98 protein-coding genes (2 of these 98 cut by a window edge) are annotated in these 115,343 nt (G+C 61.5%); 53 read left to right on the top strand and 45 right to left on the bottom strand.

Features of this window, described 5'->3' with window-relative positions:
* Positions 1–618: the end of an LPS-assembly protein LptD gene (locus P3T24_RS24025; protein WP_429438463.1), read on the top strand. Its footprint begins 1,737 nt before the window's first position; the window shows 618 of its 2,355 coding nt (coding positions 1,738–2,355); the start codon falls outside the window, past its left edge; the stop codon is at positions 616–618.
* Between the two features lie 45 nt (positions 619–663).
* On the opposite strand, the gene P3T24_RS24020 is transcribed toward P3T24_RS24025, so the two are convergent.
* On the bottom strand, positions 664–1,038 hold the full coding sequence (locus P3T24_RS24020; RefSeq protein WP_074268081.1) for a hypothetical protein: 375 nt from the start codon (positions 1,036–1,038) through the stop codon (positions 664–666).
* 458 nt (positions 1,039–1,496) lie between these two features.
* Here P3T24_RS24020 and P3T24_RS24015 point away from each other — a divergent pair, with 458 nt between their 5' ends.
* Entirely contained in the window at positions 1,497–2,654 is a 1,158-nt protein-coding gene (locus tag P3T24_RS24015; RefSeq protein WP_429409735.1) for a porin, read from the top strand.
* Positions 2,655–2,730: 76 nt separating this feature from the next.
* On the opposite strand, the gene P3T24_RS24010 is transcribed toward P3T24_RS24015, so the two are convergent.
* From P3T24_RS24010 to P3T24_RS24000, 3 genes are all read right to left on the bottom strand, one after another.
* The gene (locus P3T24_RS24010; RefSeq protein WP_429438460.1) at positions 2,731–3,357 is read right to left on the bottom strand and encodes a LysE family translocator; all 627 of its coding nucleotides are present in this window, start codon (positions 3,355–3,357) and stop codon (positions 2,731–2,733) included.
* A gap of 112 nt (positions 3,358–3,469) precedes the next feature.
* Positions 3,470–4,672 (bottom strand): EAL domain-containing protein, encoded by a 1,203-nt coding sequence (locus P3T24_RS24005; RefSeq protein WP_429438457.1) that lies wholly within the window; start codon positions 4,670–4,672, stop codon positions 3,470–3,472.
* Positions 4,673–4,758: 86 nt separating this feature from the next.
* Positions 4,759–6,279: a diguanylate cyclase gene (locus tag P3T24_RS24000; RefSeq protein WP_429438455.1), complete on the bottom strand. Its 1,521-nt coding sequence runs from the start codon at positions 6,277–6,279 to the stop codon at positions 4,759–4,761.
* Positions 6,280–6,749: 470 nt separating this feature from the next.
* Here P3T24_RS24000 and P3T24_RS23995 point away from each other — a divergent pair, with 470 nt between their 5' ends.
* The gene (locus P3T24_RS23995; RefSeq protein ID WP_429438453.1) at positions 6,750–7,271 is read left to right on the top strand and encodes a dihydrofolate reductase family protein; all 522 of its coding nucleotides are present in this window, start codon (positions 6,750–6,752) and stop codon (positions 7,269–7,271) included.
* 160 nt (positions 7,272–7,431) lie between these two features.
* Positions 7,432–8,625: an MFS transporter gene (locus tag P3T24_RS23990; RefSeq protein ID WP_429438450.1), complete on the top strand. Its 1,194-nt coding sequence runs from the start codon at positions 7,432–7,434 to the stop codon at positions 8,623–8,625.
* A 2-nt stretch (positions 8,626–8,627) separates the two neighbouring features.
* On the opposite strand, the gene P3T24_RS23985 is transcribed toward P3T24_RS23990, so the two are convergent.
* The 7 genes from P3T24_RS23985 to P3T24_RS23955 all read right to left on the bottom strand — a co-directional run bounded on the left by P3T24_RS23985 (position 8,628) and on the right by P3T24_RS23955 (position 15,052).
* Positions 8,628–9,953 carry a type II toxin-antitoxin system HipA family toxin gene (locus P3T24_RS23985; protein ID WP_429438447.1) on the bottom strand — a complete coding sequence of 442 codons (1,326 nt, stop codon included), beginning with the start codon at positions 9,951–9,953 and terminating at the stop codon, positions 8,628–8,630.
* Between the two features lie 2 nt (positions 9,954–9,955).
* Complete coding sequence (locus P3T24_RS23980; RefSeq protein ID WP_429438445.1) at positions 9,956–10,393, bottom strand: helix-turn-helix domain-containing protein; 438 nt, start codon at positions 10,391–10,393, stop codon at positions 9,956–9,958.
* Positions 10,394–10,542: 149 nt separating this feature from the next.
* Positions 10,543–11,799, bottom strand: a complete 1,257-nt coding sequence (locus tag P3T24_RS23975; protein WP_429409730.1) for an MFS transporter — start codon at positions 11,797–11,799, stop codon at positions 10,543–10,545.
* Between the two features lie 135 nt (positions 11,800–11,934).
* The gene (locus tag P3T24_RS23970) at positions 11,935–12,861 is read right to left on the bottom strand and encodes a LysR family transcriptional regulator (protein ID WP_429438442.1); all 927 of its coding nucleotides are present in this window, start codon (positions 12,859–12,861) and stop codon (positions 11,935–11,937) included.
* A 65-nt stretch (positions 12,862–12,926) separates the two neighbouring features.
* Positions 12,927–13,157 carry a tautomerase family protein gene (locus P3T24_RS23965; protein WP_429438439.1) on the bottom strand — a complete coding sequence of 77 codons (231 nt, stop codon included), beginning with the start codon at positions 13,155–13,157 and terminating at the stop codon, positions 12,927–12,929.
* A 75-nt stretch (positions 13,158–13,232) separates the two neighbouring features.
* On the bottom strand, positions 13,233–13,943 hold the full coding sequence (locus P3T24_RS23960; RefSeq protein WP_074268093.1) for an SDR family NAD(P)-dependent oxidoreductase: 711 nt from the start codon (positions 13,941–13,943) through the stop codon (positions 13,233–13,235).
* A gap of 167 nt (positions 13,944–14,110) precedes the next feature.
* Positions 14,111–15,052: a LysR family transcriptional regulator gene (locus P3T24_RS23955; RefSeq protein ID WP_429438436.1), complete on the bottom strand. Its 942-nt coding sequence runs from the start codon at positions 15,050–15,052 to the stop codon at positions 14,111–14,113.
* A 109-nt stretch (positions 15,053–15,161) separates the two neighbouring features.
* On the opposite strand from P3T24_RS23955, the gene P3T24_RS23950 reads away from it, so the two are divergent.
* Positions 15,162–16,673: a CoA-acylating methylmalonate-semialdehyde dehydrogenase gene (locus P3T24_RS23950; protein WP_074268095.1), complete on the top strand. Its 1,512-nt coding sequence runs from the start codon at positions 15,162–15,164 to the stop codon at positions 16,671–16,673.
* Between the two features lie 146 nt (positions 16,674–16,819).
* Here the strand turns inward: P3T24_RS23950 and P3T24_RS23945 are convergent, their stop codons facing one another.
* The gene (locus tag P3T24_RS23945; protein ID WP_429438434.1) at positions 16,820–19,075 is read right to left on the bottom strand and encodes a TonB-dependent receptor; all 2,256 of its coding nucleotides are present in this window, start codon (positions 19,073–19,075) and stop codon (positions 16,820–16,822) included.
* 162 nt (positions 19,076–19,237) lie between these two features.
* On the opposite strand from P3T24_RS23945, the gene P3T24_RS23940 reads away from it, so the two are divergent.
* Positions 19,238–20,344, top strand: a complete 1,107-nt coding sequence (locus tag P3T24_RS23940) for a DUF1571 domain-containing protein (RefSeq protein WP_429438432.1) — start codon at positions 19,238–19,240, stop codon at positions 20,342–20,344.
* 18 nt (positions 20,345–20,362) lie between these two features.
* Here P3T24_RS23940 and P3T24_RS23935 read toward each other — a convergent pair whose 3' ends face one another.
* The 6 genes from P3T24_RS23935 to P3T24_RS23910 form a co-directional block, all read right to left on the bottom strand.
* Positions 20,363–21,019, bottom strand: a complete 657-nt coding sequence (locus P3T24_RS23935; protein ID WP_429438429.1) for an acetyltransferase — start codon at positions 21,017–21,019, stop codon at positions 20,363–20,365.
* 42 nt (positions 21,020–21,061) lie between these two features.
* The gene (phnE, locus tag P3T24_RS23930) at positions 21,062–21,862 is read right to left on the bottom strand and encodes a phosphonate ABC transporter, permease protein PhnE (protein ID WP_429438426.1); all 801 of its coding nucleotides are present in this window, start codon (positions 21,860–21,862) and stop codon (positions 21,062–21,064) included.
* Positions 21,859–22,719, bottom strand: coding sequence for a phosphonate ABC transporter ATP-binding protein (gene phnC / locus P3T24_RS23925; protein ID WP_143787685.1), 861 nt, complete (start codon positions 22,717–22,719; stop codon positions 21,859–21,861). The genes phnE and phnC overlap by 4 nt, the downstream gene beginning before the upstream one ends.
* On the bottom strand, positions 22,716–23,615 hold the full coding sequence (locus P3T24_RS23920) for a phosphate/phosphite/phosphonate ABC transporter substrate-binding protein (RefSeq protein ID WP_074268098.1): 900 nt from the start codon (positions 23,613–23,615) through the stop codon (positions 22,716–22,718). Before P3T24_RS23920 ends, phnC begins: the two co-directional genes overlap by 4 nt.
* Before the next feature lie 208 nt (positions 23,616–23,823).
* Positions 23,824–24,957: an alpha-D-ribose 1-methylphosphonate 5-triphosphate diphosphatase gene (locus P3T24_RS23915; protein WP_429438424.1), complete on the bottom strand. Its 1,134-nt coding sequence runs from the start codon at positions 24,955–24,957 to the stop codon at positions 23,824–23,826.
* A gap of 531 nt (positions 24,958–25,488) precedes the next feature.
* Entirely contained in the window at positions 25,489–25,824 is a 336-nt protein-coding gene (locus tag P3T24_RS23910; RefSeq protein ID WP_429438421.1) for a hypothetical protein, read from the bottom strand.
* 224 nt (positions 25,825–26,048) lie between these two features.
* Here P3T24_RS23910 and P3T24_RS23905 point away from each other — a divergent pair, with 224 nt between their 5' ends.
* From P3T24_RS23905 to P3T24_RS23880, 6 genes are all read left to right on the top strand, one after another.
* Positions 26,049–28,670, top strand: a complete 2,622-nt coding sequence (locus P3T24_RS23905) for a TonB-dependent receptor (protein WP_429438418.1) — start codon at positions 26,049–26,051, stop codon at positions 28,668–28,670.
* Positions 28,671–28,985: 315 nt separating this feature from the next.
* Positions 28,986–29,495 (top strand): lysozyme inhibitor LprI family protein, encoded by a 510-nt coding sequence (locus tag P3T24_RS23900; protein ID WP_429438415.1) that lies wholly within the window; start codon positions 28,986–28,988, stop codon positions 29,493–29,495.
* A gap of 42 nt (positions 29,496–29,537) precedes the next feature.
* On the top strand, positions 29,538–29,756 hold the full coding sequence (locus tag P3T24_RS23895; RefSeq protein ID WP_074268102.1) for a hypothetical protein: 219 nt from the start codon (positions 29,538–29,540) through the stop codon (positions 29,754–29,756).
* Positions 29,757–30,020: 264 nt separating this feature from the next.
* Positions 30,021–30,881, top strand: coding sequence for a polysaccharide deacetylase family protein (locus P3T24_RS23890; protein WP_429438412.1), 861 nt, complete (start codon positions 30,021–30,023; stop codon positions 30,879–30,881).
* The gene (locus P3T24_RS23885) at positions 30,878–32,053 is read left to right on the top strand and encodes a glycosyltransferase (protein ID WP_429438409.1); all 1,176 of its coding nucleotides are present in this window, start codon (positions 30,878–30,880) and stop codon (positions 32,051–32,053) included. The genes P3T24_RS23890 and P3T24_RS23885 overlap by 4 nt, the downstream gene beginning before the upstream one ends.
* 47 nt (positions 32,054–32,100) lie before the next feature.
* Positions 32,101–32,559, top strand: coding sequence for an N-acetyltransferase family protein (locus P3T24_RS23880; protein WP_429438406.1), 459 nt, complete (start codon positions 32,101–32,103; stop codon positions 32,557–32,559).
* Positions 32,560–32,636: 77 nt separating this feature from the next.
* On the opposite strand, the gene P3T24_RS23875 is transcribed toward P3T24_RS23880, so the two are convergent.
* On the bottom strand, positions 32,637–33,488 hold the full coding sequence (locus P3T24_RS23875) for an AraC family transcriptional regulator (protein ID WP_074268106.1): 852 nt from the start codon (positions 33,486–33,488) through the stop codon (positions 32,637–32,639).
* A 10-nt stretch (positions 33,489–33,498) separates the two neighbouring features.
* Positions 33,499–34,230 (bottom strand): alanyl-tRNA editing protein, encoded by a 732-nt coding sequence (locus P3T24_RS23870; RefSeq protein ID WP_429288598.1) that lies wholly within the window; start codon positions 34,228–34,230, stop codon positions 33,499–33,501.
* Positions 34,231–34,462: 232 nt separating this feature from the next.
* Between P3T24_RS23870 and P3T24_RS23865 the strand changes: the two genes are divergently transcribed.
* From P3T24_RS23865 to P3T24_RS23825, 9 genes are all read left to right on the top strand, one after another.
* Entirely contained in the window at positions 34,463–34,945 is a 483-nt protein-coding gene (locus P3T24_RS23865; RefSeq protein ID WP_074268108.1) for a MarR family winged helix-turn-helix transcriptional regulator, read from the top strand.
* A 362-nt stretch (positions 34,946–35,307) separates the two neighbouring features.
* Positions 35,308–36,312, top strand: coding sequence for an ABC transporter substrate-binding protein (locus tag P3T24_RS23860; protein ID WP_429438403.1), 1,005 nt, complete (start codon positions 35,308–35,310; stop codon positions 36,310–36,312).
* Positions 36,309–37,166 (top strand): ABC transporter ATP-binding protein, encoded by an 858-nt coding sequence (locus P3T24_RS23855; protein WP_074268110.1) that lies wholly within the window; start codon positions 36,309–36,311, stop codon positions 37,164–37,166. The genes P3T24_RS23860 and P3T24_RS23855 overlap by 4 nt, the downstream gene beginning before the upstream one ends.
* A 27-nt stretch (positions 37,167–37,193) precedes the next feature.
* On the top strand, positions 37,194–37,964 hold the full coding sequence (locus P3T24_RS23850) for an ABC transporter permease (RefSeq protein ID WP_429438400.1): 771 nt from the start codon (positions 37,194–37,196) through the stop codon (positions 37,962–37,964).
* Positions 37,965–37,989: 25 nt separating this feature from the next.
* Positions 37,990–38,721, top strand: a complete 732-nt coding sequence (locus tag P3T24_RS23845) for an ABC transporter permease (RefSeq protein WP_429438398.1) — start codon at positions 37,990–37,992, stop codon at positions 38,719–38,721.
* A 58-nt stretch (positions 38,722–38,779) separates the two neighbouring features.
* Positions 38,780–39,616, top strand: a complete 837-nt coding sequence (nadC, locus tag P3T24_RS23840; protein ID WP_429288602.1) for a carboxylating nicotinate-nucleotide diphosphorylase — start codon at positions 38,780–38,782, stop codon at positions 39,614–39,616.
* 36 nt (positions 39,617–39,652) lie between these two features.
* A complete protein-coding gene (phnN, locus tag P3T24_RS23835) occupies positions 39,653–41,422 on the top strand; it encodes a phosphonate metabolism protein/1,5-bisphosphokinase (PRPP-forming) PhnN (protein WP_429438395.1) in 1,770 nt (589 codons plus the stop codon).
* Positions 41,423–41,510: 88 nt separating this feature from the next.
* Positions 41,511–42,278, top strand: coding sequence for an FRG domain-containing protein (locus tag P3T24_RS23830; RefSeq protein ID WP_254369008.1), 768 nt, complete (start codon positions 41,511–41,513; stop codon positions 42,276–42,278).
* A 114-nt stretch (positions 42,279–42,392) separates the two neighbouring features.
* Positions 42,393–43,712 (top strand): MFS transporter, encoded by a 1,320-nt coding sequence (locus tag P3T24_RS23825; protein ID WP_429409712.1) that lies wholly within the window; start codon positions 42,393–42,395, stop codon positions 43,710–43,712.
* 45 nt (positions 43,713–43,757) lie between these two features.
* On the opposite strand, the gene P3T24_RS23820 is transcribed toward P3T24_RS23825, so the two are convergent.
* From P3T24_RS23820 to P3T24_RS23805, 4 genes are all read right to left on the bottom strand, one after another.
* Entirely contained in the window at positions 43,758–44,663 is a 906-nt protein-coding gene (locus P3T24_RS23820) for an ABC transporter permease (RefSeq protein ID WP_074268116.1), read from the bottom strand.
* A 1-nt stretch (position 44,664) separates the two neighbouring features.
* Positions 44,665–45,579, bottom strand: coding sequence for an ABC transporter permease (locus P3T24_RS23815; protein WP_074268117.1), 915 nt, complete (start codon positions 45,577–45,579; stop codon positions 44,665–44,667).
* 88 nt (positions 45,580–45,667) lie between these two features.
* The gene (locus P3T24_RS23810; RefSeq protein ID WP_074268118.1) at positions 45,668–46,963 is read right to left on the bottom strand and encodes an ABC transporter substrate-binding protein; all 1,296 of its coding nucleotides are present in this window, start codon (positions 46,961–46,963) and stop codon (positions 45,668–45,670) included.
* Positions 46,964–47,059: 96 nt separating this feature from the next.
* Positions 47,060–48,118: an ABC transporter ATP-binding protein gene (locus tag P3T24_RS23805; protein WP_429409711.1), complete on the bottom strand. Its 1,059-nt coding sequence runs from the start codon at positions 48,116–48,118 to the stop codon at positions 47,060–47,062.
* 283 nt (positions 48,119–48,401) lie between these two features.
* Here P3T24_RS23805 and P3T24_RS23800 point away from each other — a divergent pair, with 283 nt between their 5' ends.
* Positions 48,402–49,367, top strand: a complete 966-nt coding sequence (locus P3T24_RS23800) for a polysaccharide deacetylase family protein (RefSeq protein WP_429409710.1) — start codon at positions 48,402–48,404, stop codon at positions 49,365–49,367.
* Positions 49,364–50,101: a GntR family transcriptional regulator gene (locus P3T24_RS23795; protein WP_083611687.1), complete on the top strand. Its 738-nt coding sequence runs from the start codon at positions 49,364–49,366 to the stop codon at positions 50,099–50,101. Before P3T24_RS23800 ends, P3T24_RS23795 begins: the two co-directional genes overlap by 4 nt.
* A 31-nt stretch (positions 50,102–50,132) precedes the next feature.
* On the opposite strand, the gene ggt is transcribed toward P3T24_RS23795, so the two are convergent.
* Positions 50,133–51,740, bottom strand: a complete 1,608-nt coding sequence (gene ggt, locus P3T24_RS23790; protein ID WP_429438392.1) for a gamma-glutamyltransferase — start codon at positions 51,738–51,740, stop codon at positions 50,133–50,135.
* A gap of 116 nt (positions 51,741–51,856) precedes the next feature.
* Positions 51,857–52,561, bottom strand: coding sequence for an MgtC/SapB family protein (locus P3T24_RS23785; protein ID WP_074268122.1), 705 nt, complete (start codon positions 52,559–52,561; stop codon positions 51,857–51,859).
* Between the two features lie 193 nt (positions 52,562–52,754).
* Here P3T24_RS23785 and P3T24_RS23780 point away from each other — a divergent pair, with 193 nt between their 5' ends.
* The 4 genes from P3T24_RS23780 to P3T24_RS23765 all read left to right on the top strand — a co-directional run bounded on the left by P3T24_RS23780 (position 52,755) and on the right by P3T24_RS23765 (position 56,263).
* Positions 52,755–54,002, top strand: coding sequence for an NRAMP family divalent metal transporter (locus P3T24_RS23780; protein ID WP_429438389.1), 1,248 nt, complete (start codon positions 52,755–52,757; stop codon positions 54,000–54,002).
* Positions 54,003–54,654: 652 nt separating this feature from the next.
* On the top strand, positions 54,655–54,948 hold the full coding sequence (locus P3T24_RS23775) for a hypothetical protein (RefSeq protein WP_074269394.1): 294 nt from the start codon (positions 54,655–54,657) through the stop codon (positions 54,946–54,948).
* Between the two features lie 85 nt (positions 54,949–55,033).
* On the top strand, positions 55,034–55,222 hold the full coding sequence (locus P3T24_RS23770; RefSeq protein WP_074268124.1) for a hypothetical protein: 189 nt from the start codon (positions 55,034–55,036) through the stop codon (positions 55,220–55,222).
* Positions 55,223–55,375: 153 nt separating this feature from the next.
* Entirely contained in the window at positions 55,376–56,263 is an 888-nt protein-coding gene (locus P3T24_RS23765) for a PTS sugar transporter subunit IIA (protein ID WP_429438386.1), read from the top strand.
* 145 nt (positions 56,264–56,408) lie between these two features.
* On the opposite strand, the gene P3T24_RS23760 is transcribed toward P3T24_RS23765, so the two are convergent.
* A complete protein-coding gene (locus tag P3T24_RS23760) occupies positions 56,409–57,293 on the bottom strand; it encodes a 4-hydroxy-tetrahydrodipicolinate synthase family protein (protein ID WP_074268125.1) in 885 nt (294 codons plus the stop codon).
* 2 nt (positions 57,294–57,295) lie between these two features.
* Positions 57,296–57,637: a hypothetical protein gene (locus P3T24_RS23755; RefSeq protein ID WP_429438382.1), complete on the bottom strand. Its 342-nt coding sequence runs from the start codon at positions 57,635–57,637 to the stop codon at positions 57,296–57,298.
* A 390-nt stretch (positions 57,638–58,027) separates the two neighbouring features.
* Here P3T24_RS23755 and P3T24_RS23750 point away from each other — a divergent pair, with 390 nt between their 5' ends.
* From P3T24_RS23750 to P3T24_RS23725, 6 genes are all read left to right on the top strand, one after another.
* Positions 58,028–59,419, top strand: a complete 1,392-nt coding sequence (locus tag P3T24_RS23750) for a GH1 family beta-glucosidase (RefSeq protein WP_429438379.1) — start codon at positions 58,028–58,030, stop codon at positions 59,417–59,419.
* Between the two features lie 102 nt (positions 59,420–59,521).
* Entirely contained in the window at positions 59,522–60,760 is a 1,239-nt protein-coding gene (locus P3T24_RS23745) for an ABC transporter substrate-binding protein (protein ID WP_074268128.1), read from the top strand.
* Between the two features lie 8 nt (positions 60,761–60,768).
* Positions 60,769–61,704, top strand: coding sequence for a carbohydrate ABC transporter permease (locus P3T24_RS23740; RefSeq protein ID WP_074268129.1), 936 nt, complete (start codon positions 60,769–60,771; stop codon positions 61,702–61,704).
* A complete protein-coding gene (locus tag P3T24_RS23735; protein WP_429438376.1) occupies positions 61,704–62,636 on the top strand; it encodes a carbohydrate ABC transporter permease in 933 nt (310 codons plus the stop codon). The genes P3T24_RS23740 and P3T24_RS23735 overlap by 1 nt, the downstream gene beginning before the upstream one ends.
* Before the next feature lie 16 nt (positions 62,637–62,652).
* Positions 62,653–63,735: an ABC transporter ATP-binding protein gene (locus tag P3T24_RS23730; RefSeq protein WP_429288618.1), complete on the top strand. Its 1,083-nt coding sequence runs from the start codon at positions 62,653–62,655 to the stop codon at positions 63,733–63,735.
* A gap of 24 nt (positions 63,736–63,759) precedes the next feature.
* Positions 63,760–64,785: a LacI family DNA-binding transcriptional regulator gene (locus P3T24_RS23725; protein ID WP_074268132.1), complete on the top strand. Its 1,026-nt coding sequence runs from the start codon at positions 63,760–63,762 to the stop codon at positions 64,783–64,785.
* 6 nt (positions 64,786–64,791) lie between these two features.
* Here P3T24_RS23725 and P3T24_RS23720 read toward each other — a convergent pair whose 3' ends face one another.
* Positions 64,792–65,649, bottom strand: coding sequence for a PA4780 family RIO1-like protein kinase (locus tag P3T24_RS23720; RefSeq protein ID WP_074268133.1), 858 nt, complete (start codon positions 65,647–65,649; stop codon positions 64,792–64,794).
* 652 nt (positions 65,650–66,301) lie between these two features.
* Here P3T24_RS23720 and P3T24_RS23715 point away from each other — a divergent pair.
* Positions 66,302–68,011 carry a SulP family inorganic anion transporter gene (locus P3T24_RS23715; RefSeq protein WP_429438374.1) on the top strand — a complete coding sequence of 570 codons (1,710 nt, stop codon included), beginning with the start codon at positions 66,302–66,304 and terminating at the stop codon, positions 68,009–68,011.
* A 57-nt stretch (positions 68,012–68,068) separates the two neighbouring features.
* Here P3T24_RS23715 and P3T24_RS23710 read toward each other — a convergent pair whose 3' ends face one another.
* Positions 68,069–69,034: a hypothetical protein gene (locus P3T24_RS23710; RefSeq protein ID WP_429438372.1), complete on the bottom strand. Its 966-nt coding sequence runs from the start codon at positions 69,032–69,034 to the stop codon at positions 68,069–68,071.
* A gap of 438 nt (positions 69,035–69,472) precedes the next feature.
* Here P3T24_RS23710 and P3T24_RS23705 point away from each other — a divergent pair, with 438 nt between their 5' ends.
* Positions 69,473–70,198 carry a hypothetical protein gene (locus P3T24_RS23705; RefSeq protein ID WP_429288621.1) on the top strand — a complete coding sequence of 242 codons (726 nt, stop codon included), beginning with the start codon at positions 69,473–69,475 and terminating at the stop codon, positions 70,196–70,198.
* A gap of 96 nt (positions 70,199–70,294) precedes the next feature.
* Here the strand turns inward: P3T24_RS23705 and P3T24_RS23700 are convergent, their stop codons facing one another.
* The 5 genes from P3T24_RS23700 to P3T24_RS23680 all read right to left on the bottom strand — a co-directional run bounded on the left by P3T24_RS23700 (position 70,295) and on the right by P3T24_RS23680 (position 75,223).
* Entirely contained in the window at positions 70,295–70,684 is a 390-nt protein-coding gene (locus P3T24_RS23700) for a hypothetical protein (protein ID WP_074268137.1), read from the bottom strand.
* Positions 70,685–70,773: 89 nt separating this feature from the next.
* Positions 70,774–71,412, bottom strand: a complete 639-nt coding sequence (locus P3T24_RS23695; protein WP_429438369.1) for a LysE family translocator — start codon at positions 71,410–71,412, stop codon at positions 70,774–70,776.
* A 201-nt stretch (positions 71,413–71,613) separates the two neighbouring features.
* Complete coding sequence (locus P3T24_RS23690) at positions 71,614–72,921, bottom strand: MFS transporter (RefSeq protein WP_429438366.1); 1,308 nt, start codon at positions 72,919–72,921, stop codon at positions 71,614–71,616.
* A 119-nt stretch (positions 72,922–73,040) separates the two neighbouring features.
* The gene (locus tag P3T24_RS23685) at positions 73,041–74,036 is read right to left on the bottom strand and encodes a dihydrodipicolinate synthase family protein (RefSeq protein ID WP_429438364.1); all 996 of its coding nucleotides are present in this window, start codon (positions 74,034–74,036) and stop codon (positions 73,041–73,043) included.
* A 275-nt stretch (positions 74,037–74,311) separates the two neighbouring features.
* Positions 74,312–75,223, bottom strand: coding sequence for a LysR family transcriptional regulator (locus P3T24_RS23680; protein ID WP_074268140.1), 912 nt, complete (start codon positions 75,221–75,223; stop codon positions 74,312–74,314).
* A 129-nt stretch (positions 75,224–75,352) separates the two neighbouring features.
* On the opposite strand from P3T24_RS23680, the gene P3T24_RS23675 reads away from it, so the two are divergent.
* Positions 75,353–76,477: a mandelate racemase/muconate lactonizing enzyme family protein gene (locus P3T24_RS23675; protein WP_429409695.1), complete on the top strand. Its 1,125-nt coding sequence runs from the start codon at positions 75,353–75,355 to the stop codon at positions 76,475–76,477.
* A gap of 5 nt (positions 76,478–76,482) precedes the next feature.
* On the opposite strand, the gene P3T24_RS23670 is transcribed toward P3T24_RS23675, so the two are convergent.
* Complete coding sequence (locus tag P3T24_RS23670; RefSeq protein ID WP_429438361.1) at positions 76,483–77,502, bottom strand: DMT family transporter; 1,020 nt, start codon at positions 77,500–77,502, stop codon at positions 76,483–76,485.
* A gap of 687 nt (positions 77,503–78,189) precedes the next feature.
* Here P3T24_RS23670 and P3T24_RS23665 point away from each other — a divergent pair.
* The 5 genes from P3T24_RS23665 (at position 78,190) to P3T24_RS23645 (ending at position 86,414) form a co-directional block, all read left to right on the top strand.
* Positions 78,190–81,393, top strand: a complete 3,204-nt coding sequence (locus P3T24_RS23665) for an efflux RND transporter permease subunit (protein WP_429288629.1) — start codon at positions 78,190–78,192, stop codon at positions 81,391–81,393.
* Positions 81,394–81,415: 22 nt separating this feature from the next.
* The gene (locus P3T24_RS23660) at positions 81,416–82,639 is read left to right on the top strand and encodes an efflux RND transporter periplasmic adaptor subunit (protein ID WP_429288630.1); all 1,224 of its coding nucleotides are present in this window, start codon (positions 81,416–81,418) and stop codon (positions 82,637–82,639) included.
* Positions 82,639–84,120, top strand: a complete 1,482-nt coding sequence (locus tag P3T24_RS23655) for an efflux transporter outer membrane subunit (RefSeq protein WP_429409688.1) — start codon at positions 82,639–82,641, stop codon at positions 84,118–84,120. The genes P3T24_RS23660 and P3T24_RS23655 overlap by 1 nt, the downstream gene beginning before the upstream one ends.
* A 117-nt stretch (positions 84,121–84,237) precedes the next feature.
* Positions 84,238–84,924: a heavy metal response regulator transcription factor gene (locus P3T24_RS23650; protein WP_074268147.1), complete on the top strand. Its 687-nt coding sequence runs from the start codon at positions 84,238–84,240 to the stop codon at positions 84,922–84,924.
* 8 nt (positions 84,925–84,932) lie between these two features.
* Positions 84,933–86,414: a heavy metal sensor histidine kinase gene (locus tag P3T24_RS23645; RefSeq protein WP_429438830.1), complete on the top strand. Its 1,482-nt coding sequence runs from the start codon at positions 84,933–84,935 to the stop codon at positions 86,412–86,414.
* A gap of 158 nt (positions 86,415–86,572) precedes the next feature.
* Here P3T24_RS23645 and P3T24_RS23640 read toward each other — a convergent pair whose 3' ends face one another.
* Positions 86,573–87,691 (bottom strand): 3-deoxy-7-phosphoheptulonate synthase, encoded by a 1,119-nt coding sequence (locus P3T24_RS23640; protein WP_074268148.1) that lies wholly within the window; start codon positions 87,689–87,691, stop codon positions 86,573–86,575.
* Between the two features lie 226 nt (positions 87,692–87,917).
* On the opposite strand from P3T24_RS23640, the gene P3T24_RS23635 reads away from it, so the two are divergent.
* Positions 87,918–88,967 (top strand): HoxN/HupN/NixA family nickel/cobalt transporter, encoded by a 1,050-nt coding sequence (locus P3T24_RS23635; RefSeq protein WP_429409958.1) that lies wholly within the window; start codon positions 87,918–87,920, stop codon positions 88,965–88,967.
* A 69-nt stretch (positions 88,968–89,036) separates the two neighbouring features.
* Here P3T24_RS23635 and P3T24_RS23630 read toward each other — a convergent pair whose 3' ends face one another.
* The gene (locus P3T24_RS23630) at positions 89,037–90,554 is read right to left on the bottom strand and encodes a GGDEF domain-containing protein (RefSeq protein ID WP_074268149.1); all 1,518 of its coding nucleotides are present in this window, start codon (positions 90,552–90,554) and stop codon (positions 89,037–89,039) included.
* A gap of 306 nt (positions 90,555–90,860) precedes the next feature.
* On the opposite strand from P3T24_RS23630, the gene P3T24_RS23625 reads away from it, so the two are divergent.
* Positions 90,861–91,667 (top strand): DUF899 family protein, encoded by an 807-nt coding sequence (locus P3T24_RS23625; RefSeq protein WP_429438358.1) that lies wholly within the window; start codon positions 90,861–90,863, stop codon positions 91,665–91,667.
* A 99-nt stretch (positions 91,668–91,766) separates the two neighbouring features.
* On the top strand, positions 91,767–92,276 hold the full coding sequence (locus P3T24_RS23620; protein WP_429409685.1) for a GAF domain-containing protein: 510 nt from the start codon (positions 91,767–91,769) through the stop codon (positions 92,274–92,276).
* A 234-nt stretch (positions 92,277–92,510) separates the two neighbouring features.
* Here the strand turns inward: P3T24_RS23620 and P3T24_RS23615 are convergent, their stop codons facing one another.
* Together P3T24_RS23615 and P3T24_RS23610 are read right to left on the bottom strand one after the other, a co-directional pair.
* Positions 92,511–92,936 carry a PRC-barrel domain-containing protein gene (locus P3T24_RS23615; RefSeq protein WP_429438355.1) on the bottom strand — a complete coding sequence of 142 codons (426 nt, stop codon included), beginning with the start codon at positions 92,934–92,936 and terminating at the stop codon, positions 92,511–92,513.
* Positions 92,937–93,165: 229 nt separating this feature from the next.
* Complete coding sequence (locus tag P3T24_RS23610; RefSeq protein ID WP_429438353.1) at positions 93,166–93,999, bottom strand: AraC family transcriptional regulator; 834 nt, start codon at positions 93,997–93,999, stop codon at positions 93,166–93,168.
* 150 nt (positions 94,000–94,149) lie between these two features.
* On the opposite strand from P3T24_RS23610, the gene P3T24_RS23605 reads away from it, so the two are divergent.
* Together P3T24_RS23605 and P3T24_RS23600 are read left to right on the top strand one after the other, a co-directional pair.
* Positions 94,150–94,401, top strand: coding sequence for a hypothetical protein (locus P3T24_RS23605; RefSeq protein ID WP_429438351.1), 252 nt, complete (start codon positions 94,150–94,152; stop codon positions 94,399–94,401).
* 70 nt (positions 94,402–94,471) lie between these two features.
* Positions 94,472–95,116: an HD domain-containing protein gene (locus tag P3T24_RS23600; protein WP_429438348.1), complete on the top strand. Its 645-nt coding sequence runs from the start codon at positions 94,472–94,474 to the stop codon at positions 95,114–95,116.
* A 114-nt stretch (positions 95,117–95,230) separates the two neighbouring features.
* On the opposite strand, the gene P3T24_RS23595 is transcribed toward P3T24_RS23600, so the two are convergent.
* The 5 genes from P3T24_RS23595 to P3T24_RS23575 form a co-directional block, all read right to left on the bottom strand.
* Positions 95,231–97,966 carry a TonB-dependent receptor gene (locus tag P3T24_RS23595; protein WP_429438827.1) on the bottom strand — a complete coding sequence of 912 codons (2,736 nt, stop codon included), beginning with the start codon at positions 97,964–97,966 and terminating at the stop codon, positions 95,231–95,233.
* An 828-nt stretch (positions 97,967–98,794) separates the two neighbouring features.
* Positions 98,795–100,534 (bottom strand): arginine--tRNA ligase, encoded by a 1,740-nt coding sequence (gene argS / locus P3T24_RS23590; RefSeq protein ID WP_429438345.1) that lies wholly within the window; start codon positions 100,532–100,534, stop codon positions 98,795–98,797.
* 198 nt (positions 100,535–100,732) lie between these two features.
* Positions 100,733–102,274 carry a methyl-accepting chemotaxis protein gene (locus tag P3T24_RS23585; RefSeq protein WP_429438342.1) on the bottom strand — a complete coding sequence of 514 codons (1,542 nt, stop codon included), beginning with the start codon at positions 102,272–102,274 and terminating at the stop codon, positions 100,733–100,735.
* A gap of 144 nt (positions 102,275–102,418) precedes the next feature.
* Complete coding sequence (locus tag P3T24_RS23580; RefSeq protein ID WP_429438339.1) at positions 102,419–103,327, bottom strand: DUF72 domain-containing protein; 909 nt, start codon at positions 103,325–103,327, stop codon at positions 102,419–102,421.
* Between the two features lie 89 nt (positions 103,328–103,416).
* Complete coding sequence (locus tag P3T24_RS23575; protein ID WP_429438337.1) at positions 103,417–105,555, bottom strand: response regulator; 2,139 nt, start codon at positions 105,553–105,555, stop codon at positions 103,417–103,419.
* Positions 105,556–105,816: 261 nt separating this feature from the next.
* Between P3T24_RS23575 and P3T24_RS23570 the strand changes: the two genes are divergently transcribed.
* From P3T24_RS23570 to P3T24_RS23540, 7 genes are all read left to right on the top strand, one after another.
* Positions 105,817–107,046, top strand: coding sequence for a DUF2252 domain-containing protein (locus P3T24_RS23570; protein ID WP_429409677.1), 1,230 nt, complete (start codon positions 105,817–105,819; stop codon positions 107,044–107,046).
* Between the two features lie 67 nt (positions 107,047–107,113).
* Positions 107,114–107,935: a YkgJ family cysteine cluster protein gene (locus P3T24_RS23565; RefSeq protein WP_429438334.1), complete on the top strand. Its 822-nt coding sequence runs from the start codon at positions 107,114–107,116 to the stop codon at positions 107,933–107,935.
* 564 nt (positions 107,936–108,499) lie between these two features.
* Positions 108,500–111,136 (top strand): type VI secretion system Vgr family protein, encoded by a 2,637-nt coding sequence (locus P3T24_RS23560; protein WP_429438330.1) that lies wholly within the window; start codon positions 108,500–108,502, stop codon positions 111,134–111,136.
* A 2-nt stretch (positions 111,137–111,138) separates the two neighbouring features.
* Positions 111,139–113,055, top strand: a complete 1,917-nt coding sequence (locus P3T24_RS23555; protein WP_429438327.1) for a phospholipase D-like domain-containing protein — start codon at positions 111,139–111,141, stop codon at positions 113,053–113,055.
* A gap of 78 nt (positions 113,056–113,133) precedes the next feature.
* Complete coding sequence (locus P3T24_RS23550) at positions 113,134–114,336, top strand: SEL1-like repeat protein (RefSeq protein ID WP_429438824.1); 1,203 nt, start codon at positions 113,134–113,136, stop codon at positions 114,334–114,336.
* Between the two features lie 73 nt (positions 114,337–114,409).
* On the top strand, positions 114,410–114,619 hold the full coding sequence (locus tag P3T24_RS23545; protein WP_429438325.1) for a hypothetical protein: 210 nt from the start codon (positions 114,410–114,412) through the stop codon (positions 114,617–114,619).
* Between the two features lie 3 nt (positions 114,620–114,622).
* A protein-coding gene (locus P3T24_RS23540; RefSeq protein ID WP_429438322.1) for an SEL1-like repeat protein crosses the window boundary here: on the top strand, positions 114,623–115,343 show its 5' portion. Its footprint extends 533 nt past the window's final position; only the first 721 of its 1,254 coding nucleotides appear in the window; its start codon is at positions 114,623–114,625; its stop codon lies off the right edge, out of view.

Here is a 115,343-nt window from a genome sequence, read left to right as displayed (position 1 = left end):
TTCACCATCGCGCAGGAATACTATTTCACCAATCCCGAGGTGACATTGGTGGAGGATGAACCGGAAACCGATCTGCGTGGCGCTTCCTTGGCGATGGGGACTTCGTTCAAGGTGGGGCGTGATGTCTCGGCAGAGCAGTCGATGGAATACGATGAACGGTATAACCGCATCGACGCCGCGACCGTGGGTTTTACATGGAAGCCTGCGGACCGCGAAGTCGTGAATTTCGGGTATCGCTACATTCGCGATAACACGACAATCGACGATGAACCGGAAAATCAGGTGATCCTGTCGGCTCAATGGCCGTTGACTCGCAACCTCTCTACCGTGGGCCGCTTCAATTACGACATGCTGTCGCATCATCTGATTGCCGGTTTGCTTGGCGTTCAGTATGACGCGCAGTGCTGGTCGCTAAGTCTGGCGGTACAGAAGTACAGCGAAGAGGACGACACGACGGGGGAGCCCACCAGCGGCACACGGGTGTTGCTGCAACTGCAGCTCAAGGGATTTTCGAGGATCGACAACGGCTTGCTTCAGCAGTTTCAGTCGAGCGTCCCGGGCTATACGGCGCTGCCATCCACGGTGCCTGCGGATTCGCGCTTCAGCGATTACCAGTAGGGGTGGCGTGGAGGGGTGCCCGGGCGCTTCACCTCGAACGGAAACTCAATTGGCGGTCGCGCTCATTGCAACCGTCATGGGAAGCTGGACGCTCAATGCCTTCTCCAGTCTGGAGAGGCTCGGCGGTGGCAGGGAAAAGCAAAGCCAACCGAAACCCGTATGCCTTAGCAGAAGGACTGCGCCGTCAACAAGAGGGCCTTTGTCGACGTACCAGCACGGGTCGACTTCAAGCGAATACATCACGGTACGCAGAGGTTGAGGTGGAGGGGCCGGGGGCATCTGCCTGCGGATCTCGCCGAGTTGCGCAATGAGGTCGTCAATTTCGTGAGCATTCAGCAGTGCTGCGTTGTCTCCGATGACAAAGCGGAGTGCAGCGGTTCCGGATACTTGCACGGGTTCGAAAGACATACGTTGGTACATAGAACACCTCCAGATACGTAAAGCATGTTGCTGGTGCCGGCAAAGCATTAGCTGGCTTGCGGAAAGCGATGCAACGTCGCTTCCCGGAAGCCAAGGTCTTCATGCTAGCAACCGCAGATTCCGCTCTGGTTACGGGTATGTTCCACGTCATTACTCGCTTACAGGTTCGTTCTCCGATGATGCGAAGCGAACCTGAAACCGGCCGACTTTATGCCTTCTGATACGTCCCGGATTACAAACTTCGGATCACGAAAGAAAGCGAAAGCCCGCTGTGGTTCGTTGCCAACGATTCGCGCTAAGCGCTGTGAGCTAATAGCGACGTCCGGCAGACGCTGCATAGCCAGCAGGCGGGATATCGAAACGCACAGGCTCGTGTGTGCTGAAAAAATCGGGAGGTTGCCACCGATCCGATCGCAGCGTGCACAGCGTTATTCAAGTTTATCCTCGGAGAACCACAGATGAAAAAGTCCGTTGTGACAATGGCGTTGCTGATGAGCGCCGCCAAGGTCGCTTACGCTCAAAGCAGCATCACGCTGTACGGGATCCTCGACGAATCGGTCCAGTACACACATAACGCTACGTCGACCGGCGGCAATGCGGTCGGGCTCTATTCCGGCAACCTGTCGGGCGATCGCTGGGGTCTTAAGGGCTCGGAAGATCTGGGCGGCGGACTGAAGGCGATCTTCCAGCTGGAAGACGGCTTTAACCTGAACAACGGCAAGATGGGCACCTATAACGGGACCACGTCGGAATTCGGCCGCCAGGCCTATGTCGGTCTGCAGAGCGACAGTTACGGCACGTTTACCGCTGGGCGTCAGTACGATCCTCTCGTGGACCTGGTGCAGGGTATAACGGCCGATAACTACTTCGGCAGCGCGTTTGCGACCGCAGGCGACGTAGACAATTACGACAACAGTTCGCGCACCAACAATTCGCTGAAGTATGTGTCGCCGGTGTTCGGCGGTCTGCAGGTGGAAGGGCTTTACGCATTGGGCGGTACGGCAGGCGCGACCGGGTCGGGACAGACGTGGTCGGTGGCTGCGGCGTACAACAACGGCCCGCTGGCGCTCTCGGCCGGTTACTTCGTAGCGGACAATGCAGACACGACCGCCGCGACGCGAACGGGCTGGTCCTCGACATCGGATGGCACGTTCGATGGTCCCGTCAACACCGGTTATGACACGGCGAAGTCGATCAACATCGCACGCGTCGCCGCGCAGTATGTTGCAGGTCCCTACACGTTCGGTCTGAGCTACAGCAACTCGATGTATAAGGCGGATGCACAGTCGGCGTTCCTCGTGACGGAAAAGTTCAACACGGGGCAAGCCTTCCTGAACTACCAGGCAACGCCGGCGCTGCTGCTAGGCCTCGGTTACAGCTACACGAGGGCGAGCGGCGATACGGGCGCGACGTATAACCAGATTTCGCTGGGCGCGGACTACAACATCTCGAAGCGCACTGACGTGTATCTGGTCGGCGCATGGCAACACGCCAGCGGCGAGCAGTTGAACAGCGACGGCACTGTGAGCAGCGCCGAGGCTTCGATCGGTTCGTATGGTGTGGCAGGAACGAGTTCGCAGGACTTGATCAGTATCGGCATCCGTCACAAGTTCTAACGGGTCAGTCGGGCATCCATACTGAGGGATGCGAAAAGCCGGTCGCCTGCGCGAGCCCAGGTGACCGGCTTCATGCTTACGCTGAACCTGAAAACCGCACCACCTGATGCAACGCTGCCCACGCGAGTGACAGAGAGAACGCAGCCAGAATGATCGACGCGCAACGTTGTACGTGCGCAGGATTAACCCGCTTCAGGCGGCCGCTGCCGAGTCCCGCGCCGAAAGTGATCCATAGCAGGCCGATGGGGACGAGCAGGGCAGTGAAGATCACCATGGCTTCAAGATAGGCGCCGAGGCTCTGGAACACCGCCGCCGGAAAGATGGTGCCGGCAAACAGGATGGCTTTCGGATTGAGCAACGTGGCGACGAACAGGGTACGCAGGCCGATTGTCGCGTGTGTCGACGAAGAAAAGGAGTTCGCCGTCTGCCACATGCGAACCGAGAGGTACGCAAGATACAGGCTGCTCGCGAGCCGCAACAGCGTAGGCAGCCAGGTGAGCGACGTTGCCGCATGTGAAAGAAAAAGTCCCCACGCCGAAATCGACACAAGGTAGCCGGCGAATTCGCCGCCCGTCAGATGTGCCGAGCGCCTCATACCCCGTCGCAGCCCCGCAGTGGCGAGCAAGGTGTTGGTTGGGCCAGGCACGACCAGCACGATAGCGCTGCCTAAAGCCAGCAATGCGGCACTTGAAGTTGAAAGCATTGGATTGACGCGAGCAGAGGTGGATCCAGATTATGTGCGATTGTCGGCGATCTGGAGCGCAATGTCGAACCGTTGCGTTGACGAAGCGCGGAATGCGAGGTCCGGCAGCGCCTCAATAGCTTCCCAGTTCCTCGAAGAGGACGTCGCCGCAAACGACGTACCTGACCCCGCCGCTTTCGACACATGCAGCGAGCGTCACGCAAAGATTCATCGATCCCGAGGTGACATAAGGCTCGCTGACGACGGCCTCGCCTGGATGACTCACCGCGTCTCTGAAGTATGGCCGTTTCGACCAGTTGGCACCCTTGCTTCTTCCGAGCATGGGGAAGCGAGATTGCTTGCGCATCGGGTGGTCGGTCGATTCCACCTGTCTGTCGATCTGTGCGCCGTGTTGATCCAGCAGGAACATGCGAATCGACAGCGGAAGGGCGAGGAAGCGCGGCGCGATATCGGCGAAACTTTCGCCCATGCAGAAGGCGTGCGTGACATCCCGGAACGCCTCCCGGTAGGGCTGCAAGGCCACCAGGTCGGCAATCGGCTTGATCCGCTCGGCGCTGTGAAAGTCTTCCAGCAGGTGTTCGGTGCCGGTCACGACCAACTCGCCGTTCTCGGGCAACGGCGCGGGCCTGCCGAAGTAGTAGCCTTGTGCGAAGTCGGCATCGCAATCGAGGCACAATAGCGCTTCCGTTTCCGTTTCCACGCCTTCGATGGCAACGAGGGTGCCAATTTCATGCAAGAGGCCAACCAGCCGCCGCAGACTGCGTGCATTGCGATGGCTCATCGCCGCCTGTCTGATCAGTTCGCGATCGAGCTTGACCACATCAGGACGCAGATCCCAGACCCGGCTCAGATTGGTTTCGCCGGCGCCAAAATCGTCGAGCGCGATGAGCAGGCCATGTTGCCGTAACTGGTTGGCCACATCGACGAGCGTTTGACTTCTTGGCAGCGGGGTTTCGAGCACTTCGATCGCGAGGCGTGAGGAAGGGATGCCGCAGCCGAGGATGTCCGCAATGAGGCCCGGTCCGTGAACCGGATGAATCAGTACTTCAGGCTGTACATTGATGAACAGAACGCTTTCGTGGTCGGCACGGCGTGCGAACTGACCCGTGTGACAACGCACGCATTCGCGTTCGAATTCGCCGGTGCGATCGACGAGCGCTGCGCGGCGAAACGCTTCGATCGGTGAACAGGGCCTGCCGTTAATCGATGAACGCAGCAACGCCTCATATCCCAGGGGCGTCAGATGGGCAAGAGACACAATGGGCTGAAACGCGCTGTTTACGCTGGGTAGAAGATAAGAATACGCTTCGCTCATCGTATAGCGGTACCCATGGTGAATTCGATTTGCGGTGGCATCAGCCGCCTGTACCGCGCCAGCATGACAAGCACACTATGTCCAATCTAACCAATCCTTTCTCGTAAGTACTCGCGTTGTGGCATTGCCTCGACCCGGTTGCGGCCACTTTCTTTCGCGCGATACAGCGCCTGGTCGGCCGCCTCGACGATCTCGGCGGCTTCGGCGTACGACGATTCGAATACGGTAATGCCTATGCTGACCGTGACGAGCTCACCCGTCGGTGTCTCGTTGTGAATATTAAGCGAGCGGACCGCTTCCTGCATCCTTTTCGCCACGAGGCGTGCGCCGTCTTCATCGGTCGACGGAAGGATAGCAGCGAACTCTTCGCCGCCATAGCGTGCGAGCAGGTCGCCGCCGCGCGGCAACATCGATTGCAGGGCGGCCGCGATCGAAATGAGGCATCGGTCGCCGGCCGGATGACCGTAGCGGTCGTTGAGTCTCTTGAAGTAGTCGATATCCACGAGGAGCAACGCAAGCGGCTCCTGATTGCGGACCGCGCGGTTCCATTCGACGATGAGCGTCTGATCGAAATGGCGGCGATTGGCCGCATTGGTGAGGCCATCGGTCAACGCCATCGCTTCGAGCCGGTCGCGGGCCTCGTGCAACTCGTGTTGCACCCGTAAATGACGGCCTTGCAAGGTCGTCATGCGGATGCCGTAGACAACCAGCGCAGTGAACACCCCGACCATGCCTTCGTAGAAATGCCGGCGTATCACGGACATGCTGAGCGCCAGCAGCGCGACGGTATAGAAAATGGGGCTGACGTTTTCGATGAACAGCGCAAGCCGCTTTCTCTGCGCGGGCTGTACCAACTGAAATCGCGGCGAGGTGGGTATCACGGCCACCACAGCCAGAAACAGAAACGGCAGATCGGCCATCAGGTCGATCAGATTGTGCGTGTCGGTCGACACGGCCAGGTCGTTATAGATCCACGCCATGACGCCATAGATCCAGAGAAAGGCGCAGAGGACTTCGTAGAAGCGCCGTTCGTGTCCGCGCGGCTGAGCGACCAGGCGCAACGTGGATGCCACGATGAGAATGACATTCTCGGCCTTGTAGGTCAAAAGCAGCACCGAGATCGAAACAGGCTGCAACTGGGCGCCGGACAGCGGTGTCACGGAAAAGATGGTGACGTAAGTCAGGTAACCGGTCAGCAGTGCCTGGAATCCGTCCAGCCAGACGAAGAAGGGAATCGACTGTTCTGTCGAGACGGATGAAATCGCCAGCAGGATTGGCACGTCGAAGAGGAAGAAGCAGACATCCGAAAAGTAGGCGACGCTGACCGGAATGTGCTGGAAGATGTCTTCCCAGGCGCTGAGCAGCATGCCGCACAACCAGAGGAACATGCCGGCGGCGAGCAGAATCCACGCCGAACGGGATTGGCGCTCGACCGTGGCCACGCGCCAGCCGCAGGCCGCGATCACGAGCGTTGGGCAGAGCAGCAGAAAGGGGTAGGTCAGAACCGCCGCCTGGGAGCGAAAGACGAGCAGCACCAGCGCGTGCAGACAGACGAATGCACACGCGAGCGGCAAGAGAACTTTCAGTAACGGCGACGGGCGGCGCAAGGTTGAACCTCAAGGGCTGAGGAAAGCAGGCGAAAGTCCCCAGGCAGGCGGACGCGGCTCGATGCGGTTCTACCCTGCACAATCGCCGCATTCCGCATAGGCAAACTTACGGCACATGTGAAGAAAACTTGAGCGCGATTATTCAGTTGATCTATGCGATCGCGTGGGGGTGTCCAGCAGGGGCTCGCCAAACGTTTGCGCCTCTTGCTGGTCACGCGGTTCGATGGGATTGGAGCACGTGTCGGGCTTCCACTCATCTGCGGATGTGGGTCGATATTGTTTGAATGAGTTGCAGGCATACAGCAGCGTCCCCCGCCTGTATTTCGCTCGCGATTTTATCGCGAGAATTGTCTGACCAATAATAATTTGCATAACTGTCGATGACACCGTGGCTCGCTGGTTGCGTAAGCTTCGCGTAAAACTGGCAGCGCAGACTTTGCGATGACGCACTGCACATCGAGGGCTCTGCCATGAAAGCTTCCGTCTTTGTCGGAACCAGTCTTGATGGCTTCATCGCCAGGGTCGATGGCTCGCTTGATTTTCTTCCCGAGGGCGGCGGCGAGCCCCACGGTTACGATGAATTCATGGCGACGGTGGATGCGCTCGTCATTGGCCGCAACACATACGAAACGGTACTGGGTTTCGATACGTGGCCCTATGCCCGCAAGCCGGTATTCGTCCTGAGTACTCGCTCGCTGGCGAAAGCGCCCGCCGGCGCACTCGTCGAGCATATCGAAGGATCGCCGGCGGACGTGGTGTCTCTGCTCGAGCGTCGTGGTGTCCAGCATATTTACGTGGATGGCGGGATCACCATTCAGGCGTTTCTGCGCGCGGGTCTCATACAGCATCTGACTGTCACGCGCGTGCCCGTTCTTATCGGAACAGGAATCCCCCTGTTTGGCGAGCTGCTGCGTGACATTGCTCTCACGCATATCGCGACACATCAGTACGCGAGCGGGCTCGTCAAAAGCGAGTATCGGCTGGGCGTTTGATGCCGCGCCTCGCAACGCTTTTTGAGCGTTCAGCGCTATTTCCCGGAATGCGCTAAAGTGCAGGCCGAATTGTGCGCAGCAGCATGCGGCGCGGTCCGCTTTCGATGCTCTTTCCCTATATGTGAGCCTCGAAGCGACGCGGTCGATTTAAGGACAGGTAATGAGCAATATCGGCAACAAAAAACTCCATCCAGGGTGGGTTATCTTCGCGCTTGCCATGGGGGGATTTGCGATCGGCACGACCGAGTTCGCGACGATGAGCCTGTTGCCGTTCTTCTCTCGCGGTCTGGGGATCGATGCGCCCACGGCAGGGCACGTGATCAGCGCCTACGCACTGGGCGTGGTCATTGGCGCGCCGGTGTTTGCGGTGCTGGGAGCGCGGCTGCCGCGCCGCACGCTGCTGATTTCGCTGATGGGTATCTTTGCGCTTGGCAACGGCCTGAGCGCGGTGGCCCCCAACTACCACTGGATGCTCGTGTTCCGCTTCCTGAGCGGGCTGCCCCATGGCGCCTATTTCGGCGTCGCGGCGCTTGTCGCAACCTCGCTGGTGCCGGAAAACCGCCGCACAACCGCGCTCGGGCGCATGTTCCTCGGCCTGACGCTCGCGACCATCGTTGGTGTGCCGATGGCGAACTGGCTGGGCCAGGCGATTGGCTGGCGCTGGAGTTTTGGCCTCGTTGCCTTGATGGGCGTCGTGACGATGACCTTTGTATGGCGGCTGGCGCCGTACGAGCCGGCGCATCCGGAATCGAGCCCGCTGCGTGAACTCGGCGCGCTCAGGCACACGCAGGTGTGGTTGACGCTGGGCATCAGCGCGATCGGCTTTGGCGGCATGTTCGCGGTGTACACGTACCTGGCCGACGTGCTGGGCGAGGTCACTGGCGTCTCGGCGCATGTCGTGCCGATCGTGCTGAGTATCTTCGGCGTGGGGCTGACGATAGGCAATCTGCTGGTGCCGATTCTTGCCGATCGCGCCCTGATGCGCACGGCCGGTGGGATCCTGGTGTGGAGCGCGCTCGCGCTCGCGATATTTCCGCTGGTCGCCGGCAATGTCTGGCTGCTCACGCTGGATGTGTTTCTGATCGGGCTGGGCGGCGCGCTCGGCACGGTGCTGCAGACCCGCCTGATGGACGTCGCGGAAGACGCTCAAGGTCTCGCAGCTGCGTTGAATCACTCGGCATTCAACACGGCTAACGCGCTCGGACCGTTTCTTGGCGGCCTCGCTATCGCGGCAGGGTATGGATGGACTTCGCCGGGATGGGTGGGCAGTCTGCTCGCCCTATGCGGCCTCGCTCTCTGGTTCGCTTCGGTGACGTTGGATCGTAGCCGGTTGCGCAAGCTGTCGCCAGGTTAGCGCTAGCCCAGCTTTTTGCCCAGCCGCCGCATGCCATTGAAAACCGCCTCGGCAAGGTCCAGCGGGAAATCCCGGGGTAGCAGGGCGGCTACCTCGTCGATCACGCCAGGCGTTCGCGCTGCGAGCTCGCCGAGCATCTCCTCGACCTCTGCCGGCGAAAATCCGACGCGTTGCCCCTGAGCGATCCACTGGCGGCGCTGGATCTGGTTGATCAGATAGTGGACGTTCTTGCTGCGCACGGCCATCGCCAGTCTCACCCGCTGTGCGGCAATGTGATTCGCGCCGCGGCCGATGATCGGGTGGGCCGAGAGGACGTCGTAGAGAGGCGTGGACTCGTAACGGTTGCCCGGCAGGTGCGCGATGCTGAAGTTCTTGGCGTGGCCGTCGGTGGCGGCGAGCAGCCAGAACAGGACCTGCGTCGTGAAGAAGTTGCGCCGGTCTTGCATCGAGCGCTCGGAACCGGCGAGCACTTCCATGATTTCCTCTATACCCGGCCCGCCGTCCGCCTGGTACTTGCGAAGCGCGGGCGTGCCGGTTGCCTGACACATATCCTCCTGGGGTAAGCGCAAGATCCAGCGTGCGTCCGCTGATGGTCTGCGGTCGAAGCGTTCGACGATGAGGACCTTCTGTTCTTCGAACGTGGCGATTTCACATTGGGCGACCGGCAACCCATAGGCCGCGACGATTTTCGCGCAGAGCCACTCGTTTTCCACGGAGATCCGCATGTCGGCGCGCATGTTGCCGACGAGCCCCAGCGGCAACTTGAAAATATGCGTTGTCGGCGTGCTGTCCTCGGGTAGCAGCCATTGGCCGTTGTGCCAGAGAAGTGCGGTTTTTTCCTGCGCGCCGGCAATCGACAGGCGCAGATCGTCCACGGGTTCGTGCTGACCCAGTTGAGGTGCCGAGGTTGTGTCGCGTAGAAAGCGGGCGATCTCGGCGTCGTTGAGTGGGCGCCCCCTGATGCTCTGGAGCCCGACGGGCTCTTCGTCCGGCGGCAGCATCTGGATGGCTCCAACGCAGTCACGGCCGAGCGTGGCGAGAAGCTGGAACGGTGCGGTGCCGCCGGTCTGATAACGCCGGGCGATGCGGCGGCGAATGGGCTCGCTATCGGGGAGCAGATTGTCGAAATAGTCCGCGACGACTTCGCCCCGATAGGCCTGATTTCCCGGCGTAAACGGAAGCGACAGCGAAAGCGGGCGACCCTGCGGATGGTCGATCCAGTCGTCCCGATACGCGAGACGCTCGCCGCTGCGGGTTGTCTCCCAATAGCCAACTGGCAACCCGTTCATCCACAGGTTCAACCGGTTCGGTTGCGTGCCGCGCGGCATGGTTACCAGTTTTCCTTTGCCTTGCTGGTTTTACTGGCCTGGCGCTTCGGCCCGGTGTCTTGCTGGGGGCGTGGCGAGGCCTTCGGGACCGCTTTAGCGGGCCCGGCTGTACCGCGCTGCCGGGCGAGACTCATTCCACGCGCGGGCGTTCCCGGTGTTTTAGCCTTCGTGGGCCGGGATGGAACCGTACTTTTTTCGCTGACGGCGGGCTCCGCTGCGCTGGCGGCCGTTTGGGCCAGCACCACTTCGACTTCGAGCACGCGCAGCACCTTGAACAGCCGTTCAACGCTGACGGCCGACGGATCAGCCTCGAGTTGCGCGTAGGTTTGCTGCGTCACGCCGAGGCGGCTGGCAAGCATGGCCTGGGTGAGCCCGGCGGCCTTGCGGAATCCCTGCAGGAGGGGCCGCAACTGGGCAACGGTTTTGACGGGATAATTCACGGGTGGCTCCGTTCCATATCTGAACGTTCATACAGGTTAAAGACTGTAAATCGAACTAACAGTCTATCCTCTGTATTTTGCAAATACAAGCTAAAGACTGTTAATGCAAAATACAGCTGTAAGCCTGTATTCTGGCCAACCGCCACTTCCTATGACTTACGCGCCCAAAGCGCGAGCCCGGCACATGCCACCAGCAAGGAGCCGGTAACGAAAAACACCGAGTGCAGGCCAAGCGCCACACCGATCTGGCCGCCAATCACCGGGCCGATCACTTGCCCGCTAAACTGCGCGGATTGCAGATAACCGAGCATTTGCCCCGTCTTGCTCTCGTCGACCGAGTGTCTGGCCAGCTTGGCGATAGACGGCAGCAGACCGGCGAGCGTCATGCCCATCAGCATGCGCAATCCGGCCAGCTGCCACCATTCGGTGACGAAGGCCTGCGGGATCATCACGAGACCGGTGAGCACGAGACACCCCACGATCACATTCCAGCCGCCGATGCGGTCAGCCAGTGCGCCAAGGCGGGCCGCCGTCAACATGCTGCCCAACGCGGAACACGCCATGACCAGGCCCGCGATACGGGCCAGATGATCCGCCTGCACACCCAGACCGCCGATATACACGGTGATGATCGGCTCGATGGACATGTTCGCAAGCAGCACCATCATCGCCGTGACGAGGAGCGCGGCCACCACGACATGGTTGGTCCGGCGGCCCGGCGTCACGGTCTTGCTGGCAGCACGGTTGCCCAGGTGGTCGGCCGCATTGAAGTCCTCTTTCACCAGAAAGATCGTCAGCAGCGCCGCCACTGCGATCATCGCTCCGCCGGCGAAGAAGGTGCCGCGAATCCCGATCCATTCGGGCAACAGGCCGCCGACCAGCGGCCCAACCAGATTGCCCGCCAGCGCTCCTGTCGACAGTATTCCCAACGCCCAGCCAGCGCGCGCCTTGGGCGCCTGCGAGCCCACCATCACGGTGGAGGCCGAAGAGTAACCGCCCACCAGACCGGCGATCAGACGCAGCGCCACTAACTGGTGGACCGAATGGACCACCCCTATCAGCGACATCACGATGGCCATGCCGATCGCCGCGCGCACCAGCATCGGCTTGCGGCCGTAGCGATCGGCAAGGCGTCCCCACAGCGGCGCGGTCACGGCGGTGCCGAGAAACGTTGCGCCGAAAGCAATGCCCGACCATTGGATCACGGCCGACGTCGATTCGACGCCGAGCTGCCGCACATAGAGCGGCAGAAACGGCAGCAGCATGCTCAGGCTGACGAGCGTGGTGAATGAACCGAATACGCAGACCGCAAGATTGCGTTTCCAGTGATTCTCGTTGCGCTCGGCATAACCGCGCGACGCCGGTTGCTGAACCGGATGCAACAGTGATTGGGCAGGTTGATTCATCTCGTCCTCAAGGCGGCAACCAGGATGTGAGCGCCAGTGATGCGGCACCCTTCTGTCACTCATGGAAGCAGTCTAGATTGAACCGGATAAGGAGAGAATCCATTCGACACGGAAGACATTCTTCCGCCGCATGGTTCAATCGGCGTCTGTAACCAGCTGCATCTGCTTGAAATGACGGCGTAGCCGCGGCGTCGCGAAGTCGACAAACGCTCGCACTTTGGGGACCGAGAGGCGACCCTGCGGCGTCAGAAGATGAATGGGGAGAGGGGCGTGTTCGGCATCGCGCAGGACGAGCTTGAGCGTGCCTTCCTTGACTTCCTGCGCTACGTGGTAGGAGAACATGCGCGTGACGCCGCGACCGGCTACCGCCGAGTCGACCGCCGCCTGGATGGTGTTGACGATAAAACGCGGCGTGAAGTCCACCACGAGCGGAACGGTGGAGCGGCCCGCCGGCGGGAAACTCCACGAATCCAGTCCGAAATGGGTCATCGAAATGATCTGATGGTGCGCGAGGTCGGCCGGCTCATTAATGCGCGGATGTTTGGCGAGATACCGCGGAGAGGCCGCCACCACTCGCCGGACTTCGCCAATCGGGATCGCGATCAGCGTCGAGTCCGCCAGATGCGCGATGCGCAGCGCCACGTCGACACCCTCGTCGATCAGACTCACCGGACGGTCGAGCAGTTGCAGGCGAACCGAGACGTCTGGGTAGCGGTCGATGAAATCGTCGACGATGCCGCGCAGCACGTCCTGACCCGCCGCAACCGGCGCGGTTATCGTCAGCAGGCCGCGCGGCGCCGAGCGCTCATCTGCAACCAGCAGATCGGCTTCCTCGAGTTCGGTGAGGACGCGCCGGCAGGCGGACGCATAGCGTTCGCCCGCTTCGCTCAACTTGATCGTTCGGGTGGTCCGGTGCAGCAGGGCCGCGCCGGTGTGTTCCTCGAGAAAGGCAATCGCCCGGCTCACGGCGGCCGGAGAGCGGCCAAGGCGGCGCGCCGCGCCCGCCAGACTGCCTTCGTCGAGCGTGGCGATAAACACTTTCATCGCGTCGATACGGTCCATGTTGCATCAGAGGGGCGGCGGCGAAATTGCCTCCCCAAGTGTACCGTGCGACGCGGGTGCTCCTGCTACTTCCGGCTGAGCTGCTTTCGATACGCCTCGACCGGCAGTCCCCCCCAGCCCCAGTTCTCGGTTTGCACCTCTTCGATGACCACGAAGGTCGCTTCGAGCGGCTTGTTCAGCACGTCGAGCAGGAGCTGGCTCGCGCCCTTGATCAGTTGCGCCTTCTCTTCTGCGGTGACGGAGTCGTTGCCCGGCTTGCTGCCTTCGCGGGTGACCTGGATCGTGACGATTGGCATGCTGTTCTCCTTGAAGTATCGGACGGCTGGTCGTCTGCGGCCGGGATATACCCGGCCGCAGACGACCGTTTGCGCTTAGTGGCCGGCGCTCTGGCCACCGTCGACGTGCAGGATTTCGCCTGTGACGAACGGAGCGGAATCCAGATACAGGATGGCGTTCACGATATCGCTCATTTCGCCCATATGCCCGACCGGATGGAGCGCGCCGAGCGCAGCATGCGTTTCGGGCGCGTGCATCGGCGACTTGATGATGCCGGGCGCAACCGCATTGGCGCGAATGCCGCGTTTTGCATATTCGATCGCAAGCGAGCGGGTTGCCGCATTCAGACCGCCCTTGGTCAGCGAAGCGAGCACCGAAGGCACACCTTCAATCGCCTGGTCGGCCAGCGTAGTGCTGAGGTTGACGATATGGCCGCTCGAGTTTTTCTCCATCTCGGCGATGGCCAGTTGCGTGATGTAGAAGAAGCCGCCCAGATTCACGCCGGTGATCGCTGCATAGTCTTCCGGGGTGTAGCTGGTGAAGGGCTTGGCGATAAAGATGCCGGCGTTGTTGACCAGCGTATCGATGCGGCCGAAGCGCGCCACGGCTTCGCTGATCAGACGGCGGCCGGTTTCGGGATCGGCGATGTCGCCTGCGACGGTCAGAAGATCCGGATCGTCCGACGGCTTGATGCTGCGCGCCGTGGCGGCCACGCGATAGCCGAGTTGACGGAATGCTTTAACCACTTCTGCGCCAATGCCTTGCGACGCACCTGTAACGACAACGACCTTTTGTGATGTGCTCATGATAATCCTCAGTGTGTGTTTGACCCGGCTCTTGCGCCGGTCGGGCCGGTGGCTCCGATAGGTGCTAAATCTAGGCGCATTGGCGCAAAGTTCGAATACCCGCCATGGTCAAACACTTGTGACTCCGAGGAATAAATGCGGCGCGGTGGGTTCCGCGCCAAACCCTCCTAAAGCGGGAATCCGCCGGCAAAGCTCTCGCGCAGATAGCTGACGAACAGGCTCACGGCGCGCGGCACATGGGACGCGTAGGGCCGCAGCACGTAAAGCTGGTCTGCAAATGCGCCGGTGACGCGCCACTCGGGCAACAGCACAACGAGCTTGCCGGCGCGTACGGCCGCCTGGGCGGTGAAATCGGGTAGCAGCGCGATGCCCAGATCTTCGAGCGCCGCATCGCGCAGGTCCTCGCTGTTGTTGGCGGAAAACGGTCCGCTCACCGGCAGCGTGACGGGCGCGGTAGCGGTTTTGCGCGCTGTCTTGCGCTCGAAGGACCACATCGCAGGACCAGTTGCGCGCGGATAGAACAGACAATCGTGGGCGGACAACTCTTCGGGTGTGCCGGGTGTGCCGCGCCGTCGCAGATAACCACGCGACGCCACGATCACGGACTGCGTGCCGCAGAGCTTCCAGGCCACGTGTGTATCCGGGGCTTCCGCACTGTGGCGAATTGCCAGATCGAAGCCTTCCGTGGCGAGCGAGGCAAGCCGGTCGGAAACTTCGAGCTGCACTCTGACTTCGGCGTGGGCCTGCAAAAACGCGGGTAATCTGGGCACCAGCTGCTGCCGGGCGAAGGCCACCGGCGCGGTGATCCTGATGACTCCGCGTGCCACGCCGGCCAGTTCCCGCACGCTGGCGAAGCTGGTGGCGATCTGTTCATACTGGCTGCGCGTATTCTCGACGAGCCGCTGGCCGGCTTCGGTCAGGCGCACGCTGCGCGTGGTGCGCTGCACCAGAGAAATACCTGCCGAGCGCTCCAGTTCCGAGATACGTTGACTCATCGCGGCCTTGCTGACCCCCAGGCGCGAGGCGGCGGCCGTATAGCTCCCCTGTTCCGCGAGTACCGTCAGCCAGTGCAGATGGGTCCAGAGGCCTTCAATTTTTCCGCTTTCCATACATTCATTGTTCACTATAGAAAACAATGAGTTCAATGATAGCGCCTTTGCAGCGAGGGGCGTGCGCCCCTAGACTATATAGATCGCCAATCCACGACCAGGAGTCGACATGCAAGCCTTCAACGATAGTGCAGACGTAGGACATTTCATTCAGGGCAAGCGTGTCAAAAGTGCGGGCACCCGTAGCCAGCCTGTGTTCAATCCGGCCACCGGTGCGCGGCCCCGCACGCTGTTGCTGGGCGAGGCTGCGGACGTCGAAGCAGCGGTTGCGAGCGCGAAAGCCGCATTTCCGGCGTGGAGCGACACGCCGCCGATCCGCCGCGCGCGGGTCATGCTGCGTTTCCTCGAATTGATGAACAAGCATAAAGACGAGCTCGCGGCCATCATCACGGCCGAGCACGGCAAGGTGTTCTCCGATGCGCAGGGCGAAGTCTCGCGCGGCATCGACGTGATCGAATTTGCCTGCGGTATTCCGCAACTGCTCAAGGGCGACTACACCGAACAGGTTTCGACGGGCATCGACAACTGGACCACGCGTCAGGCACTGGGCGTGGTGGCAGGCATCACGCCGTTCAACTTCCCGTGCATGGTGCCGTGCTGGATGTTCCCGGTTGCCATCGCGGCCGGCAATACGTTCATTCTCAAGCCTAGCGAACGCGATCCGTCGGCGTCGCTGTTCATGGCCGAGCTTTTGCAGCAGGCTGGGCTGCCGGATGGCGTGTTCAATGTCGTGCAGGGCGACAAGGTCGTGGTCGACGCGCTGCTGGCACATCCGGACGTGAAGGCGGTGAGCTTTGTCGGTTCGACGCCGATCGCCAACTATATCTACGAGACCGGCGCGAAAAACGGCAAGCGCGTGCAGGCGCTGGGCGGCGCGAAGAACCACATGGTGGTGATGCCCGATGCCGATCTCGACCAGGCTATCGACGCGCTGGTCGGTGCCGGTTACGGCTCTGCTGGCGAGCGTTGCATGGCGATTTCCGTGGCGGTGCTGGTGGGCGATGTGGCCGACAAGATCATCCCGCGCCTCGCCGAACGTGCCCGCAATCTGGTGGTGAAGAACGGCATGGAGCCCGATGCGGAAATGGGCCCGATCGTGACGCGCCAGGCGCTGGAGCGCATCGAAGGCTATATCAAGCTTGGGGTCGAAGAGGGCGCAAAACTCGTCGTCGACGGCCGCGGTTTGAAGGTTGCCGGCCATGAAGATGGTTTCTTCACCGGAGGCACGCTGTTCGATAACGTGACGCCGGAAATGCGCATCTACAAGGAAGAGATTTTCGGGCCGGTGCTCGCGTGCGTTCGCGTCAAGGACTTCACCGAGGCGGTGGACCTGATCAATGCCCACGAATTCGGCAACGGCGTCGCGTGTTATACGCGTGATGGCCACGTGGCGCGCGAATTCGGACGCCGGATCGAAGTCGGCATGGTCGGCATCAACGTGCCGATTCCTGTGCCGATGGCATGGCACGGCTTCGGCGGCTGGAAGCGCAGCCTGTTCGGCGACATGCATGCATATGGTGAGGAGGGCGTGCGCTTCTACACGAAGCAGAAGTCGATCATGCAGCGTTGGCCCGAGAGCACCGAGAAGGGTGCCGAGTTCGCCATGCCGACGGCGAAGTAAGTCTGAAAGAAGGCGATGCGTTGCGTGGTCGCGGCGGTCTTGCCGCCACGGTCGACGCATCGAAGTATCGGAGGGGGAGGCGCTGGCCGGAATGGCGAGCGTCTCCCCTTGAACAATACGGCGCCAGACGCGCGCCGCCTCCCCGGTCAGAAGTTTCCGTGCAGGTTCACAAACGCGCTCAGCGGTTGGCCGACATAGGCACCCGCCGCGTTAGCCGCCACGAAATAGCGCCGGTCCGTGATGTTGTGGACGTTGACGTCGACACCCCACGTACGCGCTTCATAGCCAAACGCCGCGTTTGCAATCACATAAGACGGAATCGTATTGACGTTGGTAATGTCGCTATAGCTCTTACCCACGTAATTCACGCCTGCTCCAACGTGAAACCCCGGAATTCCCCCAATCGAAAAATCGTAAGTTGTCCAGAAGTTGGCCATGTAGGCCGGTGCGCCTTGCGGATGGTTGCCCACTGATGTGATGCCTTGCGGATTGTCGGTGATCACCGCGTGCTGCGCTGTCACGTTCGCGAGGACATGCAGATGATCCGTCACGGCGGCATCGAACGATGCTTCCGCGCCTTTGGTCCTCTGACTGTCGAACACGACCGATTCCACCTCGTTGAGCGTGACAGCCGCTGCGACGTTGTTCCGCGATACATCGAACAAAGCCGTGTTCAGCACAATCCGGTCATCGAGAAACGAAAACTTGATACCCGCTTCGTATTGCAGCGCCGACTCCGGCGCACCGATGCCGGCCTGAGCGTTTTCCGAATTGAAGTTGGCAAGGTAGCTCTTCGACACGCCGACATATGGCGACATCCACGGCAGCACCTTGTACAGCGCGCCGATGTTCCAGCTGACAGGTGCATTGTCTTGCGTCTCCTTGACGCCTGCGAGTATCGGCTGGCCGTTGGAATTGAAAGCGCCGGGCACCGAAATCAGCGGTGTGAGCGAGGTATCCCACCAGTCCTGCCGGACGCCCGCGCGAATCTTCAGCTTGTCCGTTACATCGATCTGATCGGTGGCGTACAGGCTGTAGTAGTTCGCGGCCAGATCATCGTTGTCGCAGGAATGCTTGGCATCGCACAGGAACGTCAGGCCCGCGAGAGACGTTTCCGGCGGCACCGGCGCGAAAGCATCGGGGATGTTCGGGAGATCGGCGGTGCTACGGTTCGTGTCGATAGTCTGGTGCTGGAATTCGAAGCCTGTGACCAACGTGTGCGCGACGCTTCCGGTGCCGAATCGCCAGACCGGCTCGAGTTGATAGTCGAAGCTGCTGTCGTTGTCGTCCTGCTGACGAAGCTGCCGCCCCACGACTTCATCGCCCACGACCTTCGTGTTCGTGCTGTCGCCGTTGCCCAGCACGTCAAGCGTACGGTGCAAATAGGAGAAGCGGTTGTTGATCGTCAGAAAGTCATTGACTCGCCAGGCGTCCGTGATGGTCGGGCGGACGAAGTTCTCATTCGCGAAGGCAAACGGTGTCGAGTACTTCGAATTGATTGAAACACCGCTGATGGGCGTCCCGTGGAAATAGATCAGCCCGTACGAATCCGGTGTTTCGTGGGTCTGCCGGAGATCGAGCGTGAAGTTGATCGTATGGCTGCCCAGTTGCCATTGCAGCTGCGGCCTGATTTCGTCGTCGCGGCTATACAGATCGCGAAAGCCGTCGGCGCGCGAGAAGGTGGCGTCCACCCGGTAGTTCAGGCCGGCAATGCCGGTTGGGCCGGTGATGTAGTCGCTGTTCGAGACCGTGCCGAACGAGCCGGCTTCCAGGCTTCCCCCGTAGTGAAGTTCCGGCGACGGCGTGTAGTGGACGATGTTGATGGTGCCGCCCGGAGGGCCGCTGCCGAATAGCGCCGAGCCTGGCCCCTCGAGAATCTCGATCCTCTCGACGCCGTTGAGCGAATGCGAGATGCCGCCGAGCAGATCGCCATCGGAGAAGCCGTCTTCGTAGATCTGCGCATTCAGGCCGCGAATCAGAAAGTGGTCGTAGTAGCCTTTGCTGTCCTGACCGCCTACGTTGATCCCGCTCGCGTTGCTGACGCTCTCCCGCAACATCGTCGCACCCTGTTCGGACAGCAGGGCGCGCGGGATGACCTGGACGTTCGAAGGGAGGTCCTGAAGCTTCGTGCCTGTCTTGCTGGCGCTGGCGGCCTGTGTCGGGTCGTCGACATTGTCGTTGCCGCCGTATGGACTATAGTCAGCGGGCGCTTTGCCTTCGACCTTGACCGCTGGCAGCGTAGTAACCGCCGCCTCGGTTGGCGAGGGCGGCGCCGGTTGCGCGCTCTGCTGCGCCAGCGCCGCTTCCGACAAGGCCAATGCCGCCAGAGAAAACACGGTGTTGCCGATATGCCTGCATACCTGGGCCGTGCAGATCGTCTCTCGGCTCCCCTTTGCACTCATCGTAAATCCCCTTCTCGTTTTTATTACATGTTGCTTTCGTTTTCCACGGAGACGACGCGGGTACGCGCTCGGTGTCACAATTCCGTGGGCTGAATTTGCTAACGCAAATCAAAGTGATTCGCATTAACCATGTGCAAACGAGAGGGCCGAGGGATTTATTCCATGGTCTTGCAAATTTTTATGCCGGCCGTCTGGAATACATGGGCATCAGCCGGCGTTTACCGTGCGTTGACGCTTGATGTGTCGAGCCCACCCGGTGCCGGGATGCTGTTCATGAGTTCCAATGGTTCACGACGCTGGAGAAGGCTGTCTGCTGTGGGCCCGCAGGCAAGCGCGCGGACCTGGCGGCGCGTGCTCGCGTTCGCATTGACTTGCCTGACGGTTTCAGCGGGCGCTTTCGCCCAATCGACCGGTGCGGTATCGGCGGCCATGTCCGGCGCGTCGATGGCATGCAGCCATGCCGCGACAGAGGATGCCGTGAGCGCGGACATCGAACGGTTCCGCTGTCTCACAGCCGAAGAACAGGCGAAGTCCTTGCGCGCACGAATCGAAAATCATTCGCTGCTGTCGCTCTCCGACGATCAGATCCTTTCCCTGATGAACGCAATGAAGCCGGAGGCCTTCGTCGAGTACGCGAAGTTCGACATGGCGCTCGACAACGGCTACGAGTACAGCATGTTCCGGCAGGAGCGTATTTCCGGCCGATGGTCCGAGCGGCCCGATCACATGATCATCCGTTACCAGGACACGCCGCGAAAGGTCTACGCAAAGTGGCTGCCAGACGGCGCCCATGCGGGACAGGAGATCCTGTACGACGAAACGACGGATCCGGACAGCCTCTACGGTCACGCTGGCGGCCTGCTGCGTCTCGTGTCAGGCAAGGTGGCGGTGGATGGGTCGTTCGCACATGCCCAGTCGCGCCATAGCGTGCGCGATCTGGGTCTGCAGTTCATTGCCCGTACTGTCGAACATGACGCGCGCAGCTTTCGCGACGAGGGCCTTAGCGAAAAGCCGACCCGCATCGAGCTCATGAACGCGCAGGGGACGCGCCTGCTTGCGTGGACATGGGTTGCCCGCTCAGGGCCGCCGGCCCACTATGCGCCACGTGTGCGGCTGCTGTTCGATCTTCAGCACCCGTGGCCCAGCGGCGAAGCCGCGTGGGACGCGCACGGCAACCTGCTGGAGATGATCCGTTTCGAAAACGTCGTGCCTCGCCACTGGAGCGATGCCACTTTCGACCGGCACAATCCCGAGTACGCTTTCCGCTGACGTCGTGCCCGGCATCCCCTACTTATAGTATTTTTCCGCGAATTCGACCGCGCTGAGTTCGCGGAAATCGGCCAGTGCGCCGTCGATCTGCGCCGCACTCCAGTCCCACCAGGCGATCTGCTGCAAGCGCTCCGCAGTCTGCTCGTCCACGCGAAAGCGCAGTACGCGCGCCGGTACGCCTACGACGATCGCGAACGGCGGCACGTCTTTGGTGACGACGGCGCCCGAGCCGATTGCCGCACCGGTGCCGATCTTCACGCCCGGCATGACGATGGCATCGTGGCCGATCCACACGTCATGACCGATTTCCACGCAGTCCTGTGCGCGCCATTCAAAAATGCTGGCGTCGTCGTCAAGCGACAAGCCGTAGGAGCGTGAGCGATACGTGAAGTGATGGAGCGTCGCGCGCCATGCCGGGTGGTTCGGCGGGTTGATACGCACGCCCGTAGCGATATTTGCGAACTTGCCGATATGGGCATGGGCGATCTGGTTGTCGCCCATCGCATAACCGTAGTCGCCCAGCACCGATTGCGCCACATGGCTACGCGGTCCGAGATAGGTGTAGCGGCCGAAGTCGCTGGCGCGCACCAGCGCCGTAGGGTGGATGTCCGGCTCTTCCGTCAAGGGACGGCCGAGCGTCCACGGGTCGGCTCCGACGCCATGATTGATCAGCATGCGAATTCTCGTGATTCGATAAGGAGGGGAAGCCGTCGCAGGCTAGGCGACCAGACCGCGCAGATAGGCCGATGCGCGTTCGGCGCATGCGACCAGCACAAACGTAGCGATCAGCAGGAACGACACCGTCTGGTACTGGAACAGGTTCATGGCGGTCAACAACTGGAAGCCGATGCCACCTGCGCCCACGAAGCCGAGCACCAGCGACGAGCGCAGGTTTTCGTCGAAGCGGAACAGGCCGATGCCGAGTAGCGAGGGCAACACGCCCGGCACCACAGCATGGCTCAGGATTTGCAAGCGGCCGGCGCCGGTCAGCGTGAGCGCTTCGACCGGACCCATGTCCATGTCTTCGATCACCTCGGCGAAGAGCCGCCCCAGCATGCCGATCGAATGCACCGCCAGCGCCAGCGCACCCGGAAACGGCCCCAATCCGACCGCGGTCACGAACAGCAGCGCCCACACCAGATCGGGCACGGCCCGCGTGACGCCGATCACCGCACGCGCAGCATAGTAGAGAGGCTTCGCGGGCGTGACATTGGCGGCGGCGAGGATTGCCAGCGGGAACGCGAGCAGCACGCCGAACACAGTGCCGAAAATGGCGAGGTCAATCGTTTCGAGCACTGGCCATAGATTCGGCACGAACTGATCGAAGGCCGGCGGCATGGCGCGCGAAATGATATCGGCCATACCGTGAGCGCCGGTCACCAGATCTTGCGGACGAGCCTGTACGACGATCCACGCCTGGACGAACAGCGCGAGGATGACGACGATGACAGCGACCGACCAGAAAGTTCGCACTCCGGATGACGCAACCGGCGTGCGCATGTCGAGCACCTTGTTCATGCCGCCTCGGCCAGATAGAGACTTGCAATCTGCTGGCTGGAAACTGCCGAAGCGGGGCGGTCGAATTCCAGTTGTCCGCTGCGCAGGCCGACCAGCCGGTCGGCATAGCGGGTGGCCAGTTCGGGCTGATGCAGTACGCAGACCACTGCGAGACCGTCTTCCGTAGCAAGGCGGCGCAGCAGGCGCATGACTTCGTCTGCCGCTTCGGGGTCGAGGCTGGCGACCGGTTCGTCAGCTAGCAGGACGTGTGGATGCTGCGCAAGCGCACGGGCCACAGCCACACGCTGCGCCTGTCCACCGGAAAGCGTACCGGCGCGTTGCCCGGCCAGATGCAGCAGGCCGACTTCGTCGAGGTAAGCGCGGGCCGGTTCGATTTCCTCGCGTGGCACGCGTCCCAGCGCGGTGCTGAGCGTCTTGTGGCGACCCAGCGTGCCGCAGCAGACGTTCGCCAGCACACTGCGGCGCTTCACGAGATTGGCGTTCTGCGAGATCAGTGCGAGCGGCAGACGGGCCTGCCGGAGCGCCTTGCCCGAAAGCGCGGCCAGATCGCGGCCGGCCAGTTCGACCGCGCCGCCCGTCGGCCGGTTCAAGCCGACCACGCACTTCATGAACGTCGACTTGCCGCTGCCGTTGCTGCCCAGCACCACGACCATTTCACCGGCCTTCACCGCGAGATTGAAATTGCGCAACGCGGCGTGACCATTTGCATAGCGCATCGACAGATCGCGCACGGCGAGCTTCACGCCGGGAGCGAGCTTGGCACGCGGTGCCGTTGCCGGCACGCTGGAGGCAGCGGCCGCACGGTCGCCGGCCGGGTCCAGCGGCAATGCGCCGGAGGTGCTGGAGAGGGTATTCACAGTTTTGCCAGGTCGATATGAAGCGTGGAAACCAGGTCGCGAATCTGGTTATAGGCGGCATCCGTTTGCGGGACCGTCTTCAACTGGGGATTCTCGTTTGCTGCGAGGAATTTCTGGTCGGCTTCCGGCAACTCGCGGAAATCGAGTGAACTCAGCACGGCTGCCAGACGCGCCTTGAAATCGGCGGGCAGGTCGGCACGCACTGCCAGAGGATCGAGCGGAATGGGCTCGGATTTCCAGAGCGTGATGTAGCCGGCGGGATCGTACTCGTTATGCAGTTTGGCGCTCGCGATCTCTTCGCTGTTCAGCTCACCCGCATCCACCTTGTGGTTGCGCAGCGCTTCGAACGATGCGGTGTGACTACCCGCGTAGATTGCCTTGACGCCCTTGTCCGGATCGACGCCGTTCTTGCTGAGACCATACGCAGGGAACAGATGCCCGGAGGTGGAGGCCGGATCGGCGTAAGCGAATGAATGACCGTTGGTATCGGCAAGCGTTTTCACGCCCGAGCCCGGCCACGTGACGATAGAAGCGTAGTAGGTGGCCGGCTTGTCGCCTTCGCCGGCAAACGTCGCGACCGCTTCGGCGTGCGCAACCTGATGGGCGAGCACATAGCCCAGCGGGCCGAACTGACCAAACTCGAGCTTGTTGTTGCGCATTGCCTCGATCTCGGCGTTGTAGCTGGTCGCAACGTAGATATCAACCTTGCAGCCGAGCTTGTCGCCGATCAGCTTGGCGAGATCGTTGTACACGGGCAGCATGCGCTGCGCCGATTCGTACGGTTCGACGCCGAAACGGACCACGCCGTCGTTCGGACAGGTGCCGGCCGCATGGGCAGCGCCGGAAATGAAACTGACTGCCAGTGCCGAAGCGGCAAAAACTTTGGACAACTTCATAAATTCCTCAAGTTAGTTTTGAACCGCAGCGAACATTCGACGACTTGTGAACCCCGCATCGGTCTCCCGCCTTTTAGGGCAGGAGCGTTCCAAACGCGGTCCGAAAATTCAATCTGGACCATTCTAGAAATCTCATATGACACATCGGTGTACGGATAGAGACGTCTAGATGAATTTGACGGCACCAGCATGGTTTCGGCCCGCGCGCCTAGACGATCCGTTCACCCGCGCGCCACGTGGCGCGGGGAATGGGGAGCTGATCGTGCATCCGCACCCGCACGAAATCCGCGCGCAGGCCCGCTGTAATCGAGCCGCGGTCGTGCAACCCCACCACGCGCGCGGGTTCGCTTGAGACGGTCCTCATGGCGCGCGGCAGCGTCCAGCCCGCCTTGTCGACCAGTTCGAACGCTGCGCTCAGCAGGCTCGAGGGCACGTAGTCTGACGAAAGGATATCCAGCAGACCGGATTTCGCGAGTTCAAGCGCGGACACGTTGCCGGAATGCGAACCGCCGCGCACGATGTTCGGAGCGCCCATGATCGTCGAGATACCGTGTTGATGTGCAGCCCGGGCGGCATCGTGCGTAGTGGGAAATTCCGCCAGAACGATGCCTTCGGCAGCGGCCTGTTCGACGTGCTCGACCACTGTGTCGTCGTGGCTCGCCACCGGCACGCCGAGCGCTGCGCAACGGGCGACGATCTGGCGGCGGTGTTGATCTGCGTAACGCTCCTGGCCTTCTGAAAGCTCGGCCACCACAGCGGCAAAGTGTTCGTCAGTCAGCTTGCCGTGGCGCTCCTGAAAGCGGCGCCACTGGTCGCGGTCCTGCCATTGCCGCTGGCCGGGGGTGTGATCCATCACTGAAGCGAGCCGCAGAAGGGGGTGGGTGTAGAGCGAGTCGAACACCTCTACGACATCGGGGGCGGCGATTTCACAGCGCAAATGCAGGAAATGGTCGGCACGCAACAACTGGCACTCGGACAGGCGCGCTAGCGCTTGCGTGCAACGCGTCTGCAAGTCGCGGTTGTGCATGTCGACGTCCGAACGCGCGCCGATTCTGAGCGAATCGAAAACCGTCGTGATTCCGGCTGCGGCCACCTGGGCATCGTGGATCACGAATGCGGCGTCGATATTCCAGCGCACGCCTGGGCGGGGCGCGAGATGCTTCTCGAGGTTGTCGGTGTGCAGTTCGATCAGACCGGGCAGCAGATAGTCGCCGTCCCAGTCCTCGGCATTCGGCGCGGACGTGTTGCCGCGCTCCACATCGCGGATGAAACCGTCTTCGATGCGCACGGTTCCGAGAAATTCTTCGTCTCGCGTGACGACGCGAGCGTTCCTGATCAGCATGGACATGCTCCGTTTGGTGCCGGATATCGCGCAATGACGTTCTGCGGGCGCGGCCGCCTCCGAGGGAATCGAGGAGGACCAATACATCTAATCGTCTAGACGTTTTGGACGACGCTCAATCGCCCCGACAAGGCGTGCCTTCACCCTGCATCGCTGCTCGCGCGCTGAAATGCACAGTAAGGCTTTCATTGGAACCGATGTGCGTGACAGCACCATGACACGCGCCGAGGTGTCGAGCGGGAGATTGTTCACGCAGGGAAGAGGGCCTCGCGCCGATCCGTAGACGATAGCGGCGAGAAAGAGAGCAGGTGGAAATGGCGAAAAAAACACCAGACGAAAAAGGGTCCGCCCCACGGTCAATAAGGCGGACCTAAACAGGTATTTACGACCACTGCGACGAGTAAGAAGCAGTGTGAGCGCATCGTATGCTGACGAATATGCCGTGGTGTAGACAAGTAACGTTGAGTAAGCGAATTTGGCTGCTGCCAGATGCATCGTTCGCTTCGTCGCCCGGGGCGGGAACTGTTGGGCTTACCGGGTAAGGTGACGAAAGGTAAATACTGTGATTGAGATGCCACGTTTGTCAAAAAAAGTTTGATGCAGCGTTAATGTCTTGCTAACTTTCGTTTGCCGCGTGACGAAGCCAGCTTGGACAGAACGTGATTGAGTTTGGTTCGTATACCGAATTATTTTCAAAAGACAGGCTGGTTGCGGCTTGTAACCGGTCTGGGTGACTTGCTCCTGGTTGGTCTTGCCTGAGTTCGGCTGGTCCGGGACCGCTTTGGCGGCATCTGGATCGATACCACTCATCAATGCAATGTAATTCGCTATTCGTTCAGGCGAAGGACGCTGCACGCGTGTGCCCATCGATGTCTGTTGCAGTTGATATGCCGTGCCGTGCTAGCCGGTCACAGGGTAAGACGATCTGAAAGTTCATACGATTAGTACTGCGATTCGTATGGAATGGAATTAACGGGTTCGCTTCAGAACGGACGAAGGTCGAGTGAGGCCTTCGTGTTTGCAGATCGGGGTGATGGGTCCAAAAGACTTCTCACTATGAATTGGGTCCCTACTGACAAGAGAGAAGGGCAATGAAACTACGGGGTTTGACGCTCGCCATCCAACGAATCGTTTGGGCTGAAGTGGCGCTAACAGCTGCATGTGGTGTACCGGCATACGCGCAGAGCCAACCGGCGGCCGCTACCGCAGATGCGGCATCCGCAACGGCGGCGAAACCGGCAACTGCGACTTCGGCATCTTCGCCGGCGGCCACGTCCGGCAATGTGAAGCAGCTGCAAAAGTTCGAGGTTACCGGTTCGCTGATCCGCAGCTCGGACAAGACGGGCTTCAATCAGGTCCAGACGATTTCGCAGAAAGACATCGAGGACAGCGGCTCCACGACGGTCGCCGACTACCTGCGTACGACAACCGCCAACTCGGCAAGCAGCTGGAGCGAGGGCACGTCCGCGAGCTTTGCCCCGGGCGGCGCGGGGATCGCGCTGCGCGGCATGAGCGAAAAATACACGCTGGTGCTGATCGACGGCCAGCGTGTTGCGCCCTTCGCGTTTGCAGTCAACGGCACCGATACTTTCTTCGATCTGAACACGTTGCCGACGAACATGATCGACCGCATCGAGATCGTCAAGACCGGCGCAGTTTCGCAATACGGCTCGGACGCAATCGCCGGCGTGGTCAACATCATCACGAAGAAGGATTTCCAGGGGCTGCAGCTCGACGGCAGCATTGGCGGTGCGCAGCACGGCGGTGCAGGCACCACGAACTTTAGCGTGCTCGGTGGCTTCGGCAATCTGACGTCGGACGGCTTCAACGTGACAGCCGCGGCGAGCTACTACCGCTCGAGCGGCATCACCATGGCCGAGCGGGACATCACCAGCGACCAGGATTACTCCAGCAAGAACGGCGGCTTCTTCTCGCAGCCCGCCTCCTTCTGGAATACGGCAACCGGCACCCAGGCGCTGAGCGATTGCGCGGCATCGGGTGGCACCGTGACGTCGGCGGCAAACAACCTCGCGACCCAAGGGTCCGGCACGGTGTGTTCGCGCAATGGTGCAAGTGCTGAGTCCATCGAGCCCGAAACCCAGCGCAGCAGTGTCAAGGTCCATGCCGACTTCAAGATCAACGACACCACGCAGGCGTATGCCGACGTGTGGGAGAGCTACAACACCACCAAAACGGATCTGGGTCTCGCCGGGTTCAGTGATGGAGATAACCTGGGTACTTCACTCTACGAGGTAAATGGAGTTGTCTCGCCGTTTCCCGCTACAGTGGGCGGAACGGGGCTAACCTATGTCTTCCCGACCGAGCAATCGGTGACGACGGTCTCGAACTTCTACCGTCTCTCGACCGGGGTGAAGGGCACCATCAGCACAGACAAGTTCGGCGACTGGGATTGGAATACGTCATACGGCCACTCGCAAAGCGAAGTGTCCAACGCGTACGGCAATCAGATCAACGCCTCCGTGCTGTCAAGCTATCTCAGCAGCGTAACGCAGAGCACGTTTAGTTCGTCGACCCTCAATTCGTTGCCGGGCCTGTTTGGCACGTCTTACGATCAGGCTATTTCGAAGCTCGATGTGCTCGATGCGACGATCTCTACGGCGAATCTGTTCTCGCTGCCGGCAGGCGATGTGGGTCTCGGCTTCGGCGCGCAGTTTCAGCATCAGAGCGAATATATCGGCGCGGGCTCTACGGAATATCTGAACCCGCTCACGCAGGCGGTGGATGGCGAACGCAATGTTGCGGCGGTCTACTACCAGATTGACATTCCGTTGCTGCGTGGCCTGACCTTCAGCCAGTCGGGACGCTACGACCATTACAACGATTTCGGCGGCGCCTTCTCGCCACGCTTTGCACTGCGTTACCAGCCGGTTTCGGCCCTGACGATGTATACGTCTTACAATCGCGGCTTCCGTGCACCGACGCTGGTAGAAACGTCTGAAAAGGCGAGCCTCGGCTACCAGACCGTCGACGGCAAGGATGTCTACGAAAATTCAGTCGGCAATCCGAACCTGCAACCTGAACGCACGAAGAACTACAACATCGGCTTTGAGTTGTCGCCGGCCCGCAATACCGACATTGGCTTCGACTGGTACAAGATCGACGTGACCAATGTGATCGGTCAGGAGAGCATCGCGGCGCTGGTTGCTGCTGATCCGAACGCGACGGTCTACAACGTAACCTACGAAAACCTTGCCTATCTGCATACGGATGGTTTCGAAGGGACGTTCAAGCAGGCGTTGCCGACAAGTATCGGTACGTTCACGCTGTCCGGCGACTGGGCGTACGTGTGGCACTTCGTTATGCCTAACGACGGCGTCGCGGACGACTATGCCGGCAACAATGGCGCAATCGACACGGTGTTCGGTGCGTCGTTCCCGCGGTGGAGAGGAAACACGCAGTTGAGCTGGGCTTTCCACAAGTGGACGACCACGCTGAGTTGGCAGTTCACCGGTCCGTACGCACAAGCGATTGTTGCCGGATCGCCTGCTGTGGGATCGTATAGCCAGTTCAATATCTACACGAGCTACAGTGGCTTCAAGCACTGGACGCTGTACGCGGGCATCGACAACATTTTCAACCACAAGCCGCCGTACGACCCGGTGTGGCAGTACGAATCCCGGGGCTACTATGACACGTCGCTTTACACGTATGTTGGCCTATATGGCCAGGTTGGTGCGACGTACAAGTTCTGATGCCTGAGTAGCACAGTTGTTCAGGCGCCCGCGCCGGTCCCTTGCAATGGGACTGGCGCGGGCGCGTTTTCGTTTGTGGCGCAGCACGCGGCGCCGTGCCGCAGCCCACCGCACGTAGGGGTCGGGTAACGGCTTATTTCCTGCGGAAACCTTTCGTAAGCACTCGCGCCCTACGGCCTTTTCTTCGTGCATAGATAGCGCCCAAGCCGACTATTCTGCCCTCACGCGACCTGCATCGTTCTGTTTATGCCAGCTTGCGCCAGGGAACGCATGCCGCGCGCCCCAATCCGACACTTTCCTCGTACAGGGTTAGTCATGTCTACATCGAAAACTGCTTTTCCATTTGTTACCCGACTCCTTGCAGATTCCTCGCCGACGCTGTCGCTCTGCGTGCTGGCGGTCTGCGCGACGCTGGCTGGCAACGCGTCGGCTGCGAGCTTTCATTGCAGCACCAGGTCTTCGGCTTCCGAGAAGATCGTCTGCGCCGACCCGGAGCTATCCAGCCTCGATGATCGCCTCACGGTGAGCTATCAACGCGCACGGGATGCGAGTCCCGACCCGCGTTCCGTGGAGACTGCGCGGATCCAGCAATGGCTCTGGCGTCAGCACAACTGTACCGACAAGGCATGCGTGCTGAACTGGTATCAGCGTCGCATCGCCGAACTGGATGCAGACTACGAGCAAGGCAAACAGGCTCAGCACGATGCCTTTGAAGCGGCGCTGGTTGACCAGAAGCTGGTCCCCTCCGCGGCGGACGCCGTCAGGCAGTTGAAGAATGAGTCGATCGTGGCGACCGCCCAGGGCGCGAACCCGGCGACGAAGTGAGTTTCTTCGAAACACGGCGCGGCGAACTGAGGATAACTACGTATGCGCCAAGGGCCATCGGTAAGGCTGATCGTTTCAATAGAGGAAGGGCCGCTAGATAGCGTTGGCGGTATTGTCGAACTCGGCGGACGCAAAGTCGGCGTCTGGTACTACGACGCGATGGAAAGCATCGTCGTGACGCGGGCCTTCCGCAACAAGGTAGTGATTGGAAGCGCGGCCGAGGTGGTCTCGCAGTTGCGCCGGCTCGCCATACGGCGTTGATAAGGCAGGGGCCTTGTGCTCTTGCCACGGAACGACACTAGCGTCTGACACGCTGGTGTCGACCCATTCCATCCGTAAGCCTCTCAGGCGCATCAGCGCCGCTACGCGATCTTCAGCATCGCGTGGATCAATCCTTTGTCGAGAATGATGGAAGCTTTCGACAATGCGACACAAATCTCCACAAACGACCGATAGATCGCGGAGTTTGTTCAATCTAATATTAATTCAAATTTCCATGTAGAAACCTTTCGGCATGCAGAGCAAATGATACAAACCGCTGAATCGTTTGCGAATTCGGTACCGGTAGTGATGTATCACCACGTTTCATCGTCTGGCGGACCGCTCACCCTATCGCCGGAGAACTTCGAGTCGCAGATAAAGTGGCTGGCGAACCATGGCTATATCACGCTGACCGCTGATGAATTTGCGCGCTTCCTGCGTGGGGCGCCGATGCCTCGGAGATCGATCTTGCTGACGTTCGATGACGGCTATCTGGACAACTACATTCACGCCCATCCCATCCTTTTGCGTTACGGATTCAACGCGGTCATGTTTCTGGTGACGGGCCGCGTGCATGACGGCGTGTTTCGCAGCATCGACGCGCTGCGTGCGGAACCGGCGCACACGCATCAGGCGTGCGAGCACCTGGTTCGCAACGGCCGCCCGGACGAGATGACCGTACGCTGGAGCGAGGTGGAGATAATGCGCGCAGCAGGCACGTTCGAATTTCATAGTCATACGCATAGCCATCTTCGCTGGGACGTGCTGTGCGATGACGCTATCGGAAAGTATCAGCAAATCAGGGCGGATATCGAACAATCGAAAGCGATCCTGACAAAGCGTCTCGGCGCAGGTTCGCAACACCTGTGCTGGCCCGAAGGCTATTTCGACGCCGACTATATCGACGCCGCTAAAGCAGCGGGATTCGAATACCTCTACACGACACGGAATCTGCGACGCAACGTAGCGGGTAGCGACACCTTGCGGATTCACCGCCTGGCCGATAACGGCAAGGGCGCGGATTGGCTCGCAAAGAAACTGCGGCGTTACCAGGATCCATTGTGGGGCGGGGCGTATTACTGGTTCAAACGCGCCAGACAATTCCGGGGCGAAGCGTGGTCATGAAAATCCTCTACACCAATTTTCACGCAGGCGACGGTGGCGGACACACCACCTACATCCTCACCTTGGCGGCGGCGCTTGCGGAGCGCCACCACGTGACTGTTGCGGCGCCGGGTTCGAGCCGCCTCTATTCAAGTGCGAAAGAGATCCCCGGCGTCGAAGCGATTGCGCTCGAGTTTCGTAACCGACTGGGCGCCATGGTCGGAACGGGCTGGCGCTTGCGGCAACTGATCGAAAAGAGCGGCTTCGACATCATTCACGTCAACGGCTCAGCGGATCACCGGATCGCGATGCTGGCGACGCTGGGATTGAAACGCACCCGGCCTTGCATCGTCTTCACCAAGCACAACGATTTGCCTGTGAGCGGCTTGAGCACCTGGATTAAAGGGAAGCTGGCGACCGATTCGGTGATCTGTGTATCCGACTACACGCGCCGGCACCTCGCGAAAACCGTGTATGACACGAAGGCGGTGTCGGTCGTGCATCACGGTATCGATCTGCGCCGCTTTGCGCCGGTCGCAAGCGGCGTAAGCGAGCGGCTTCGCAGACGATGGGGTACGGCGATCCCAGACGGAGCGCTGGTGGTCGGCAGTATCGCGGGCACGGACGATAACAAGGGCTGGCTGCATATGGTCGAGGCAGTTGCGTTGCTGCCTCCAGCGCAACGCGAACGGATTCGCGTGGTCTTGGGAGGGCGGACGCCCAATGCACAACAACGTGCCAGGGTCCGTGCATTAGGCATGGCGGGCCAGTTGATCTGCACGGGCTTACTGCGCGACGTGCGGCCCCTGGTGGCAGCATTCGATGTGGGTTTTGTGCTGTCACGGCGCGAAACCTTATCGTTCGCGTGCCGGGAGATGATGGCGATGGGCAAGCCCGTGATCGTGTCGGACTCGGGCGGCCTGCCGGAAAACGTCGAAGCGGGCGTAAGCGGGTGGATCGTCGGACCTCACGAGCATGAACGGATTGCGCAACTGTTGATGCGCCTGCTCGACAACCGGCTTGAGGTCACGCTTGCGGGCATGGCGGCGCGTGCGAGAAGCGTGGCGCAATTCTCGCTGCAGGATTTCGCTGACCGAACCGAGGTGGTCTACCAGGAGAGCCTTGCTAGAATGCGGCCTTGGGCAGGCAGCGGCGGTGTGGCGAAATGGAAGGTCCAGCGCCACTCGGGCTGACCTGCGGTGGAGGTAGCCTTAAACTTCAGATCACCCAGGGCTCTCACATGGAACAGATCGTCTTTCGCTCGGCTCTTCTCTCCGACGTGCCGGCCATCGTTGCATTGCTGGCCGACGACAAGCTCGGAAGTCAGAGGGAAAACACCACGTTGCCGCTTGACGAGCGATACGTCGTGGCCTTTCGTGCGCTAGAGGCCGATGCCAATCAGCAACTGGTGGTCGTCGTGGATGGCGACGAGGTCATCGGCACGCTGCAACTGTCGTTCATTCCGGGGATTGCGCGCTTGGGCGCATGGCGCGGCCAGATCGAGGCGGTTCGCATAGCGGCCCATCGTCGCGACGCCGGGCTAGGGCAGAAAGTGTTCGAATGGGCAATCGCCGCGTGCCGTGCGCGCGGTTGCAACCTTGTTCAGCTCACGACCGACAAGAGCCGTGCGGATGCGCATCGTTTTTACGAGAGACTCGGTTTCGTGGCGAGCCATGTGGGCTATAAGCTTGCGTTGTAGAGCCGGTTACCTTCAATAGCTGACTATGTCCACACTGTTGTACTGGCTTTTTCCGCAAATGCGCGCCCAAAGCGTGGCTAAAGCGCAGGCTTTAGCGCCGCATAGGCGCCAGGCGTGATGCCGTAAGCGCGCTTAAAGACGCGGTTAAGGTGACTTTGATCGTAAAAGCCCGCGCTCACAGCTGCCTCCGCCGCGCTGCTTCCGGCCACGAGCAATTGCTTGGCGGCCATCAACCGCACCTGGTTCGCGTACGCGTGAGGTGGCAGCCCGTATTCCTTACAAAACGCGCGTATCAGGTGATAGCGGCTAAGGTTGGCCACTTCCGCCAGTTCGTCGATCGGGATATCGCGCGCATATTCAGCGCTGATGTAATCGCGCACGCGTGCCATTTTCTGCGTGTCGCGGCCCAGTTCGGTGACGACGGGTTTCGGCTGACCATAGCGGCCAAACAGCATGCCCATTGCCGCCCACCAGTTCGCTTGACGTTCCATTAGCGGCGCAGGGCAGTTCTCGTCGAGACTTGCATGCGCTTTCAACAGCAGCCGGCACAACTGCGGGTCGCAGTAAAGTCCTGGCGGGATGGTCAAGGGCCGGTCGCTGCGTGAGTCGTCGCTAAAGACGGCGCTTAGTGCCGCGAGCCCCTGCATATCGAGGTAAATCGCGCGGTAGTGCCACGCCTTGTTCTCCCAGACCACACCGCAATGGTATTCGCCGGGGCCGAACACCCACACGGTGCCGGCCCCGGATACGTCGCTGCCGGTGCGCGTGCGGCATTGGCCTGCGCCGAACTCGGTCATCACGATCACGAGCTCGTCGTGCATATGGCGCTCGAACTCGTGTGCGCCGTAACGCGCGGTAGCGAGTGCCGCGCCCTCGAGCGCACCATCTCGCCAGTAAACGACTTCCTTGCCCAAGCTACCGTCTGGCATGACTGCTTCCTTAAAATACCAGGTTATCCTCTGTAAGTTCGATCCGGACACGGCGATTCCGGCGGCCTTTGTTCTCGATCTTCGTCATCCGTATCGGACGCGACTGCCCGGTGTTCGTCAGATGCGTCCCTCCACACGCCTGCCGGTCGAGCCCATCAATCTCGACGATCCGGATCGTTCCGTCCGGCGTGGGCGGAGGCGCGACCGAGAGGCTGCGGATCAGTCCAGGCGTTGCCTGGGCGTCGCGCAGGCCGACATAGCTGGCGCGAACCTCCAGAGCCTGGCGAATCACGTCGTTGAGCGGCCCTTCGAGCGATCGCAAGGCGTCGTTATCCGCTTCAGGCAGATCGAAGTCCATGCGCGCGCTGCCGTCTGCGTTGATCTGCGCACCGGTCACCAGTGCGCCGGCGAACTGCTGGTACACGAGCGCGTTCAGGATGTGGGTCGCAGTATGGAGTTGTGCAAGCGTGGCGCGCCGCGGCGCGTCGATCGAGACGTGCAGCTCGCCCGCCAGTTCAATCGACGTATCGAGCTGATGCCAGTACTGGCCGTCTTCCACGGAAACACCAACAATGCGCGCCATGCCATGGGCATGTTGGAGTGTTGCGGTGTCGCAGACCTGGCCGCCGCCACCGGGATGAAGTGCCGAGCGTGACAGCAGCACGGCACCAGGACGGGCGTCGACCACGCTGGCGTCGAACTCGAGCAGATCGGGCTGCTCGTGGCAAAGATAATGAGGCATCGCAGCAAACCGGGTGACGGGAGACTGATTTCGATGGGGACAGTATAGACGCCAGGGCGCGGGGTCGGTCTTGGTCAAAAGTGCTGTTTGACATGCGGAATGCTGCTCGAGGCCACTGTGGCTGAGGCTTTTGCTGGACGGCTCCGCAACGTGCTTACGCGAAATCTTTGTAGAATGGCGTTGTCCGACCCCGCTTCGATTCACGACAACACTTTCAAGAGATCCATCGATCATGGCGCCGCCCAAGTCCCCTTCCGAGCCGACGCCACCCACGCAGGTCGATATATCCACGTATGAGTTCTCGGAGCAGATCGGTCATCTGCTGCGCCGGGCCTACCAGCGCCACCTCGCGATCTTCGCTCAGACCATCGACGATCCGCAATTGACGGCGGTGCAGTTCGCGGTGCTCAGTGCGAACCGGCGGCTCGGGCCTTCGTCAATGAGCGATCTCGGCAAGGCGACGGCCATCGATGGGGCGACCGTGCGCGGCATCATCGAACGTCTGCAGGCACGCGGGCTTGTGGAGTTGCAAGCCAATCAGGACGATCGGCGCAAGAGCGTGGTAGAACTCACGGAGCGCGGGCGCCAGTTGCTCGAACTGACCACGCCGACCGCTGCGCGTATCAGCGAACTCACGATGAGCGATCTCAACGCTGTCGAGCGGGTGGCGGTGTTGTATCTGCTGCGCAAGCTTTGCGGCCCCGAGCTGGAATAGCGCAGACGTTTGCGAGCGCCGGTGTGCCTGCGCCTGGTAGTGCACCAAGCGTGGGCCGAATCTGAAAAGTGCGCATTTATAGTGTGTACATGTTGTTTGATGGTGCGGCCTGTTTCTGCGGCGGCGCTTGCTTTGAGCGCCTCAAGCACGATCGTTCGAAATGCAGAACGTTGAATTTAAAGGGGTTGGCGCATTTTTTCCGGCCATTGAACCGGATCGGGTAAACACCGCTAACAGTGGCATAGAGGTTGCAACTAAGCTTGGAATTACCGCGTGTACGCTCATTTGACACTTATAGATCGAGCGCTTTGGCGGTACCCAGCTTCTATAGCCGTCTGATTTCGTGATCGGGAGTGCTCTATATGAAGTGGTTCGTCAGGCAGATCGGCGCAGTGCTCGGCGCGTCGTTCCTGCTATCGGTGGCCGGTGTGTTCTGCGGGTCCGTCAGCGTCACGCAGGCGGATGAAATCTCCGTCACGCAGTGGGGCAGCAGCCTCTACGGCCTTCCGTATGCCGTCGCGATGGACAGAGGCCTGTTCAAGAAGGCCGGCGTCGACATCACCGGCATTCTCACCTCGAGCGGCGGCGGCACGACCGTGCGCAATATCCTCGCCAGCAAGACGCCGTACGGCGAAGTCGCAGTCGCGGCCGCGCTCGCCGCGCAGCGCCAGGGGATGGATCTCGTCATCGTGAATGTCGGCACGCGCAGCGTCGCGGAGGCGTCGATGGTTGCCATGCCCAACGGCAACGTGCAAACCGTTGCCGATCTGGCCGGCAAGAAGGTCGCGATTACGTCGCCCCGAGGCGTGTCCGAAATGCTGTTGCTGATGGTGCTCAAGCAAAAGGGCGTCGACGCAGGCAAGGTGACCCGCGTCGCCTCGGGTGGCTACGTTAACGGTCTGACGATGCTTGAGCAGGGGGCCGTCTCCGGTGCAGTGCTGATTGAACCGCTTTCAATTGTGCGCAAAGCCAATTACCGCACCGTGTATCGGGCGGGCGACATTCTGCAGCCCATGACCACCTCGGTCGGCATTACCACCCGCGAGTTCGCCAGGTCCCATCCGGATGAGTTGCGCGCGATCATTGCCGGGCGGCGTGCGGGTGTGGATGCGTTGTACGCGGATCCGGCCGGCGCCGCGAAACTACTGGAGACAAGCTTCAAACTCACGCCAGACGTCGCACGCGAAGCCGTCGACAACATGGTCAAGTCACGCATGTGGAGCGACGGTGAATTCAACCGCGGTGAACTTGACCGCATGACGGACGGCCTGAAGCTTGTAGGCGAGCTGAACGGCGATGTCGACTGGTCGAAGCTAGTCGACACGAGCTTTCTGCCCCCCGATCTGAAAGCGAAGAGTACGCTATGAAGGCACGCAACGGTCATCCGACACTGCAGGTTGTCGAGTCGCCTGCGCAACAGGCGCCGGCCTCGCCCGAGGCGCATGTCGAGCTAACCGGCGTTACCCGCTATTTCACGCGCAGCGATTCGAAGGAACTGTTTCATGCGCTCGGCCCGATCGATCTCACGCTGACCAAGGGCGAGTTCTTCTCGGTGGTCGGTCCGTCCGGATGTGGCAAGTCCACTCTGCTCGATGCGCTTGCGGGACTCTCCAGACCCAGCTCCGGCACGGTAATGTTCGAAGGACAACCTGTGACGGGCGTGCCCGATGGAGTAGGCGTCGTGTTCCAGGAAGACGCGTCTTTTCCTTGGCTGAATCTGCGCGACAACATTTCGTTCGGACTGCGCATGGCGGGCGTGGATGGCGCCGAGATTCAGCGGCGGGTTGACTATGCGATGGGTTTCATGGGCCTGAAGGATTTCGCCAAGGCGTATCCTTCGCAGTTGTCGGGCGGCATGCGGCAACGCGTGTGCATCGCCCGAACGCTGGTGTTGCAGCCTCGCCTGATTTTGCTCGATGAGCCGTTCGGCGCGCTCGATCAGCAAACACGCCTGCTGATGGGCGACGAGTTGCTGCGCCTGTGGCGCGAAACGTCTGCCACGGTGCTGCTGATCACCCACGCACTCGACGAAGCGGCGATGCTGTCCGACCGGGTCGGCGTGATGTCGGCGCGGCCCGGGCTCTTCATCGATATCGTCGAGACCGGCTGGGAGCGTTCGCGCGATAGCCGCGTCGTCTCGACACCGCGCTTCGGCGAGATCAATGCCCGCCTGTGGGAGAAGCTGCGTGTCGAATCATTGAAGGTGATGGGCGCGCACTAGGTGCGCAGTGTTTTTCGCAGTATTTCTATGCGAACCTGGGAGTTCGAAGTGAAGACGGAAAGTCTGATCCGTATCGCTGTAGTGGTTGGCTTCATCGTACTGATCGAGCTGCTGTGCCGCAGCGGCATCATTGCGCCGAGCGTGCTGATTGCGCCGTCCGCGATGTTCACGCATGGCATCGAGCTGCTGCGCGGCGGCAAATTCGATCATGACATTGTTACGAGTCTGATCGAGATCGTCGCCGCGTCGGTTGTCTCCGTGCTGCTCGGTTTCGTCCTGGGTCTCGGCATTCACGCGTTACCGTCGCTGCGCCGCTCGATCGAACCGCTGCTATCGAGCTACTACGCCATCCCGACCTTCATTTTCTATCCCATCTTTATCGTCGTGCTCGGCGTTGGCTCGCTGCCGATCATTGCCATTGCCGTGATGCTTTCGGTGGTGACGATGATTACCGCGACGCTAAACGGACTCGACCGCATTCCGCGCGCCTTGCATAAAAGCGCTCAGGTGATGCGTCTTTCGCCGTGGCGTTGCGCGCTTCATATCAAGCTGCCTGCCACGCTGCCGTATCTGTTCACCGGCGTGAAGCTTGCGGTGGCCTATGCGTTCATCGGCGTGATCGCATCGGAATTCATCCTGTCCGGTTCGGGTATCGGCTATGCAATCGGTTACGCGTACAACAACTTCCAGAACGACGACATGTATTCGCTGATGCTGTTCGTGCTCGTGCTGGTGACGCTCGTCAACGCTGTGCTGAACCGGATCGATCAACGGTTTCAGTCGCGCCGGCAACGCTAGCGCTGCGTATAGCGGAGACGCCACCATGAAAAAATTCCTCGATCCGCTGCTGGTTGCGCTGGCCATTGTCGTGTGCTGGCAATGCCTGCATTGGGCGATCGGCGAGCATTCGTTGAGTTCGCCATGGAGCACGCTCGAGGCGCTGGCCCAGATGCTCGGCACTGAAGCGTTCTGGGGCAACGTCGCGGAGACCGCCCGTGCCCTTGTCTATGCACTCGTGATAGCGCTCATAGGCGGGGTGGCGCTCGGCGTGCTGTTCGGCATCAACCGCATGTCGGGCCGCGTCGCGGAGCCGATTCTGTTGAACCTGTATTCGCTGCCGAAGGTGACGTTGTATCCCCTGGTGTTGCTCGTATTTGGCCTCGGCCTGTCGGCGAAGGTGGCTTTTGGCGTGATGCACGGCCTGATTCCGATCCTGATGTTCACGATGAATGCGATCCGCCAGATGCGGCCGGGCTATCTGCGTGCGTCGAAGACCATGCGTCTGTCGTTTTTCCGTACGATTGTGCATGTCGTGCTGCCGGCGATCTTTCCGGAGGTGGTTGCCGGCCTGCGGCTCGGCTTCTCGTTGACTTTACTGGGCGTGCTGATCGGCGAGATGTTCGCCTCGCAGCGCGGGCTAGGTTATATGCTGACCAGTGCGATGAACCTTGGGGATATCCGCACGATCATGGCAGTTGCCCTGTTTCTTACCGTGTTTGCCCTCGCATGTAACGGCCTCCTGATGATGGCCGACCGGCGCATGAAGCACCGATGAACGGCGCTTCACCGGTTATGAACAACCAAATTCCATTTCACCTGGAAAGGAAGACAAAATGTACGACGTATTCCAGACGGATCGCCTGATCGATCTTTGGCTAACCGAAGATATCGGCTATTGCGACCTCACTGCGCAACTGATGATCGAAGCGGACGAGACCGGCGCTTTCTTCATGAACGCGCGCGAGACACTGATCGTGGCCGGCATCGACGTGGCGGCGCGCATCTTCAAACGCTATGACCCGACGCTCGAAGTGTCGGTGCGTGTGAAAGACGGGCAAAAGGTGGAGCGGGGCACGGTGATGCTCAATGTGAGCGGCACGGCGCGCAGCGTACTGACGGCTGAGCGCACTGCGCTCAATATCGTGCAACGGCTGTCGGGGATTGCCAATCTCACCGAGCAATATGTTGCGGCGGTGGCCGGCACGCGGGCGCGTCTGATCGATACACGCAAAACCACGCCGGGTCTGCGCATGCTGGAAAAGCACGCGGTGACCTGCGGTGGCGGCCTGAATCACCGTCTCGGGCTCGATAACGGTGTGATGATCAAGGACAACCATATTGCCGTGTGCGGCGGCATCGCCAAGGCCGTGCAGCGTGCGCGCCGGCAATTGCCGGTGCTGACCAAGCTGGAAGTCGAATGCGACCGCCTTGAGCAGGTCAAGGAGGCGCTGGATGCCGGTGTCGATGTGATCATGCTCGATAACATGTCCGTCGAGGACATGACCCGCGCGGTGGAACTGGTCGGCGGACGCGTGTTGCTGGAAGCGTCCGGGGGCATCAGCCTCGCGACCATCGGTGCGGTGGCGAAGACCGGCGTGGATTACATCTCCACCAGCAAGATCAATCAGGCGGCGGCGTGCGTCGACATTGGTCTCGACGAGGCCGAGTGATGAGCCAATGGATCGGGCAGGTCGGATAAGCGGCTCATGGCCTCCGGCATTCTCTTCTTCGTGGTGGGTCCGAGCGGCGCCGGCAAGGATGCGCTGATCGAGGGCGCGCGTCATCTCGCAGACCGGTTCTGCTTTGCCCGTCGCGTGATTACCCGGCCTGCGGGGTCGCCTGGCGAGAATCACGAAGCGCTCGATGAAGCGGCATTCGCCGAACTCGAGCGTACCGGTGCTTTCCTGATCACCTGGTCGGCACACGGTCTACGCTATGGCCTGCGGCGTGAATTGCTCGACGTATTGGCCGAAGGCCGGCATGTGATTGCAAACGGCTCGCGCGGCATGATTGCGGAGTTGGCGGCGCGGGTGCCGGGCATGGTGGTGATCGAAGTGAGTGCGCCGCATGAAATGCTGGCCGCGCGGATTCTGGCGCGTGGCCGGGAAACACCCGAGCAGGTGCGCCTGAGAGTGCAACGCCAGGTTGAAGCGCATACGGCGGATGTGCCCACCGTGCAGGTTTTCAATGACGGCACGTTGCAGCAAGGCATCGCGCGTTTCATTGCAGCGCTCGAACGCGCCATTCTTCCACCACCTGCGAGTGCCCCGTTTCTGCGTGCCAAGCTGGCGGGCGACGCGCTCAATGAGGCTCAATACGATGCGTTGTTCGACGACATGCTGGCGTTGCGCTACGCCGAGAGCGACATCAACCGCTTTCTGCTGCATGCGTGCGAGCATCTGAGCGACGCGGAGGTGTTGGCGCTTGCCAAAACCCGCACCAGGCTGATGCCGCGCATAGAGTGGAACGAACCGATTGTCGTCGACAAGCATTCGATGGGCGGCATTCCCGGCAGCCGGATCACGCTGATCGTGGTGCCGATTGTCGCGGCCTACGGCCTGGCGATGCCGAAGACTTCCTCGCGCGCCATTACCTCCGCGGCCGGCACCGCCGATGCGATGGAGACGCTCGCGCGCGTCGACCTGACGGCGGAGGACGTGCGGCGCTGCGTCCATGAAGCGCGGGCCTGCATTGCGTGGAATGGCCGTCTGAATCATTCGCTGGTCGACGAGCGGATCAACGCATTCACGCGGCCGCTTGGGCTGGCGTCCAACCGTTGGTCGGTGGCGTCGATCCTGTCGAAAAAGTGCTCTGCTGGATCGACGCACGTAATGGTCGATCTTCCGTGCGGGCCGCGCGCCAAGCTGAAAACCAGCGAGGAAGCGCGCTCGCTTGGCGATCTGTTCGAATACGTCGGCAATGGGCTGGGGTTGACGGTCAAGGCGCTGGTGACCGATGGCACGGCGCCGATCGGCCGCGGTATCGGCCCTGCACTCGAGGTCCGCGACGTGGGTCTGGTGCTCGATAACCATCCCGACGCGCCCGTCGACCTGCGTGACAAGGCATTGACATTTGCCGCGCATATTCTGGCATGGGCACCGGATGTGCAGGACGTAGCCGACGGCAAGCGGATTGCCGCAGAGCTGCTGGCAAGCGGTGCAGCGCGCGCGGCGTTCGAACGGATCGTCGATTCGCAGGGGCGGCATGCACCGCCGGCGTTACCTGCACGAGAGGTCCGTGATGTCATGGCGACGCATGCAGGCATCGTCACGTCGATCGATGGCTGGCTGATCGCGGAGATCGCGCGCGAAGCGGGCGCGCCCGCAGACGCCGGCGCTGGCATCGATCTGCTGTGCAGGATCGGCCAGACAGTGGCGGCAGGCGAGCCGCTGTATCGGGTTCACGGCAACGACGCGGGCGCGCTCGAGCGCGCAATGCGTATGGCGGCGCGCGATTCGGCCTGCAGGATCGAGTGACCCAATCGGGTGGGTTCGAACTGAATGACGCAACCAGATGAGGGGGAGCAAGGTGAAGACGACGGTGGTTTCGAGTTGGCAGCAGTTCATGAGTTTGACTGCTGAGCTCGATGGCTGGGCATTTCGTGGTCAGCAGGATGCCAACTGGTTGTTGCAGAGTTCGCTGTCACGTTACCTTGCGGCCTTTGTGCCCGACCGCTCGACATGGCGCATTCAGGAACAGCGCGCCATTCGTATCTTTCGCCGCAAGGCCCACAACTATCTCTCCGATGTGCGCGCGCTCTCGGACGATCTGCGCTGCCTCGGCCTGATGCAGCACCATGGCGCACCAACCCGGATGCTCGATTTCACGAAGTCGCCCTTCGTTGCGGCTTTCTTTGCGCTGGAGCGCGCGGTTTCGGACGCCGCGATTTTCGCGGTGAATACGCCGGCCCTATGGACCAACCGCGCCATTCCGGCGAGCACGCCGCATCTCACGCGCGACATGATCGATCCGCGCCGCAAAGGCAACTTCGAAAAATTCTTTCTGACCGACAAGAATCCGGTGATCTGGTTTGGCGAGCCGTCGGAGATGGATCAGCGGCTGATTGCCCAGGCCGGCACCTTCGTCTTGCCCGGTTTGCTGCAAAAGCCGCTTGATGAAATCCTTAACAATTACTCAAGCGATGACGAACTGCTGCGCAAGATCGTCCTGCCGCGCGCGGTCCGGGACGATGCGATGCGTGCACTCTACCGGATGAACATTACCAACGCGTCGTTGTTTCCGGATATGGAGGGGCTTGCGCGCTCGATTGCGCTGGAGCTGGAGATGGTCTGGCCGACGGTTGACCGGATCGCCCCGCCAACAAGGCAGTAGGGCGTCACGCAGGACACCAGGGGCTGCCCCCGGCTGGCGGCAGGACACCTGACGTCGTACACTTGCGCTAGCAGAATAATGATTAATTGCGCATTTAACGATTCAGGAGACGACATGGAATCCGTTCAACCCACCGAGGCGCCTGGCGGTACCGCTCCGCGTCTTTCGAAGTTCGGCGCGGTACTGCGCGTGACGAGCGGCAATTTCCTCGAACAATTCGACTTCTTCCTGTTCGGCTTCTACGCCACGTACATCGCGAAGACGTTTTTTCCGGCCGCCAGCGAGTTCGCCTCGCTGATGCAGACCTTCGCTGTCTTCGGGGCCGGTTTCCTGATGCGGCCGTTAGGGGCGATCGTTCTCGGCGCATATATCGACAAGGTGGGGCGCCGCCGCGGCCTGATCGTCACACTGGCGATCATGGCGAGCGGCACGATCCTGATCGCGATTGTGCCGGGCTTCGCCACGATCGGTCTGCTGGCGCCGGCATTGGTCCTTCTGGGCCGTCTGCTGCAGGGCTTTTCCGCGGGAGCGGAGCTGGGCGGCGTCTCGGTCTATCTGGCCGAAATGGCGACACCCGGCAAGAAAGGCTTTTACACGTCATGGCAGTCGGCCAGCCAGCAGGTAGCGATCGTCGTGGCGGCGGCGCTCGGCTATGCGCTGAACCTGCTGCTGACGTCTGCGCAGATCGGTGCCTGGGGCTGGCGCCTGCCGTTCCTGATCGGTTGCATGATCGTGCCGTTCCTGTACGTGCTGCGCCGCTCGCTGCAGGAAACCGCTGAGTTCCAGGCACGCCGCCATCATCCGGCGACGGCTGAAGTGTTCCGCTCGATGCTGACCAACTGGAAGACCGTCATTGCCGGGATGATGATGGTCGCGATGACCACGACCACGTTCTACCTGATCACCGTCTATACGCCGACCTTCGGTCGCGCCGTGCTGCATCTGAGCACATCGGACGCGCTCGTCGTCACGCTGCTGGTGGGCGTATCGAACTTTATCTGGCTGCCTATCGGCGGGGCGATCTCGGATCGTATCGGCCGGCGTCCTCTGCTGCTGTTCATTTCCGCGCTGGCCATCGTGACGGCGTATCCGGCATTGGAATGGCTCGCGCATGCGCCGAGCTTCCTGCGCATGCTGACCGTGCTGCTGTATTTCTCGTTCTTCTTCGGTGCCTACAACGGTGCGATGGTGCCGGCCTTGACCGAGGTGATGCCAGTCGAGGTGCGGGTGGCCGGCTTCTCGCTCGCGTTCAGTCTGGCAACCGCAATTTTTGGCGGATTCACCCCGGCCGTTTCGACTTTCCTGATCGAGATGACCGGCGACAAGGCCGCGCCCGCCTATTGGCTGATCTTTGCGGCCCTTTGCGGTTTCGTGGCGACGCTGGTGCTGTATCGCCGCGGCGGCGCGGCCGAGTTGCAGGCGAAACTGGGGTGACGTCAACGGCGCCCGGGACGCGTGAGCGGCGGTGTCCCGTGCCTGCTATCGCAGTGCCGCAGCCAGCCGCTTGCGCGTAAGCCAGCGCACAGCGAGAAGACAGCTCACCATTACCGTGAGCGACAACACGGTGGTCATCGTGCCGAGCGCGTAGATCACCGGTGTCGTCACCGACGTAGTAAGTCCCTGCAATTCCAACGGCAACGTGTTCTGATCGCCGATAGCCTGCGAGGTCCGGGCAATCTCGTCCCACGAAAGCGTGAAGCCAAACATGGCCACACCGATCACGGAAGGCCCGATGATCGGCAGCACGATATGCCTGAAGTTTTGCCATGGCGTCGCGCCAAGATCGCGTCCCGCTTCTTCGTAGGCCGGATTGAAGCGGTTGAATACGGCGAACATCACGAGCAGACCGAACGGCAAGGTCCACGTCAGATGCGCACCGAGTGCCGAGGTGAACAGCCCCATCGTGGTGGAATAGTTGTCGACGAATGCCTGGTTGCCCAAAGCAGTGGCCAGATACTTGATACCGCTATCGAGCAGACGAAACGTCAGGCCGATGCCAAGCGACACGATGATCGAAGGCATGATCAGGCTCGCCACCGACACATAAAACACCGCCGTATCGCCGCGAAACCGCTTGCGGAACGCGAGTCCCGCTGCCACTGAGAACAGCACGGTCAACACCGTCACGGCCAGCGCGAGGCGCACCGAGCGCAAAAACGCTGCCCAGATATCGATATCGCCGACGCCGTCGCGCAGCACCGAGAACCAGTGCAGCGAGACGCCGCGCATCGGGAACGTGAGGCCGCCTTCCGGTCCCTGGAACGAGAGAATGAAGATGGTGATGACGGGGCCATACAGAAACAGCACGAATAGCCCGAACAGCAGCGCCAGCCAGTAGAAACTGGCCGGGCGGCGCTCGCGATGCTTGCGGCGGGCGATCTGCATGTCAAAGCTCCTTGCGGATGTCGACCACCCGCGTCAAACCCCACACGATCATCAACACCACGGCGAGCAGGATGATCGCGTTGGCCGCCGCCGCCGGAAACTGCAGATAACCGGTTTGCACCTGAATGATCTTGCCGACCGAAGCGATCTGCTGGCCGCCCATCACGCCGACGGTCAGGAAGTCGCCCATCACGATGGTGATCACGAAGATCGAGCCGATCACAATGCCGGTTTTGGATAACGGCAGCACCACGTCGCGGATCACCTGCCAGCCGCTGGCGCCAGCGTCGCGCGCCGCTTCGAGGAGCGAACGGTCGATCCGCATCATCGCGTTGAAGATCGGCACGATCATGAAGAATGTGAAAAGGTGGACGAAGGCGAGCACCACCGAGAAATTCGAGTACAGCAGCCATTCGAGTGGCGCGTCGATCAGATGCGCGCCAAGCAGCGCCTGGTTGACGAGGCCATTGCGGCCGAGCAGCGGGATCCACGAGATCATGCGGATAACGTTCGACGTCCAGAACGGAATCGTGCAGATCAGGAACAGGATGGTCTGCATCGCCGTCGTGCGCACGTGGAAGGCCAGAAAGTAGGCAATCGAGAAACCCAGTACGAGCGTCACCGCCCAGACGATCACGCAGAATTTGATGGTGGACAGGTACGTCTTGAAGGTGACGCACATATCCGTCATCGACGAACAGCCGTCGAAAATCGCCCGGTAGTTTTTCAGCGTGAAGGCGGGGATGATCTGATATTCGTTGTAGTCCCAGAAGCTGACGATCAACGTAATGACGAGCGGCACGATGAAGAACAGCAGGAAGGTCAGCGTCAGCGGCGTCGCCTGCAGCCAGGCCGGCGTGCGGCGGTGCCGCACCGGTTGATCCTGCGCGTGGGTGGAAAGCTCGATCGATGCCATGGCGGGATATCCGTCGTCGGGAAAACTGCGGTTGCTACCGCGTTATGCAGCAGCAACCGCGGCCTGTCTTATACAGGTGTGCGAAGAACTATGCGGCGATGAACTCGTTCCACTTCTGGACCATATAGATGTTCTCGTCCATCACGGCGTTCCAGCACGCAATCGCACCCATGCGCTCGTCGTACGAGCCGCCGTCGCGCACGGTGCCCGCTTTCTCCAGCAACTGCCCGTCCGGCGCATGGATGTCCTGCGCGGCCGGCTTGCCTTCGATCCAGTAGTCCCACTCGTACGGTTGCATGTGCGTCTTCGCGGTCTCGAGCACACCTGAGTAATAGCCCTGACGCATCAGATAGGCACCCGCCCAGCCGTCCTGGAACCAGTTGACGAACTCGTAGCCGGCATCGAGCTTGCGGCCTGTCAGCGAGCGCGGGAAGGCGAAGCCCGAGGCCCACGAGCGATAACCTTCCTTGAGGGGCTGGAACTTGCAGGCAACGCCCATCGTGCGCACCTTCGTCACGGCCGGTGACCACATCGACTGGATCACCACTTCGCCGGAGGCCATCAGGTTGACGCTCTCGTTGAAGTCCTTCCAGAAAGCGCGAAACTGGCCGGAACGCTTGGCGTCGATCAGGATCTTGATGGTCTGATCGATCTCGGCCTTGGTCATGTTGCCCTTGTCGCCGTACTTGACGTGGCCCATCGCTTCGATGGCCATCGCCGAATCCATGATGCCGATCGCGGGAATGTTGAGCAGCGCTGCCTTGCCCTTGAACTCGGGGTTCAGCAATTCGGCCCAGCTGTTGATAGGGCGCTTGATCAGGTCAGGCCGAATACCGAGCGTGTCCGCGTTATAGGTGGTCGGAATCAGCGTCATCCACTCGGTTGGTGTGGCCGAGAACTCGGTGGAGCGCGGACCCGTCAGGAACATCACCTTCTTCGGCGCAGTGCCCTGGTCGCCGATCTTCTTGCCGTTCACTTCGCCCTTGGTAAGCACCGGCGTGATCTTGTCGGCGAGCTTGATCTTCTTTGCGTCCATACCTGCGAGCGTGCCCGCGGGAATCAGCTTCTTCAGCGAGAAATATTCGGTATCGACGATATCGAACGAATTGGGCTGCGTGATGATGCGTTTGGCGACGTCGTCGGTCGTGACCGGAATATATTGAATCTCGATGCCGGTATCTTCCTTGAACTTCTTCGCGATGTCGGAGCTCTGGTTGACGGCCGTGCCCAGATAGCGCAATACGATTTTCTCTTGCGCATGCACGTACGGGAAGCCGGCAATGCCGGCCGCTGCAACCGCGCCCTTGATGAGCGTGCGGCGCTTCTGGCCTTTGTCCGTCAGCTCGGATTCGGCCGCGGCCGGGCGCTCGTTCTGCTCACTCATTGCATTCTCCTCAGGTGACGTTCTGCTCATATGACGTTCTGGTGGGGTGTGACAAAAAACGGTAAAGGCTGGTCTGGGTAACCCAAAAGAGACGGCTTAGGCGGCCAGCGGATGAGCATCCTGCTCGTTCCACCACACGACCACCCGTGCCTCGGGTCCGAGCCGCGCGGGGTCGTAGTCGGCGTCGCTCACGAGTGAGACGAGTTCCGGTGAGCCGTCGAGTGGCACGAGTGTCATGCGCAGATGGGTCCCCTGGTATTCGGCTTCGCGTACGGTGCAGGGCACGCCGCCGATCCGCGCGAGACCGCCGTCGCCTGCGGCCGCCTGAACAGGTGTGACGCCATGCGGCACCACGCGCAAATGGTCCGCACGCACGGTAAACAGGCGCCCATTGGTACTGAATACGTTGTGGCCGCCGAGAAAACGCGCCACGAACTCGGTACGCGGACGGTTGAAGACTTCGTGCGGGGTGCCGCTTTGTTCAATATGACCATGGCTCATCACGACGACCAGATCGGCCAGCGCCATCGCCTCTTCCTGGGAGTGCGTGACATGCACGAAGGTGATGCCGAGCTCCTTCTGCCAGCGCTTGAGCTCGGCGCGCATCTGTACGCGCAGGAACGGGTCGAGCGCCGAGAGCGGTTCGTCGAGCAACAGGCAGCGCGGCTGGTTCAGCAGTGCCCGCGCGAGCGCGACGCGTTGTTGCTGGCCACCGGACAATTGCGCGGGCTTGCGTTCGGCGTACGCGGACATGGCGACCAGTTCCAGCAGTTCGCCGGCACGCTTGCGGCGTGCTTCTTTCGCGACGCCGCGCATCTTCAGGCTGAACGCGACGTTGTCGAGCGCGCTCAGGTGGGGAAACAGGGCATAGCTCTGAAATACCATCGCCGTGCCGCGCGCCGCGGGTTCTTCGCGGGTGACGTTGCGCCCGCCAAGCAGTATGTCGCCCTCGGTGACCGATTCATGTCCCGCGATCATCCTGAGCGTCGATGTCTTGCCGCATCCGGACGGGCCGAGCAGACAACAGTACTGGCCGCCCGGTATGCGCAGGTCGATCGCGTCGACGGCGAGTGCATCGCCGTATTGCTTCGAGACGTGCACCAGCTCGATATCGGCGGCCTCCGTGTGGAGCACGGTTGAAGCAGGCTGGATCATGAAGAAGAGGTCCTCGTGAACGGTACAGGCGGATCGCGTGCGAACCTCTCAAATGCAAGACATATGCCATGCGCTTCGACTCGGCCCTGACAATCGCCAACGCGTTGCGCTGTCTAATGTCTGCAAGTTGGCTCACATATTGCAAACGATCGGAAGCTCGAATCGCTAACGATCTGAAGCCCCGTTCTTGCGCAATAGCGGTGCGTCTTCGGTCCGTTGCGGGGCATGGCAACGCCAAACCGGTTCATGTGGAGCGCAAACCGTTACTCATGGCTCATTTGAAATGACAGACTCACGGAACATGCCTGAAGCGCGCGATCGCGCCCGCGACCCGATCGCAACGCATGGGCGCTTTCCTTATCGGCCTATTACGGATACCGACGGCTTTCGCTGGCCGGGAGACACCGGACTTGCGGTGTATCTGGGCTTCAATATCGAACACTTTGCTTTTGGCGAGGGGCTCGGCGCGGCGCTCGGACCCATTTCGCCGCAGCCGGATGTGCTCAATTACAGCTGGCGCGAATACGGCAACCGGGTGGGCGCATGGCGTTGCCTCGAACTGTTCGACCAGCTCGAGATGCCGGCGGGTACGCTCATCAATACAGCGCTCTACGATCACTGCCCGGAGTTGATTGCCGCCTGCGTTGCACGTGGCGACGAACTGATCGGCCATGGACACACCAACGCGCACCGGCAGAGCGATCTCGACGAAGACGCCGAGCGCGAGCTGCTCGTGCATTGCCGCGAACGGATTGCGGCGCAAAGCGGCACGGCGCCTTCGGGCTGGCTCTCGCCGTGGATCTCCGAATCGCACCTGACGCCTGATCTGCTCGCGCAGACCGGCTATCGCTACACACTGAACTGGTGCCACGACGACCGGCCTGTGCGCATGGCGACCCGTGGTGCACCGCTATGGTCGATTCCTTATCCGCAGGAACTGAACGACTTGCCGATGCTGGTGGGCCGGCAGATGGACGCGTGCGCGTTTGCCGACATGATCGTCGATCAGTTCGACGAAATGCTCGAGCAGGCCAACCGCGGCAGCACGCCCCAGGCGCTGGTGATGGGGATTGCCCTGCACCCCTATCTGGTGGGGCAGCCTTACCGGCTCCGTCATCTGCGCCGTGCGCTCCAGCATATTGCCGCGGCACGTTCGAGCGGTGACGTGTGGGTGACCACGCCAGGGGGCATCGTGGCACACATGGATGAAGTGGAGCGCAACGCGGGCACACATCAGAGAACACTATGACCGTGAAATCCAAGGCGGCCGCCACCGGGCAGAAGACCAAAGACCATGATGCCGAAGACGACACTGCGGTGGAAGCCCGCATCTATCAGTCGATCTTCGACGGTGTGCTCGACCATCGTCTGACGCCGGGCACGAAGCTGCCGGAGCCGCAGCTATGCCAGCTGTTCGGAGTAGGGCGCGCGGTCGTGCGGCGGGTGCTCGAGAAGCTGGCCTATGACGGTATCGTCGTCCTGCGGCCTAACAAGGGTGCGGTGATCGCAGCGCCCACTCCCGAGGAAACCCGCGAGATTTTCGAGGCACGCCGCGCGCTGGAGCGCACGCTCGTGGAACTGGCTGTGGAGAAGGCCAGTGCCCGCGATATCGAAGCACTGCGGCAGCAGCTTGCCGAGGAGCACAAGGCAATGCACCGCTTCGACCAACCGGCGTGGGCCCGCCTGACGAGCTGCTTTCATTTGCGCATCGGTGCGCTGGCCGGCAACTCGATCCTGCAAAACTATTTGACGGAGCTGATTTCGCGTACTTCGCTGATTGTTGGGGTGTACGAAGCACCGGGCAATGCGCCGTGCGAGCACGACGAACATGCGGCGATCGTCGATTGCATCGAGGCGCGCGATGCAGCGGGTGCGGTCGCCCGCATGACCTCGCATCTGCGCGAGCTGGAAGAGCGTATCGAAACATCGCGCATGCCGGGTGAGAAGAGCCTCGCGCAATTGCTGGGGATGACCGAGGCCTGACTACTCGCGGTGGCCCGTCGCCAGATCGCGTTCAGGGCGCAGCGTCTACGTCTTCAACGCTCATGGCCCGGCCATCGCTGCGCGGGTCGTGCGCACCGTAGGCGGTGCCGTCCGCATCGATTCGTATCGCGCCGGGATGGCCCGCAAGCGGACTTTGTGCCGGGATCGCGCTCACATCATGACCGCGTGCGGCCAGCGCCGCGAATACGTCGGGGCCGGCATCCTCTTCGAGTTTGAGCGCATCGCGTGTGTCCGAGAAGGTCTTGCCGAGTAGAAAGCGCGGACGGGCGAGGGCGCTGAGCGGGTCCATGCCGTAGTCGATCACGCGCGTGAGCACGGCCGCGAGCGTTTGCGGTTGACCATCTGCTCCTTGCGTGCCGAACAGCAGGTGCGGACGTCCATCCTTCAGATACATGCCGGGGTTAAGCGTGTGAAATGGCCGCTTGCCAGGCTGCAATGCATTGTGATGCGTGGGATCGGTGCTGAACGATGCGCCGCGGTTGTGCCACAGAATCCCGGTGTCGCCTGCGACGACGCCACTGCCCCAGTCGAAGTAGACCGTCTGCAGGACGCTGACGCTGCGGCCGTCGCGATCCGTGGCGCCGATGAACACCGTGTCGCCGGGGCGAAACACATGCGGCCAGGGACGCGCGGTCTGCATGCTGATGGAGCGGGCATGAGCGTCGAGCGTGGCATCCGTGAGCATCGTGTCGACCGGTACAGTCCGGAAATCCGGATCGCAGACGAAGCGGTCCCGGTCGATGAACGCGCACTTCACCGCTTCCACAAGCAGATGGTAATAGTCGGCGCTGCCTTCTGCGATGGATCCGAGATCGAAGCGTTCGAGGATGCCCATGATCTGCAAGGTCGTGACACCTTGCGTGGGCGGACGCATGCTCACCAGCTCGCCGCCACGATAGGCGACGCGCACGGGAGGCTCGTCGCGTGCGCGGGTTTTCGCGAGGTCGGCTTGTGTCAGTGGCGAGCCGGCTTCCTGCAAGCCGCGCGCGATTCGCCCGGCCAGTTCGCCCTCATAAAACTCGCGCGCACCGAAGCGCGCGATGTGCTCGAGGCTACGTGCCAGCGCGGGTTGAACGAAGCGATCGCCGATGGCAGGAATCCGGCCGTCTGGTGCAAACGTCTTCGAGAAGCCCGGCAGTGCCTGCAGTTCGCCCGCACGCAGACTTTGCCAGAAGTGCTGCGAGGGCGTGATGGGAAAGCCGTTGGAAGCGTAATCGATCGCCTTTGCGAACAGCGTCGACCAGGGCGTTTGGCCTTGCCATGCAGACTGGCTGATCGCATACACCTGATCCCATGTGTCGACGGTTGCCGCTGTGGTTAGCGCGGCTGCTGCGCCGCGCACAGGGATGGCGCCGGAGAACGCAGGCAGTGCGGCCGCCGCCTGGCCGATGCCCGACACGGTGCGCAACAGGCCGTTGCGATCGCCGATCACCCAGAATGCGTCACCACCGAGGCCGGTGAAATGCGGGTAGGTCACGCTTAGCGCTGCGCCGATGGCGATCGCCGCCTCGATTGCATTGCCGCCTGTGCGCAGCACATCGAGCCCCGCGGCGCTGGCCAGCGCATGTGGACTGGTAACCATGCCTCCATTGGAACAGGCGAGTTTTGGGTTGTGCATCGGAACTCCGGTACGGCAGAGGTGCCGCTCTGTGTCCGAGTATAGAGGGCACATCAGCGCTGGAAAAGTGCAGATGGCGTGATACGGCGCATCTGTGCTTTTGCGTGTCTCCGCGCTTATTCCGGCGTCGGCTGCGCTTCAAGCCCCAGCCAGCTCACGCTCGACACGCCTTTTTCCATGCTCAGCCGGCTGGCGATGTGCTCGAGCTTGGGTTGATCCTTCGGATGCAGCTTAAGGGTCGCGGTGACTTCGATACGTCGTGGATCGTTCTCGTAGTCGCGGCTCGTGAGACTCTGAAACGATAACGGCGTCGACGACATCGAATTGGACAGTGCTGCGCGGATATGGATTTCGTCCTCCTCGCGGCACACTACAGTCAGCGTGTAGTCGCGCACGAGGTCAGCCGCCGACACTGGCGCGGTGTTGATGGCACGGCTCACTTCGCGCAGCACGGTGTTGGTGATAAGCACGATCGCGGTCCCGGCGAGGGCGGGACCGTAGTGTCCCGCGCCGCATAGTACGCCGACGGCCGCCGCGCACCAAAGCGTCGCTGCCGTATTGATGCCCTGAATCGAACCCTTGTCGCGCATGATGACGCCGCCACCGAGAAAGCCGACGCCGGACACCACATACGAGGCAATTTGCGTGACCCCGGTGCCGTTTCCGGTCAACACGCCAAGTGTGACGAACAGACACGCGCCGCTCGCGACGAGCGTAATGGTGCGCAGCCCGGCGGTGCGTTGCCGCATCTGGCGCTCGAGGCCGATGGCAATGCCGCACGCAAATGCGGCAAGCAGGCGGATAACAAAATCGAGTGTCATGGTTCCCTGTTCATCTTGTGTGTGGGTGCGCGCAGCGCCTGCCCGAGCGGCTACGACCGGGGGCGTTCCCGGTACTCTCGCCACACTCCTGCTATCGTACGGTGTCACGCATGTCCCCATGCGTGGAAATCAGGCCGCATGGCGATGCGCGGCCACGCTCGTTCAACTCAACCTTTGCTTCTTTTCATAACGCATGTCCGGTGCATCTCTGCCCAAACCGAAGACCTCCCGCAATCTGCGTTGGCTTGCCCTCTGGGGCCCCGGCCTGCTCGTCATGCTGGCCGATTGCGATGCCGGCAATGTCGTCACCGCTGCGCAAGCGGGCGCTCAATGGGGACTGCAGTTACTGGTGGTGCTGCTTGTCCTGATCCCGTTGCTTTACATGGTCCAGGAACTCACGGTGAGGCTCGGCATATTCGCGGGCCGCGGCCATGGCGAACTGATCCGCTCGAACTTCGGTCCCGTGTGGGCATGGATCTCTGCCGCTGGCCTCGTGATTGCGGTACTCGGCTCGCTGGTCACGGAGTTCACAGGCGTAGCGGGCATCGGTGAAATGTATGGTGTGTCGCGCTCCCTGACTTTACCCCTTGCCGTGTTTGCCTTGATAGCCGTGGTGCTGACCGGCTCGCACAAGCGCGTCGACAAGGCGGCCATCCTGATCGGCGCCTTCGAGTTGACGTTCTTCGTGGTGGCCTGGAAAGCCCACCCCGATATCCGTAACGCTTTCCAACAAATAAAAAGCCTCCCGTTCGGCAATCGCCAGTTTGGTTATATGGCAGCTGCGCTGATCGGAGCGACCTTCAATCCGTGGATGGTGTTCTATCAACAGGCTGCGGTCGCCGATAAAAAACTCACGGCACAAGACTACGGCGCGGCTCGCGCAGAAACAGCGTTGGGCGCCGTCCTTACCCAGTTGCTGACAGCAGCGGTGCTGGTCGCCGCTGCCGCCACGCTGTCGGGTGACGGCAAACCGCATGCGCTCGGGAGCGTCGGCGAGATCAGCGACGCGCTCGCCACGGTCGTCGGTCCGCACGCCGGACGCTTCCTGTTTAGCGCGGGTGTGCTCGGTGCGTCGATGGTGGCGGCCATCGTCTGTTCGCTGTCGCTCGCCTGGGGGCTCGGTGAAGTGGCGGGCTACAAGCGCTCGCTCGAAGACCGTCCCACCGGTGCGCCATGGTTTTACGGCGTGTACATCGTGTCCGTCGCCGGCAGTGCGTATCTTGTCTGGCTTGCGCCGAACCTCGTGTCGTTGAACGTCGCCGCTCAGGTGGTCAATGCCTTGATGTTGCCTCTGGTGGTCGGCCTGCTTATCGCCCTTAGCGTGCCCTCGCTTTCCAGACAACACCGTCCGCGTGGTCTTTACCTTTGGCTTGTGTCAGGCGTGGCGGCACTGGTTAGCGCCGCCGCTATCGTTGGCGCAGTCTCGGGTTGGATGTCCTGAGCGGCGTGCTGCCTCCGCGCGAGGCGAAAACGGCATGCGTTTCTCAAGCAAAGAACGCCTCGACGCGTTGCCACCGTGCCGCGAGTTGATGCTCGCGACACGGTGCCATACGGACGCACGAAGCCGCTGCGTTCATATGACGCTATAAGGTGCACGGGGAGTATTGCTACGGCGCGCACCGTCTGCCTGCTGGCAAGACGGCGGCTAATAGAAGAGAGCGCGGACGTCCTGCCGGTCAGGCAGCGAAACTATTCGAAGATCGACAACTACTGGAGTCCAAGGCATTAGCCCCTTTTGTAAAGACGCCCGGATTTTAGGCGCGCGCACAAACGGAAGTCAACATGATTCGCCAGGCAGAGCAAAGATAGTTTGAAGTCCCGTACATATGTCTTTCAGATGTGCCGAAACAGCGTACATAAGCCTTTCATCTTCCCGCTGCCACTACAACGCCGCGCCCCATTACACAATCTTTGCAGCTACCCCGTCCGGTTTTGCGGGTTCTTGACGCGGCATGTGCTGAAATACAAGCAGCATGATGGACTCGTTAGAGCATTCGGAGTTCTAAGTGTAGGGAGCGTTATTGCCGGTGAACAGGGCGGTGACGTCGTACGGGCCGCACTTCGGCGCGGCTGCCGACAGTCGAGGCTGGAAAATGACAAATGACGAGATCAAGGCGTTGATCGTGGAGATCCGGCGCTATGCGGCGCATCGTCTCAGCGACGTCGCCCGAGGCGTGGAAACGCCGGCGCTGGCGGCACTGATGGTCGAGAAATTCGGCGAGGGAATCGCGAAAGCCACCCAGCTGCTCGGGGTGGAAGGCTGCAGTGAACTCGGCCGGGAAATCGACCGGCTGGTGCGCGAAGTGGATCCGCATTATCCGACGCATCTTCAGTACCGCTTCGAAGCACGCCCGGCAGGTCTCGCCATCAACGGCGCGGCGCACTGAGGCGAAGCAGCAAGGCGTGCCGCCCGCTGGCGATGCGCCCGACAGTATGGGGAATCGTATGGCGTTCAAACAATCCAGGGGAAACATGACCGTAGAGGCCTGCGTGTTTCCCGCTCCGGGACAGATGTTCAAAGGCGCGCTTCGCGTGACCACTACGCGTAACGAAAAGACGCTGCAACAGATCACTGGACGTGGCTGTGGCCGGCCGATGCGCAGCTCCGATGCTGCGCTCGAGTTGGCGGAACTCGAAGCCCGGCGCATTCTCGGCCTCTGAGACAGGCGGCATGATATTCCGACCTTTTTTCCGGTCGCGTTCGCACGCGCTGAGCGCGACGGGAAAAGCGGTTGGGCCATGCCGAGAAATTTTTACGCGAGCTTAACGCCAATTCGTGTAGCCTGAGATCAGGCAATTGAAACGAGGCGCGACATGGCGCACCCAATGACAAGCCTGCGGGCTCTTCTCGGAACTGGCAAGAGCCGGGTACAACCCCGCTCCCACGCCCCCGCGGGCCGCAACGTGATGATGCACGTCACGCTCGACGCACAACACGCCACACCTTTACGCCAGGCGCTGACCCGCGACTGCGGCGACCAGCCTTGGACCATCCGGGTTGCGCCACTGCCCGGAACGGGCCGCGTGCGGCTCTCTCTCTATCTGCCCAAGACCGCAGTCGATGGAGCGATCCAGCGGGTGGCCGTTCTGGCGCCCACGGCGCAATTGGGCCAACTGTTCGAAGTCCCCGATACGGTTACCGATAGCTGGCGTGGCTTGATGCACGCCGAGACCCCGCCACGTATCAACGTGTCCAGCGAGTCTGAAGTGGAGGTGTCGCAGGAGGATGAGAATGCGGTTGCAGGTAGCGCAATTGCACAACTGATGTCGCGGGATCACGTGCTGCTCGGTCTGGACGTCACGGACCGGCAAGCTCTGTTCGACGAACTCGGCCGCTTTTTCCAGCAACGCTATGGGTTGCCGGCGGACGCTGTGACCGCCGGCCTTGCCGCGCGAGAAGCGATGGGCTCGACGGGACTGGGTCAGGGCGTGGCGGTTCCGCATGGCCAGATCAAGGGTCTGCGCGAGGCGATGGTGCTGTACGTCAGGCCGGCCACGCCGATCGCCTTCGATGCACCGGACGGAAAACCGGTTGGCGATATCGTGGTGCTGCTCGTGCCGAAATGGGCCAATACCGCGCATTTGCGTCTGCTGGCGGAAGTGGCGGAGCGATTTTGCGACCAGCAGTTCCGTGAACAGCTTCACGCCTGCGAAGATGAGCATGCCGTCTGCCAGCTGTTTGTCGAGTACGAGGCGGCTTGAGCTTGATTGAGCTGGTTGACGGGAAACGATAAGGGCCGCGCTTTTAGAAAGCGCGGCCCTTATCTATTGAGCCGGTTAGTAACACTAATCAGCCTGGCGAGCCCGTTTTGTGAGTCAACTCATCGAGTCGACTCACTGAGTCGGCTTAGTGAGCCGCTCCAGCGAACTCCGCGCGCAAATCCTGCAAAGCCTCGCGAGCGGTACCCAGGCTCGCCACCAGTTGCGCGGAGGCTCGCGTGATCGGCATGCGCGTCTCGTCCGTCATGGGGTGATCGAATGCCAGCATGGCCTTGATCGCAGACGGGTTAGGCGCGGAGAACAGCAGCTTGATGACAGGCAGCAGGCTCGTGAAGAGCGTTTGCGCTTCTGCTACATGGTCCGATTCGACGAGCGCCTGCACTTCGATCAGCAGATCGGCGCAGACATGCGCACTGGCGAGAATCCCACCCGCGCCGCCTGAACGCAGGCAATCGAGGAACGCATCGTCCGTGCCGCAGAGCAGACTGATGGGCGCGCTACGCAGTTTGTCGAAGTGATCTTTTACGCACTCCTTGATCGCCACGACGTTGTCCAGTTCGGTCAGGCGCGCGACCGTCTCAGGCGCGATGGCGACGCCGCTTCGATGCGGTACGTCGTACAGCACGATCGAGCGGTCGGTTGCGAGCGCAATCTGTTCGAAGTGCCATTGCACGCCGGCCTGATCGGGACAGATATACGAAGGGGGTGAGACCAGATAGCCGCTGCAGTCCCAATGTTCATAGCGGCGTAGCTCGCGGATCACTTCGCGTGTGTCCGACCCGCCGACGCCGACCAGTACCGGCAAGCGGCTGCCAACTGCGTCGGTGATAGCCTGCAGCACCGTGACACGTTCGGTCTCGGACAGTAGCGCGGCTTCGCCGGTTGTGCCCAGCGCCACCATGCCGCTGATCTCGGTGCGCGAGTAGTACTCCGCCAGATGCTGTAGCGCGTCGATGTCGACCTCGCCGTTGCGCATCGGCGTAACGAGCGGCAACCAGATGCCTGAATACATGATTAGCGCGCCTCCTTGCTGGCGTTGCGGCGCCTGAGCGGTCCGATCATCGCGTAGGGCAGCGAGGTAATCAATGCGTGCATCGTGAAGTCGAGGTCGTCTGGAGCAATATCGAGGTCGAGGTGAACATGGTCGTGCACGACCTCGGTGCTGACCACATACACGCCTAGCGGCGAGTGCAATAGCGACCTGAGTTGTGCACGAGCGTCGCGCTCGGAGTCGCCGAGCAGCGTCACCGGCAACAGTACGCGTGGCGAAGGAAAGGGGATGACGTTGTGGTGTGAGGCGGGTTGCGCGCGGTGAGTTCCGGCGTCGTAGACCTGGAGTGTTTGCGGAAGTGCCATGAGATCGGATTCGCTGCTGTGGTTGTTCAACACAGTGACTAGAGTAGACCCCGCGGTGTAAACATCGCGCAAAAATCCGATCGCTTGGTGGAAAAATGCGGTGGTGGCCGGCGCGTTGGGATCGTGCTTTCAGTGCTGAGTTTCTGCGAAGCGTTGAGTTCCGCGAGCGCAATTCCGCCATGCCAGCCAGTAGCCACATCATTGCAGAACACCCCCATCCAGACAAACCCTGATTGCTGCATGGAATTGGCCGCTGCTATCGTTCGCAGGTCTTGTGGAAGCGCTTCCACCCAGCTTCCACCCAACCGGTTTCAGCGGTTCTGCGTAACGAATTGCATGGGATTAGAGTAGCGCGCTCGAGCGCAGGCTCTGGTCGATAAAGGAGAATCTGTGGCAAACGACGTATCCGCGCTGTCCCAGGACCTGAACGGCGATCCGTTCTCGCCATCGGCCGATTCGGTGCTCTGGCGCAAGCAGTTCCTGCTCGGCGCGGCTACCGCGTCGTATCAGATCGAGGGAGCCGTTCATGAAGACGGGCGTCTGCCGTCGATCTGGGACACCTTCTCAGCCACTCCAGGCAAAGTGCTGGCCGGCGATACAGGCGAGGTGGCCTGCGATCACTATCATCGCTGGGAAGCCGATTTCGACCTTCTGAGCGCGCTCAATTTCGAGGCCTATCGTCTCTCGATTGCATGGCCGCGCGTCATGGACGAACACGGCAAACCGAACCAGAAGGGCCTCGACTTCTACAAGCGCCTGCTCGGCCGTCTCAAGGAGAAGGGCCTCAAGACCTTTGTCACGCTGTACCACTGGGACTTGCCGCAGCATCTGGAAGATCGCGGTGGCTGGCTCAACCGCGACACCGCGTACCGCTTCACCGACTACGCAGACCTGATGAGCCGCGAACTCGCGGGCCAGGTCGATGCATGGATGACCCTCAACGAGCCGTGGTGCTCGGCATATCTCGGCTACGGTAACGGTCATCATGCGCCGGGTCTGTCTAATGCGCGCTTTGCCACCCAGGCCATGCATCATCTGCTGCTTGCACACGGCTTGGCGATTCCGGTGTTGCGCGCCAATGATCCGCCGTCGCTGAAAGGGATCGTCGCCAACGTGGGCAGAGGCACCGCAAATTCGGAAAGTGCTGTTGATCGCCGCGCCGCGCATCTGTTCGAAGTTCAGCACAATGCGTGGATTCTCGACCCGCTATTGAAGGGCGCGTATCCGGACGATCTGTTCGAACTCTGGCCGGGTACCGAGCCGCTGGTGCTCGACGGCGATCTGAAGACTATTTCCGCACCGCTCGACTTCCTGGGTATCAACTACTACTTCCGCACCAACGTGAAGAGCGACGGCGCGCATGGCTTTACCGAGGTCCCGCTGGAAGGTGTCGAGCGCACGCAGATGGGCTGGGAGGTGCACCCTGATGGGCTGCGCGATCTCCTGATCGGTTTTAACAAGAACTACGCGAACCTGCCACCGATCTATATCACTGAGAACGGTATGGCTTCAGATGACCAGGTGATCGAAGGCCGCGTCGACGATCCGCAACGGATCTCGTTCCTCAAGCGCCACCTTGCAGCGGTGGACAGCGCGGTCAAGGCTGGCGTCGATATTCGTGGTTATTTCGTCTGGTCGCTGATGGACAACTTCGAATGGGCCTTCGGTTATGAACGGCGCTTTGGCGTGGTGCACGTCGACTACGATACGCAAAAGCGCACCGTCAAACACAGTGCCGAGCTGATCGCAAAGTTCCTGGCAGAACGTAAGGCACGCAACTGAGTCACTCAACTGAGGCACGTAACTGAGGCACGTAACTGAACAAGCTGAGCTGGTTTGTATGTCGACCGGAAACAAAAAGGCGCAAAGCCTCAAGGAGACGGAATGAACTGCAGAAGGAAACTCTTGAGCGGCATTGCCTTGGCCCTCGCTCTCAACGGCGTGGTTGCCCATGCCGATCCGTTGAAGGCCAACGTGATCCACTGGTGGACCTCGGGCGGCGAATCTGCCGCGATCAAGCAGTTCGCGGATGCGTACAACAAGGCCGGTGGCCTGTGGGTCGATAACGCCGTGGCCGGCGCCGATCAGGCACGCTCCACGGCCATCAACCGGATCGTAGGCGGGGATCCACCCACAGCAGCGCAGTTCAATACGTCCAAGCAGTTTCATGACCTGATCGATCAGGGCATGCTCAACAATGTCGACACGGTAGCCGCCAAGGAAAACTGGAACGCCATTTTCCCGCAGTCGATTCTCGAGTCTATCAAGGTCAACGGGCACTTCTATGCCGCGCCCGTCGACATTCACATGCAGGACTGGTTCTTCTATTCGAAGCCTGCGTTCAAGAAGGCGGGCATTGCAGCGGAGCCGCAGACCTTCGATGAACTGTTCACCGATCTCGACAAGCTGAAAGCCGCCGGCTACATTCCGCTCGCGCTGGGCGGCCAGGCATGGCAGGAAAAAATCACCTTCGATGCGGTGTTTGCCGATGTCGGCGGCACGGACCTCTATATGAAGGTGTATCGCGACCGCGACCAGAATGCGGTGAATTCGGCTGCGTTCAAGAATGTGCTGACCACCTTCAAGCGCCTGCACAACTACGTGGATCCGGGCTCGCCCGGCCGCAACTGGAATGATGCGACGGCGCTGGTGATTTCGGGCAAGGCGGGCATGCAGATCATGGGCGACTGGGCAAAGGGCGAGTTCTCGGCGGCCAACCAGGTGGCGGGCAAGGACTTCGGCTGCTTCCCGGGTTTTGGTCCGCATTCGCCGTATATGGTGGCGGGCGACGTCTTCGTATTCCCGAAGACAGACAACGCCAACGCGATCAAGGCGCAGAACCTGCTCGCGACTGTCATGACTTCTCCTGAGGCGCAGGTGGCCTTTAGCGCGAAGAAAGGCTCGATCCCGATCCGTCCGGACGTGGATACCTCGAGCCTCGATATCTGCGCGAAAGAGGGCATTGCGATCATGAAGGACAAGTCGCGCCAGTTGCCGAATCCGGAAATGCTGATTTCGCCGGACGTGCAGGGTGCGCTGACCGACGTCATCACCAACTTCTGGAACAAGAACGAGTCGGCTGAAGATGCGCAAAAGGCATTTGCCAGCGCGCTGAAGAGCTGAGCACCGCGATGCGCGCACTCGGCCTGGCCTCGGCATCTCGACGACCGGCGAGGCGATCGAAGCCGCTTGGGCGGCGCTGGCCGCTCGCCGCCTGGATTGCGCTGTTGCCGATGGTGGTGACGGTCGTCTTTGCCTACCTTGGCACGATGCTATGGACGGCTAAGGTATCGTTTACCTTGTCGCGCACGTTCCCGTCCGATCGCTTCGCCGGGGTGTCGCAATACGTGCGGCTGTTTCAGAACGATCGCTGGATGGTGTCGCTGCAGCACATCGTGATCTATGGCGTGTTGTTTATCATCGCGTGCATGGTGATCGGTTTGCTGTTGGCGATCTTTATCGATCAGAGAGTGGTGGCAGAGGGTGCATTGCGTACGGTATTTCTGTATCCGTATGCGATGTCGTTTGTCGCCACCGGTCTCGTCTGGCAGTGGATTCTCAATCCCCAACTGGGCATACAGGAGGTATTGCATCGCATCGGCTTTGCGCACGCACGCTTCGACTGGATCGTCGATCAGGACTGGGTGATCTATACGCTCGTGATCGCCACGGTCTGGCAGGCCTCCGGGCTCGTGATGGCGTTGTTGCTGGCCGGCCTGCGCGGCATCGACGACGAGATCTGGAAGGCGGCACGCATCGACGGCATTCCACGCTGGCGGGTCTATGCGAGTATCGTGGTGCCGATGCTCAAGACCTCGATGTCCACCGCATTCGTGCTGCTGTTCGTGATGGTGGTGAAGCTATACGACGCAGTGGTGGCGATGACCCTGGGCGGCCCTGGCACGGCGAGCGAAGTGCCGGCCAAGTTCATCATGGATTACCTGTTTGGCCGCGCCAATATCGGACTTGCCTCCGCGGCGTCGGTCGTATTGTTGACCACTGTGCTGGCAATTCTCGCGCCGTTCTTCTATGTGCGCAGTCGCGCCGCCTTCCGAAAGGACGTTTGATGAATACGCTCCCTTCCGGTGTAACTTCAGTTGGCAAACCCGCAATCGCAACTACGCCCAAACCTCGGCCGAAACGCCGCTCGCGCTTCACGCCCGCGCGTTTCGGCATTTACGCATTCCTGATTACTGCGGCCTTGTTCTTCCTGTTGCCGCTATATGTGATGCTCGTCACCTCGGTCAAGCCGATGAGCGAGATCCGCGTAGGCAACATTCTGGCGCTGCCGCTGCATTTCACGCTCGCGCCGTGGCGTGATGCGTGGGCATCGGCCTGCACGGGCCTCGACTGTAACGGGATTCAGGTCGGTTTCTGGAACTCCGTGCGCATTGTGGTGCCTAGCACCATTCTCTCTATCGCGATCGGCGCGGTGAATGGCTATGCGCTGTCGTTCTGGCGGCCACGCGGCGCAGGGATCCTGTTCGCCGTTCTGCTGATGGGTGCCTTTATCCCCGTGCAGGTGATGGTCTATCCGCTTGTGCGCGTGCTGGCGAGCGTGCACCTGTTCAGTTCGCTGCCAGGCATCGTGGTGATCCATACAATCTTCGGTATGCCGATCATGACGCTGCTGTTTCGCAACTACTACGCATCGATCCCGCTTGAACTGTTCAAGGCGGCCCGTGTCGACGGCGGCGGTTTCTGGCGCATCTTCCTGCAGTTGATGTTGCCGATGTCCACGCCGATCATCGTGGTTGCGGTGATCATGCAGGTCACCGGCATCTGGAACGACTTCATTCTCGGGCTGGTGTTCGCGGGAACCAGGAACCTGCCGATGACAGTGCAGCTGAACAACATCATCAATACCACTACGGGCGAGCGTCTCTACAACGTCAACATGGCGGCGACCATCCTCACTTCGATGGTGCCGCTCGCGATCTACTTCATTTCGGGCCGCTGGTTTGTGCGCGGCATCGCTTCGGGCGCAGTCAAAGGGTAGGCCAAGGGATAGGGGCATGACCAACGTATCGAATGTATCGGTCCGCAATCTGCGCATCGAGCTGGGCGCGAACACGGTCATCGAGTCGCTCGATCTCGATGTGAATGCGGGCGAATTCGTCGTGCTGCTCGGGCCGTCGGGCTGCGGCAAGTCCACCTTGCTGCATAGCATTGCAGGCCTGATCGATGTCACCGACGGCAGCATCGAAATAGGCGGCGAGGATATGACCTGGGCCGATCCAAAAGATCGCCGCATCTCACTGGTGTTCCAGTCGTATGCGCTGTATCCGACCATGAGCGTAGAGCGCAATCTGTCGTTTGCACTGCGTATCAACGGCACGCCGAAGGCGGAGATCGAACGGCGCGTGACGCGTGCGTCCGAGATGCTGCAACTCGGGCCGCTGCTCAAACGCAAGCCGGCACAACTGTCCGGCGGCCAGCGTCAGCGCGTGGCGATTGGCCGCGCAATCGTACGTGAAGCGGATGTGTTCCTGTTCGACGAACCGCTCTCGAATCTCGACGCCAAGCTGCGCACCGAGTTGCGCCGCGAATTGAAACAACTGCATCAACGGCTCGGCGCGACGATGATCTACGTCACGCACGACCAGGTGGAGGCGATGACGCTCGCTACCCGCATGGCTGTGATGCGGGGTGGCGTGATCCAGCAGATCGGCACGCCTGCCGAAGTCTATGCGCGGCCGGATAATCTGTTCGTGGCCGGCTTTCTCGGCGCGCCCGCGATGAATATGCTGCAAGGACGGCTGGAGCGGCGCGAGGAGGGCATGCGCTTTCGCACAGACCATCTCGATCTCGACGTGTCGCGCTATCCGTTCAAGGCGCTCCCCGATACGACGCGGCCCTGCGTGCTGGGCGTGCGCCCCGAGGATGTGCGCGTCGGCGGCGACTTCACAGAGCGCGGCACCGTTTCGCTGATCGAACCGATGGGCAACCACCGGGTTATTTGGCTCGATTATCATGGCGCCCAGATCGCGTCGATCGATCAGGACAAAGCGCCCATCGAGGTAGGGGAGGCGCGCGCCTTTTCGCTCGACAGCGCACATATTTCGCTGTTCGACGAGGCTGGTGGCGCCCGTCTGTGAACGGCACGGTTTGATGGAGCGCGTGTGGCAACCCTGAAAGACGTGGCGGAGTTAGCCGGAGTCGGCATGTCGACGGCATCGCGGGTGATTTCCGGCAAAGGACCGGTCTCGGCCGACGCCGAGCGCCGCGTCAGGGCCGCCATCGAGGCGCTGAATTTCCGGCCATCCTCGATCGGCCGCGCCATGGCGACGCAGTCGCTCGGCATGATCGGCCTGTTCGTGCCGACTTTCTTCGGCTCGTACTACGGCACGATCCTCAAGCAGACCGATACCGAGTTGCGCGCGGTGCACCGGCACGTCGTCGTAGCGACGGGTTGCGGCGAGTCGTCGCCGCGCGAGCAGGCGCTCGAAGCGGTGGAGTTTCTGATTGGCCGCGACTGCGATGGCGTGATCGTGATCAGCCATGACCTGCATGACGACGACCTCAACCGTCTGCATCGCATGCACCCGAAGATGGTGTTTCTCAATCGCTCTTTCGGTCAGCTGCCGGAGGCGTCGTTCTGCGCGGATCATAGGCGCGGCGGCGAACTGGCCGCACGCACCTTGCTCGAGCATGGGCATCGCGAGCTTGCGGTGATCTCGGGGCCCTTTAGTGCTTCGGACAATCAGGCGCGTGTGGACGGTTTCTTTGCGGAACTGGCGCGCCACGGCATCGAACGGGCGGACGTGACCTTGATCGAATCGGACTTCTCGCCGGAGGGCGGCTATGCAGCCGCGCAAACGCTGCTCGACTCGAAGCGGTCCTTTACCGCGGTGTTCTGCGCCAACGACACCATGGCGATCAGCGTATTGGCGCGCTTTCAGCAGGCAGGTGTTTCGGTGCCGAACGACGTCTCCGTGATCGGCTACGACGACGACTACTCGGCAGCGTATGCAGCGCCCGCGCTGACCTCAGTGCATATTCCGACTGCGGACCTGACGCAGAACGCGGTACGCTGGCTGGTGAATCAATGCTATGGAACCTCGTGGGAGATCTTCCGCGAGTTTCCCGTGACGGTGACGATGCGCGCCTCGGTGGGCGCGCCACGGCAGCGCGTGGTGGCCCGGTAGGTGCGCTTAGCTGCCCTCGCGCAGCGATTGCTCATGCCGCACGCGAGCTTCTTCCTCGAGACGCGTGTCTTCGAGTTCCTGCAGCACCGCATCGAGGTCGACCGGCGTGGTGTCGAGTTCGACACGCCCGGTCAATTGCACCTCAGGGTGCAGGCCGCCGCCTTCGAATAGCGCCCAGATCTCCTTGCCGTACTTCGCAGTTAGCAGATGCGGCGCGAAGCGGCCAAAGTACGTCGCGAGGTTGTCCACGTCGCGCTCGAGCATGGCGGGCGCTTCGAGATTGCCGGCGGCGTCGACGGCCTGCGGCAGGTCGATGATCACCGGGCCGTCCGCGGCGAGCAAAATGTTGTACTCGGACAGGTCGCCGTGAATCACACCGGCGCATAGCATACGCACCACTTCGTTGAGCAGCCGCGTGTGCAGTTCGACCGCACGCGTTTCGCTCATCTCCACATCGTTCAGACGCGGCGCGACGTTGCCGTCTTCGTCGGTCACCAGTTCCATCAACAGGACGCCGTCTGTGCAGATATACGGTTGCGGCACGCGCACGCCGGCGTTGGCTAAACGGAACAGCGCGTCGACCTCGGCGTTCTGCCAGTGCTGTTCCTGCACTTCGCGGCCGTAACGGCTGCCTTTTTCAATGGCGCGCGCTTCACGGCTGTTCTTGACCTTGCGGCCCTCGCGATACGAAGCGGCCTGGCGGAAACTGCGCTGCTTTGCGTCCTTGTAGACCTTCGCGCAACGGGTCGAATCGCCACTGCGTACGACGTAGACGGTGGCTTCCTTGCCGCTCATCAACTGGCTGATGACTTCGTCGATCAGGCCTTCTTCAACGAGCGGGAGCAGGCGTTTGGGTGTTTTCATGCGGCCACCGCCTGCACTGTGCACGGGACGGCAACGGCGGCGCGACGGAGGACGGCGGGGCGGGTAAGCATGGCCGCCTGTGAAAAGGGGGCTTGGAGCGGAGATAAAGTCATGCCCGATTATAAGGTGTACCGGGCAATCGGCAGAATTCATGGGGCATAACGACGTTTGACCGGGGTTGCGTGGCTGTTCGTCCGAGACATCTTGCGCATTGCCTGGTGGGTCTGTCTGGCTGCTATTCGAGTGCCAAGTCATGGCTTTCGGCACCGTAAGATTCGTAGGCGTCCTGTTGATGGCGGTAAAGAGAGCTTTCGGCCGCGTCAGGTAGAGGGCGTGTGCCAAATGTGGGCCGAATGTTGCCTGGACCCTTGTTTTGCGGGGTTTACCTGATTTAAAAGCACGGTCGATCCTTTACACTCGCGTAAAATTATTTGTTACGGGGTGAAAGATGCTGGTCACTTTCCTCATTGCATGTCCGCTCCTGATCGCGGCACTGTTCGGCTTTGCCAGGATCGCCGACCCGCGTACCGGGCAGCTCAGGCGCTAGCCGGGACTGGCCGCTGTCTTGATGGATTGGCAATCGAGTCTTGCGTTGAAGTGCCCACTCGCGGCACGATGCGGGATTGCCACCTGATTAAGACCCCATTCCTGCATGCAAGAGACCCCAGAAAAACTGGCCAGGCGCTTTGGCCTGCTAAAAGGCATCCTCCCTCTTGATCGTGCGTCTGCGTTGCGCGACGCTTTTGCCGGCATCACGCTGGCGTCGATGGATATTCCCCAGGTACTCGGGTACGCGCGCATCGCCGGCATGCCGGCTGTGACTGGCCTCTATACCGTGTTCCTGCCGCTGGTGGCATTCGCGTTCTTCGGCGCGTCACGGCACCTGGTGGTTGCTGCAGACTCGGCGACTGCGACCATTTTCTCCAGCCAGCTCTCCACCATGGCGCCGCTCGCGAGCGCTCAATACGTTGCACTGGCCGGCATGGTTGCGTTGCTGACTGCCGTGCTGTTGCTGGTGGCTCGGATCTTCAAACTCGGCTTTCTCGCCGACTTTCTGTCGCGTACCGTACTGGTCGGCTTTCTCGCGGGCGTAGGCGTGCAGGTGGGCATCGCGATGCTGGGCGATATGCTCGGCATCGCCTTCACGTCGTCGCACAGTACGGCCCAGTTAGCGCAGATCGCGAGTCATCTGGGGCAGGTCAGCTTCCCGACCCTCGCGGTTTCAGCAGGCGTGGTGGTCTGCATTCTGTTGGCAAAGCGCTTCTCGCCGCGTTTGCCGGTGCCTTTGCTGGCGGTGGTGGGTGGCATCGCCGCCAGCGACCTCTACGACTTCGCCGGACACGGGATTTCGATTCTCGGCCCAGTCGCTGGTGGTCTTCCGCCGTTCCGGCTGCCGGTTGCGAGCTGGCACCAGATGGTCGAACTGCTGCCGGTGGCGGCCTCCTGCTTCGTGATGATCGTCGCCCAAAGCGCGGCCGCCGGGCGCGTGTTTGCGCAGCGCTATCATGAGGAAGTCGATCTGAATGCCGACATTCTCGGGCTGGCGGCGGCCAATACTGTGGCTGCTTTTTCCGGCGCATTCGTGGTGAACGGCAGCCCGACCCAGACCGCCATGGCCGAGCGTGCCGGCACGCGCAGTCAGTTCGGACAACTGGCGTTTGCGGGCGTGGTCGTCGTGGTGCTGCTGTTTTTCAGCCGGTATCTGCAATATCTGCCGCACTGCATCCTCGCCAGCATCGTGTTCACGATTGCGATCGGGCTCATCAATGTGCAAAGCCTGAGGGCGATCCGCCGCGAAACGCCAGGGGAGTTCACGCTGGCCGTGATCACGGCGCTTGCTGTGGTGGTGCTCGGTGTCGAGCATGGGATTCTGTTGGCGGTCGTGCTTTCGTTGCTGCGACACGTGCGGCACAGCTACAGACCGCATACGATGATGCTGGCACCCGGCGCCGGTGGACGCTGGCAACCGGTGCCGGCGAGGCCGGGCACGCAGACCGCGCCGGGGTTGATCGTCTATCGCTTCGGTGCGGACCTGTTCTATGCCAACGACCATTTCTTCGTCGAAGATGTGCGCGCGCTGATCGGCCAGGCACCGAGCAAGGTGCGCTGGTTCGTCGTGGACGCGAGTGCGATCACAGACCTCGATTATTCGGCAGCACGCTCGTTGAACGATCTGCTCGACCTCCTGAAGCAGCAGGATGTCGAGGTGGTGTTCGCGCGCGTGAACCGCTATCTGCGCTCGGACATGGACCGGCATGGCATTACGGAAGCGGTCAAGGCATCGTGCGTCTTCAGCACGATGCATGAGGCACTGGCTGCGGTGGGCGTGACGCCACAGGTGTCGACGCCGGGAGTGATATAGCGCTGGTTCGGGTTTGGCCGCAGCGTGTGTTTGACGCCGGTTCTCGATGTGCGAGCGCTACTTCGAGAATTCGTCGGGTACTTCGGTGACGCGCCGCTGCGAAATGTGGTTCATCCATTCCGTATCGCTCACGTTGTCGCGACGCGCTGGCGGCGGTGCGAGTGTTTCATGGCTCGCACGCGCATCCGTTGGCATCGTGATGGTGGCATATTCATCGTGGCCCAGTCTTGCGGGCGCGAATGGCGAGTAGTTGCCGGCTGCCGATGCCCGCGCCAACGACCGGTGCGTGTGGCTTGCATGGGCGAGTCGGTGTGACGTGCCCGACGATACTGCGTGACCAGCATGTTGCCTGTTTTTCACAGCCCGCTTAGCGGATGCATGAGCGATATGCCGTCGTGCGTGTTTCGTTTCGCGCAAGCCGTGACGTGTGTGGTCTGTTTCTTCCAGGCGCGGTTGCGAAGCCGTTGGCACGAGTTTTTGTGCGGTGGCCTGGCTGGTGTCGCCATGTCGTGGTACTTGCAGGGGTGCGGATATGCGACCGCCTTTGGCGAGCCCGGGTTGCGGCATCGCTGCAGTGTCCCGTTTCGCATGTTGATGCGACAGATAGGCGATGCCGATGCACGCCAGAATCGCTACACCGCCGATCGCGCACAAGCTGGCTGCGCGCGTGGCGGAACGGTTTGCAAACGACTGATGTACCGCGGGAAGATCCGCCGCCACGCGTACCGCAGACGAGGCCGCTGGCACACGCTCATCAAGCGCCGTCACGCAGAGTTGCCCTGACGCGGCCGGGGCGGCAGACGGCTGCCCAGGCCGCGTCGATGCCCAGTGACACATTGACCAGATGGTCTCTTCGCGTAGACAGAAGGTTCGCAGCAATGCCCTCAGACCGGCACGCAAGCCGCCTTCCGGAACAAGCAAAGTCCATTCGCCGCCGAAGGGCAGCGGCAGATGACCCGCTGCACCCAGACGCGGCTGGCCGATGCTGCCTTCGACCCAGACGAAAGGGGTGATCGTCGACATGGTCTTGAGTTAAGTCGCATTCCTTTAAAAAAGACGCCCGCAACGTGCGGGCGTTTCATCGGCCACGACCGAGAGATGGTCGTAACGTGCGGGGAACCATCAAGGAATGCTAACGGACTGTGTGACAAGTCTAGTTCAAATTTTCACGGCTGGCTGGAAAAAGAGTCGATAAAAGACAAATTTATTCGGACGAAGATTTTAAAAGTCTTGTTTACGTTTACGACTTTCTTTCATATTCATTTGGCGGAGAGGCTTGCGTGGCGTGGCGTTTCGTCGAATGAAAATATTGATTAAATTAATTCGGTTGTCGAAACCGGAAAAAATGGTTAGTAAAACTTATTTATATTTAATGGCTTCCCTGCGCATAAAAAATTGAGTATCGTGGACTTTCTTTCCGGTGCTGTCTGTCACCAGGAACGTTCCCCCGGGAGATCTTCAATGAAAGTCGCATCGCACGCTACCACGGTCTTTAGATCCGTCATTACAAGTGGTGCCCAATTCGAAGAATACGTCAACGCGATCGGCCGACCGCGCTTTGCCATCAGTTGCGGAGGCGACGATCCAGGCGGGGCCCGGGCCGAGCTCGATGAATGGGTGTTTGCGGATGACGTCGAATGCCTGATGCGGGAGTTCCTGGATTGGGACGCACGCGGCATTCGCATGGAGTTCGATCAACCGGTCACCGGGTACGCAGACGCTGTCGCAAGCTGGATCGTCGTAGGCCTGCCGCCCCACTTCAACGATGCGACATCGAACCTCAATAGCGGGTTGCTAGGCGTGATGTGCAAAGCGATGGGTGCAGAGGGCGCGCGGCGGGCATTCCTCGAATCGGTGTTCAACGACGCGTGGACCTATGATTTCGTGGCGTTGCGCGCGAATCGCTACGACAGCTTTATCGAGGAATGGAAGTCGGATGACGACAAGAACGCCAGGCCCGAACATTATCGGGCGCAGAAGCATTTCGGCGTGGTCGTGGATGCCGGTGGGCTCGGCGTTGGCAGCCGGCCGCTACAGTACTGGGTGTTTATCGGTGTGGCCAGCGGTAGTTTGACGGCGCAACAACTTGGAGATGCCGGACTGAGCTGGGAGGAACTGATCGGTCAGGCGTGTGTGATCAACGGACTGGGCGAGGTGGAGCGGATCGGCAACCACCGCGTGATCTAGCGATCGACTCAGGTGACGGGGCGCACGAGGGACGAACCGTCCGTGCGTTGCGCTCCCTGCCTGCATGACTAGCCATGTTCTCGCGATCCAGATGGGCTAGTCCTGATCGTCAGTCTCTTCATATGCCGGTTCGAAGAACCGGCTACGGGCCGCCAGAATACAGGCGCCAGCAAGCACAACACATAAAAACGCCACCGTATACGCAAGCGGCTTGCCATGCCACAGGCTGTCGAACCATTGATGAAACTCAGCCAACGCCACCTCGGCTGTGCCGCCGATGCGCTGCAGTTCGAGCAGATATTGCTGGTTGTTGGCGACGCCGTAGATCAGTTCTGCGCTGTCCCTGGCTGGGGCCGCGACATAAATGATGGCGGCACCGATCAGGCCCACCACAAGAATGACCGCACTTGCCACATAAAGGCGAATCTGCAGCGGCGTGTGCTGTTGCGCTGTGTTCTGCCCGTCCTGTGTTTGCCGACTGCTCATCTCATGTCCGTAGCGCTGCGCTCATGTGGCATCCGCCACAGTAGCGCAAGGCTAACATGCGTTGCACGCGCAGGCCGCGCTTCGTTCGTCTAGCTGCGCGAAGTCAGAAGTTTGAGACCAGCCACGCTAAACACGACGGCGAGTGAGCCGTCTAGCCAGCGCCGGATCGAACCGTACACGCGGCGTGCGGTTTCAGTTGAAAACAGCACGGCGTAACTGCTGAATACAAACACGCCAATCGCCATGCAACCGAGCACGACGGGAGCCGTGCGGCCAGCGCCGCCTGCTGCAGGAACGGCGAGCGAGACAATCGACAGCCAGACCAGAATCGCCTTGGGGTTGGTGAGATGCAGCAACAGGCCGCGCACGTAGAGCCGTCGTGAAGATTCGGGCGCACGGGTAGTGCGGGTGATCGGCACCTGCGGCGTGAGGGCCGAGCGGGCCGATTTCCACGCGAGCCAGAGCAGGTACACGCCGCCCACGACGCGGATTGCTACCAGCAGTTGCGAATAGGTGGCAAGGACCGCAGACAGGCCAAGCGACGCCAGCAGCGCCCACGAGAACGAACCCGACATGACGCCGAGCGCGAAGGCGAAAGCCGACTTGCGGCCTGAACCCATGGCGAGCGACATGATGGCGAGGTTGCTCGGGCCGGGGCTCGCGGTGCCGACAAAGTAGGCGGTGTAGGCGAGCAGGACATTGGCCGACAGGAAGGCGCTGGCAGTCATGGGACGGTTATCCAGGGATAGGTTCGCGGCGGCGACGCGGTGTGGCTAGCCTGGACGGATTAGTCCTCCACGTGGCCGGTCAGTATGCCTGGCTATTCTGCACGACGCCGCCTCTGTTCTCACAGATACAGTTGGGGCCAGTGCGAGCAGCACAATCAGTCCGGGGCCATCACTGGCAAGCCGGCCGCGCTCGTACCCTGTCTACCGGTTGACGAGCCGCGCGGGGATAAACGCCAGAATCAATACTGCGGACAGTGTCAGCGTACCGGCCACGACGAACAGTCCCGAAGACAACGTGTGGGTGAGCGTCTTCAGCCAGCCGATCACGGCCGGGCTGATGAACCCTGCGAGATTGCCGGTGCAGTTGATCAAGGCGATCCCCGCGGCGGCACCGGTTCCGCCCAGAAATGCGGTGGGCAGCGCCCAGAACATCGGCAGCGCGGTCACCACGCCCGCTGCGGCGAGTGTGAGTCCGAGCATGGAGAGCGCGGAGCTATCGCCGTTCGTCGCGCAGATGCAGAAGCCGGTGGCAGCGATCAGCGCGGGCAGCACGATATGCCAGCGCCGCTCGCGGGTGCGGTCGGCGTTGCGGCCAACCGCGATCATCGAGATCAGGGCAACGGAATAGGGAATCGTCGTCAGAAGGCCGATCGTGAGCGGGTCGCTGACGCCTGTGGCGCGAATGATAGTGGGTTGCCAGAAGCCCAGTGCGTACGAGCCCATCACGACGCCGAACAGGATCAGGCAGAGCAGCCAGACGCGCGCCGAGGTGAACACCGCGCGCACCGAACCATGCGTGCGGACGGCCGCGTCGGCGTCGATTTCGCGCTGGATCTGGCTCTTCTCGGCGGCGCTGAGCCATGTCGCATCCGCGACGCGATCGTCAAGGTAGCGAAGGATGACGATGCCAAGGACAATCGAAGGCAGCGCTTCGACAACGAAGAGCCATTGCCAGCCATCCAGCCCCCACGTGCCTTGCAACGCGTGCATCAGATAGCCAGACAACGGACCGCCTAGCAGCCCCGATACTGGATTGCCGGCCATCAGCAGCGCGACCATCTTGCCGCGGCGGTGCGACGGGAACCAGTAGGTCAGATAGAGCACCATGCCGGGGAAGAAGCCTGCTTCGGCCACGCCCAGAAAGAAGCGCACCACGTAGAATTCAAGCGGTGTGCTGACCCATGCATTGGCCATCGACAGCAGCGCCCACGTGACCATGATGCGGGCAATCCAGCGTCTCGCGCCGAGCTTGTGCAGCAACAGATTGCTTGGCACTTCGAACAGAAAATAGCCAATGAAGAAGAGGCCGGCGCCGAGTCCATACGCTGCCTCGCTCAGATGCAGGCTGTTGAGCATCTGCAGCTTCGCAAAGCCGACGTTGACGCGGTCCAGATAAGCAACCACGTAGCCGATAAACAGCAGCGGCATGAAGCGGAAGGCGACGCGCCGGAACAGCAGATCGGCCGGGTCGGCCTCGAGCGCGGGGGAAAGCGAGGTACGGGTGAACAAAGCGTGTCTCCTGACCCGTCACGCGGGTTGTTTTAGTGAGCGTGCGGGCGAATTATTGTGTGGCGCTGCGCCAATCTGCGCAGCCCCGTTAGCTGTCCGGCGCAGCGGTCTCCCGGCTTCTAACGCTCGGCGAGCGAGGCCGCGCCTGGGATCTCAAAGCCGATCTGCGACAGCCCCGTCTGCAGGTCGTGGCGCTGCCCGGCGTCGAGTTCGACGAGCGGCGGCCGCATCGCGGCCCATCCTTCGTCGCCCGATTGCCACGCAATCGCGGCCTTCATGGCGGCGATCATCGGAAAGCGCTGAAACACGGCGCGGGTGGTGTCGAGTCGTTGCTGTTGCTGCGGAGCGTCGGCGTCGCGCCAGTGGGAGGCGAGGTGTGCGATTGCCGTGGAATTGACGTTGCCGGTCGCCGTGATGCAGCCCGCGCCGCCGCCTTTCAGCGTGGCGAGCAGGAAGGTCTCGCTGCCGGCGAACACGTCGAAGCCTTCCGGCTGGAATTCGCTCAGCATGCCGGCGGTGTTGTTCCAGTCGCCCGAACTGTCCTTGATGCCCGCCACTACGCCCGGATAACGCTTGAGCAGGCGCTCGATCAGGCCGAAGCTGAGCCCCACCTGAGAGACCTGTGGGATGTGATACAGGTAGACACGCAAGCGCGCATCGGCCACCGTATCGATCACCTGAGCGAAGCTGCGAAACAGGCCTTCGTCGCTCACGCCTTTGTAGTAGAAGGGCGGCAGCATCAGCACGCCGGCGCAGCCGCTCTCCACTGCATGGCGCGTCAGTTCGATGGTGTCGGGCAGCGCGCAGGCGCCGGTGCCCGGCATCATGCGCGCTGCCGGCAAGCCGGCGTCGAGCAGGGCGTCGAGCAACTGGCGCTTTTCCGGCACGCTGAGCGAGTTGGCTTCCGAGTTCGTGCCGAATGCAGCCAGGCCCAGGCCCTGACTGAGCAGCGCGCGGCAGTGTTTGACGAAGCGTCCCACCGAGGCTGAGCCGTCCGCGATGAACGGTGTCAGGACCGGCGCCAGGACGCCACGCAGGCCTGCGCCATGCGAAGCCTGGCCCTGGGTGGCCGGCGGCGTTTGCGTGGCTGGCAGGACATCAGTGGGGATGCTCATGGGACGTGTCTCCTTCGGTTTCCGTTTGGCCGGCCTGCCTGGCCGGACCTCGTTTGTCTCGGCGCGATAGGCCCGTGATGGGCCGGGCTGCGACAGGCTGGCTGTGGCACCCATGCCGGGCATTCAGGTGCCAATGCAGTATTGCGTGCCCGCAAACGACGAAGAAGAGTGGCGCGGTTGCTTCAAACGTTAATTATTTTTGTGTTTGCCTTCGTTTTCTCGTGTTCTGGCTTATGTGTTCGCCGTAAACGGCCGGATACGGGCCCCGGCGTTGCCTAAGCCTTGGGTTGGCTCGCGGCCGGCGCTCCCGGTGCTTCGAGTCCCAGATCCATCGCCGTCTGCAGGAACGCCTGTACCAGCCGCATGCGCGCCGACGAACGTCCCCACAGCAGACCCACCACGCGTTTCGGGAACGCATGCGGCAGCGGCCATTTGGCGAGCGCCAGGCCGCCAAAACGGGTCATCAGCCAGTCCGGCACCAGCGACACGCCAAGGCCACGGTCGACCATCACCGCAATCGCATCGAGCCCATCCAGTTCGCAGCGCTGATGCGGCTTGATGCCATGCTGATGCAGATAGCCGTCGGCGAGCTGACCGCCCACCACGTTGCGGTCGTAGCGCAGGAATGGCTGGCTGCGCAGTGCTTCGTGCACATCGCTCACCTGCATCGAAGCTGGCGTGAGCAACACCAGCGGTTCTTCACGAAACGTATGCCAGTCGCAGCTTTTGGGCAGATCGAAGAGCGGCTGAACCAGCACTGCGGCATCCAGATCGCCATTGACGACCTTGCGGTACAGATCGACCGAGGTGCCCGGCTCCAGATAGATATCCATCTGCGGATGCCGCGCGAGCAGTTTGCCGAGCACGTCAGGGATCAGGCTCGTCATCATGGTGGGCGTGCCGCCCAGGCGGAGTTCGCCGGCCAGCTCCGAAGCGTCGTTCAGATCCGACTTCAGATCGCGGATGTCGTGCAGGACGGCGCGCGCCCGCTCGAGAATGCGCTCGCCGGCTTCGGTCGTTCCCACCGTGCGTCCCGAGCGGCGCACGAGTTTGGCCCCCAGCTCTTCTTCGAGCATCTTGACGCGTTGCGCCACCGCGGCAGGCGTCAGATCGAGCCTGCGGGCGGCTTCCGCAATCGAGCCCAACTCGACCACGTAGACAAAGCTTTGCAGATAGCGCGAGTCCATCGAATAAAACTTTTATCTTTTGAAGAAGCCAAAGCATACTGTTTTTGATGCCTCACGGCTATCACACTGCGTTCATGCCAGATCCGCGCAGCACGTGGACTGGTACCCAAAAAATGGAGGAGTGTTGAAATGCCCAGAATTGAATCAGTGTCGGTCTGCGCAGCCGGCGTCCCGCTCGATCGCGTCACGTCGTTTGCCACCCGTACTGTGTCCACCCGCCACTATGGCCTCGTAAAGGTGCGTTCGAGCGACGGCGTCGAGGGCATTGGCTTTTGCTACGTGGGCAGTGCGGGCGGTGAGCTGCTGCGTATCGCGGTGGAGCAGTTGCTGGCACCGGTACTGATCGGTAAGGACTCTTATGCAGTGGAGGGCCTGTGGCAGGCGATGTACCAGGAAGCGCTGCTGCAGGGGCGCGCCGGGACGGTGATGCGTGCCATCAGTATTCTCGATACGGCGCTGTGGGATCTGAATGCGCGCACGCACGGCGTGCCGCTGCACAAGTACCTCGGCGCCAACGAACTCGAGACCGTGCCGGCCTACGCGAGCGGTGGCTATTATCTGGAGGGCAAGACGCCGGAAATGCTCGGTGAGGAGATGGCGGGCTACGTCGAACTGGGCTTCAAGGCCGTCAAGATGAAGGGCGGGCGTCTCTCGCCGCGTGAAGAGGAGGCACGGGTGAGGGCGGCACGCGAGGCGGTTGGTCCGGACGTCGAACTGATGATCGACATCAACAATGGCTGGGCCGATGTCACGCAAGCGCTGCAGCACGTGCGCCGTATCGAGCAGTTCGATCCGTACTTTATTGAAGAGCCGTTTTCACCGGACGACATCGATAATCATGCGCGTCTCGCCAGGCTCACGCGTGTGCCGGTTGCCACTGGCGAGATCGGTTACGGCCGCTGGTACCACAAGGAACTGCTCGACAAGGGCGGTGCGGCGATCCTGCAGTCGGATGCGCTCGTGTGCGGCGGCATTACCGAGTGGCGTCGCATCGCGGCGACTGCGGCGAGCTATGGGGTTGTGATGTGCCCTCACTGGTTCCACGATGCGCATGCGCCGCTTGTGGCGGCCACGCCGAATGCCCGGTACGTGGAGTACTTCTGGGACGATCAGGTGCTTAACTTCCGTCGTTTGATCGACCGGCAACTCGAGCACAAGAACGGCAGGATCATCTTGCATCAGACGCCTGGGCTAGGCTTCGACTTCGATGAAAAGGCGGTGGCGAAGTATGGGAAGTGGAGTGTGGTGAAGTAGGAACATCACCCCCGAGTCTCAGTCCGCCGCGCCCGGCGCCGCAAATACAGATTGTTGAGAACCAGCGCGGCGCCGGTCATGCAGGCACCGGCAATCTGCACTGGCGTGGCGATCACGCCGGCCAACGCCGAGACGATAAACGTCGTGAGCGGCACGACGTCCATGAAAAGCACCCCGTTCAATGGCGTCAGGATCCGGTTGCCGAGATTCCAGCTGAGGATGCCGATAAAGCCCGCGCCAAGTCCCATATACAGCAGATGCGGTGTGATCGCGCCCACCGCCGCGAGCCGCGGCACCGCGATCGCGTGCACTGCAAAGAGCGCGAGGTTGAGCGCGATGATCGTGGTGAGGCCAAGCCAGATCGTCAGCGTCGTGTATCTGAGCGGCGACCACTGCTTGAAAAACGTCGCACCGAACGTGTAGATCACCCAGCAGAGCGCGCCGGCCACGATAAGTGCGTTGGCCGCGTAATGCTGTGGTTCGTGCAGCAGCCCGCCGATATCCCCCTTGGTCACCACCAGTGCGACACCGCAAAACGACAGCAGAATGAACAGAAAGGAATAGACCGGCGGCAACACGCGCCGGACTACCGAATTGACGAGCAGCCCGAGCATGGGCTGGGTGGCCATCATGATCGACGCGGTGAGCGCGCCATCGCGTCCTGCCAGTTGCTGGCCGAGAAAGACGAATGCCCCAAAACCAGCGAAGCCGATCGAACCGAGCAGCCACGCGAGCACGACCGGTTCGCCTTGCAGACGAAAAGCGGCGCTGCCTTCCTTGCGGTGCAGCAGCATCAGAAACGCTGCTCCCGCAACCAGATAGCGCAGCGACGTGAAGGAGAACGGATCGATGCGAGTGAGCGCACTCGTCATCACCGGGAACATCAGTCCGAAGGACACCGTTGCGACGAGACAGCAAAACAGGCCTTTCGCATAGCTGCCATATGCGGCGACGAGTGGGCCTGGCGCGGCTGCAGCGCTGGATTCATGATTCACGGCGACGGACGGTTCAAGTGCTTTATTCATGAATGAATGGTCAAAAATAGATAAAGACGAGCCGCCGTGGCGTCTTCGCCGTGGAACTGTCCGTGTCCATACGTCTTATCTGAACGCTGTTATTTCGTGGCGTTTTACTTAGAAAACCCCGCAAGCGGCCACGTTCTGAACCGCATGCACCAATAAGCCCATCGGCCCAACACTGGTCCGAATATTATGACTGATCGTTCAATAATACAAGGCGAGTTTAGAAGCCATAGAGCAAATCACAGCCACCACGGATGCACACCGTTCGCAACCCCGCGCAGACCGCCCGGGTGGGAGCACACCCGATGCTCCCCGTCACACGGACAGGCTATGCTGACCACGTTTTTGCTCGCCCGTCAGGCCGGCAGAATCAGCCGTCGACACCCGTCAGCTTACATTCTCCTTCCTGACAGATTTGCCATTTTGGCGCCATGCAGACGTTGGTGCCAACCAACTAGCATAGGCTCAGATTTACCGTGGGACATGTGTGGCTTCGCCGGTCAGCGGGGGCGACCGGTTTGGCTTTGCGTCCGCTAGCGTTGCGGCACGCGGCGTTCATCCGTTTGTGATTCGCCCGGATGTCATGCGTGCACGTCACCGTTGATCCGGCGTGAACGTAACGCGTACGACGCGTACGTTCAGGTCACGGCGACTTCTCATCCTTTCCAGAATTCTTTCGGGCGCGTTTCAATGTGGATTGTCAACGTTGCGCTAAAGCGGCCATACACGTTCATCGTGATGGCTATTCTGATCCTGCTGGCGACGCCGTTCGTGCTGTTGACGACGCCAGTCGACGTGTTGCCGGAAATCAATATTCCGGTCGTCAGCATCATCTGGAGCTACACGGGTCTGTCGGCCGAAGACATGGCCAACCGGATCACCTCCGTCAATGAGCGGAGTCTGACGACGACGGTGAACGACATCGAGCACATCGAGTCGCAATCGCTCGCCGGCATCACGATCATCAAGCTGTTCCTGCAGCCGAACGCCAACATTCAAACCGCCATCGCCCAGACGGTTGCGGTCGAACAGGCGCAGTTGAAGCAGATGCCGCCGGGCGCCACGCCGCCGCTGGTGATCAGCTATTCGGCCTCGAGTATTCCGGTGATCCAGCTCGGCCTGTCGAGTCCGAAAGAGTCGGAGCAGGATCTCAACGACGTCGCGCTCAACTTCCTGCGTCCGCAACTCGTGACGATCCCAGGGGCAGCCGTGCCTTACCCCTACGGCGGTAAAACACGGCTCGTTTCAGTCGACCTGGACACGCGCGCCTTGCTCGCAAAAGGCATGACGCCTTCCGATGTGGTGAATGCCTTTAACGCGCAGAACCTGATTTTGCCGACCGGCACGGCCAAGATCGGGCCCAAGGAATACACCGTCAACATGAACGGGTCGCCCGCCACGATCGCGGGCCTCAACGACATGCCGGTGCGCACGCTCAATGGCGCGACCACCTATCTGCGAGAGGTCGCGCATGTGCGCGACGGCTACTCTCCTCAGACCAATATCGTGCGCCAGGATGGCCATCGCGGCGTGCTGATGTCGGTGCTCAAGACCGGCAGTGCCTCGACACTGGCGATCGTCGATTCGTTGAAGGCTTTGCTGCCCACCGCGCGCGCCGCCTTGCCGCCTGACCTCGACGTCAAGGCGCTGTTCGACCAGTCGGTGTTCGTGAAGGCGGCGGTGCAGGGCGTGATCCGCGAAGCGCTCGTTGCGGCCGCGCTGACCGCAGCGATGATTCTGCTGTTTCTCGGCAACTGGCGAAGCACCTGCATTATTGCAGTGTCGATTCCTCTGTCGATTCTCACCTCGCTGATCGTCCTGCATGCGTTAGGTCAGACGATCAACATCATGACGCTGGGCGGCCTTGCGCTGGCGGTCGGGATTCTGGTGGACGACGCCACGGTGACAATCGAGAACATCGAACGGCACCTGCATATGGGCACGGATCTGCACGAGGCGATTCTCGAAGGTGCCGGCGAAATCGCGGTGCCTGCGCTCGTCTCCACGCTGTGTATCTGTATCGTGTTCGTGCCGATGTTCTTCCTGACGGGCGTGGCGAAATACCTGTTCGTGCCGCTTGCCGAAGCCGTTGTGTTCGCGATGATCGCGTCGTACATCCTCTCGCGTACACTGGTGCCGACGCTCGCCATGCTGCTGATGGGTCACGCGCACGCGCCGAAAGCGGGCAGCAAGCCGAATCTGTTCATGCGGCTTTACCATCGCTTCGACGCCGGCTTCGAGCGCATGCGTGCAGCTTATATCGTCATCCTGAGTACCGTGCTGGTACGTCGCGGCAGGTTCGGCACCATCTTCCTCGGTTTCTGCATAGTTTCGATGGGCCTGGTGTTCGTGCTCGGCGAAGATTTCTTCCCGGCGGTCGATGCCGGCGACATCCGTCTGCACATGCGCGCACCGACCGGCACGCGGATTGAAGAAACCGCGCGTCTTGCCGATGAAGTGGAAAAGGTTGTACGTGAAGTGGTGCCGCAGAAAGAACTGGTGACGATTCTCGACAACCTGGGGTTGCCGTATAGCGGTATCAACCTATCCTATAGCAATTCCGGCACGATCGGCACGCTGGACGGCGAGATTCAGGTGGCGCTTAACGAGGACCACAAGCCTACCCAGACCTATGTCGACAAGCTGCGCCAGATCCTGCCGCAGCGCTTTCCGGGCGTGGAATTTTTCTTCCAGCCGGCCGACATCGTGACGCAGATCCTGAACTTCGGGTTGCCTGCCGCCATCGATGTGCAGGTTGTCGGCAACGACCAGCAAGGCAACTTCGACGTGGCGCGTAAGCTCTACAAGCAGGTGAGGCTGATTCCCGGCACGGTGGACACGCACATCCAGCAACTGGTCGACGAGCCGGTGATCAATCTGGACATGGATCGCACCCGCTTGCAGCAGTTGAACCTCAACGCCAACAATGTGGCGCAGAACGTGCTCATCTCATTGTCGGGCAGCACGCAGACATCGCCGAGCTTCTGGTTCAACAACAAGAACGGCGTCGAGTACAGCGTGGCGATACAGACGCCGCAGTACGACATCTCGTCGATCGACCAGTTGTTGCGCACGCCGGTGTCGGCGACGGCCAACGGGCCGACGCAACTGCTCGGCAACCTGGTGCGGGTCGGGCCGCAAACGCAGTTCGCACTCGTGTCGCACTACAACATCCGACCGGTGATCGACCTGTATGTGAGTGTCGAAAAACGCGACCTGGGCAGCGTCGCGGCGCAGGTGAACAAGCTGGTGGAGCAGGCCCGTGCGACGCTGCCGCGCGGCAGCCAGATCGTGGTGCGCGGCCAGGTGCAGACCATGCGCACGTCGTTCTTCGGTTTGGGCGTGGGCGTTGCGATGGCCATCGTGCTGGTGTATCTGCTGATCGTCGTGAACTTCCAGTCGTGGGTCGATCCGCTGATTATCATTAGCGCGTTGCCGGCGGCTTTGGCCGGGATCATGTGGATGCTGTTCCTCACCGGCACGCACCTGAGCGTGCCGGCGTTGACCGGCGCCATCATGACCATGGGCGTGGCGACCGCGAACAGTATTCTGATGGTGTCGTTCGCGCGGCAGCGTCTGCACGCCGGTGCGCCGCCGCTGACCGCGGCGCTCGAGGCAGGCGCGAGCCGGATCCGTCCGGTGCTGATGACGGCGTTCGCCATGATTATCGGCATGATTCCGATGGCGCTGGGTCTCGGCGAAGGGGCGGAGCAGAATGCGCCGCTTGGCCGTGCGGTGATCGGCGGCCTGCTGTTTGCAACGATTTCAACGCTCTTTTTTGTGCCGCTGGTTTTTGCGGCGATCCATACGCGCCTCGCTCGCCGTAACGGTGGCGCGCATGGCGAGCAGGGCCCCGACGACGGCGCTAGCGCCGGCGATGGCAAGCACGCGTAACGTTAAATGACGGCTGACTGAGATGACCGAAAAAACTCATGCTTCGCTAGCAATCCCCGCGCGGGACACTGAGGATGGGCACGCTTTGCCGCCCCGCCACCAGGAATGGAAACGCGCCAAGATCGCGATCTGGATCGTGCTCGTGCTGCTTGCGCTCGGTGCCTTGCGCACCGTGGTGGCGGACATTCTGCAAAACCGTTCGGTGGCCGAAACGACCCAGCAGAACGCGTTGCAATACGTGAACGTGGTGACGCCCAAACAGGCCGACGGCAGCGGTAATACGCTGCTGCCGGGTACGCTGCGCGGCTATGTCGAATCGCCGATCTTCGCGCGCGCCACCGGTTATCTGCTGCACTGGTACGTCGATATCGGCGCGCACGTGAAGGCGGGGCAGTTGCTGGCCGATCTCGACACGCCGGAAATCGACCAGGAACTGCAGCAGGCCAAGGCACAGCGCGATCAGATCAACTCGAGCCTTGGCCTCGCCAAGAGTTCATACGAGCGCTGGCAGCAGCTGCGCACGCGCGATGCGGTCTCGCAACAGGAACTGGACGAGCGGCAGAGCACTTATACGCAGGACCTGGCGAATCTCGCCGCGGCGGACGCCAACGTGCGGCGCCTGAACCAGCTCGAATCGTTCAAGCGGATCGTGGCGCCGTTCGACGGCGTGGTGACGCAGCGCAACGTGGATGTCGGCGACCTGATCGATGCCGGCAGCGGCACGAGCCGCGCATTGTTCGCGCTGGCACAGTCCGATCCGCTGCGCGTCTATGTGCAGATGCCGCAGGCCTACTCGCAGAACGTGAAAGTTGGTCAGGAGGTCGTGGTGACCCAGGCCGAATTGCCGGGTAAGCAGTTCCACGGCACCATCACACACATCGCCGGTGCGATCGACGTGCCGACCCGTTCGTTGCAGATCGAAGTGCGTCTGCCGAATGCGGACGGCGCGCTGCGCCCGGGAGCCTATGTGCAGGTCGCAGTGCCGTCGACGACGCACGCCAATATCCTCGTGCCGGGCAATGCGTTGCTGTTCCGCGCACAAGGTACGCAGATGGCCGTCGTCGACAGTAACGGTATCGTGCATCTGCGCAAGGTCGTGATTGCGCAGGATCTCGGCAACACGCTCGAAGTCGAAAGCGGCATCGAGCCGACCGACAAGATCATCATCAACCCGAGCGATTCGATTGCCGATGGCGATCACGTGCAAGTCCAGCAGCCGTCGGCCACCAACAAGGGGGCGGCGTGATGCGCGGGTGCCCGATCGCCGTGCCGCCGCTGCGCATGATGGCTGCGGCTGTGGGGGCTGCGCTGCTGGCAGCCTGCACAGTGGGCCCCGATTATCATCAGCCGCATGCCGATGCACCGCCTGAGTGGCGCACCGACTCGTACTGGCACGTGGCGGAGCCGTCGCACGCGCCGATGGATCTGACCTGGTGGATGAGCTTTAACGACACCGCGCTCAATACGCTGGAAGGCCAGGCGCTCGACCAGAACCAGACACTCGCCGCTGCGGTCGCGCATTACGAGCAAGCCAAGGCGACGCTCGCGAATACCGCGGCGCAGGAAATACCCGAGGTCGATCTCGGCGGCCAGGCGGAGCGGTTGAAGATCTCGAAGAACCGTCCGGTCACTACCTATTCGACGCCGAACCAGTCGACTGTGCAGAACGGCCTGATTGTCGGACCGCAAATCGACTACGACACGGACCTGTTCGGCCGGATCCGTCGCGAGGTGGAAGGGGCCAAGGCCTCCGCCGAGCAGTCAGCCGACGATCTCGCCAATGCGCGACTCGTGCTGACGACTGATCTCGCCAGCGACTACTACTCGTTGCGCGAACTCGACGCCGAGATCGACGTGTTGAACCGCTCCGTGGTCCTGCAGCAGAAAGCGCTCGACTACGTGACTGCGGAACACGATCTGGGCTCGGTGTCCGGGCTCGACGTGCTGCAGCAGAAGTCGGAGCTGGATTCAACCCAGGTGCAGGCGCAACTGCTGCTCGTGCAACGGGCGCAGTTCGAGCATGCGATTGCCGCGCTGGTCGGCGTGCCGGCGCCGCAATTCTCGATCGAGCCCAAGGTGATCGAGACGAAGGTGCCCGAAATTCCGCTAGGTGTGCCAAGCGATGTGCTGCAACGGCGCCCGGACGTGGCCTCGGCGGAGCGTGCGATGGCTGCGGCGAATGCGCAGATCGGCGTCGCCAAGGCGGCGTTTTTCCCGACGCTGACGCTCACGCCGAGTATCGGCTGGCAGAGCACTAATTTCGCCGATCTGCTGAGCGCGCCCAGTCTGATGTGGACGCTCGGCGCGGCCGTCTCGCAGGTGGTATTCGACGGCGGGCGCCGCTCGGCGAACGTCAAGTTCGCGAGCGAAGGCTATCAGCAGGCCGAGGCGAATTACCGTCAGACCGTGTTGACCGCGTTCCAGCAGGTGCAGGATGGGGTGACCGGCCTGTCGGTGCTGGATGGCGCGTCCAGACAGTCGCATCAGGCCGTGGTCGATGCGCAGAGCCTGCTGTCGCTCGCCAACGACCGCTATTCGGGCGGCCTCGTCGCCTATCTGGACGTCATCACCGCGCAGCAGTCGCTGCTGACGAGCGAGCGTCAGGATGTGCAGATTCACGGCCAGCAGATGACCATGTCGGTCTCGCTGGTAAAGGCATTGGGCGGTGGCTGGGATGTCAGCCAGCCAGTCACGGACAAGCAGGCAATGAACAACCATCCGAACTGACAATCGCCAGGTACGTACCCGGCATGGACCGGGCATGACCAGGAAAAAGGGGGAGTGCCCGTCTCGCGCACGGGAAAACGGGGCGTTTCGTATAATGTAAGGAATTAGGGGGCGTGAATGAAACTGCTCATCGTCGAAGATGAACACAAGGTGGTGGACTACCTGCGCTCGGGTTTGACCGAGCAGGGCTGGGTGGTCGACATTGCGCTCGATGGCGAAGAGGGCATGCATCTGGCCACCGAGTTCGACTACGACGTGATCGTCCTCGATGTGATGCTGCCCAAGCGCGACGGCTTCAGCGTGCTCAAGGCGCTGCGCATGCGCAAGTCCACACCGGTCATCATGCTGACCGCTCGCGACCACATCAACGACCGCGTGCGCGGTCTGCGCGAAGGAGCGGACGACTATCTGACCAAACCGTTTTCGTTTCTTGAACTGGTGGAGCGCCTGCATGCTCTCGCGCGCCGCACCCGTTCGCAGGAATCGACGCTGATTTCGGTCGGCGATCTGTTTGTCGATCTGATTGGCCGGCGCGCCACGCGCGACGGCGTGCGCCTCGACCTCACCGCCAAGGAATTCCAGCTGCTTAGCGTGCTGGCGCGCCGCCAGGGGGATATCCTGTCGAAGACGGCGATTACCGAACTGGTCTGGGACGTCAACTTCGATAGTCATACGAACGTTGTCGAAACCGCCATCAAGCGCCTGCGCGCCAAACTGGACGGTCCATTTCGCACCAAGCTTCTGCATACGGTGCGCGGCATGGGTTATGTGCTCGAGGTACGGGAGGAGGCGGAATTGCTATGACCCGCTCAATTAACCGCTCGATTGCGCGCCGCCTTGCGATGATGTTTGCGCTGGTCGCATTGTCGGTGTTCACGCTGGTCGGCTCGGGCCTGTTTCTCGTGATGCGTTCGCAGCTGGATCACCATTTGCGCGAGTCGCTCGACGACCGCATGGAGATCGCAAAGATCATCGTGTATCACTCGGTTACGCTGGATAAATGGCGGATGGCGCGCGAGAAGCTGACCGACATGTCGCCGCGCGACGGTGCGACGATGTACTCGGTTTCCAGCGACGATCCGAATTTCCACTACGGTGCGCCGGTTCAGGGGCGCGTCACCGATAGCTGGGCAGGCGGCTACACGCGGGTCGAGCCCGTGGCGGGCGGGCCGGCCATGCTGACGCGCACGCTGGTGGTGCCGCCAGCGGGCGTGCGACCAGCGGTGCAACTGCAGGTGGCGGCAAGTTGTCAGCCGAATGTGCGCACCATGCGGGCCTTCGGCGCCGCGCTCACCGCGCTGTCTACCTTGGGCAGTCTTGCGGTGCTGCTCCTCAGTTACTCGGTCACGCGTATCGGTCTCGCGCCGCTCAGGCGTCTGACCAAGGACGCCTCAGAGGTCAGTCCGAACAACCGTTCGCAGCGCCTGAATACGGCGGCGCTGCCGCATGAACTGAACGATCTGGCCCATTCCTTCAACGGCGCACTGGAACGGCTCGACGGCGCTTACGGGAGGCTCGAGTCGTTCAATGCCGACGTGGCCCATGAACTGCGCACGCCGGTGACGATTCTGATCGGTCAAACCGAGGTTGCGTTGACACGCAACCGCTCCGTGGAAGATCTGCGTCATACGCTGCAGTCGAATCTGGAAGAGTTCGAACGCATGCGCGGGATCATCAACGACATGCTGTTTCTTGCGCGGGCCGATCAGGGCGAGCGCGCCACGGGGCTCGTCGAAGTGTCGCTGGCCGCGGAAGTGGCGCGCACGCTGGAGTTTCTCGAGATTCCGTTCGACGAGGCACAGGTGCGCGCCGTGTCGCGCGGCGATGCGTTTGCGCCGGTCAACCGTTCGCTGTTCGGCCGCGCCTGTACCAATCTGCTGATGAATGCGATCCAGCACTGCGCGCCCGGCGACACGGTCACGGTGACGATTTCGCGCCAGGACGATCAGGTGCGCATCGCGGTGGCGAATCCAGGTCAGGCGATCGATCCGTCGAGGCTGGATCATCTGTTCGACCGCTTCTACCGGGCGGAAGAGTCGCGCACGAATAGCCGCGAGAATCACGGCCTGGGTCTCGCGATCGTCAAGGCAATCGCCGAGATGCACCGCGGCAAGGTGTCGGTCGAGAGCGCGAACGGCGTCAACATGTTCGCGTTTTCGGTCGATGCGCCGTGGGTCGATGCACAGGTGGCGCAGGAAGTGCAAACGGTACGCGAGCCCGTTATGACCGTCGAGCGTGGCAGCATCGGTGGTGGCAATGGCGTGAAGCCTGAGCCGGCCCCGGCTGGGCGTTGACAGGCGGCAGGTGACTCGGATGAGAAGGCCTGCGCGATAGCGTCAGGCCGTGAGTTGTCGGTCGCGCCCGCGTGCGCTATGGCTTTTCGATTCGCGGCAACGTCTTCACTGCAATCAGCGCCACCATGGCCATCACTGGAAACACCAGCGCGCTGGCTTCAGCGTGCGCGGCGCTCGCGTGCCGCCTTGGCCAGAGTGTCCAGTACGGGCTCGGTCTGCACCCAGCTCAGACACGCATCGGTGATCGACACGCCGCAGCGCAGCGGCACGCCCGGCTTCAGATCCTGGCGGCCTTCCTCCAGATTGCTCTCGATCATCACGCCGATGATGCGCTTTTCGCCTTGACTGAGCTGCTGCGCCAGGTCTTGCGCCACTTCGATCTGTCGCAGATGCGACTTGCCCGAATTGGCATGCGAGCAGTCGATCATGACCTGCTCGCGCAAGCCCGCCTTTCTGAGCGCCGCGCAACTCTCTTCCACTGAGGCGCTGTCGTAGTTCGGCCCTTTCTTGCCGCCACGCAGAATCACGTGCGCGTCGTCGTTGCCGCGCGTTTCGAAGATCGCCGCCATGCCCATTTTGGTCATGCCCATGAACGCGTGGCTGGCTCGTGCCGCCACGATCGCGTCTGCGGCGATCTGCACGCCGCCATCGGTGCCGTTCTTGAAGCCGATCGGGCAGCTCATGCCCGAAGCAAGCTGACGGTGGCTCGGGCTCTCGGTAGTGCGTGCGCCAATTGCGCCCCACGCCACGAGATCGGCGATGTATTGCGGGCTCAGCAGATCGAGGAATTCGGTCGCGGTGGGCAAACCGAGTTCGCTGATTTCCAGCAGCAGTTGACGCGCCCGGCGCAGCCCCTCGTTGATGCGGAAACTGCCGTCCAGGCGCGGGTCGTTGATATAGCCTTTCCAGCCCACTGTGGTGCGCGGTTTTTCGAAGTACACGCGCATCACGATCAGCAGGTCTTCGCTCAGCGCATCCGCGGCGTGCTTGAGGCGGCGCGCGTAGTCGAGCGCCTGGTCGTGGTCGTGGATCGAACACGGGCCGACCACCACCACCAGCCGGTCGTCGCGGCCGTGCAGGATGTCGGCAATGGCCACGCGGCTTTGCTCGACGAGCGTTTGCACGCCCAGCGGTACCGGCAGCTCGTCCTGCAGCAGTGCCGGTGAAATGAGCGGGCGTACCGCGCCGATCCGCACGTCGTCGATACGGGTCGTGTCCTGGGTCGGGTCGGCCACACCGACTTCGCGGTCATGTAAAGGATTGTCGATGCTGCTCAAAATGCTCTCCTGAAGGCACGGTCGTAGCCCTCGATTATCGCACTCGCCGCACGTGCCGCGCTTGCTGGGCGGTTAGTGGCCGTCCCGCATGCTAAACGGAACAGGATCGATATGATCTTTTTTGAAAAAAGTACTATTGTGGCGGACAACTTCAAGAGCGCGACAGTGAGCCATGGCGGCAGGCTGTCGACCCGGGCATGCAGGGAGGCAGGCAGTGACGGATCTGATGAAAGCGTTGTTGGGCGGCGGCGGTCAATTGAGGCGGAAAATCGTCGGGCTATACGGCTTCCTGGTGGTGTTCAACATCGCCGCCTGGCTATGGGCGTTCATCGCGTTTCACCACTATCCGCTGCTGATGGGTACGAGCCTGCTGGCCTATTCGTTCGGCTTGCGGCATGCGGTGGATGCCGACCACATCGCCGCCATCGACAACGTGACGCGCAAGCTGATGCAGGCCGGCAAGCGGCCGGTCAGCATCGGGCTGATGTTTTCGCTCGGGCATTCCACGATCGTGGTGCTGGCCTCGGCCGGCATCGCCGCCACGGCCCTGGCGCTGCAAAGCCGGATGGATGGGCTCAAGGAAATCGGTGCGGTGATCGGCACGATCGTCTCCACGCTGTTCCTGTTCGCGATTGCGCTGATGAACCTGGTGATCCTGCGCTCGGTGATCCGCGCGTTTCGCCGCGTGCGCAACGGGGAGCCCTACAACGACGAAGACTTCGATCTGCTGCTGAACAACCGCGGTTTTCTTGCACGCATTTTCCGCCCGCTGTTCCGTCTGATCACGAAAAGCTGGCATATGTATTTGCTGGGTTTCCTGTTCGGGCTTGGCTTCGACACCGCGACTGAAGTCGGTTTGCTGGGCATTTCCGCGGCGAGCGCGGCGCAAGGGCTGCCGATCTGGTCGATCCTGGTGTTTCCGGTGCTGTTCACTGCGGGCATGACGCTGATCGATTCGACCGACAGCATCCTGATGCTGGGCGCCTATGGCTGGGCCTTCGTCAAGCCGATCCGCAAGCTCTACTACAACATCACCATCACCACGATCTCGGTCGTCGTGGCGCTGCTGGTGGGTGGGATCGAAGGGCTTGGGTTGCTCGCCGACCAGCTGCATCTGTCGGGCGCGTTCTGGGGTTTCATCGGCAGCCTGAACGACAATTTCGGCCTGATTGGCTATGGGATCGTCGGCGTGTTTATCGTCAGCTGGCTGCTTTCGGCGGCTATCTACCGGTGGAAGCGGTTCGAAGAGGTGGACATTCAGGCTGAATCGCTTTGATGAGGCCGAAGCTGAACTGGCGCGGCGAGGGCGCTTCGAGCCACGACTTGCCGCGTGCTGACCGCCAGCCTACTGCGTGCCATTGCGCAGAAAATCGTGCTGCGCAGTCGCTTCTATGCGATTGCGGCCAAGCTGCTTGGCCCGGTAGAGCGCCTGATCGGCGGCCTCGATGATTTCAGCGGTGCCGGCATGTGCCGATTCGAACACCGCAATGCCGACGCTGACGGTGACAAAGAGCCCCGTGGAGGTCTCGTTGCGGATCTTCAGTGCGCGGATTGCGTCCTGCATCGTTAGGGCTACCAGGCGTGCGCCGGCTTCATCGGTTGAGGGCAGAATGGCCGCAAACTCCTCGCCACCGTAGCGCGCGAGCAGATCGCCGCTGCGCGGCAACGCCGACTGCAGCGCGAGCGCGACGGATACGAGACACCTGTCTCCTGCAGGATGACCATAGCGGTCGTTGAGCATCTTGAAGTAGTCGATATCGATCAGCAGCAGCGCGAGCGGATGCCGGTTGCGCACGGCGCGATTCCACTCGAGCGTCAGCGCGTCGTCGAAACGCCGGCGATTGGCGGTATTGGTCAGCGCATCGGTGAGCGCCATCTGTTCGAGCCGGTCGCGTGCCTCGTGCAGCTCGCGTTGCACGCGGATATACCGGGCCTGCAGCGTGGTCGAGCGCGTGGCATAGACCACGAGAGCCGTGAAAATCCCCACCGTTCCTGCATAAAAATGCTCGTGTATCAGTGAGATGCTGAGCGCGAGCAGGGCCACCGTATAGAAGATCGGGCTGACGTTCTCGATGAACAGCGCGAGTGCCTGCTTGTGCTTCACCTCCTCGAGCAGCGGGCGCGACGGCCGCGACGCCACCGCTGCCACGGCGAGGAACAGGAACGGCAGATCGACGAGGATGTCCATCGGCGCGTGCCCATCGGTCGAGGCGGCCCAGTTGTTATAGACGTAGGCCGCGACGGCGTAGATCCACAGGAAGCAGAACAGCAGCGCATAGAATCTGCGCTCCTGTCCACGCGGCTGGGCAAGCAGACGCAGGCTCGCGGCGATCGCGAGAATGACGTTCTCGGCGTTGTAGGTCAGAACCAGGGTCGTAGCCGAGACTGGCTCGAGCGGGGCGTCGGAAAACGGCACCACGGAGAAAATGCTCACGTACAGGAGAAAGCCGGTCAGCAGCGCCTGGGCCGCGTCCATCCAGATGAAGAAGGGGATGCGTTGCTTGTCCGATACCGACGAAACGGCGAGCAGAACCGGCACGCCATACAGGAAGAACGAGAAATCGGAGAACCACGCGGCGCTTTGCGGAATGTGCTGGAAAATATCTTCCCAGGCACTCAGGAAGATGCCGCACGTCCACAAAAACATCCCGGCGCTCAGCAGAATCCAGGGCGACCGCGACGCGGGAAGCTCGGTCGCGGCCCGCCAGCAGCAACTGGCGCAGGCAAGCGAGGGCGCCAGCACCATGAACGGGTAGGTGACGACCGTTGCCTGCGCACGAAACGCCAGTAGACATATGACGTGCAGGCACACGAGCGAAACGGCGATCAGCGCGAGGTATGTCAGCTTCGGCGGACGGCGCACGGTTTGACCCCGGAGTCAGTTTTCAGTCTGCGGCCGGCATGGCGAAAACCTTGTCCCCCACCATTGCCGACCGTTGCGGTGCATTTTTTAGATTATATGGACAATATCCCTGCGCGTAGCGGCCGGCAACCCGTAATGCGCGATTACGTTGCGGCGCCAAGGGTTTGTGAGGTGACGCTGTCGATTCTTCGATCTCCCGTTCGTCGTGAAGGTAGGGCGGTATCGACGGTCATGCGGCAAAGCCAGGCCGCGCATCAGACCGTTTTTTGCGCCCTTATTTCCTCGAAACCAGGCAGGAGGTAACGGATGATTTACACGGATGGATTTGCCCAAGGCCTGAAGCCGGCCCGGGTGCTGGCGCAGTCGCCGCGGCGATTCCCGGGCGAAGACGCGCGCTATCGCGAGGCCCGCAATGCGCTGCTGGCGGAAGAAATCGAACTGCGTCGCCATATCGAGCGGGTGGCCGCCCTGCGTCGCGCGCTGCCGACAGGCGGGAAGGTGCCGCAGGAGTACCGCTTCGACGGCGAACACGGGCCGGTGACGCTCGCGGAGATGTTCGGTACCCACGACACCCTGATCGTCTACAACTGGATGTACGGTCCGAAGACTGCACGCTCATGTCCGATGTGCACGTCGTGTCTGAGCGCCCTCGACGGCCAGATGCCCGATATTCTGCAGCGAGTGGCGTTCGCGGTGGTTGCGCGATCACCTATCGAGCGGTTGGTAGCGTTCAAAAATGAGCGGGGCTGGCGCCACCTGAGGCTGTATTCGTCGGGCGGCAACAGCTTCAATCGCGATTACGCCAATGAGGACCCGGACGGCGACGACACCCCGGCGTTCAACGTCTTCACGCGCACCGGTGGCGTGCTGCGGCATTTCTGGGGCGAGGAGATGGGACCGCAGACCGCCGATCCCGGTCAGGATCCGCGCGGCGCCCCCGATATCATGCCGCTTTGGACCTTGCTCGACATGACGCCGGCTGGCCGTGGCAAGGACTGGTACCCGAAGCTGGAGTACGACGCGCCGGCGGCGGTCGCCGGCCGGGCTGGGTCGTGCTGTCATGACGACACGAACCCGGCCACCGATGCCGGCACCCATGCCGAGCCGACGTGACGGGCGTAAGATACGCGTTCGCATAACGCAGGAGCGGCCTGGCCGGCGCGCAAGGCCGGTGGCCGCTCCGCTTCTTTGGTATCCGCTACGGACGGCATCATGTTTCAGGTTTCTACCGCTTCAACCGAACTTTCCAGGGCTGCCCAGTATGAAGAGCTGGTCGCCCAGGCGCGCTCGCTGCTCGCCGACGAGACCGATCGTATCGCCAACGCGGCGAATTTCTCGTCGCTCGTGTTCAACTCGCTCGAAGGCTTGAACTGGGCGGGGTTTTATTTCTTCGACGGCGTCGAACTGGTGGTCGGGCCGTTTCAGGGCAAGCCGGCCTGTGTGCGTATCGCGCTCGGCAAGGGCGTGTGCGGGACTGCGGCGCAGACCCGTGCGACCCAGGTCGTGCGTGACGTTCATGAGTTTCCCGGGCATATTGCCTGCGATTCGGCATCGCAGTCGGAAATCGTCGTACCGCTGATTGCCGCCGACGGCTCGTTGATCGGCGTCTGGGACGTCGACAGTCCGCTGATTGCGCGCTTCGACGACGAGGACGCTAGGGGAATGGAGGCGTTGTGCCGGGTGTTCGTCGAACTCGCGTGGGGGCGTGCCGCGGCAAAGTAGCGATGCACGCAAGCATCGTGATCCAGCGGGACGCCAGACAGAAGGTTTTATCGACGTCGCGCATTTTGCGTGGATCCGCCACGACAGCTTTGCCGATCGCGAGAATCCTTTTCATTTGAGCGCGAGGCTCGAACCGGTGAGCGGCGCTTGCGGTTGAGTTGCGGCTGACCCTGCCAGCCGCAACAACCTCAGCTCAGGACTGCTGATAACAGATCACTGCGGTCTACTGCGGGGTCACTGCGCCTGAACCTTCTTGGGCTTGGGCGGTGTTTGCACCTTTGCGTACTGGAACTCAGGCGTTGCCTTCAGGGCGTCCTTGGTGGCGCCCGGCAGATACAGATTGCCGCCGCGAATGTCGAGCGCGGCGATGGGCACCGCGACGTCATGCGTGGCGACGCCGAGGAATCCGCCTGCTGCGAGGATAGCCGCCGAAACGGAGCCGTCCGGTGCCACGATCAGGTCTTTGACTAAGCCGATTTTTTCGTTCTGGTCGTTATAGACCGATTTGCCAAGCACGCTCTTCTTCACGCTCCAGCCTTGCAGAAGCGCCTGCGATTGCTCGACCGTGACGCTCAGAGGCTGCGTGCCGGCGACCTGTGCGTGCGCGTCGATACATGCTGCGAGTGCCACTGCTACCAAAACTGCCTTGTGCAAAGCCATATCGTTCACTCCGTGGTTAGATTCGGTTTCGGGCACGTACTTCGTGCGCGCGGTTGCGACGCCGGCCAGGCTTCGCCGTAACCGCGGGTCGCGCACTGCCGGCGTGGCAGGGCGCGCGGGGAACCATCATACCTTTCAACACGTACCACTGCACTTTAACTGTGTCCACCGGTGAGAAGCCTGTAGTCGCGCCAGCCTCGTGGTGCCAGGCCAACGGCAATCGAGAGCGCTACGTGGCCGCTTCTTCTTCGCTGCCTGCAGAAGAGGCCGCTCGCGCGGAAATTCCGTCGTATGAATGGAAATAGCGGCTTGGCGTGGTGCCCATGGCGCGCTTGAACATCGCAATGAAAGCGCTCACGTTGTCGTAGCCGAGCTCGAGCGCCACGCTCGTGACCGGCGTCTGCGTGGCCAGCATTTCGAGTGCGCGCAAGAGGCGCGCTTGTTGCCGCCATTCGGCAAAGCTGAAACCGGTCTCGTCGACAAAGCGGCGGCTCAAGGTACGCGGCGACATCGCCGCCCACTCGGCCCACTGTTCCAGCCGGCGGTTGTCCGCGAGGTCCTCGGTGAGCGCATGGGCGACGCGCTGCAAGCGGCTGTCGAGGGGCATCGGCAAGCCCAGACGCTCGCGCGGCAAGCTCTGGATTTCGTCGACGATCACGCCTGCCACGCGCAACTGCGCCGTATCGAGCACCGCCGTGCGCCAGCTCGCAGCACGCTTGACGGCTTCCCGCAGCAGCGCCGACATCCTGATCGTGCAGGGTTCAGCGGGCAGCTCCGCACACGCCGCTTCGTCGATATAGACGCTCCAGCCAGAATACGATCCGTGCGAGCGCAGCGAATGCGTCCGATGCGGTGGAATCCAGACCGCGTGCACGGCGGGCACGACCCACTGCTGGTCAGCGACCCCGACCGACAGCAGGCCGTGCAACGCGCCGAGCAACTGGCCGCGGGCGTGCTGATGCGTGGGCGTGATGCGCGTTTCAGCACCGCTGCGTTCGACAGCGATCAGGAAGGGCCCGCTGGCGGAGTCCGCCTCGTGCACGGAAATCAAAGGATCTGACATGGCCGGAACGACGTATTGAATGGCCTTTATACCGGAGACGTGCTGGACTCGTCCATCTACAGTGGAATCTTTCCGGCGGCATGGCGTGATGGGCGGATGCGTGGCCTACCTGCGGCCGGTCAAATCACCACACAATGAAGGAAGCTAAAGATGAAAGCACAAGATCTGTTACCCGACCATCTGAATCAGGCGGATATCAATGGCGTTGTGGTGCGCAAGGGAACCGTGGGTGCGTTTCTCGCCAACGCGAGAATCTGGACGGACCGCCGTTCGTCTGCGCAGGGAAGGGCTGACGCAGAGCGCGATATCGTCGACGCCCTGCCGGCACTGCGGGCTTTAGGGATTTTCGAGGTGCTGGAGATCCGCGATGCAGCGCTGCGGTCGATGGTCGAGGCGAACTGAATAGTCCGCGGGTCAGGGTGTCCCAGGCGATAATCGCAGGCTTACCCAACTGGCGATTGCCATCACCCTCATGACGCACCCTGCATTTTTCCCCTTCCACAATCTGGCCAACACCTTGCTGCCGCACACGGGCGACACGGGCGGCGACGGCTCGCATGACACCTCGCATTTGCAGCGTGTGTGGAAAAATGCGGCGGCGATTCAGGCGAAGGAAGGCGGCGATGCGCAAGTGCTGTTCGCCGCGACGCTGCTGCACGACTGTGTCCCGACCGAGAAAGACTCGCCGCTGCGCAGTCAGGCGTCGCGTCTTTCCGCCGACAAGGCCGCACATGTGCTGCTCGCGCTCGACTGGCCACCCGCCAAGGTTGAAGCCGTCGCGCACGCCGTCGCTGCACACAGTTTTTCAGCTGGCGTTGCGCCGCTGACGGTTGAGGCGAAGACGCTGCAAGACGCGGATCGTTTGGATGCAATCGGCATGCTCGGCGTGGCGCGGTGTTTTTATGTCGCCGGCCGCATGGGCAGCGCGCTGTATGACCCGGTCGATCCGCATGCATCGGAGCGGCCTCTGGATGACCGAAGATTCGCGCTCGATCATTTCCGCGCGAAGCTTCTTAAACTCGCTTCGGGTTTCCAGACTGAAACGGGCGCCCGTTTGGCACAGCTCCGCCATGAACGCCTGCAGCGCTTTCTCGACGAATTCGCGGACGAAATCTGAGCGTTAGTGTGGGTAACCGCAAAAGAGATCAGGTGTCCTGCTGATACTAGCGCTCCGGTTCTCGCAAGGAGAGCCGGAGCGGTCTGAAGAGCTACTACTAGTCGCGCTACGTCCTTAGAACTTGTACGTTGCGCCGATCTGCGCGAATACGCCCAGGTAGTTATAAATCGACGTGTCGTAACCGCTCTGGTCCAGCGTGCCGTTCGCAAAGATCGGATCGTACGGAGGCGTGCGGTTGAAGATGTTGTCGACGCCGCCGTAGAGCGTCCAGTGCTTGAAGCCCGTGTACTGCACCATCAGGTTGAACTGGCTATACGAGCCAACCTTGCCCGGAGCGGGAGCCGGCAAGAGATTCTGCGCGTACGGGCCCGTAAACTCCCACGTCAACTGAGCGTCCCACTTCTGGTAATTCCAGTCGATCGAGGTGTTGCCCTTCCAGCGCGGGAAGCTGCCGCCGAACGGTTGCGTGATGGTGTAGTTGTTGCCTGCACCATTGATCGGCGCCTGACCTGGGGTGCCGAGCTTGAAGCTGTTCACGTAAGCCCAGTCAGCCGCGAGAGTGAAGGTACCGACCTTCGTCGGCAGCGCCTGACGCAGCGTGCCTTCAAAGCCGTTCGTGTCGAGGTAGCCCAGGTTCTGATAGGGGATGACTTCGTACAGGAGGTTGCCGTTGGCGTCGGTAACAACCTGCGAAGGCGCACCCTGGCCGATCACGTTGTCGACGCGGATCTTGTACCAGTCGAGGCCGACGTCGGTGGTCCGCGTTGGCGACAGTTCGAAGCCGATGTTGAAGTTCTTCGTATGCTCAGGCGCCAGATTCGGATTGCCCTCTGTAATCGAGGTGTAGTTCTGGCCGGTCGCCTGATTCACCTGAAGCCCCAGCGTTTGCGATGCGCTGTTCTCAACGAACGTCGGTGCACGGAAGCCGCGGCTGTACGACGTATACATCGTCAGTGCCTGCACCGGTTGATAACGCAAGGCAAAGCGTGGCGAGAACGCGCCGCCGACATCGCTGTAGTGGTCGTAACGTCCCGACTGGCTGAACGTCAGGTTCTTCACGATCGGAATGTCGATCTGGTAGTACACGGCCGCCACGTTACGCTGGCCATCCACCGTCTGGAGGTCCGGACTGGTGACGATGCCCTGCTCATACTCGTAACCCGGCGTGAGGGTTTCGCTCTGGTGCGTAAACTGCGCGCCGAAACCCACACCCACGTCGCCGGCAGGCAAATGGAACAGGTTTGGCGTCGAAATCGTCGCGTCAACCGTATCGAGCTTCGAGATACCCAGATTGTTCGCGTTCTGGAACAGACCGTTCAGTCCGTTCGGCGTTGACGCGGGATTGCCGAAGTTGAACACGCCGTTCTGGTAGATGTTGGCCAGCGCGCTCGCGTTCAACTGGTTGCTGTACGTGTTCGACACCGTGCTTTGCGAATGGCTGATCGACGTTGCCCAGTCCCAGTCACCGTACGGCAGGCTGAACGAACCCTTGATGCCTGTCGATGCGCGGTAATAGTTGGCATCCGTTGTTTCCGCTACAGCCCTCGGGAAAGCATACGTAAGCGGCGTGTCCACTCCAAACGGGTTATAGGGGTTGCTCGCCGGCACCGTGAAGTTGAATGGCGTGAGCAGCTTCGTCGCCGGATTCCAGATCAGCGTAGGGGCCTGCGGATTCCCGACAACCGGCACACCGTCATTCTGCGTGGTCTGGTTGTAGCTTTCCAGCAAGTCCGCGTACGCCGTCGTGGTGTCGTTGATCTTGAAGTCAGCGTGAATCTTGGCGTTGTAGCGCTCCATCATCGGCGCGATGGACGTGTCGTTCGCCGTGTTGAAACTGCAAACCGTTCCTGCCGAGCCCGCGCTCAGCGAGTTGGTGGACGCCGGATGGGTTGTGCCGCCGCCGAGGCATCCGCCCACAGCCTGCGCGCTGCCATCGGCCATGTTCCAGTATGACGGCGCGAGCAACGAATAACCGCCCGGCTGACCGGTGAAGTCCTGGTTACGCGTCGAGTCGCGGTCGGCCAGCGTGGAACCGTTGTCCTTGTAAGCGCTCGCCGCTACGGTGACGTTGAAGCGGTCCGAATTCAGATCGCCAAAGCCAGCCAGCACGCCAAACTTGTACGTACCATTGCCCGCGCTGTTGCTCACCGAAGTGCCCAGGCTGCCGTCGAGTTGCAGGCCCTGAAAGTCGTGCTTCGTGATGATGTTGACCACGCCGGCGACGGCGTCCGAGCCGTATTGCGAAACGGCCCCGGTCTTCACGATTTCGATGCGGTCGATGTCGTTCAGCGGAAGCGAGTTCAGGTCGAAGAACGAGTCGACGCTGTTCGAAAAGAACGCAAACGGCGCGACACGCTGGCCGTCGAGCAGGACGAGGGTGTATTTTTCGCTGAGACCACGCAGGGCAATACCGGCGGCGCCCGCAGCGAAATTCGAGGTTTGGCCTTCGCTCCAGCTATCGGCTGAGTTCGCCGACGTCTGCCGCAGGAAGTCGGAAACGGTCGTCGCCCCGCTGTCCTGGATGTCTTTCTGGGTAACCGTCTGAACCTGGTTGAAACCGACCTTGTCCGAACTGCGGATCAGCGAACCGGTCACCTGGAAGGTTTGCAACTGCTTCACCTGGCCGCTGCCCGTGCCGGTGGTGCCTGATGTGCCGCTGGGTGCCGGAGTTGGCGCTGGCGTCGTGCCCGGCGTCGCATCGTTTTGTGCTGTTGTTATAGGTGTTGCGGGTGTTGCCCCCGTCGCAGCCGGCTGGCTTTGCGCAAGCGCCGGAACGGCGATCGCGGCTGAGAATGCCAGCTCAGCCCAGATTATTCTTCTGATGGCGATTGCTAATGCCCTTTGTTTCATCATTCCCCTCACACTTGTCAGTAAGGCCAGACGCTGTTGTGCGAAGAGAGGCCTTTTGGACCTCTCCACCCTCTGCACGGCAAAGATTCGCCGTATTCCGTCACAAGCCGCCCCACGTGTGTCGTCACGCACCACGATTTGCCATGCACGAGGCACGGCCAAACCGGTGGGGGGCTACTTTGTATTTAGTAGCACTAATGTTCTATTGCCGGATTGCGCAGCGTTTTTGTCTTGCCAGGCGGGTGTCGGTCAGCTCCTCTGATTTCCTGCTGCTGACACCTTTAAATCAAGCACACATTAACCTTATGCATTCCTTACTAAATGCTTTACATGATCGCTGGTTAATGCGTTTCACATCTCACTTGTCGAGAACTCAAAGCGGGCCTGTTGCTTGCATTCGCAAGGTGTTGCCAAGGCCATTTTTACCGGTCGACGGGCTGTGTTGACACATGTCTTACGAACGGTTGCAAAACACTACCAAGACACAATCGCCTAGTCAAAATTAGTTTGATACAAATAAATCTTGTTGTTTTCTCGCCGATTTGTTTGCTGTGCCGGTCTGCATGCCCAGCCGGGGCATCTAGAGTGCTTCGTCTAATCATGGCCGACTTGCCCGCCGTCGCCAGGCGAGTGCCCTTAGCCGGTCGGAAGTGCTGACGCCCGAGGCGTGACTGAATCGTTCTGAAGCGCCGTCGAGCGCGCGGCGCACGCCGACCCCGAGCAGCGCCCGAGCGCTCGATCTGTGAAATTACGATTTGTAATTGTGCGGACCGTTGCGGCCCGCTGCCGGAGTGTGCCGGTGGCGTGCCGCTCCGCGAGTTGGCTTTTTCACATCGCCTCAAGCACATCGATCCCGAGTAGCCCGAGGCCTGTGCGCAGCGTGTCGGCAGTCAAACGGCATAACTGCAGACGGCTGGTTCGTGTCTCGCCGGTTGCGCTGAGCACCGGGCACGCTTCGTAAAAGCGCATCAGGACTGCAGCCAGATCGTACAGGTAGGCGCACAGATAATTCGGCAACGCGTCTTGCGCCACGGCCAGCACGGCATCGGAAAAGCGCGCCAGCTGCAGCGCAAGTTGCCGCTCGGCCGGTTCCACGAGGCTCACGGTGGCGTCCACGTCCGATGCATTTGCGCGGCGCAACACGCTCTGGACACGCGTGTAGGCATATTGAAGGTACGGCGCAGTGTTGCCTTCGAAGGACAGCATGCTGGCCCAATCGAAAACGTAATCCGTGCTGCGGTTCCTGGCCAGGTCGAAGTACTTGATGGCGCCAATGCCGACGACCTGCGCAATCGCACGCCGGTCGGCTTCCGGCAACTCGGGACTTTTTTCGCTGACCAGATTGAAGGCCCGTTGTGTCGCTTCCGCCAGCAGCTCCGCGAGTTTGACCGTGTCGCCGCTGCGCGTTTTGAACGGCTTGCCGTCGTCGCCGAGCACCACGCCGAATCCAACGTGTTCCAGCTGGACCTCGGGCGGTACGTAACCGGCCTGGCGCGCCACGGAAAACACCTGCTGGAAATGCAGCTTCTGCCGGGCGTCGACCACGTAGAGCGCACGGTCCGCCTTTAGCGTGCCGACGCGATAGCGGGTCGCGGCGAGATCGGTGGTGGAGTAGAGATAGCCGCCGTCCTGTTTTTGCACGATATAGGCCGCGGGCTCGCCGTCCTTGCCGCTGAATTCGCTGAGAAAGACCACCTGCGCACCGTCGCTCGTGACGGCGAGGCCCTTGGCCTGGAGGTCGGCGACGACCACCGGTAAGTCGTCGTTATAGGCGCTTTCGCCGTGAACATCGGCCCGTGTCAGGCCCACGTTCAGCTGACGATAAATCTCCTCGCAATGAGTCATCGAAACATCGAGAAAGCGCTTCCAAAGTTCGAGCACGCGCGGGTCGCCGCCTTGCAGTTTGACCACGTAGTCGCGCGCCCGATTGGCGAATGCCGGATCTTCGTCGAAGCGTTTCTTCGCATTCCGATAGAACACTTCGAGATCGGCAAGGGCGACGTTCGAAGCGTCATCTGTGCCGGCTTCGTCCATGGATGCGGTTAGCATGCCGAATTGCGTGCCCCAATCGCCGACGTGATTCTGCGCGACCACCTTGTGACCGACGAAACGCAAAACCCGCGCCAACGCGTCGCCGATCACGGTAGAGCGCAGATGGCCCACGTGCATTTCCTTGGCGAGATTCGGCGACGAGTAGTCGATCACGACACATCGCACGGCGTTCCCGGTCATGCGCGGCACTGCGAGGCCACCGTTGTCGTTTAGCGCCTGCGTCACCCAGCGCGCGAGATACTCCGGTGCGATCGTCATGTTGATAAAGCCGGGTCCGGCGATCTCGACATGGCTGACAATGCCGTCGAGATCAAGGTGCTCCACCACCGTCTGGGCCAACTGGCGCGGATTGAGTTTGCGCGATTTCGCTGCCGCCATGATCCCGTTCGCCTGATAGTCCCCATGCTCGGGACGGCCGGCAGGTTGGACGTTGGCACTGGAATCCGCGCAGCCTGCGGCCGCGAGGGCATCCTGTACACGCGCGTTGAGAAGTTGGAGCAGGGTTTGATTCGGCATCGATCAGGGCGTTGAGTGTTTTGGGAGGATGCGACCAGGCAGGGCTGACGTAGCCCCGGAAGGGGAGGTCGGGCAGAAACGCGGTCGCTGGAGCTTGAGTTTTGCTTCCGGTGGACAAGGCGACCCGGGGGCAGGCGCCTTGTCCTTCCAGCGATTCTACATGGCGCAGGCGAGCGCCTGGGCGCGGCAAGACTTCCGTTAAACCCTGAACCGCGATACCGCGAGTTGCAAGGCCTTCGCCTGTTCGTCGAGCGACAGCGCCGCGGCCGTCGTCTGTTCGACGAGTGCCGCATTTTGCTGCGTGACCTCGTCCATTTGCGCCACGGCCCGGTTTACCTGTTCGATGCCATCGCTCTGCTCGCCGGATGCCGCGGCGACTTCGGTCATGATCTCGCTGACACGCCGGATCGATTCCACGATCTGCGCCATCGTGTTGCCTGCGGTCTGGACCAGACCCGTGCCATCGCCGACGCGGCTCGCCGCGGTCTGGATCAATCCCTTGATCTCCTTGGCTGCCGCGGCCGAACGTTGCGCCAGGGTGCGCACTTCGCCCGCGACCACGGCAAAGCCCCGGCCTTCTTCGCCGGCGCGCGCGGCTTCGACTGCGGCGTTCAAGGCAAGGATGTTGGTCTGGAATGCAATGCTTTCGATGGCGCCGATGATTGCCGACATCTTTTCCGATTGCTCGTTGATATCGGCCATCGTGCCCACGACGCGGTCCATCACACCGCCGCCGTTTGCTGCGATCTCGGAGGCCTCTTTCGCGAGCTGGCTCGCATGGCTCGCGTTGGCGTTGTTCTGCCGCACGGTTGCCGTCAGTTGCTCCATGCTGGCGGCGGTCTGCTGGAGGGCCGCAGCTTGCGATTCGGTGCGCCGCGACAGGTCTGCATTGCCGGCGGCAATTTCCTGGGTGGCGGTCGCCATGGTCGCGCTGCCGTCACGTACCGACGAGACGGTGCCTGACAGGCCGTCGCGCATCGCCGAGAGTGCGCCAATCAGTTTGCCCATTTCATCGTGTCCGCCCACTTCAATCGGGTCGGTAAGATCCCCCTTCGAGATGGCCGAGCAGGCCCGCAATGCGTTCGCAAGCGGCCGCGAAATCGCTTTTTGCAAGCCCATCGCGCACAGTGCGGCGATGGCGATACCCAGCAGCATCAGCGCGGCCGACACTATGCTCATGGTTTTGAGCGTCTGCTGAAAGCCGTCGTAGTTGTCGGCGCCGCGTTTGAGCAGGTAAGCGTTCAACTGATCGGTGCTTTTGGTCAGTGCGAGCGAGAGGACCGGCATCGTCGTCATCACGATCTTGTCGGCGCTCTTTGCATCGCCGTGCTGCAGTGCCTGCAATGCCGGTTCGATCGCTTCGTTGAGCAGCTTGTCGAAGTTGCTTGAGACGACATCGGCGAGGCGTTGCTCATCGGCGTCGTGCGGCTGGGCGAGGTAGCGGGCGAGCGCCTGCTTCGAGGTGTTGAGATAGCCGTGCGTCTTGCCGATCAGCGTCGGCAGATCGGGTGATTCGGGGTGCAGGATCGCGCGGTCCATGGTCACGCGGGCAATGGCGAGATTGTATTTGCTGTCGCCCATCGCCACCGCGGAGGCAAGTTGCACGGAGTAGGTCTCACGCAAGGCGGTCTGGCCGGATCCGGTGCTGAATTGGCCCACCAGGCCGAGGAGCAGCAAAAGTACGACGAGGCATCCCACCGTCACCCAGATACGGAGTTTGATCGAGAGTCGGGAAAACATGACGAGGAGGGGGCTCCAGCAGATTTGACGTCCGGACGAGGAGTCCGGTCCTATTGTCGTTATCGGCCGCTGGGCGCAAAAACTTTATACGTGACGGGCGAAACAGCGCTGGGGCTTGTGCGGGTGCCGCCTTTCGACATTTTTCTATGCATCGACGAGTATCGCGGTCATGGTCAGCGCGTTGCGCTGCCCTTGGTCTTCGAAGCAGTTATTGAAAATCACGTGGGTTTTCGCCGCCCGCGTGGAAATCGCCCGAATCGAAGCGGCCAGCTCGCCCAGCTCGGCGTCGTTGTAGTCGTAGTTGAAACGGTCCGACGCCGACGCGCCGGCGCCGGGGCTCCAGCTCTCTGTGTTGCGGCCATGCATACGTACCATCGCAAGTTGCGGATTCGTGACGTCCCACACGGTATGCACGCGGTTTTTCACATCCGGGGGCGCATCGACGATCACGTGCACGAGGGCCCGCTCACGTAGAAACGCGAGCGTGTTGGGCGCGTGGTTTTCGTCCAGCCAGGACTGGTTGCGAAACTCGACCGCCATCGTATAACCGGCCATGCGAGCGGCGCATTCGTCGACGTGGGCGACGTCCTGCGGCGCGCTCGTGATCCATGGCGCAAACTGGAACAGCACCGCGCCGAGCCGTTGTGTTTGCCGTAACGGTTCTAGCGCTTCGAGGTAGCGCCGCCACAGCTCGTCGCGAATCTCCGGCGGTAAATCGCGGTAGTAAAGATTTTTCTTGCGCGCGCTTAGGGCGGGTGTGCTCAAGGCCATCGCGATGTCCTTCGGCAGCACGTCGGGCGAGGTCTGGTGTCCCGTGAAGATACGGAAAGCCTTGAAGTTGAAGGTAAAGCCGTCGGGGGTGCGTTCGGCCCACAGCTGCGAATTGGACGCCGACGGCATCCCGTAGTACGCGGAGTCGACTTCGACGAGGGGAAACTGGCTTGCGTAAAAACGCAGCCGCGCTTCGGCCGTACTGCAGCCGCGCGGATAGAAACGCTTGCAGGCGATCAGTGTTTTGTCGGTCCAGCCGGCGGTGCCGCATTGGATGTTCATGGTCTCCATTCTGTCGCTTTGAGTGCTTTGCCCGGGCCGCCCCGGTTGCTTCGCTTTGATTTGCTGCGCCGCGCAGGAGCGCAGTCTTCCTACGCTGCCGGCTCGGCGTGCGCGGTGCACGCAGCCAGTTCATGCCGCAACAGTTCGATATCTACGGGCTTGGCGAGCATTCGTGCGCCGGGTATCGCCTGACCGATTTCAGCACTTTCGCCGTAGCCCGACATTAGCAGAATCCGCAGGTCCGGCTGCGCGCTTCGCAGCGCTCGCGCCAGCGTGTCCCCGGATAGTCCCGGCAGGCTGATGTCGCTCAACAGGATATCGTATCGTTGCGTCGATGCAAGCTTGAGGGCTTCTTCGGCATTGGCGACCGCAGTGTATTGCAGTCCGAACGATTCGAGCAGCTCACCCATCGCTTCACGCGAAGGCAGATCGTCTTCGACCAGTAGTACACAGGGCGACGCCACAGCATACGGTGTGTCTGTCACGGCATTTGCAAGCTTCGCGCGGTGCGCATTCAGCACGCCGCGCACCTTGCTGGCAAGGTCGTCGCGTCGGTACGGCTTGCTCAGCAGCGTCACGCCGGCGTCGAGCTTGCCGTGGTGAAAGATTTCGTCGCGCGTGTAGCCGGAGGTGAAGAGTACTGGAATGGCAGGCGAGCGCAACGCGGCGCGCTGCGCCAGCTCGACGCTTTTGACGGTGCCGGGCATCACTACATCGGTAAAGAGCAGATCGATTTGCAGGTCGCTGTCGACGAATTCGAGCGCCGCGTCGCCGTCTGCGGCGGTCAATACCTTGTAGCCGAGTTGCATCAGCATTTCGACCGCGGTCAGGCGCACCTCGGCGTCGTCTTCGACCACGAGAATCGTCTCGCGCCCGCCGACCGGCGCCTCGTTCTGCTCTGCGATCTCGGCGGTCTCGGGTTCGCGGCAGCGCGGGAAAAAGAGCTGCACCGTGGTGCCTTTGCCGACCACGCTGTCGATCACGGTGTGGCCGCCGCTTTGCTTGACGAAGCCGAACACCATGCTGAGGCCCAGACCGGTGCCGTGCCCATTGGGCTTGGTTGTGAAAAACGGTTCGACTGCACGCGCGAGCACTTCGGCGGGCATGCCGATGCCGGTGTCGGCGATCGAAAATACCAGGTACTCCCCAGCAGTCAGATCGGCGTAGCCTGGGTCGTCGCGCTCGGCGACGACGAGATTCTCGGCGCGAATCGTGAGCGTGCCTTCGCCATGCATGGCATCGCGGCTGTTGATCGACAGATTGAGCAGGGCGTTTTCGAGCTGGTTGCGATCGGCCAGCACGTTCCACAGATCGGGGCCGAGCACGGTGTCGACCCGGATCGTTTCGCCGAGCGCGCGGTGCAGCATCTCGCTCATGCCGTCGAGCAGCCGCCGCGGATTCAGTACTGCGGGGGAGAGTGGCTGGCGGCGTGCGAAGGCAAGCAGATGAGCGGCCAGTTGTGCGCCTCGTTTGACGGCTTGCGTGGCGGCGGCGATACGGCGCTGGCTGGCCGGATGGTCGCTCGCGTCGGCGGCCAGCATCTGCAGGTTGCCGTTGATCACTTGCAGCACGTTGTTGAAGTCGTGCGCGACGCCGCCCGTGAGGCTGCCGATTGCCTCCATCTTCTGAGCCTGGCGCAATTGCTCTTCGGCCAGCGCTCGCGCGGCGACAGCGTCGGTGACGCGTTGCTCGAGCGTCTCGGTGAGCAGGCGTAGCGCAGTTTCGGCGTGCTGCCGCGAGCGTTCGGTGAGCACGCGCCCCGTTGTTTCCACGACCACCGCGATCACGCCCGCCGGCGCACCGCTGTCGTCGGCCACCGGGCTGTAGTACAGATCCATCCATACGTCTTCGGGCTGGCCATTGCGTAGCAGCACGAGTTCCTTGTCCACGTACGACAGTGTGCCGCCCGCGAGACAGGTGGCCATCACATTGCGGTTGAACGACGCCACTTCCGGCCAGCCCAGCTCGACGGGACAGCCGAGCAGGTATGGATGACGACCGCCGGCGAACACCGCGTAGGCATCGTTGTAGACCATGTAGCCCTGCTTGCCCCATAGCATCACGATCGGCAGCGGCGAGCCAAGTACAAATTGCACGGCAGCGACGAGACTTTGCTGCCACTGGTCGATGGGACCCAGTTCGGTTGCCGTCCAGTCGAATCCGCGGATCCGTTCGGCCATTTCCCCTTTCCAGCCGGGGCAGCCATGGTCGTCTGCCGTGAGTGGCATTGTTCTGCTCCACAGTTGTCACATAGATGCGCGCGTTCACACCGGCAGGTGCCGCGTCGCGGGTTCGGCGGACTGGATCGGGGCACTTGCCAGACGAGTGCATCCAGAATGCGGGTAGCAATCCGCGTTCCCGAAATGTTTCCGAAAGGCTGCGTGCGGCGGCAGCCCTGACAGGAGCACCTCGTCGGGTTGTTCGCGCGGTCGCGCTGTGGCATGGTGGACGACTGACAAATCGATCGACAGCCTCTGGACGTCTCCACAATGCCAAAGAAAAATCCCGCCCGCGCTGCGCTTCCCAAGCCCGATGCCCGAATGGAACTGCTGGCCGCCCGCCGCAACGCCAAAATGGCGCGTTCAGCCGACGCCTATGTGCGAGGCAGCACCAGCAAGTTTTACGAGTGGCTCGACGGCATGGAAAGTGACGCATTGCCTCAAGGCCCTGCCGTGTGGATCTGCGGCGATTGCCACGCCGGCAATATCGGGCCGGTGGCGAATGCGCAGGGCCGTGTGGAAATTCAGATTCGCGATCTGGATCAGACGGTGATCGGCAATCCGGCACACGATCTGATCCGGCTCGGCTTGTCGCTCGCCACGGCAGCACGCGGCTCGGATCTGTCCGGCGTCATCACCGTGCGCATGATGGAAGCGCTCGCGGACGGTTACGAACGCGCCTTCGACGACGCCTCGGATCACACGGACATCCAGGCCGAAAAACCCGAGGCGGTGCGGGTGGTCATGAGGGAAGCGCTGCGTCGCTCGTGGCAGCACCTCGCCGAAGAGCGCATCGAAGATGTCGAGCCGGAAATTCCACTCGGCAAGCGTTTCTGGCCGCTGTCGAAAAGCGAGCGCAGCGAGATTGCGGCACTGTTCGAAAAGCGCACGCTTGCGCGTCTGGCCACAGAGTTACGTTCGGAGAACGAAGCGGCGAAAGTCACCGTGCTCGATGCAGCCTATTGGGTCAAGGGCTGCAGTTCATTGGGACGCCTGCGCTATGCCGTGCTGCTCGACGTCGACGGCGCCTCGATCGACGGTGACGATCTTTGCCTGATCGACATCAAGGAGGCGACGCAAGCGGCGGCGCCGCGCTACGCCGGCGCGCGCATGCCACGTGACAATGCGCAACGGGTGGTGGAGGGCGCACGCCATCTCGCGCCGTTTCTTGGCGACCGGATGCGCGCTGCTCGTCTCGCCGAGCGCGCGGTGGTGATTCGTGAACTGTTGCCGCAAGACATGAAGCTTACGATTGAACAACTGACGCGCGATGAAGCGATGAAGGCGGCGCGCTTTCTCGCGCTTGTTGTCGGCAAGGCCCATGCGAGCCAGATGGACGACACGGAGCGCAAGGCGTGGCTGGGTGAACTGCGGCGCAGCCGCAGCAAAACCATCGACGCGCCGCCGTGGCTCTGGAAGAGTATTGTGGAACTGATGAGCGGTCACGAGGCGGGCTATCTTGAACACTGCCGGCGTTACTCGCTCGAAGCCGGCGCGTGATAGAGTGCGGCCAGCCTGCCGCCGGCCGGCCCCGCAACGCGCGATGGAACGCTGATTGAGCATGAGCATGGATATCGATTTCGAATGCACGATGTGCGGGAAGTGCTGCCACGATCTGCGTTTGCCGTTGACAGTCGCAGAAGCACTCGCCTGGCTTGGGCGCGGCAACGAAGTGCAGATTCTCTGCGAGGCTTTGCCCTGGCCCGAAGAGCCCGCCGCGGACAATCTGCAGGCGGCTCATAAGCGCCGTCGTTCGTTTGCGGCGATGAGCGGCAGCTTGCCCACACGGATCGTGGTGATCCTGACTGGCGCGTTTGCCGGGCCGTGTCCGAACCTGCAGGCTGATATGCGCTGCGGTATCTATGAGGAGCGGCCGCTGGTCTGCCGCATCTATCCGGCTGAAATCAATCCGTTTATCCAGTTGGAGCCGGCGGCCAAGGGCTGTCCGCCGGAGGCGTGGACGCCTGGGCTTGCGCCGCTGATGCGTGGGGGGCAACTGGTGGATGCGACGACGGTTGAACTGATTCAGAAATCGCGGGCGGCTGATGCTCGGGATGCGGTGGCGAAGCAAAGGCTGTGTGCGTTGCTTGGTGTCGATGTGGCTGCGTTGGCTAATGAGGGGTTTGTGGTGCATACGCCGAAGCGTGAGGCGTTGCTTGCGGCGCTTGAGCGGGTTGGGGCGCAGGCGGATGGTTTGGGTGTTGCGCAGGGCGTGGAGGCAGTTGCTGCTGAGTCGGAGTCTGGCGCGTTGCCGAGTTGGCGATTTGTGTCGAATCGCAGGGCAACCGTGAACACGCTTGAGTCGGTGGGGGCGCTCAGTGCCTGGGTTGACGCCGATCGTCCTGAGGCCTTTGAATATCTCGGTTTTTTTCCCGCCGCCGCTGCTTAGCGAGCGTTCTGCCCGCGCGGAGGACGCAGAGCGTTAAGTGTTATGCGTCAGATACTTGCGACGCGTTCAGACGGGTTGTCCACAGCCTTATGAACGGTTTCTGTGGACAAGTTTTTCTGAAGGTATGGCAGTCGAGCAGGCACCCGGTCTGTTTGAGTTTGGCGACCTGGTTATAGGCGCTGAGACCCGTTCTGGCAACAGACTCAGGAAGCCGGGCCACCGGCGCGTATCGGTCATGCTGATGACCCCCCCGCTTTGTCTTCGAAGCCGAAGCATTTTTCCGAGCTTGAGTCCCCCTCGTTTCATTCCCCGGTTTTCCTCCCTTTTTTAGGATGACAAACCGTTTTACCATGCCGGACGTTGCTCGTCGTTCGCCACACATTTATCCGGAAGGGTGTCTTTCCGAGGCCCCGTTTTGTCGAACATTAGCGCGTTTGATTTTCAGAACGCGCTAAAGATCGCATTGGCACTTACTGGCATGGGCGGTTTCCAGATGAGTCCGATCGCCGGGTGTGCAGCGGCCGGCGCAGCGCGGAACAACAACAAGAAAACAGGGACTCGTGTATGGCGGAATTCGATCCGGTTGCAAACCTGCTAACAGGACGGCAGGCGTATTTCCTCGATGTACCTGGCACGGACAGCGCAGCGGCGCTCTCGGTCGTATCGTTCGAAGCGACCGAAAAGATGGGCGAGCCCACCGAGGTGCGCATTGTGCTGACCCATCCGTTGCAGCTCGCGCGCGCTGATTACCTGAACCTCGATGCGAAGTTCTCTATCGTGCCTGACGGTGGGCCGCCACGCAAATTCTCGGGCTTCATCGCGCGCTTCTCCACGATCCAGACCACGAAGGACCATGTCAAGTACGAGGTCGTGCTGAAGTCGCATCTGGCGCGGCTGGAGGCCGTGACCCGCAGGAAAGTCTTCCAGCATGCCAGCACGCCCGACATTATCGCGGCGATCCTGCGCAGCCATGGGCTCAGGGAGCACCAGTTTTCATTCAGGTTGCGCGGGCAATACCGCAAGCATCTGTTCCGCATGCAGCACCAGATGAGCGACAGTGCCTATATCCACATGCTGGCGGAAAAGGCCGGAATCTACTACTTCATTGTGGAGACGGAATACGGCGATCAGGTGGTCTTTGGAGACGACGTAGACCATTACATTTACGACGAGCCGCAACGGATTGTGCCGTACCGCGAGGCGGCGGGACTTGAAGCGGGCGGCGTCGAGGCAGTGACGGCGATCAAAACCCATACCGAGACGGTGCCGCAATCGTTCGTCGTAGCGGATTACAACCCGGCCCAGGCCTGGGAGCGATTCAGGGATGAAGCCAACGTCGCGCCGCAAGACGAAACTACCTATGGCCAGACGTATATCTACGGCACGCACCACCTCGACCAGGCGGGCGCGAAGTGGGAGGCGCAGCTTCGGCACGAAGCCGCCATCGCCTGGCAGGTTGTGTATGAGGGCGAAAGCAACGTGCTGGCTTTGCAGTGCGCGAGCGTGCTTGAGATGGACACCACCTTGCCCGATGCGCCGAAAGGCCAGATGATTGTCGAGGCGACGCACAGCGGCGCATGCGACAAGCCCTATGCGAATAGCTACAAGGCGATTCCTGCCGACCGCCGTTTCCGTCTCAGACTCGAACCGGAAACCTGGGCCAAAGTGACCGGCACACTTTCAGCGCGCGTCACCAGCCCGGACTCCTACAAATATGCCTACATAACCGCAAGCGGACACTATACGGTTCGCTTCGATGCGGACTTCGAAACGTGGCCCAATGGCGGCGAGAGCGTACCGCTACGCCTGGCGAAGCCGTTCGCCGGAAAGTTGCAGACCGGTTTCCACTTCCCCGCGATGGACGATGCCGAAGCCGTGATCGTTTGTCGTGACGGCGACCCGGACAAGCCCGAAATCGTCGCCTTCCATCACCACAGCCAGGCCCGCGACCTCGTCACGAACGACCGCCGATGGCTCTCGCGCAACATGATCCGCACGCAGTCGAATAACAAGGTGCGCATGGAGGACTGGGCAGGCCAGGAAGGCATCAAGGTCAGCACGGAACACTCGGGCAAGTCGCAACTGAATCTCGGCTATCTCGTCAACAGCAGGCTGGAGTACCGGGGCGAAGGCTACGAGCTGAGGACCGCTGGCTGGGGGGCGCTTCGCGCAGGCAAGGGGGTGATGGTCACGACCTACGACCGCCCGGCCGCGACCGGCAGGCAGCTCGACATGCAGGAGACCATCGCCCAGCTTGAGAGCGCATTGGCGACGGCGAAGGCGTTGGCGGCATCGGCCAGCAGCGCCAAGGCCGAGCCTGCCGATACTGATGCGCAGCAGCAGATGAAAGAGGATCTGGATGGCCTGAAGAAGCCGGGACTGCTCATGAGCACACCCGCTTCGGCGGCGCTCGTGGCGGCCCAGGACGTGCAGTTTGCGGCGCAGGGCGACATCTCGGCGGTTGCCGGGAAGAACGTCGACTGGAGCGTGCTCAAACGCTTTACGGTGGCGGCGGGCGAAAAGCTGTCTCTGTTCGCGCAGAAACTTGGCATCAGGATTTTTGCAGCCAAAGGTCCGGTCGAAATTCAGGCGCAGACCGATGCCATGTCGCTGATCGCGGATCAGGATCTGACGGTGTCGAGCGTCAACGGCACGGTGCGCATCTGTGCGAAGAAGGAACTGACGCTTGAGTCGGGTGGCGCGTTCATCCAGATGAAGGACGGCAGCATCACGCTCGGTGGCCCGTTCGACCTGTTCATCAAGACGATCACGGTGCAGAAGCAGGGTAAGGCGACACTGAACATGCCGCTGGACCTGAACCACCCGGCGCTCGCCGGCATGCCGACCACGCCATTGACGTTCTATGCGGGTGGGTCGCCGGCCTCTCGCGCGGCGATTCCCGCGAACATGCCCTACAGCCTGTTCGCGGGCGGTACGCTGGTCAAGCAGAGCGTCATGGACGAAACCGGTCTGCTTCAGGTCGAACACCATCCCACCACTCAGCAATACACGCTCAAGCTTGCCAATGGCGCGAGCTACACGATTCCCGTGGCCGATCAATATCGGGGCAACGCGGATAACGGTGCGCTCGCCAATGGAGGCTTTCACTTCTACGAGGGGCAAAGCGGTACGAATGCTGGCGCGGTTGATCGCGCCCAACACCGCGCCGACTATGACGAACTGCTTGATACGGACGCCTGACCATGACCCAGCAACCACCGATTACCGTACCCATCGCGCTGTCGTGCACGCGGAGCGCGGTGATAACCCTGCCGTGGTTCGTGCAGAAGACGGAATATCGCCCAAAGGCTGCCAACTACACGCCGCTTGTAAACGGCCACGAGGCGTTCGGAGCACTCTATGACGCCATTGACAAGGCGACGCGTACCATTGATTACATCTGCTGGGGTTTCCAGCCGTCGATGTATTTCAAACGGGACGGTGGCAAATCGCTGCGTATTGGCGATCTGCTCATCAGGAAAGCCAAAGCGGGTGTCAAGGTTCGCATCCTGTGCTGGCTCGACTCCGCCTGGATCGCGCAGATCGGCGAACAGGAGGTGCCGGGGTGGACCGAGGGTGCGCGGTTCATGACACAGAACGAGGATGCATATCAGATCGCCTACGACCGGAACTGGTATCACAATGCCCGGTTGCCGGCAGGCGGCAAACCTTCGGGTGCAGCGCCTGCCGGATCGCAGATGTATACCGCACTCAGACAGGATCCGTACCAGATGTTCGGTTCGCAGTCCTTCAGGGATATCGGCATCGAACTGGTGACGCGTGACTTCTCGCTGCACGACCGCGAGGAGATCATGTATCGGGAAAAACTCATGCGGGGAAGCGGCGATGGCCCAACATCCGGGACTATTGGCGCATACGGTGCGGAACCCTCCCATCACCAGAAAATGGTGCTGATCGACTATGAAGCGCCAGAAGTGGCTGTGGGCTTCGTGATGGGACATAACACGCTGGATGCCTATTGGGACGATGACCGTCACAGCTACGCGAAGAAAGCGCCGGGCCAGGGGCGCAATGGTGATACGCCACGGCAGGACATGTCGGCCATCGTCGCGGGGCCGATTCTCGAACATCTGAACGACAATTTCTGCTGGGCGTGGCAACGTGATGCGAAGGAAGACCTGCTCGCAAAGCGTAGTGGATTTGCGGCGCGGTTAGAACCGCGCGACGGGATCGGTACACGCGTCATGGCGCAGATCAGCCGCACGCAGTCGCAGGAGGGGGTGCGTAACATCAGGGCGCTTTACCTTCAGGCGGTCAATAACGCAACGAAATTCATCTATATCGAGAACCAGTATTTTCGCTGGCCGGCTCTTGCGGAAAAGATCAAGAGCGCGGTACAGGCGCAGATCTGCGCCGGACGTGATCCGGCAAAGCCGGTTCATCTTTTTGTTGTGACCAACGCGAACAAGGACGGTATCGGGCAGGGTCCGGGAACGACCTATGACATGCTCAATAGCCTTGGCCGCGCGGACACCATTCCGGTCATCGCGAAGGAAGAGCGCAGTGACGCGCTCGGCAGCGCATTGCAGGATGTCCGGAAAGAGGTTACGGCGGCGAACACGCAGATGCGAAACGCGAGCAGCCTGCGGGAACGGGCCGACGCACAACGCGCGATTGACACAGCGCAGGCCAGGCAGGCGAAGCTGCAACACGAGTACGACGACAACCTCAACACGGGCAAGGCGGTTTTGCCGCAGCCGATTCCGGGTCTCCAGGTTCACGTCTGCTCGCTGGTTGCGCCCGACTCGCCGCCTGGCCGCACATGGACACCCGTTTACGTTCACAGCAAGATCATGATTATTGACGACGTGTTCCTCACCCACGGCTCGGCCAACATCAACCGGCGCAGCATGGAAGTGGACAGCGAACTGAACATCTGCCACGAACGGATGGATGTGACGCAGCCGCTGCGCAGGCACCTGTGGAGTATCCATACGGGAGGCGAGAGGAACGGTGCGTCGGACGTTCCCGGCGATGCGGCTACGGCCTGGGAAAACATTATCAAGCGGAATTCACGAAACCAGTCCGGCAGTCTATCGCCCATCGCTTCACTCGTCGGTTTCATGTGGACGGGCAAGAGCCGTTTGCGGCTGGACTGAACGATGAAGAAACGAAGCACATCAATTGCGATCTGCCTGGCGCTTGCGCTCAGCGCCTGTTCGAACAAGGATAATCCGATGCCCACCCAAGCCGAATGGAGCGCCGTGCGCGCGAAACTGGTTTTTACCTGTGTCCACGAAGCCGACCACCTACCGCCGCTCGATCCGCGGGCTGATACGCTGTTCAAATATGCCCTGTTCCTCGAAAAGAAACCCGGCCCGAAGGACTTCAATGCTGCTGCGCGCTACTACCGGATCGCCGCCGCGTATGGTCATTACAAGGCCAACCACAACCTGCAACTGCTGGTCTCCACTGGACAGGCATCGTCGCCCCATGCGGCCACGGAAACGATTGACCTGGCCGAACAGTTGATCGCTGCGGGCATCCCGGGCGGCTATTACGACATGGGCCACTATCTCGAACTCGGTTACGGCGTGAAGCAGGACGAGAGGAAGGCGCGGATTTATTTCCGCAAGGCCGCGGACCTGGGAAGTCCGGAGGCTCAGGCCTACGTCGGAAAGCTGCTGGAGCCTAAAGATCGTGCCCCCGAAGTTGCGCGTCAGATGCGATATTGTGCGGTCGATCAGGGTAATCGTGATGCAGCGAATGAGCTGGGCATTGATCTGATGACGGACCAACTCTATCCCGAGGCTCTTAATGTGTTTCAGAAGGGCGCGGCCGCAGGTGATGCTACGTCTGCTTCATTTCTGCAATACGGCTTCGACGCAAAGCCATCGGATAAGCTGTACTTCATCGGGGAGAATCAAGACCCTGAGCGTTCACGCCGTTACGGACTGATATGGAAGTTTCTCAGCGACCACGATGGCCTGAATCCGAAGGTCCCGGACATCGACCAGATCGTGCCGCTGCCTCCCGCGAAGCTACCGGAGTGGGATGGTACGTTCCAGTGGCAGAAGGAGCAGGACGCCGCCCAGCCACCACAGAAGCCTGCCGAGGCGCTGGTTGCAAAGCTGGCCCGTGAGAAAAACCTCGACCCTGCGACGGGCCTGCCTCTCCCGCCGACCAAAAAGGACAACCGTTTGCCGCTTGGCGCCACGGCTCGCACCAACGAGTTCTGCCCGCAGGATGGCGTCTGGCGCGCGAAACAATGGGCGGGTTTCAGTCCGGACGCGACACAGCGTATCGGTAAGGGAGAAATCATGCCGCGCCTCACCATAACCCAGCCACGTGCCATACCGGGACTCGACGCGTTGCTTGGGATGCGCCAGCACCATACCGATGTGACGTGGAGCCTGGTTGCCTACAGCGACGAGGCGTAGGACACCCGGTTCGACCAACGTCAACCGGTGCAGCATGGAGGTGGACAGCGAACCGAACATCTGTCATGAGCGCATGGACGTGACGCAGTCGCTACGCAGGCACCTGTGGGATATCCATATCAATAGCATTGAAGACGGCGCGTCGGACGACCCGAAGCGCGCGGCCGCAGCGTGGGAGTACGTCATCAGTCGGAACGCCGGAAAGCAGAACAGCTATGAGACGCCGCTTGCGTCGCACGTCGGCTTAATGTGGACGGCCGCGAGCCATTTGCGGTTGGACTGAACGATGAAGAAACGAAGCACATCAATTGCGATCTGCCTGGCGCTTACGCTCAGCGCCTGTTCGAACAAGGATGATCCGATGCCCACGCAAGCCGAATGGAGCGGCGTGCGTGCGAAACTGGCCTTCACCTGCGTCCACGAGGCGGACCACCTGCCGCCGCTCAACCCGCAGGCTGATACGCTGTTCAAATATGCCCTGTTCCTCGAAAAGAAACCCGGCCCGAAAGACTACGATGCGGCCGCCCGCTATTATCGGATTGCCGCCGCGTATGGTCATTACAAGGCTAACCACGACCTCCAACTACTCGTGTCCACCGGACAGGCATCGTCTCCGCACGCGGCCACGGAAACGATTGATCTGGCCGAACAGTTGATTGCTGCGGGCATCCCGGGCGGCTACTACGACATGGGCCACTACCTCGAACTCGGTTACGGCGTGAAGCAGGACGAGAGGAAGGCGAGGATCTATTTCCGCAAGGCCGCAGATCTCGGTAGCCCCGAAGGGCAATATCATGTCGCGGACCTGCTTTCCCCAAAGGATCGCGCGCCGGACATTTCGCGGCAGATGATGGAGTGCGCAACTGACCAAGGATATGGCAAAGCTGCAAATTATCTTGGTATAGACTTCTCGACCAACAATCTGTATCCCGAAGCAGTCGTGGCATTTCAGAAGGGTGTGAAAGCTGGTGATACGCAATCCGCACTAGCCCTTCAAGAAGGGTTTA

It is taken from the genome of Paraburkholderia sp. GAS33 (assembly GCF_050436645.1).
In the GTDB taxonomy this organism is placed as follows: Bacteria; Pseudomonadota; Gammaproteobacteria; order Burkholderiales; family Burkholderiaceae; genus Paraburkholderia; species Paraburkholderia phenazinium_B.
Note: the sequence above shows the minus strand (reverse complement) of the source record. Positions and strands in the feature narration are given on the sequence as shown.

Bases quoted from the DNA above. Each gene is read 5' to 3' on its own strand.
- P3T24_RS24020 (WP_074268081.1), bottom strand. From the start codon at position 1,038: ATGTACCAACGTATGTCTTTCGAACCCGTGCAAGTATCCGGAACCGCT.
- P3T24_RS24015 (WP_429409735.1), top strand. From the start codon at position 1,497: ATGAAAAAGTCCGTTGTGACAATGGCGTTGCTGATGAGCGCCGCCAAG.
- P3T24_RS24010 (WP_429438460.1), bottom strand. From the start codon at position 3,357: ATGCTTTCAACTTCAAGTGCCGCATTGCTGGCTTTAGGCAGCGCTATC.
- P3T24_RS24005 (WP_429438457.1), bottom strand. From the start codon at position 4,672: ATGAGCGAAGCGTATTCTTATCTTCTACCCAGCGTAAACAGCGCGTTT.
- P3T24_RS23995 (WP_429438453.1), top strand. From the start codon at position 6,750: ATGAAAGCTTCCGTCTTTGTCGGAACCAGTCTTGATGGCTTCATCGCC.
- P3T24_RS23990 (WP_429438450.1), top strand. From the start codon at position 7,432: ATGAGCAATATCGGCAACAAAAAACTCCATCCAGGGTGGGTTATCTTC.
- P3T24_RS23985 (WP_429438447.1), bottom strand. From the start codon at position 9,953: ATGCCGCGCGGCACGCAACCGAACCGGTTGAACCTGTGGATGAACGGG.
- P3T24_RS23975 (WP_429409730.1), bottom strand. From the start codon at position 11,799: ATGAATCAACCTGCCCAATCACTGTTGCATCCGGTTCAGCAACCGGCG.
- P3T24_RS23970 (WP_429438442.1), bottom strand. From the start codon at position 12,861: ATGGACCGTATCGACGCGATGAAAGTGTTTATCGCCACGCTCGACGAA.
- P3T24_RS23965 (WP_429438439.1), bottom strand. From the start codon at position 13,157: ATGCCAATCGTCACGATCCAGGTCACCCGCGAAGGCAGCAAGCCGGGC.
- P3T24_RS23960 (WP_074268093.1), bottom strand. From the start codon at position 13,943: ATGAGCACATCACAAAAGGTCGTTGTCGTTACAGGTGCGTCGCAAGGC.
- P3T24_RS23955 (WP_429438436.1), bottom strand. From the start codon at position 15,052: ATGGAAAGCGGAAAAATTGAAGGCCTCTGGACCCATCTGCACTGGCTG.
- P3T24_RS23950 (WP_074268095.1), top strand. From the start codon at position 15,162: ATGCAAGCCTTCAACGATAGTGCAGACGTAGGACATTTCATTCAGGGC.
- P3T24_RS23945 (WP_429438434.1), bottom strand. From the start codon at position 19,075: ATGAGTGCAAAGGGGAGCCGAGAGACGATCTGCACGGCCCAGGTATGC.
- P3T24_RS23940 (WP_429438432.1), top strand. From the start codon at position 19,238: ATGGTCTTGCAAATTTTTATGCCGGCCGTCTGGAATACATGGGCATCA.
- P3T24_RS23935 (WP_429438429.1), bottom strand. From the start codon at position 21,019: ATGCTGATCAATCATGGCGTCGGAGCCGACCCGTGGACGCTCGGCCGT.
- phnE (WP_429438426.1), bottom strand. From the start codon at position 21,862: ATGAACAAGGTGCTCGACATGCGCACGCCGGTTGCGTCATCCGGAGTG.
- P3T24_RS23920 (WP_074268098.1), bottom strand. From the start codon at position 23,615: ATGAAGTTGTCCAAAGTTTTTGCCGCTTCGGCACTGGCAGTCAGTTTC.
- P3T24_RS23915 (WP_429438424.1), bottom strand. From the start codon at position 24,957: ATGCTGATCAGGAACGCTCGCGTCGTCACGCGAGACGAAGAATTTCTC.
- P3T24_RS23910 (WP_429438421.1), bottom strand. From the start codon at position 25,824: ATGGGCACACGCGTGCAGCGTCCTTCGCCTGAACGAATAGCGAATTAC.
- P3T24_RS23905 (WP_429438418.1), top strand. From the start codon at position 26,049: ATGAAACTACGGGGTTTGACGCTCGCCATCCAACGAATCGTTTGGGCT.
- P3T24_RS23900 (WP_429438415.1), top strand. From the start codon at position 28,986: ATGTCTACATCGAAAACTGCTTTTCCATTTGTTACCCGACTCCTTGCA.
- P3T24_RS23895 (WP_074268102.1), top strand. From the start codon at position 29,538: ATGCGCCAAGGGCCATCGGTAAGGCTGATCGTTTCAATAGAGGAAGGG.
- P3T24_RS23890 (WP_429438412.1), top strand. From the start codon at position 30,021: ATGATACAAACCGCTGAATCGTTTGCGAATTCGGTACCGGTAGTGATG.
- P3T24_RS23885 (WP_429438409.1), top strand. From the start codon at position 30,878: ATGAAAATCCTCTACACCAATTTTCACGCAGGCGACGGTGGCGGACAC.
- P3T24_RS23880 (WP_429438406.1), top strand. From the start codon at position 32,101: ATGGAACAGATCGTCTTTCGCTCGGCTCTTCTCTCCGACGTGCCGGCC.
- P3T24_RS23875 (WP_074268106.1), bottom strand. From the start codon at position 33,488: ATGCCAGACGGTAGCTTGGGCAAGGAAGTCGTTTACTGGCGAGATGGT.
- P3T24_RS23870 (WP_429288598.1), bottom strand. From the start codon at position 34,230: ATGCCTCATTATCTTTGCCACGAGCAGCCCGATCTGCTCGAGTTCGAC.
- P3T24_RS23865 (WP_074268108.1), top strand. From the start codon at position 34,463: ATGGCGCCGCCCAAGTCCCCTTCCGAGCCGACGCCACCCACGCAGGTC.
- P3T24_RS23860 (WP_429438403.1), top strand. From the start codon at position 35,308: ATGAAGTGGTTCGTCAGGCAGATCGGCGCAGTGCTCGGCGCGTCGTTC.
- P3T24_RS23855 (WP_074268110.1), top strand. From the start codon at position 36,309: ATGAAGGCACGCAACGGTCATCCGACACTGCAGGTTGTCGAGTCGCCT.
- P3T24_RS23850 (WP_429438400.1), top strand. From the start codon at position 37,194: ATGCGAACCTGGGAGTTCGAAGTGAAGACGGAAAGTCTGATCCGTATC.
- P3T24_RS23845 (WP_429438398.1), top strand. From the start codon at position 37,990: ATGAAAAAATTCCTCGATCCGCTGCTGGTTGCGCTGGCCATTGTCGTG.
- nadC (WP_429288602.1), top strand. From the start codon at position 38,780: ATGTACGACGTATTCCAGACGGATCGCCTGATCGATCTTTGGCTAACC.
- phnN (WP_429438395.1), top strand. From the start codon at position 39,653: ATGGCCTCCGGCATTCTCTTCTTCGTGGTGGGTCCGAGCGGCGCCGGC.
- P3T24_RS23830 (WP_254369008.1), top strand. From the start codon at position 41,511: ATGAGTTTGACTGCTGAGCTCGATGGCTGGGCATTTCGTGGTCAGCAG.
- P3T24_RS23825 (WP_429409712.1), top strand. From the start codon at position 42,393: ATGGAATCCGTTCAACCCACCGAGGCGCCTGGCGGTACCGCTCCGCGT.
- P3T24_RS23820 (WP_074268116.1), bottom strand. From the start codon at position 44,663: ATGCAGATCGCCCGCCGCAAGCATCGCGAGCGCCGCCCGGCCAGTTTC.
- P3T24_RS23815 (WP_074268117.1), bottom strand. From the start codon at position 45,579: ATGGCATCGATCGAGCTTTCCACCCACGCGCAGGATCAACCGGTGCGG.
- P3T24_RS23810 (WP_074268118.1), bottom strand. From the start codon at position 46,963: ATGAGTGAGCAGAACGAGCGCCCGGCCGCGGCCGAATCCGAGCTGACG.
- P3T24_RS23805 (WP_429409711.1), bottom strand. From the start codon at position 48,118: ATGATCCAGCCTGCTTCAACCGTGCTCCACACGGAGGCCGCCGATATC.
- P3T24_RS23800 (WP_429409710.1), top strand. From the start codon at position 48,402: ATGACAGACTCACGGAACATGCCTGAAGCGCGCGATCGCGCCCGCGAC.
- P3T24_RS23795 (WP_083611687.1), top strand. From the start codon at position 49,364: ATGACCGTGAAATCCAAGGCGGCCGCCACCGGGCAGAAGACCAAAGAC.
- ggt (WP_429438392.1), bottom strand. From the start codon at position 51,740: ATGCACAACCCAAAACTCGCCTGTTCCAATGGAGGCATGGTTACCAGT.
- P3T24_RS23785 (WP_074268122.1), bottom strand. From the start codon at position 52,561: ATGACACTCGATTTTGTTATCCGCCTGCTTGCCGCATTTGCGTGCGGC.
- P3T24_RS23780 (WP_429438389.1), top strand. From the start codon at position 52,755: ATGTCCGGTGCATCTCTGCCCAAACCGAAGACCTCCCGCAATCTGCGT.
- P3T24_RS23775 (WP_074269394.1), top strand. From the start codon at position 54,655: ATGACAAATGACGAGATCAAGGCGTTGATCGTGGAGATCCGGCGCTAT.
- P3T24_RS23770 (WP_074268124.1), top strand. From the start codon at position 55,034: ATGACCGTAGAGGCCTGCGTGTTTCCCGCTCCGGGACAGATGTTCAAA.
- P3T24_RS23765 (WP_429438386.1), top strand. From the start codon at position 55,376: ATGGCGCACCCAATGACAAGCCTGCGGGCTCTTCTCGGAACTGGCAAG.
- P3T24_RS23760 (WP_074268125.1), bottom strand. From the start codon at position 57,293: ATGTATTCAGGCATCTGGTTGCCGCTCGTTACGCCGATGCGCAACGGC.
- P3T24_RS23755 (WP_429438382.1), bottom strand. From the start codon at position 57,637: ATGGCACTTCCGCAAACACTCCAGGTCTACGACGCCGGAACTCACCGC.
- P3T24_RS23745 (WP_074268128.1), top strand. From the start codon at position 59,522: ATGAACTGCAGAAGGAAACTCTTGAGCGGCATTGCCTTGGCCCTCGCT.
- P3T24_RS23740 (WP_074268129.1), top strand. From the start codon at position 60,769: ATGCGCGCACTCGGCCTGGCCTCGGCATCTCGACGACCGGCGAGGCGA.
- P3T24_RS23735 (WP_429438376.1), top strand. From the start codon at position 61,704: ATGAATACGCTCCCTTCCGGTGTAACTTCAGTTGGCAAACCCGCAATC.
- P3T24_RS23730 (WP_429288618.1), top strand. From the start codon at position 62,653: ATGACCAACGTATCGAATGTATCGGTCCGCAATCTGCGCATCGAGCTG.
- P3T24_RS23720 (WP_074268133.1), bottom strand. From the start codon at position 65,649: ATGAAAACACCCAAACGCCTGCTCCCGCTCGTTGAAGAAGGCCTGATC.
- P3T24_RS23715 (WP_429438374.1), top strand. From the start codon at position 66,302: ATGCAAGAGACCCCAGAAAAACTGGCCAGGCGCTTTGGCCTGCTAAAA.
- P3T24_RS23710 (WP_429438372.1), bottom strand. From the start codon at position 69,034: ATGTCGACGATCACCCCTTTCGTCTGGGTCGAAGGCAGCATCGGCCAG.
- P3T24_RS23705 (WP_429288621.1), top strand. From the start codon at position 69,473: ATGAAAGTCGCATCGCACGCTACCACGGTCTTTAGATCCGTCATTACA.
- P3T24_RS23700 (WP_074268137.1), bottom strand. From the start codon at position 70,684: ATGAGCAGTCGGCAAACACAGGACGGGCAGAACACAGCGCAACAGCAC.
- P3T24_RS23695 (WP_429438369.1), bottom strand. From the start codon at position 71,412: ATGACTGCCAGCGCCTTCCTGTCGGCCAATGTCCTGCTCGCCTACACC.
- P3T24_RS23685 (WP_429438364.1), bottom strand. From the start codon at position 74,036: ATGAGCATCCCCACTGATGTCCTGCCAGCCACGCAAACGCCGCCGGCC.
- P3T24_RS23680 (WP_074268140.1), bottom strand. From the start codon at position 75,223: ATGGACTCGCGCTATCTGCAAAGCTTTGTCTACGTGGTCGAGTTGGGC.
- P3T24_RS23675 (WP_429409695.1), top strand. From the start codon at position 75,353: ATGCCCAGAATTGAATCAGTGTCGGTCTGCGCAGCCGGCGTCCCGCTC.
- P3T24_RS23670 (WP_429438361.1), bottom strand. From the start codon at position 77,502: ATGAATAAAGCACTTGAACCGTCCGTCGCCGTGAATCATGAATCCAGC.
- P3T24_RS23665 (WP_429288629.1), top strand. From the start codon at position 78,190: ATGTGGATTGTCAACGTTGCGCTAAAGCGGCCATACACGTTCATCGTG.
- P3T24_RS23660 (WP_429288630.1), top strand. From the start codon at position 81,416: ATGACCGAAAAAACTCATGCTTCGCTAGCAATCCCCGCGCGGGACACT.
- P3T24_RS23655 (WP_429409688.1), top strand. From the start codon at position 82,639: ATGCGCGGGTGCCCGATCGCCGTGCCGCCGCTGCGCATGATGGCTGCG.
- P3T24_RS23650 (WP_074268147.1), top strand. From the start codon at position 84,238: ATGAAACTGCTCATCGTCGAAGATGAACACAAGGTGGTGGACTACCTG.
- P3T24_RS23635 (WP_429409958.1), top strand. From the start codon at position 87,918: ATGAAAGCGTTGTTGGGCGGCGGCGGTCAATTGAGGCGGAAAATCGTC.
- P3T24_RS23625 (WP_429438358.1), top strand. From the start codon at position 90,861: ATGATTTACACGGATGGATTTGCCCAAGGCCTGAAGCCGGCCCGGGTG.
- P3T24_RS23620 (WP_429409685.1), top strand. From the start codon at position 91,767: ATGTTTCAGGTTTCTACCGCTTCAACCGAACTTTCCAGGGCTGCCCAG.
- P3T24_RS23615 (WP_429438355.1), bottom strand. From the start codon at position 92,936: ATGGCTTTGCACAAGGCAGTTTTGGTAGCAGTGGCACTCGCAGCATGT.
- P3T24_RS23610 (WP_429438353.1), bottom strand. From the start codon at position 93,999: ATGTCAGATCCTTTGATTTCCGTGCACGAGGCGGACTCCGCCAGCGGG.
- P3T24_RS23605 (WP_429438351.1), top strand. From the start codon at position 94,150: ATGAAAGCACAAGATCTGTTACCCGACCATCTGAATCAGGCGGATATC.
- P3T24_RS23600 (WP_429438348.1), top strand. From the start codon at position 94,472: ATGACGCACCCTGCATTTTTCCCCTTCCACAATCTGGCCAACACCTTG.
- P3T24_RS23595 (WP_429438827.1), bottom strand. From the start codon at position 97,966: ATGAAACAAAGGGCATTAGCAATCGCCATCAGAAGAATAATCTGGGCT.
- argS (WP_429438345.1), bottom strand. From the start codon at position 100,534: ATGCCGAATCAAACCCTGCTCCAACTTCTCAACGCGCGTGTACAGGAT.
- P3T24_RS23585 (WP_429438342.1), bottom strand. From the start codon at position 102,274: ATGTTTTCCCGACTCTCGATCAAACTCCGTATCTGGGTGACGGTGGGA.
- P3T24_RS23580 (WP_429438339.1), bottom strand. From the start codon at position 103,327: ATGAACATCCAATGCGGCACCGCCGGCTGGACCGACAAAACACTGATC.
- P3T24_RS23575 (WP_429438337.1), bottom strand. From the start codon at position 105,555: ATGCCACTCACGGCAGACGACCATGGCTGCCCCGGCTGGAAAGGGGAA.
- P3T24_RS23570 (WP_429409677.1), top strand. From the start codon at position 105,817: ATGCCAAAGAAAAATCCCGCCCGCGCTGCGCTTCCCAAGCCCGATGCC.
- P3T24_RS23565 (WP_429438334.1), top strand. From the start codon at position 107,114: ATGGATATCGATTTCGAATGCACGATGTGCGGGAAGTGCTGCCACGAT.
- P3T24_RS23560 (WP_429438330.1), top strand. From the start codon at position 108,500: ATGGCGGAATTCGATCCGGTTGCAAACCTGCTAACAGGACGGCAGGCG.
- P3T24_RS23555 (WP_429438327.1), top strand. From the start codon at position 111,139: ATGACCCAGCAACCACCGATTACCGTACCCATCGCGCTGTCGTGCACG.
- P3T24_RS23550 (WP_429438824.1), top strand. From the start codon at position 113,134: ATGCCCACCCAAGCCGAATGGAGCGCCGTGCGCGCGAAACTGGTTTTT.
- P3T24_RS23545 (WP_429438325.1), top strand. From the start codon at position 114,410: ATGGACGTGACGCAGTCGCTACGCAGGCACCTGTGGGATATCCATATC.